103 protein-coding genes and 1 tRNA gene (1 of these 104 running past the window's edge) are annotated in these 113078 nt (G+C 70.7%); 43 read left to right on the top strand and 61 right to left on the bottom strand.

Annotation, left to right across the window (positions count from 1 at the left end; all coding sequences use genetic code 11):
* Positions 1-408 carry the 3' portion of a c-type cytochrome gene (locus tag GHC57_RS00520; protein WP_170294591.1) on the top strand. It extends 60 nt beyond the left edge of the window, so the window shows 408 of its 468 coding nt (coding positions 61-468); its start codon lies beyond the left edge, outside the window; the stop codon is at positions 406-408.
* A 23-nt stretch (positions 409-431) separates the two neighbouring features.
* On the opposite strand, the gene GHC57_RS00515 is transcribed toward GHC57_RS00520, so the two are convergent.
* The 10 genes from GHC57_RS00515 to GHC57_RS00470 form a co-directional block, all read right to left on the bottom strand.
* A complete protein-coding gene (locus GHC57_RS00515; RefSeq protein ID WP_153340020.1) occupies positions 432-1142 on the bottom strand; it encodes an acylneuraminate cytidylyltransferase family protein in 711 nt (236 codons plus the stop codon).
* A gap of 336 nt (positions 1143-1478) precedes the next feature.
* Positions 1479-3062 carry a phosphoglycerate dehydrogenase gene (serA, locus tag GHC57_RS00510; RefSeq protein WP_153340018.1) on the bottom strand — a complete coding sequence of 528 codons (1584 nt, stop codon included), beginning with the start codon at positions 3060-3062 and terminating at the stop codon, positions 1479-1481.
* Between the two features lie 93 nt (positions 3063-3155).
* Positions 3156-4328 (bottom strand): phosphoserine transaminase, encoded by a 1173-nt coding sequence (locus GHC57_RS00505; RefSeq protein ID WP_153340016.1) that lies wholly within the window; start codon positions 4326-4328, stop codon positions 3156-3158.
* A gap of 214 nt (positions 4329-4542) precedes the next feature.
* Positions 4543-4962 (bottom strand): CBS domain-containing protein, encoded by a 420-nt coding sequence (locus GHC57_RS00500; protein ID WP_153340014.1) that lies wholly within the window; start codon positions 4960-4962, stop codon positions 4543-4545.
* Positions 4963-5089: 127 nt separating this feature from the next.
* Positions 5090-5503 (bottom strand): universal stress protein, encoded by a 414-nt coding sequence (locus GHC57_RS00495; RefSeq protein WP_153340012.1) that lies wholly within the window; start codon positions 5501-5503, stop codon positions 5090-5092.
* A 111-nt stretch (positions 5504-5614) separates the two neighbouring features.
* Complete coding sequence (locus tag GHC57_RS00490; protein ID WP_153340010.1) at positions 5615-6322, bottom strand: LrgB family protein; 708 nt, start codon at positions 6320-6322, stop codon at positions 5615-5617.
* Complete coding sequence (locus tag GHC57_RS00485; protein WP_153340008.1) at positions 6319-6678, bottom strand: CidA/LrgA family protein; 360 nt, start codon at positions 6676-6678, stop codon at positions 6319-6321. The genes GHC57_RS00490 and GHC57_RS00485 overlap by 4 nt, the downstream gene beginning before the upstream one ends.
* Before the next feature lie 107 nt (positions 6679-6785).
* The gene (gene scpC, locus GHC57_RS00480; RefSeq protein WP_153340006.1) at positions 6786-8309 is read right to left on the bottom strand and encodes a succinyl-CoA:acetate CoA-transferase ScpC; all 1524 of its coding nucleotides are present in this window, start codon (positions 8307-8309) and stop codon (positions 6786-6788) included.
* Between the two features lie 461 nt (positions 8310-8770).
* Positions 8771-9430, bottom strand: a complete 660-nt coding sequence (locus GHC57_RS00475) for an ATP-binding cassette domain-containing protein (protein ID WP_153340004.1) — start codon at positions 9428-9430, stop codon at positions 8771-8773.
* The gene (locus GHC57_RS00470; RefSeq protein ID WP_153340002.1) at positions 9427-11214 is read right to left on the bottom strand and encodes an ABC transporter permease; all 1788 of its coding nucleotides are present in this window, start codon (positions 11212-11214) and stop codon (positions 9427-9429) included. The genes GHC57_RS00475 and GHC57_RS00470 overlap by 4 nt, the downstream gene beginning before the upstream one ends.
* 137 nt (positions 11215-11351) lie before the next feature.
* Between GHC57_RS00470 and GHC57_RS00465 the strand changes: the two genes are divergently transcribed.
* The 3 genes from GHC57_RS00465 to GHC57_RS00455 all read left to right on the top strand — a co-directional run bounded on the left by GHC57_RS00465 (position 11352) and on the right by GHC57_RS00455 (position 15116).
* On the top strand, positions 11352-11951 hold the full coding sequence (locus GHC57_RS00465) for a nitroreductase family protein (RefSeq protein WP_153340000.1): 600 nt from the start codon (positions 11352-11354) through the stop codon (positions 11949-11951).
* Positions 11952-12081: 130 nt separating this feature from the next.
* Complete coding sequence (locus tag GHC57_RS00460) at positions 12082-13461, top strand: YcjX family protein (RefSeq protein ID WP_170294590.1); 1380 nt, start codon at positions 12082-12084, stop codon at positions 13459-13461.
* Positions 13458-15116 (top strand): TIGR01620 family protein, encoded by a 1659-nt coding sequence (locus GHC57_RS00455; protein ID WP_153339996.1) that lies wholly within the window; start codon positions 13458-13460, stop codon positions 15114-15116. Before GHC57_RS00460 ends, GHC57_RS00455 begins: the two co-directional genes overlap by 4 nt.
* A 132-nt stretch (positions 15117-15248) precedes the next feature.
* On the opposite strand, the gene fcl is transcribed toward GHC57_RS00455, so the two are convergent.
* A complete protein-coding gene (gene fcl, locus GHC57_RS00450) occupies positions 15249-16205 on the bottom strand; it encodes a GDP-L-fucose synthase (RefSeq protein WP_153339993.1) in 957 nt (318 codons plus the stop codon).
* A 300-nt stretch (positions 16206-16505) separates the two neighbouring features.
* Here fcl and GHC57_RS00445 point away from each other — a divergent pair, with 300 nt between their 5' ends.
* Together GHC57_RS00445 and GHC57_RS00440 are read left to right on the top strand one after the other, a co-directional pair.
* Complete coding sequence (locus GHC57_RS00445; protein WP_343031061.1) at positions 16506-16745, top strand: YnbE family lipoprotein; 240 nt, start codon at positions 16506-16508, stop codon at positions 16743-16745.
* A gap of 135 nt (positions 16746-16880) precedes the next feature.
* On the top strand, positions 16881-17228 hold the full coding sequence (locus GHC57_RS00440) for a DUF1318 domain-containing protein (protein WP_153339991.1): 348 nt from the start codon (positions 16881-16883) through the stop codon (positions 17226-17228).
* A 49-nt stretch (positions 17229-17277) separates the two neighbouring features.
* Here GHC57_RS00440 and GHC57_RS00435 read toward each other — a convergent pair whose 3' ends face one another.
* The 5 genes from GHC57_RS00435 to miaA all read right to left on the bottom strand — a co-directional run bounded on the left by GHC57_RS00435 (position 17278) and on the right by miaA (position 22955).
* Positions 17278-18009: a hypothetical protein gene (locus GHC57_RS00435; protein ID WP_153339990.1), complete on the bottom strand. Its 732-nt coding sequence runs from the start codon at positions 18007-18009 to the stop codon at positions 17278-17280.
* Positions 18010-18392: 383 nt separating this feature from the next.
* The gene (gene ilvC / locus GHC57_RS00430; protein WP_153339988.1) at positions 18393-19412 is read right to left on the bottom strand and encodes a ketol-acid reductoisomerase; all 1020 of its coding nucleotides are present in this window, start codon (positions 19410-19412) and stop codon (positions 18393-18395) included.
* 111 nt (positions 19413-19523) lie between these two features.
* Positions 19524-20048 (bottom strand): acetolactate synthase small subunit, encoded by a 525-nt coding sequence (gene ilvN / locus GHC57_RS00425; RefSeq protein ID WP_153339986.1) that lies wholly within the window; start codon positions 20046-20048, stop codon positions 19524-19526.
* Positions 20049-20130: 82 nt separating this feature from the next.
* Positions 20131-21888, bottom strand: coding sequence for an acetolactate synthase 3 large subunit (locus GHC57_RS00420; protein ID WP_153339984.1), 1758 nt, complete (start codon positions 21886-21888; stop codon positions 20131-20133).
* 107 nt (positions 21889-21995) lie between these two features.
* Positions 21996-22955 carry a tRNA (adenosine(37)-N6)-dimethylallyltransferase MiaA gene (miaA, locus tag GHC57_RS00415; protein WP_153339982.1) on the bottom strand — a complete coding sequence of 320 codons (960 nt, stop codon included), beginning with the start codon at positions 22953-22955 and terminating at the stop codon, positions 21996-21998.
* Positions 22956-23060: 105 nt separating this feature from the next.
* On the opposite strand from miaA, the gene GHC57_RS00410 reads away from it, so the two are divergent.
* A complete protein-coding gene (locus tag GHC57_RS00410; protein ID WP_153339980.1) occupies positions 23061-23291 on the top strand; it encodes a hypothetical protein in 231 nt (76 codons plus the stop codon).
* Between the two features lie 99 nt (positions 23292-23390).
* Complete coding sequence (locus tag GHC57_RS00405) at positions 23391-23777, top strand: flagellar basal body rod protein FlgC (protein WP_153339978.1); 387 nt, start codon at positions 23391-23393, stop codon at positions 23775-23777.
* On the opposite strand, the gene fdhD is transcribed toward GHC57_RS00405, so the two are convergent.
* The 18 genes from fdhD to bchF form a co-directional block, all read right to left on the bottom strand.
* Positions 23767-24549 carry a formate dehydrogenase accessory sulfurtransferase FdhD gene (gene fdhD, locus GHC57_RS00400; protein ID WP_153339976.1) on the bottom strand — a complete coding sequence of 261 codons (783 nt, stop codon included), beginning with the start codon at positions 24547-24549 and terminating at the stop codon, positions 23767-23769. The genes GHC57_RS00405 and fdhD overlap by 11 nt on opposite strands.
* A 154-nt stretch (positions 24550-24703) precedes the next feature.
* The gene (locus tag GHC57_RS00395; RefSeq protein ID WP_153339974.1) at positions 24704-25822 is read right to left on the bottom strand and encodes a THUMP domain-containing class I SAM-dependent RNA methyltransferase; all 1119 of its coding nucleotides are present in this window, start codon (positions 25820-25822) and stop codon (positions 24704-24706) included.
* Positions 25823-25893: 71 nt separating this feature from the next.
* The gene (fdhF, locus tag GHC57_RS00390) at positions 25894-28686 is read right to left on the bottom strand and encodes a formate dehydrogenase subunit alpha (RefSeq protein WP_153339972.1); all 2793 of its coding nucleotides are present in this window, start codon (positions 28684-28686) and stop codon (positions 25894-25896) included.
* Between the two features lie 37 nt (positions 28687-28723).
* A complete protein-coding gene (locus GHC57_RS00385; protein WP_153339970.1) occupies positions 28724-30295 on the bottom strand; it encodes a formate dehydrogenase beta subunit in 1572 nt (523 codons plus the stop codon).
* The gene (locus GHC57_RS00380; protein WP_153339968.1) at positions 30292-30861 is read right to left on the bottom strand and encodes a formate dehydrogenase subunit gamma; all 570 of its coding nucleotides are present in this window, start codon (positions 30859-30861) and stop codon (positions 30292-30294) included. The genes GHC57_RS00385 and GHC57_RS00380 overlap by 4 nt, the downstream gene beginning before the upstream one ends.
* A 383-nt stretch (positions 30862-31244) precedes the next feature.
* Positions 31245-32762 carry a carboxypeptidase M32 gene (locus tag GHC57_RS00375; RefSeq protein ID WP_153339966.1) on the bottom strand — a complete coding sequence of 506 codons (1518 nt, stop codon included), beginning with the start codon at positions 32760-32762 and terminating at the stop codon, positions 31245-31247.
* Positions 32763-32802: 40 nt separating this feature from the next.
* Positions 32803-33504, bottom strand: coding sequence for a bacteriochlorophyll 4-vinyl reductase (gene bchJ / locus GHC57_RS00370; protein ID WP_170294589.1), 702 nt, complete (start codon positions 33502-33504; stop codon positions 32803-32805).
* 100 nt (positions 33505-33604) lie between these two features.
* Complete coding sequence (gene puhE / locus GHC57_RS00365; protein WP_153339965.1) at positions 33605-35515, bottom strand: putative photosynthetic complex assembly protein PuhE; 1911 nt, start codon at positions 35513-35515, stop codon at positions 33605-33607.
* 199 nt (positions 35516-35714) lie between these two features.
* Complete coding sequence (gene puhC / locus GHC57_RS20365; protein WP_153339963.1) at positions 35715-36320, bottom strand: photosynthetic complex assembly protein PuhC; 606 nt, start codon at positions 36318-36320, stop codon at positions 35715-35717.
* Positions 36321-36464: 144 nt separating this feature from the next.
* Positions 36465-37148 carry a photosynthetic complex putative assembly protein PuhB gene (gene puhB / locus GHC57_RS20190; RefSeq protein WP_153339961.1) on the bottom strand — a complete coding sequence of 228 codons (684 nt, stop codon included), beginning with the start codon at positions 37146-37148 and terminating at the stop codon, positions 36465-36467.
* 243 nt (positions 37149-37391) lie between these two features.
* A complete protein-coding gene (gene puhA, locus GHC57_RS00350) occupies positions 37392-38150 on the bottom strand; it encodes a photosynthetic reaction center subunit H (protein WP_153339959.1) in 759 nt (252 codons plus the stop codon).
* 25 nt (positions 38151-38175) lie between these two features.
* Entirely contained in the window at positions 38176-39690 is a 1515-nt protein-coding gene (locus GHC57_RS00345) for a BCD family MFS transporter (RefSeq protein ID WP_343031060.1), read from the bottom strand.
* Complete coding sequence (gene bchM, locus GHC57_RS00340; RefSeq protein ID WP_153339957.1) at positions 39687-40388, bottom strand: magnesium protoporphyrin IX methyltransferase; 702 nt, start codon at positions 40386-40388, stop codon at positions 39687-39689. The genes GHC57_RS00345 and bchM overlap by 4 nt, the downstream gene beginning before the upstream one ends.
* Positions 40388-41293 carry a ferredoxin:protochlorophyllide reductase (ATP-dependent) iron-sulfur ATP-binding protein gene (bchL, locus tag GHC57_RS00335; protein WP_153340278.1) on the bottom strand — a complete coding sequence of 302 codons (906 nt, stop codon included), beginning with the start codon at positions 41291-41293 and terminating at the stop codon, positions 40388-40390. The genes bchM and bchL overlap by 1 nt, the downstream gene beginning before the upstream one ends.
* A 49-nt stretch (positions 41294-41342) precedes the next feature.
* A complete protein-coding gene (locus GHC57_RS00330) occupies positions 41343-45119 on the bottom strand; it encodes a magnesium chelatase subunit H (RefSeq protein WP_153339955.1) in 3777 nt (1258 codons plus the stop codon).
* Positions 45094-46800, bottom strand: a complete 1707-nt coding sequence (gene bchB, locus GHC57_RS00325) for a ferredoxin:protochlorophyllide reductase (ATP-dependent) subunit B (protein WP_153339953.1) — start codon at positions 46798-46800, stop codon at positions 45094-45096. Before bchB ends, GHC57_RS00330 begins: the two co-directional genes overlap by 26 nt.
* Before the next feature lie 4 nt (positions 46801-46804).
* Positions 46805-48142, bottom strand: a complete 1338-nt coding sequence (locus tag GHC57_RS00320; RefSeq protein WP_153339951.1) for a ferredoxin:protochlorophyllide reductase (ATP-dependent) subunit N — start codon at positions 48140-48142, stop codon at positions 46805-46807.
* A complete protein-coding gene (gene bchF / locus GHC57_RS00315; protein ID WP_153339948.1) occupies positions 48139-48762 on the bottom strand; it encodes a 2-vinyl bacteriochlorophyllide hydratase in 624 nt (207 codons plus the stop codon). The genes GHC57_RS00320 and bchF overlap by 4 nt, the downstream gene beginning before the upstream one ends.
* Before the next feature lie 766 nt (positions 48763-49528).
* Here bchF and GHC57_RS00310 point away from each other — a divergent pair.
* The 10 genes from GHC57_RS00310 (at position 49529) to rlmH (ending at position 59512) form a co-directional block, all read left to right on the top strand.
* Entirely contained in the window at positions 49529-50320 is a 792-nt protein-coding gene (locus tag GHC57_RS00310; RefSeq protein WP_170294588.1) for a cobalamin B12-binding domain-containing protein, read from the top strand.
* Positions 50321-50363: 43 nt separating this feature from the next.
* Positions 50364-51842: a transcriptional regulator PpsR gene (gene ppsR, locus GHC57_RS00305; protein WP_170294587.1), complete on the top strand. Its 1479-nt coding sequence runs from the start codon at positions 50364-50366 to the stop codon at positions 51840-51842.
* Between the two features lie 116 nt (positions 51843-51958).
* A complete protein-coding gene (gene chlG, locus GHC57_RS00300; protein ID WP_246152029.1) occupies positions 51959-52876 on the top strand; it encodes a chlorophyll synthase ChlG in 918 nt (305 codons plus the stop codon).
* Entirely contained in the window at positions 52873-54306 is a 1434-nt protein-coding gene (locus tag GHC57_RS00295; RefSeq protein ID WP_153339944.1) for a BCD family MFS transporter, read from the top strand. The genes chlG and GHC57_RS00295 overlap by 4 nt, the downstream gene beginning before the upstream one ends.
* Before the next feature lie 84 nt (positions 54307-54390).
* Complete coding sequence (locus GHC57_RS00290; RefSeq protein ID WP_343031059.1) at positions 54391-55590, top strand: geranylgeranyl diphosphate reductase; 1200 nt, start codon at positions 54391-54393, stop codon at positions 55588-55590.
* Entirely contained in the window at positions 55587-56126 is a 540-nt protein-coding gene (locus tag GHC57_RS00285) for a TspO/MBR family protein (protein ID WP_153339940.1), read from the top strand. Before GHC57_RS00290 ends, GHC57_RS00285 begins: the two co-directional genes overlap by 4 nt.
* 174 nt (positions 56127-56300) lie before the next feature.
* Entirely contained in the window at positions 56301-57821 is a 1521-nt protein-coding gene (locus GHC57_RS00280; protein WP_153339938.1) for a divergent polysaccharide deacetylase family protein, read from the top strand.
* 17 nt (positions 57822-57838) lie between these two features.
* Positions 57839-58483: a nicotinate-nucleotide adenylyltransferase gene (locus tag GHC57_RS00275; protein WP_153339937.1), complete on the top strand. Its 645-nt coding sequence runs from the start codon at positions 57839-57841 to the stop codon at positions 58481-58483.
* 66 nt (positions 58484-58549) lie between these two features.
* On the top strand, positions 58550-58963 hold the full coding sequence (gene rsfS, locus GHC57_RS00270) for a ribosome silencing factor (RefSeq protein WP_170294602.1): 414 nt from the start codon (positions 58550-58552) through the stop codon (positions 58961-58963).
* Between the two features lie 84 nt (positions 58964-59047).
* A complete protein-coding gene (gene rlmH / locus GHC57_RS00265; RefSeq protein WP_170294586.1) occupies positions 59048-59512 on the top strand; it encodes a 23S rRNA (pseudouridine(1915)-N(3))-methyltransferase RlmH in 465 nt (154 codons plus the stop codon).
* Between the two features lie 79 nt (positions 59513-59591).
* On the opposite strand, the gene GHC57_RS00260 is transcribed toward rlmH, so the two are convergent.
* From GHC57_RS00260 to GHC57_RS00220, 9 genes are all read right to left on the bottom strand, one after another.
* Positions 59592-60866, bottom strand: a complete 1275-nt coding sequence (locus tag GHC57_RS00260) for a UbiH/UbiF/VisC/COQ6 family ubiquinone biosynthesis hydroxylase (RefSeq protein WP_211369084.1) — start codon at positions 60864-60866, stop codon at positions 59592-59594.
* Between the two features lie 46 nt (positions 60867-60912).
* Positions 60913-61584, bottom strand: a complete 672-nt coding sequence (locus GHC57_RS00255) for a hypothetical protein (RefSeq protein ID WP_153339928.1) — start codon at positions 61582-61584, stop codon at positions 60913-60915.
* A 69-nt stretch (positions 61585-61653) separates the two neighbouring features.
* The gene (gene gabD / locus GHC57_RS00250) at positions 61654-63114 is read right to left on the bottom strand and encodes an NADP-dependent succinate-semialdehyde dehydrogenase (protein WP_153339926.1); all 1461 of its coding nucleotides are present in this window, start codon (positions 63112-63114) and stop codon (positions 61654-61656) included.
* A gap of 124 nt (positions 63115-63238) precedes the next feature.
* Positions 63239-63472 (bottom strand): BolA family protein, encoded by a 234-nt coding sequence (locus GHC57_RS00245; protein ID WP_153339924.1) that lies wholly within the window; start codon positions 63470-63472, stop codon positions 63239-63241.
* Between the two features lie 335 nt (positions 63473-63807).
* The gene (locus GHC57_RS00240) at positions 63808-64620 is read right to left on the bottom strand and encodes an ABC transporter ATP-binding protein (RefSeq protein ID WP_153339922.1); all 813 of its coding nucleotides are present in this window, start codon (positions 64618-64620) and stop codon (positions 63808-63810) included.
* Between the two features lie 271 nt (positions 64621-64891).
* On the bottom strand, positions 64892-65668 hold the full coding sequence (locus tag GHC57_RS00235) for an MlaE family ABC transporter permease (RefSeq protein ID WP_425500622.1): 777 nt from the start codon (positions 65666-65668) through the stop codon (positions 64892-64894).
* The gene (gene alr, locus GHC57_RS00230; RefSeq protein ID WP_153340270.1) at positions 65662-66789 is read right to left on the bottom strand and encodes an alanine racemase; all 1128 of its coding nucleotides are present in this window, start codon (positions 66787-66789) and stop codon (positions 65662-65664) included. The genes GHC57_RS00235 and alr overlap by 7 nt, the downstream gene beginning before the upstream one ends.
* Before the next feature lie 119 nt (positions 66790-66908).
* Positions 66909-67721, bottom strand: a complete 813-nt coding sequence (locus GHC57_RS00225) for a sterol desaturase family protein (RefSeq protein WP_153339920.1) — start codon at positions 67719-67721, stop codon at positions 66909-66911.
* Between the two features lie 85 nt (positions 67722-67806).
* Positions 67807-68517 (bottom strand): orotate phosphoribosyltransferase, encoded by a 711-nt coding sequence (locus tag GHC57_RS00220; RefSeq protein ID WP_153339918.1) that lies wholly within the window; start codon positions 68515-68517, stop codon positions 67807-67809.
* A gap of 136 nt (positions 68518-68653) precedes the next feature.
* On the opposite strand from GHC57_RS00220, the gene GHC57_RS00215 reads away from it, so the two are divergent.
* The 5 genes from GHC57_RS00215 to GHC57_RS00195 all read left to right on the top strand — a co-directional run bounded on the left by GHC57_RS00215 (position 68654) and on the right by GHC57_RS00195 (position 74003).
* Complete coding sequence (locus tag GHC57_RS00215) at positions 68654-69439, top strand: enoyl-CoA hydratase/isomerase family protein (protein ID WP_153339916.1); 786 nt, start codon at positions 68654-68656, stop codon at positions 69437-69439.
* A 142-nt stretch (positions 69440-69581) separates the two neighbouring features.
* Entirely contained in the window at positions 69582-70802 is a 1221-nt protein-coding gene (locus GHC57_RS00210) for a BtaA family protein (RefSeq protein WP_153339915.1), read from the top strand.
* 25 nt (positions 70803-70827) lie between these two features.
* Positions 70828-71478: a class I SAM-dependent methyltransferase gene (locus GHC57_RS00205; protein ID WP_153339913.1), complete on the top strand. Its 651-nt coding sequence runs from the start codon at positions 70828-70830 to the stop codon at positions 71476-71478.
* A gap of 168 nt (positions 71479-71646) precedes the next feature.
* Positions 71647-72549 (top strand): phosphoserine phosphatase SerB, encoded by a 903-nt coding sequence (serB, locus tag GHC57_RS00200; RefSeq protein ID WP_153340268.1) that lies wholly within the window; start codon positions 71647-71649, stop codon positions 72547-72549.
* Positions 72546-74003 (top strand): FAD-binding oxidoreductase, encoded by a 1458-nt coding sequence (locus tag GHC57_RS00195; protein ID WP_153339911.1) that lies wholly within the window; start codon positions 72546-72548, stop codon positions 74001-74003. Before serB ends, GHC57_RS00195 begins: the two co-directional genes overlap by 4 nt.
* Positions 74004-74116: 113 nt before the next feature.
* Here GHC57_RS00195 and GHC57_RS00190 read toward each other — a convergent pair whose 3' ends face one another.
* Entirely contained in the window at positions 74117-74482 is a 366-nt protein-coding gene (locus GHC57_RS00190) for a response regulator (protein ID WP_153339909.1), read from the bottom strand.
* A gap of 152 nt (positions 74483-74634) precedes the next feature.
* Positions 74635-75054, bottom strand: coding sequence for a DUF423 domain-containing protein (locus GHC57_RS00185; RefSeq protein ID WP_153339907.1), 420 nt, complete (start codon positions 75052-75054; stop codon positions 74635-74637).
* Between the two features lie 157 nt (positions 75055-75211).
* On the opposite strand from GHC57_RS00185, the gene GHC57_RS00180 reads away from it, so the two are divergent.
* Positions 75212-75820, top strand: a complete 609-nt coding sequence (locus GHC57_RS00180) for an LOG family protein (protein ID WP_153339905.1) — start codon at positions 75212-75214, stop codon at positions 75818-75820.
* A 163-nt stretch (positions 75821-75983) separates the two neighbouring features.
* Here GHC57_RS00180 and GHC57_RS00175 read toward each other — a convergent pair whose 3' ends face one another.
* Together GHC57_RS00175 and GHC57_RS00170 are read right to left on the bottom strand one after the other, a co-directional pair.
* Positions 75984-76190, bottom strand: a complete 207-nt coding sequence (locus GHC57_RS00175; protein ID WP_153339903.1) for a YgaP family membrane protein — start codon at positions 76188-76190, stop codon at positions 75984-75986.
* Between the two features lie 39 nt (positions 76191-76229).
* On the bottom strand, positions 76230-76553 hold the full coding sequence (locus tag GHC57_RS00170; protein WP_153340266.1) for an ArsR/SmtB family transcription factor: 324 nt from the start codon (positions 76551-76553) through the stop codon (positions 76230-76232).
* Between the two features lie 104 nt (positions 76554-76657).
* Between GHC57_RS00170 and GHC57_RS00165 the strand changes: the two genes are divergently transcribed.
* The 9 genes from GHC57_RS00165 (at position 76658) to GHC57_RS00125 (ending at position 89752) form a co-directional block, all read left to right on the top strand.
* Positions 76658-77755 (top strand): efflux RND transporter periplasmic adaptor subunit, encoded by a 1098-nt coding sequence (locus GHC57_RS00165; RefSeq protein ID WP_246152028.1) that lies wholly within the window; start codon positions 76658-76660, stop codon positions 77753-77755.
* Entirely contained in the window at positions 77755-81054 is a 3300-nt protein-coding gene (locus tag GHC57_RS00160; RefSeq protein ID WP_153339901.1) for an efflux RND transporter permease subunit, read from the top strand. Before GHC57_RS00165 ends, GHC57_RS00160 begins: the two co-directional genes overlap by 1 nt.
* A gap of 86 nt (positions 81055-81140) precedes the next feature.
* On the top strand, positions 81141-81689 hold the full coding sequence (locus GHC57_RS00155) for a hypothetical protein (protein ID WP_153339899.1): 549 nt from the start codon (positions 81141-81143) through the stop codon (positions 81687-81689).
* Between the two features lie 80 nt (positions 81690-81769).
* On the top strand, positions 81770-83137 hold the full coding sequence (locus GHC57_RS00150) for an amidase (protein WP_153339897.1): 1368 nt from the start codon (positions 81770-81772) through the stop codon (positions 83135-83137).
* A 119-nt stretch (positions 83138-83256) separates the two neighbouring features.
* The gene (locus GHC57_RS00145; protein ID WP_153339895.1) at positions 83257-84114 is read left to right on the top strand and encodes a fumarylacetoacetate hydrolase family protein; all 858 of its coding nucleotides are present in this window, start codon (positions 83257-83259) and stop codon (positions 84112-84114) included.
* A gap of 193 nt (positions 84115-84307) precedes the next feature.
* The gene (locus tag GHC57_RS00140; protein WP_153339893.1) at positions 84308-85939 is read left to right on the top strand and encodes an electron transfer flavoprotein-ubiquinone oxidoreductase; all 1632 of its coding nucleotides are present in this window, start codon (positions 84308-84310) and stop codon (positions 85937-85939) included.
* Between the two features lie 236 nt (positions 85940-86175).
* Positions 86176-88062, top strand: coding sequence for a tetratricopeptide repeat protein (locus tag GHC57_RS20185; protein WP_170294584.1), 1887 nt, complete (start codon positions 86176-86178; stop codon positions 88060-88062).
* Positions 88059-88961, top strand: a complete 903-nt coding sequence (locus GHC57_RS00130; RefSeq protein WP_170294583.1) for a 4-(cytidine 5'-diphospho)-2-C-methyl-D-erythritol kinase — start codon at positions 88059-88061, stop codon at positions 88959-88961. Before GHC57_RS20185 ends, GHC57_RS00130 begins: the two co-directional genes overlap by 4 nt.
* A 185-nt stretch (positions 88962-89146) precedes the next feature.
* A complete protein-coding gene (locus tag GHC57_RS00125; RefSeq protein ID WP_170294582.1) occupies positions 89147-89752 on the top strand; it encodes a uracil-DNA glycosylase family protein in 606 nt (201 codons plus the stop codon).
* A 367-nt stretch (positions 89753-90119) separates the two neighbouring features.
* Here GHC57_RS00125 and GHC57_RS00120 read toward each other — a convergent pair whose 3' ends face one another.
* Genes GHC57_RS00120 through GHC57_RS19245 form a run of 3 tightly spaced genes read right to left on the bottom strand, consistent with a single transcriptional unit; the run spans position 90120 to position 92195 of the window.
* Positions 90120-90608: a nuclear transport factor 2 family protein gene (locus GHC57_RS00120; RefSeq protein WP_153339888.1), complete on the bottom strand. Its 489-nt coding sequence runs from the start codon at positions 90606-90608 to the stop codon at positions 90120-90122.
* Positions 90605-91447: an SDR family NAD(P)-dependent oxidoreductase gene (locus GHC57_RS00115; protein ID WP_153339886.1), complete on the bottom strand. Its 843-nt coding sequence runs from the start codon at positions 91445-91447 to the stop codon at positions 90605-90607. The genes GHC57_RS00120 and GHC57_RS00115 overlap by 4 nt, the downstream gene beginning before the upstream one ends.
* Entirely contained in the window at positions 91440-92195 is a 756-nt protein-coding gene (locus tag GHC57_RS19245; RefSeq protein WP_170294581.1) for a DUF6134 family protein, read from the bottom strand. The genes GHC57_RS00115 and GHC57_RS19245 overlap by 8 nt, the downstream gene beginning before the upstream one ends.
* Positions 92196-92274: 79 nt before the next feature.
* Between GHC57_RS19245 and GHC57_RS00105 the strand changes: the two genes are divergently transcribed.
* Complete coding sequence (locus GHC57_RS00105) at positions 92275-92961, top strand: methyltransferase (RefSeq protein ID WP_170294580.1); 687 nt, start codon at positions 92275-92277, stop codon at positions 92959-92961.
* On the top strand, positions 92949-94010 hold the full coding sequence (gene nudC / locus GHC57_RS00100; protein ID WP_153339881.1) for an NAD(+) diphosphatase: 1062 nt from the start codon (positions 92949-92951) through the stop codon (positions 94008-94010). Before GHC57_RS00105 ends, nudC begins: the two co-directional genes overlap by 13 nt.
* On the opposite strand, the gene cobO is transcribed toward nudC, so the two are convergent.
* Entirely contained in the window at positions 94007-94654 is a 648-nt protein-coding gene (cobO, locus tag GHC57_RS00095) for a cob(I)yrinic acid a,c-diamide adenosyltransferase (RefSeq protein WP_153339879.1), read from the bottom strand. The genes nudC and cobO overlap by 4 nt on opposite strands.
* A gap of 540 nt (positions 94655-95194) precedes the next feature.
* Here cobO and GHC57_RS00090 point away from each other — a divergent pair.
* A tRNA-Pro gene (locus tag GHC57_RS00090) sits at positions 95195-95271 on the top strand.
* A gap of 816 nt (positions 95272-96087) precedes the next feature.
* Here the strand turns inward: GHC57_RS00090 and trpS are convergent.
* The 5 genes from trpS to GHC57_RS00065 form a co-directional block, all read right to left on the bottom strand.
* Entirely contained in the window at positions 96088-97086 is a 999-nt protein-coding gene (trpS, locus tag GHC57_RS00085; protein ID WP_153339877.1) for a tryptophan--tRNA ligase, read from the bottom strand.
* Between the two features lie 335 nt (positions 97087-97421).
* Positions 97422-98303, bottom strand: coding sequence for a prephenate dehydratase (locus tag GHC57_RS00080; RefSeq protein ID WP_153339875.1), 882 nt, complete (start codon positions 98301-98303; stop codon positions 97422-97424).
* 378 nt (positions 98304-98681) lie between these two features.
* Positions 98682-99059 (bottom strand): ArsR/SmtB family transcription factor, encoded by a 378-nt coding sequence (locus GHC57_RS00075; protein ID WP_153339873.1) that lies wholly within the window; start codon positions 99057-99059, stop codon positions 98682-98684.
* A gap of 167 nt (positions 99060-99226) precedes the next feature.
* On the bottom strand, positions 99227-101443 hold the full coding sequence (locus GHC57_RS00070; RefSeq protein ID WP_211369083.1) for a heavy metal translocating P-type ATPase: 2217 nt from the start codon (positions 101441-101443) through the stop codon (positions 99227-99229).
* Positions 101444-101533: 90 nt separating this feature from the next.
* Positions 101534-101827, bottom strand: a complete 294-nt coding sequence (locus tag GHC57_RS00065) for a PAAR domain-containing protein (RefSeq protein WP_153339868.1) — start codon at positions 101825-101827, stop codon at positions 101534-101536.
* 161 nt (positions 101828-101988) lie between these two features.
* Between GHC57_RS00065 and GHC57_RS00060 the strand changes: the two genes are divergently transcribed.
* The 4 genes from GHC57_RS00060 to GHC57_RS00045 all read left to right on the top strand — a co-directional run bounded on the left by GHC57_RS00060 (position 101989) and on the right by GHC57_RS00045 (position 105071).
* Positions 101989-102606, top strand: coding sequence for an anthranilate synthase component II (locus tag GHC57_RS00060; RefSeq protein WP_153339866.1), 618 nt, complete (start codon positions 101989-101991; stop codon positions 102604-102606).
* Entirely contained in the window at positions 102606-103655 is a 1050-nt protein-coding gene (gene trpD / locus GHC57_RS00055) for an anthranilate phosphoribosyltransferase (protein ID WP_153339864.1), read from the top strand. Before GHC57_RS00060 ends, trpD begins: the two co-directional genes overlap by 1 nt.
* Positions 103652-104458 carry an indole-3-glycerol phosphate synthase TrpC gene (trpC, locus tag GHC57_RS00050; protein ID WP_170294579.1) on the top strand — a complete coding sequence of 269 codons (807 nt, stop codon included), beginning with the start codon at positions 103652-103654 and terminating at the stop codon, positions 104456-104458. Before trpD ends, trpC begins: the two co-directional genes overlap by 4 nt.
* Before the next feature lie 247 nt (positions 104459-104705).
* Positions 104706-105071, top strand: coding sequence for a hypothetical protein (locus GHC57_RS00045; RefSeq protein ID WP_153339862.1), 366 nt, complete (start codon positions 104706-104708; stop codon positions 105069-105071).
* A gap of 143 nt (positions 105072-105214) precedes the next feature.
* On the opposite strand, the gene GHC57_RS00040 is transcribed toward GHC57_RS00045, so the two are convergent.
* From GHC57_RS00040 to GHC57_RS00030, 3 genes are all read right to left on the bottom strand, one after another.
* Entirely contained in the window at positions 105215-106486 is a 1272-nt protein-coding gene (locus GHC57_RS00040; protein WP_153339860.1) for an HlyC/CorC family transporter, read from the bottom strand.
* A 72-nt stretch (positions 106487-106558) separates the two neighbouring features.
* A complete protein-coding gene (gene aroB, locus GHC57_RS00035; protein WP_153339857.1) occupies positions 106559-107704 on the bottom strand; it encodes a 3-dehydroquinate synthase in 1146 nt (381 codons plus the stop codon).
* On the bottom strand, positions 107701-108297 hold the full coding sequence (locus GHC57_RS00030) for a shikimate kinase (RefSeq protein ID WP_153339855.1): 597 nt from the start codon (positions 108295-108297) through the stop codon (positions 107701-107703). The genes aroB and GHC57_RS00030 overlap by 4 nt, the downstream gene beginning before the upstream one ends.
* Positions 108298-108459: 162 nt before the next feature.
* Here GHC57_RS00030 and GHC57_RS00025 point away from each other — a divergent pair, with 162 nt between their 5' ends.
* Positions 108460-108633 (top strand): hypothetical protein, encoded by a 174-nt coding sequence (locus GHC57_RS00025; protein WP_153339853.1) that lies wholly within the window; start codon positions 108460-108462, stop codon positions 108631-108633.
* Positions 108620-110599 carry a hypothetical protein gene (locus GHC57_RS00020; RefSeq protein WP_153339851.1) on the top strand — a complete coding sequence of 660 codons (1980 nt, stop codon included), beginning with the start codon at positions 108620-108622 and terminating at the stop codon, positions 110597-110599. The genes GHC57_RS00025 and GHC57_RS00020 overlap by 14 nt, the downstream gene beginning before the upstream one ends.
* 48 nt (positions 110600-110647) lie before the next feature.
* On the opposite strand, the gene moaC is transcribed toward GHC57_RS00020, so the two are convergent.
* Positions 110648-111121: a cyclic pyranopterin monophosphate synthase MoaC gene (moaC, locus tag GHC57_RS00015; RefSeq protein ID WP_153339849.1), complete on the bottom strand. Its 474-nt coding sequence runs from the start codon at positions 111119-111121 to the stop codon at positions 110648-110650.
* A gap of 209 nt (positions 111122-111330) precedes the next feature.
* Here moaC and GHC57_RS00010 point away from each other — a divergent pair, with 209 nt between their 5' ends.
* A complete protein-coding gene (locus tag GHC57_RS00010; RefSeq protein ID WP_153339846.1) occupies positions 111331-112506 on the top strand; it encodes an ABC transporter substrate-binding protein in 1176 nt (391 codons plus the stop codon).
* A gap of 247 nt (positions 112507-112753) precedes the next feature.
* Here GHC57_RS00010 and GHC57_RS00005 read toward each other — a convergent pair whose 3' ends face one another.
* Positions 112754-112984, bottom strand: a complete 231-nt coding sequence (locus tag GHC57_RS00005; protein WP_153339844.1) for a hypothetical protein — start codon at positions 112982-112984, stop codon at positions 112754-112756.
* Positions 112985-113078: the final 94 nt, after the last annotated feature.

The raw sequence follows: 113078 nt of genomic DNA, 5'->3' as shown, positions 1-113078 counted from the left end.
GCGGGCGTCTGGATACTGACGGGCGACGCGGTCATGGAGCGTCTCGGGGGCAGCCGTCCGCCCGATCTGGCGCGGGGCGAAACGATCTATGCCGAGGCGTGCGCCTCGTGCCACGGCACCGACCTGGAAGGCCAGCCCGACTGGCGCCGGCGGCTGCCCAACGGACGCCTTCCGGCGCCACCCCACGACGAAACCGGGCACACCTGGCACCACGCCGACGCTCTTCTGTTCGCGATCACCAAGCACGGGACCGCCGCCGTGGTGGGCGGCGGCTACGAAAGCGACATGCCGGGCTTCGGTGACACCTACTCGGACGACGAGATCCGCGACGTGCTCGCCTGGATCAAGGCGCAATGGCCAGAGCGGGAGCAGCGCCATCAGGCCGAGATCACGCGACAAAGCCGGTGACCGTGGCGCGACCCGCACCCGCCTCATCGCGGACAGGCGGGGTGGGCAGCCAGGGCCTCGGCGAGGATGAAGTCGGCCTCCACGTCGATGTCGAGGGACTCCAGCGGCGGCGTCTCGAACGGCAGCGGCCGGGCGCCGATGCGCGCGCCCTGGGCGCGCAGGCCCGCCGCCGTGAACAGGTAAAGGCAGGAGTTCTCCTCGAACACCGGGTCCAGGGCCTGGGTGGGGACCAACCGCGCGGGGTCGTGGTTGAGCGCCCGCCCCTCGGCGTCCCAGAACCGCACCTGTCGGCGGGTGACCGCGAACAGGCTGTCCCGCTCGGGCCAGGCCGCGCGCAGGGCCGCGATCGCCGCCGCGATGGTGCCGGCGGTCAGGAACGGGTTGGTGGCATGGGTCTGGAGGATCAGGCCGGCGTCCGACTCCAGCCGGTCCACGGCGTCCCGCAGCACCGCGTTCATGGAGGTCTCGGGCGCGGACAGCGCCGCCGGCCGCAACTGGGTCACGATACCGGGGCAGGCGGCGGCGGCCTCCGCCAACAAGGCCGGGTCATCGCTGTTGACGACGAGGGTCGCGACCTCGGGCGCCCGCCGCAGCGTTGCGAGAATATGATGGAACAGCGGTCGCCCGGCCAGCGGCCGTCGGTTCTTGCCCGGCACGCGCTCGCTGGTCCCGCGCAGGGGCAGGATCGCCGTGATGGGCGCCAGGGGGGCGGGATCGGCGGCCGCATTGTCCAAGGACCGGACTCCCTCGGCTCAAAGACTCAGCGTCATCCCGATGCGTCCGCAGGACGCGAGGGATCTCGGGAGGAGAGGTGACGCGGTCTGCACGGCATGCCCCTGCCCGAGATCCTTCGCGCCTTTCCGGCGCTCAGGATGACGCCAAATGGTCTGGCGGGTGAGTGTCCCTCACCCGCCCCTTCGCACCGAAAAAGGGCTGGCCTGCCCTCACGCAACCAGACGGATTGACCACCTGTCTTACCGCGTGTCCGCATCCGGCCCGACCGGGCCGGCGCCGCGAAGCGGCGGAGGCCCTGAACCGGACGGGTCCGGCTCAGGGCCGAACACCGTCACCTAAAACGACAACGCCTTGGCCTGCACCACATGCGGCAGGGCCGAGACCGCCGCCAGCGCCTCGTCGGGCACCGGGCCGTCCACCTGCACCAGGCAGATGGCCTGACCGCCGGCCTCGGTGTCGGCGCGGCCCAGGTGGAACGAGGCGATGTTGACACCCGCGTTGCCGATGGTGGTGCCCAGGCTGCCGATGAAGCCCGGTTTGTCCTCGTTGATGAGGTAGAGCATGTTCGCACCCAGCTCGGCCTCGACCCCGATGCCGTTGATGTCCACGATGCGCGGCAGGGCATCGCCGAACAGGGTGCCTTCCACGCTGCGGGTCTGGCGCTCGGTGGTGACCTCCAGCTTGATGAGGCTGTGGTAGTCGCGGCAGGTCTCGGTCTTGGTCTCCAGCACCTCGATGCCCCGGTCCCGCGCGGCCAGGGGCGCGCTGACCATGTTGACCGACTCCAGCAGCGGCGACAGCAGCCCGCGCAGCACGGTGGCCGTCAGCGGCCTGGTGTTCAGGTCCGCGACGGCGCCCTGGTACTCGATGCGCACGGACTTCAGGCCGGTCTCGGTGATCTGGCCGGCGAAGCTGCCGAGCTGGTCGCACAGCTTCATGAAGGGCCGCAGGCGGGGCGCCTCCTCGGCCGTCACGGACGGCATGTTGAGCGCGTTCGTGACCGCGCCGGTCAGCAGGAAGTCGCTGATCTGCTCGGCCACCTGAAGGGCCACGTTCTCCTGCGCCTCGCTGGTCGAGGCCCCCAGGTGCGGCGTGCAGACCACGGTGTCCATGCCGAACAGCGGGTTATCCTTGGCGGGTTCCTGTTCGAACACGTCCAGGGCGGCACCGGCGATGTGGCCGCTTTCCAGGGCCGCCTTCAGCGCCGCCTCGTCGATCAGGCCGCCGCGCGCGCAGTTGATGATGCGCGCGCCCTTTTTCATGCGGGCGATGGCGTCGGCGTTCAGGATGCCCCGGGTCTTGTCGGTCAGCGGCGTGTGCAGGCTGACGAAGTCGGCACGGGCGATCAGGTCGTTCAGCTCCACCTTCTCCACGCCCAGGTCCACGGCGCGCTCGGGCGTCAGGAACGGGTCGAAGGCGATGACCTTCATGCGCAGGCCCAGGCCGCGCGTCGCCACGATGGAGCCGATGTTGCCGCAGCCGATGATGCCCAGCGTCTTGCCGGTCAGCTCGACGCCCATGAACTTGCTCTTCTCCCACTTGCCGGCGTGGGTGGAGGCGTTGGCCTGCGGGATCTCGCGGGCCAGGGCGAACATCATGGCGATGGCGTGTTCGGCGGTGGTGATGGCGTTGCCGAACGGCGTGTTCATGACCACCACGCCCTTCTGGCTGGCGTAGGGCACGTCCACGTTGTCCACGCCGATGCCGGCGCGGCCAACCACCTTCAGATTGGTGGCGGCGTCCAGGATCTCCTGCGTGACCTTGGTCGCCGAGCGGATGGCGAGGCCGTCATACGCGCCGATGATGGCCTTCAGCTCGTCCGGCTTCAGGCCGGTCTTCACATCCACCTCGATGCCGCGCGCCTGGAAGATCTCGACGGCGCGCGGGCTGAGCTTGTCGCTCACCAGCACCTTGGGCATGGTGACGTCCTTTCATGATCGCAATCGGAGCGGTGCGGTTGGCACCGAACAGAACGGACGCCCCCGAGCCCGTGGCCCGGGGGCGATCCGAGATCAGACCGCGGCCAGTTCGGCCTGCACGGTGGCGGCCGCCCAGTCGAGCCAGGGCAGCAGGGCCTCCATGTCGGCGGTCTCGACCGTGGCGCCGCCCCAGATCCGCAGGCCGGCGGGCGCATCGCGATAGGCGCCGATGTCGTAGGCGACCCCCTCGGCGTCCAGCAGGGCGACCATGCGCTTGGCGGCCTTGGCCTGGGCGTCCTCGGGCAGGGCCGTGAACCAGTCCGCGACCACCTTCAGGCAGATCGAGGTGGACGAGCGCGTCGCCGGATCGGCGGCCAGAAAGTCCACCCAGTCGGTCTTCGCCACCCAGTCCTCGACGGCCTTCAGGTTGGCGCGGGTGCGGGCCTTCAGCCCGTCCAGACCGCCGATGGTCTCGGCCCAGGTCAGGGCGTCCAGCGCGTCTTCCACGGCCAGCATGGACGGCGTGTTGATGGTCTCGCCCTTGAAGATGCCCTCGTTCAGCGTGCCGCCCTTGGTCATGCGGAACAGCTTGGGCAGCGGCCACGGCGGCGTGTAGCTCTCCAGGCGCGCCACGGCGCGCGGCGAGAGGATGAGAATGCCGTGCTGCGCCTCGCCCCCCAGCACCTTCTGCCAGGAGTAGGTGACCACATCCAGCTTGTCCCACGGCAGGTCCATGGCGAACGCGGCCGAGGTGGCGTCGCAGATGGTCAGGCCGGAGCGGTCCGCCGGGATCCAGTCGCCGTTGGGCACGCACACGCCGGAGGTGGTGCCGTTCCAGGTGAACACCACGTCACAGTCGAAATCGACCTGGGAGAGATCCGGCAGTTCGCCATAGTCGGCCGTCAGGGTGCGGCAATCGGTCAGCTTGAGCTGTTTGGCCACATCGGTGACCCAGCCGCTGCCGAAGCTTTCCCACGCCAGCATTTCGACGCCGCGCTGGCCCAGCAGCGACCACAGCGCCATTTCGACGGCGCCGGTGTCGGAGGCCGGCACGATGCCGATGCGGTAGTCGTCGGGCAGGCCCAGCAGGGCGCGGGATTTGTCCACCACCGTGTTGATCCGGGCCTTGCCCGGCTTGGAGCGGTGCGAGCGGCCCACCAGGGCGTTCGACAGGGCGGCGGGGGACCAGCCGGGGCGCTTGGCGCAGGGGCCGGAGGAGAAATCGGGACGGACCGGCCGGGTGGCCGGTTTCTGCATATCGGTCATGGTGTCTCCCTTCCTTGCAGAAGGGCTGCAACCCGTTGGGGGGTCGTGGCCCGCCGTCCTCTTAGGCCGGTCCCGGGAGACGGTCAATGGGGAACATGGTGGGCGCGGGTTTTCTTGATGAGGGTGTTGTTCGGCCATCAGGGACGCAAAGATTGCGCAAAGCCGGGCGCGCGGGGCGGCGGGGAGCCCCCGCCGCGCGCCGCACCCGTCGGGATCAGAACGCCGCCACGCCGCGCATGGCCGCGGCCACGGTGTCCGAGTCGGCGCCGTGCGTGGCCAGATCGCCGATCGAGACGGCGCCGACCACTTCCTTCTGATCGTTCTCGACCAGCAGGCGGCGCACCTGTTCGTCGGCCATCAGCCGGGCGGCGTCGGCGACCGAGTCCTCGTGGTTGGCCGTGGTCACGCCGGCGGTCATGGCGTCGCGCACGGGGGTGTTGTTCACATCCAGGCCGTGGCGCACCGCATGCACGACGATATCGCGGTCCGTCAGGGTGCCGACCAGGGTATCGTCGTCCGCCACCGCCAGCAGGCCGAGGGACTGCGTGTCCATCTGCCCGGCCGCCTTCTTCAGGCTGGTGGTGGGCGTCGTGGTCGCGAGCCCGGGGGACATGATCTCCTTCAGGCGTTTCATGATCCTCTGTCTCCTTGCGTCGCGGGGTGAAGGGAGGACAGGCCCGAGGGCACGCCGCACCGAAACCGCGTCCGGCGCGCCCCGGAGCCTGCTGGGCGTTCGAGGACCGGCGTCGGCCGCCCGAACCCTACCGCACCACGAACACCGACACGTCGCCGTGTCGCACGAAGGCGTCCGCGTGCGAGCCGAAAATCACGTCGCTGAAGCGCGGCACGTGCGAGGCCATCACGACAAGATTGGCCCCCAGCGTGTGGCACTGATCGCGCAGCACGGCGTCCAGGTCCACGGCGGGGTCGTGGTCGATCACGGGATGGGACTCCATGCCCACCCCCGTCCGCTCCGCGTGGGCGGTGGTGAACGCCTCCAGCTTGGCGGTGTACTCGTCGGCATTGTGGGCCACGCTGGTGGGCTGCGAGACGGTCACGCCCACGATGATGACCGGGATGTCGTACAGCCGGGACAGGTCGGCGGCCTGATCCATGGCCTTGGTCATGGCGTCCTCGTGCGCGAGGTCCACCGGAACCATGATGCGGGAATACATGACGGGCCTCCGTCGCATCCGTGAAGGGTATCCATTCAGGACACCCCGGAAACGCGACCGGCCCGGCCGTCGTTGCATGGGATCGGCCGTGCCGGCCCCTCATGACCCAGTCTACCACACCAGCGGCAGAAACGCTGCCGTCAGCACGCCCGCCAGCCCCATCGCGAGGCTGGCCGCGGCCCCCGCCTCGGGGCTCTCGTTGAAGGCCCGCGCGGTGCCGATGCCGTGCGCCGCCGCGCCGAGCGCGACTCCGCGCGCCCGGGGATCGCGCACGCCCAGCGCGCTCAGCACCGGCGGTCCCAGCACCGCGCCCAGGATGCCGGTCAGGATGACCAGCACGGCGGTCAGGGAAGGCAGGCCGCCGATGCGCTCGCTGATGCCCATGGCGATGGGCGTGGTCACGGCCTTGGGCGCAAGCGACGCCACGGTGGTCTCGCCGGCCCCGAAGGCGACCCCGAGGCCGATGGCCCCCAACGAGGCCACCGCCACCGACGCCGGCAGCGCCACGGCCACCCCGCGCCAGCCGCGCCGCAGCATCCCCAGCGCCCGGTACAGCGGCACCGCCAGCGCCACCGTGGCCGGTCCCAATAAAACGTGGATGAACTGGGCGCCCTCGAAATAGCGGTCATAGGGGATGCCGGTCACCGCCAGCACCAGGCCCAGCATCACCACGGCCCAGAGCACGGGGTTGGCCAGCGGATGCATGCCGAGTCGGCGGTAGACCGCGTTCGCGGCCAGATAGGCGAGCACCGTCAGCGTCAGCCCGAACAGCGGATCGCGGGCCAGATACACCCAGATGTCCGAGAGATCATTCATCATGGCCGGCGCTCCAGCCGGACCATGAGCACGCCCGCGACGGCGATGGCCGCCAGCGTGCTCCCCACCAGCGCGACGGCGATCGGCACGGCCTCGCTGGCCAGCAGGGCGAGGTGGGTGGTCACCCCCACACCCGCCGGCACGAACAGCAGCGACAGGTGACCGAGCAGCGCGGAGGTCACGCGCTCCAGCTCCGCCGGCACGGCGGCGTCGGTGCCCACCCACAGGCCGCGCGCGATCAGCACCAGCAGCAGGGCCACCATCCCCACCACCGGCCCCGGCACGGGCAGCGCGAGGGCGTGGCACAGCGCCTCCCCGGCCAACTGGAACACCAACAGCAACGCGAGCATGGGCAGCATGGGCGGGGGTCCTCCGTGATACCGCGCGACGAAGAGGATCACTCCCTCGACACAGGGTCGCTGCGACCACCTGTCAGGGGGAGTCTTTGCTTTTTTCGCCGCAGCGCCTACTCCGCCGCCGTGGCGCGGTCGCCCCCCACGCGGCGCATGTCGCCGTGATCCCGGAACGCCTGATGCATCTCGAACGCGCGCTCCAGGATATGGGGCGTCTGGCCGCCGGTCGAGCGTTCCGCATCCCGCATGTAGTCGCCGATGATGTCGCGGTAGTCGGGGTGCACGCAGTTCGCCAGGATGACCCGCGCCCGCTCGCGCGGGGCCAGACCGCGCAGGTCGGCAAGGCCCTGCTCGGTCACGATCAGGTCCACGTCGTGCTCGCAGTGGTCCACGTGGCTCGCGAACGGCACGATGGAGGAGATGCGCCCGCCCTTGGCCGTGGACTTGGTCACGAACACCGACAGAGAGGCGTTGCGGGCGAAGTCCCCGGACCCGCCGATGCCGTTCATCATCTGCGAGCCCATGACGTGGGTCGAGTTGACGTTGCCGTAGATGTCGGCCTCCAGCGCCGTGTTGATGGCGATCAGGCCCAGGCGGCGGATGACCTCGGGGTGGTTCGAGATCTCCTGGGGGCGCAGCACCAGCCGGCTCTTGTAGCGGCCGACGTCGCCGAACACCTGCGCGTTGCGCTCCGGCGACAGGGTCAGCGAGCTGCCCGAGGCGAACACCAGTTTGCCGGCGTCGAACAGGTCGAAGGTGCTGTCCTGCAGCACCTCGGAATACATGGTCAGGTCGTGGAAGTCGGTGTCGATGAAGCCGTGCAGCACGGCATTGGCGATCGACCCGATGCCGGCCTGAAGCGGCGCCAGCGAACTGCTCAGGCGGGCCTTGGCCACCTCGTGTTCCAGGAACCCCGACAGGTGGCGGGCGATGGCCCGGGTCTCGTCGTCGGGCGGCACGATGGTGGAGCAACTGTCCTGCTTGGCCGAGATCACGACGGCCGCGATCCGCGACGGGTCCAGCGGGATCGAGGGCACCCCCACCCGGTCGCGCGGGTTGGTGATGGGGATCGGCCCCCGGAACGGGCGGCGCGTCGGGATGTAGACGTCGTGCATGCCCTCCAGGATCGGCGACAGGGTGAGGTTGATCTCCACGATCACCTTCTCCGCCAGCATGGCGAAGGTGGCGGAGTTGCCGACCGAGGTGGTCGGGACGATCGAGCCGTCCTCCTTGATCATCACCGCCTCGATGATGGCCACGTCGATCGGGCCGAGCTGGCGCGAGCGGATCTGTTCCACCGTCTCGGACAGGTGCTGGTCGATGAACATGACCTCGCCGGCATTGATGCGCTTGAGCAAGGCCGGGTCCGCCTGGAACGGCATGCGGCGGGCCAGCACATCGGCCTCGGCCAGCGTCTTGTCCAGGTCGTTGCCCAGGCTGGCGCCGGTCAGCAGGGTGATCTTGAAGTTCTCGCGCCGCCCGCGCTCCGCCAGCGCCATCGGCACCGCCTTGGCCTCGCCGGCGCGGGTGAAGCCGGACATGCCCACCGTCATGCCGTCGGTGATATGCAGGGCGGCCTCTTCCGGTGTCACCACCTTGGCCCACAGGTTGCGCGGTTTGATGCGGTCTTCGTACATCCGGCGGTCCCTCAGTCTGATACCAGCGGCACCGGCCCTCTCCCCCACCCGGCCACCCCCCATCCTTTTCCCTGGGGATACTCTCGTGGGTGGCCGGGTGGGGGAGAGGGCCGGCGATGGACTTCAACGGTCATCGTCAGATGCCGTTGGTATGGCGCATTCGCCCCGATCATCCGACCGGCTGGATAAGCATGGACACGCCCCCGGGACCAGAGCCCCCGCCGCAAGCCGGGGCGGCGCGGTCGGACTTTCCGGGCCCCGCGCCGTTGCACCGCAGCATCGGCGCGCGGATCCGTCGGGGCGCGAATTCCGGTGCGGAGTCAGGGGGATGGCCACTCGGCCCGGCCGCGCCGCCGGGTCCCTGGGCCGGACCGAAACGACGCCACCCGCAATACGGGCCGCTTGCCGCCGTCGCCGGAGAGCCCCTGCCATGCAATAGCCGCATGCCTCGCCTTGCTCATTCAGCAGGGCTCCTCCCCGCCGGACGCCGACCTCTCCCCCGCCGAGAGATGCACGATCCGGCCCCGGGCGTCCTCCGGGTCGTGGGTCACCAGCAACGTGGGCAGGCCGCGCGCGGCGATGTGCGCGAACACGAACCCGCGCACCCGGTCGCGCAGCGCCGTGTCCAGGCGGGAGAACGGCTCGTCCAGCAGAAGGGCGCGCGGCTCGGCCAGCAGCACGCGCATCAGGGCCGCCCGCGCCGCCTGCCCGCCGGACAGCGTGGCCGGGTCGCGCCGGCCCATGCCGGACAGTTCCGCCTCGTCCAGCGCCGACTCGACCCGGGCGCGGCGGTCCCGGCGCGAGACCCCGCGCGGGATGCCGAAGGCCAGGTTCTCGCCCACGGACAGGTGAGGGAACAGCATGGGGTCCTGGAACAGAATGCCGATCCGGCGGCGCTCCGGCGGCAGGCCGGACAGGTCGCGGCCCTCCAGCAGCACCCGCCCGAACAGCCGGAAGGCCGGCGCCAGCGCGCCTGTTGCCGCATCCAGCAGGGTGGACTTGCCCGACCCGCTCGGTCCCATGACGGTCACGGTCTCGCCCGCGGCCACCGTCAGCGACAGAGGGCCGACCAGCGGGCGCGCGCCCAGGCGGATCGTCACGGCCTCCAGCACCAGGGTCATGCCCCCACCTCCCCGGCCCGCAGGCCGCGCCGGTGGCGGAACCGCCACGCCGGCAGGGCGAGCGCCAGCGCGAACACCAGCAGCGGCAGGGCGCTTTGCAGGAACACGTGAACCCCGATCAGGCGGCGGTCGCCGCCGGCGGACAGGGCCACGGCCTCGGTGGTCAGGGTGGGATGCCGCCCCGCGCCCAGGAACAGCGTCGGCAGGTACTGCGCCACGCTGACCGCGAACCCGATGGCGGCCGCGAACAGCAAGGGGCGCAGCAGCAGCGGCAGCACCACCCGCAGCAGCACCCGCCAACGCCCCGCGCCCAGCCCGTGGGCCGTGCGTCGCCAGCGCGGATCCAGCCGCCGGTGCGGATCGGCCAGAGCCAGAAAGACATAGGGCAGCACGAACAGCAGGTGGCCCCAGACCACGGCCAGCCACGTGCCGTCCAGCCGGGCCAGCGCGGCCAGCGCCTGCACCCCGAACAGGAACCCGGCCTGCGGCACCAGAAGGGGCGCGTAGAGCATCCACTCCGAGGCCCGCCCCGGGGTCAGGCCGCGCGCCCGCTCGTGCTCCAGGCTGCCCAGCGCCAGCGCCAGCGCCAGCCCGGTCGCCGCCAGGGCCACGGTCACGGTGGTCCACAGCGGCCAGGGCGAGCCGGCCAGATGGCGCGCCCAGGTCTCCAGCGTGAGCGCCGACGGCCAGGGCGCGGGCCAGAACCAGGCGGCCGCCACCGACCACAGCGCCATGCCGGCCACCGCGAGGGTCACCACCAGCACCACCGGCAGGGCCGCCGCCAGGGCCAGCCGCCACCGCACCCGGTCCGCCCGCACCACGGTCGTGCCGGGCGGGGGTTGAACCCCCGCCCGGAACCTGTTCCGGACGGGGCGGCAAGCCCTCTCCGGCCCCTTGAGGGCCCCTCGTCCGCCCAGGCGCGGCCCGGCCGTCAGCCAGCCCCGCGCCAGACGCCCGAGCGCAATCTCCGCCAGCCGCCACGCCACGATGACTCCGGCCACCAGCGCCGTCAGCAGCAGCGCCCCGGCCGCGCCCTTCATCCGCACCGCCGGGTCCGGATCGCCCAGCCAGCGCACCACCTCCACCGCCAACGGCCCGGGCGTACCCGGGGCCAGCACCAGCGCCACGTCCACCACCGACAGGGAATAGGCCAGCACGGCATACACCGGCAGCCGGATCAGCGGAGTGACGCGCGGCAGCACCGCCCGTCCCCAGGCCGCCAGCGGACCGTGCCCCAAACTCCGCGCCACCGTCACCGCCCGGTCGGCCCTCACCTGCGCCAGTGCGGCCAGCAGCATGAGCAGCAGGTAGGGCGTCTCCTTCACCGTCAGCGCCAGCGCCGCGCCCAGCCCCCACGGATCGGGCGCGGTGGCGAGGTCGGGCGGCAGGGTCCAGCCCGTCGCCCAGGGCGAGACCAGCCGCACCAGCCACCCCGACGGCGCCAGCAGGAACGCGAGCCCCAGCGCCACCGCCACATGCGGCACGGCCAGCAGCGGGGCCAGGGCGCGGCGGCTCCAGGTCATCAGCCGGGTGCCTTGCGCGCCCGCCGCAATCAGCAGCGCCAGCCCGAGGGACAGCGCCGCCGATCCCAGCCCGATCCCCAGCGACAGCGCCACCGATCGCCCCAGCCCGGGCGTCGCCCAAAGGTCCCGCCAGGGGGCAAGCCCCGCCGCTCCGCCGCCCCCCGGCATGATCCCGAAGGCGGGCAGCGCCGTGCCCAGAAGCCCCGCCGCCACCGGCAGCAGGAACAGGCACAGGGTCAGGGGCGGAAAGACGCGCAGCATGGCCCGCATGATACACAAGCGGCGGCCCGTGCGATCACCCCGGATGCAGAGCCGGGCCGCGCGCCCTATATGCGCAAGACGAGCGCCGGCCTGTGGCGCTCCCGCCGCTCGGTTCCGTATTCTGGGGAGCAAGACCCGTGACCACCCTTGTCAACCGCCTGCAAGTCCGCGAATCCACCTCCGCCAAGCACCTGACCACCCCCGGCCCCACAGACGACGAACTGGCCGAGGTGATGCGCGCCGCCGTCGCGGTGCCGGAGCACGGCGGCATCCGCCCCTGGCGCTTCCTGGTGGTGCGCGAGGCGGCCCAGCGCCGCCTGAGCGACGTGTTCGTGGAGGACCTGCTCGCCGACTCCCCCGACGCCAGCGAAACCGAGATCGCCAAGCGCCGGGACGGGCCGCTGCGCTCGCCGCTGCTGATCGTGGTCGCCGTCTCGCCGCGCGAACACCCCAAGGTGCCGGAGGTCGAACAGGTCGTGGCCGGCGGGCTGTCCGCCTTCGTGCTGCAGTCGTGCTTCCACGACATGGGCTACGGCGCGGTCTGGGTGACCGGCAATCCGGCCTACAGCCCGCGGGTCAAGGCCGCGCTGGGACTGGCGCCGACCGATCACATCGTGGGCTTCGTCCATGTGGGCACGCGCGGGCCGGACGCGCCGCCGACCCCGCGCAAGGCCCGGCCCGACCCGACCGCCTTCCTGGCCGAATGGACCGGCCCGACCGAAACCGTGGAGTCGTGAAATCTCCCTATTCTTCTTGAGTATTTTGGGGCGAACGACCTAGACTCCGCCCTTTCCGCGCCGGTCCAGTCGCCCGTCGCGGGGCGAGGACCGGCCGGATCCGACCATGCGGACTCCGGAGGCCGGACCGATGAAAGCGCTCGACGATCTGCTGGCACGGCGGATCTACCTTGGTGTGACCGGCTTGTCCCGCGCGGGCAAGACCGTGTTCGTGACGTCGCTGATCCACAATCTTCTGCGCGCCGACGCCAGCGCCGAGGACAGCCCCCTGCGCGGGTTCGACTGCTTCGACGAGGGCCGCCTGATCGGGGCCATGCTGCGCCACGACGCCAACGCCACCGTCCCCGAGTTCCCGTACCGCAAGGCCATGCAGGCGATCACCGGCGAGTCGCCGCAGTGGCCGGAGCCGACGCGCGGCATCTCGCGCATCCGCATCGACCTGCGCTACCGCCGCACCGACGCGGGCCTGACCGGACAGGCTGCGACCCGCCTGGGCCTGCGGGACGCCACCCTGCAACTGGAGATCGTGGACTACCCCGGCGAATGGCTGGTGGACCTGCCGCTGCTCGGCACCGACTTCGAGACCTGGTCGGCCGCCATGATCGAGCAGGCCCGGCAGGGCACCCGGGCGGACCTGTCGCGCGAGTGGCTCGCCTTCGTGCAGGACCGCAAGCCCGACGCCGAGCACGACGAGGACTGGGCCGAACAGGCCTCGGCCCTGTACGCCGACTATCTGCGCGCCTGCTCCGAGGCCCGCCTGCGCAACCTCCAGCCCGGGCGGTTCCTGCATCCGGCGGACCTGCGCGGCGCGTCGGTGCTGCGCTTCTGCCCGCTGCCCGATCTGCGCGGCAAGGCCGCCCCCGGCTCGATCCACGCAGCGTTCCGCGACAAGTTCCGGGACTATCAGGAAAAGGTCGTGCGCACCTTCTACCGCCAGCACTTCGCCGGGCTGGATCGGCAGATCGTGCTGGTGGATGCGCTGAGCGCGCTCAACGACGGCCAGGAGGCGTTCGATGACCAGAGCGAGGCCCTGGCCGCCATCCTGCAAAGCTTCCGCCACGGCCGGAACAGCCTGCTCGGCTGGCTGATGGGCCGGCGCATCTCCAAGGTGCTGTTCGCCGCCACCAAGGCCGACCACGTGATCCGGGGCGACCGCCTGCACCTGGAGAACCTGACCCGGCGCATGCTGCACGTGCTGGACGAGAACAACGCCATCAAGACCTCGGCCGAAACCCACGTGCAGGCCATCGCCTCGGTGCGGGCGACCCGGGACACCCGGCGCGCCGACACCGGCCGGGAAATCCTGGTCGGGCGGCGGCCGGAGGATTCGCACGAACTGCCGCTGGAGCCGGGCGCGATCCCGCTGGACTTCCCGCCGGACTGGGCCGCGCTGGACTACCGCTTCTGGGACTTCCAGCCGCACCCCGACCCGTCGTGGAAGCATTCCGGGTTCCCGACCCTGCGCCTGCCGGAGGTGCTGAACCTGCTGATCGGGGATGATCTGACATGACGGCCGGGCGCCGGCCCCCGGACGACGGCGCGCGGCGCACACCGGGCGCGGTGGACCCGTCGCTGGTGTACGAGCCGGAGCCCGCCTCCGGCCGGCGCAAGGCCGCGCCGACGGAGAAGCGGACGCCGGGGCCGGTGCCCGGGGTCGTCGATCCATCGCTGGTGTATGCGCCCGAGCCCTCGCCCGCCGCGCAAGCCCGGACGGAACGGGACGAGGACGAGGACGCCGAGGCGGACCGCACCCCGGGCGTGGTGCCGCTGGAGGCCGTGCCCGATCTGCCGGAGCCGGAGCCTCGCCCTGAACCCGACCCTGAGCCTGAGCCTGAGCCTGAGCCTGAGCCGACACCCGAACCGACGCCCGAGCCCGAGCCGGCGCCGGAGCCCGACCCCCTGCCGGAGCCGGAGCCCGAGCCGGAACCCCAGCCGGAACCCGAGCCCCTTCCGGTGCCGGTGCCGACGCCCGATCCGGTCCCGGGGCCCCCGGCCGACCCGGACTCGGAGCCCGAACCCCTTCCGGTTCCCACGCCGAAGCCGGACTCCATCCCGACACCCGACCCGGTGCCGGAGCCGGAGCCCGTGCCGAAACCGGAGCCCGAGCCGGAACCCGATCCGATCCCCACGCCTAGCCCGACTCCGCCCCGACCCACGCCGCCGCCGCCGTCCCCGGAGCCCCCTTCCCCGGAGCCTCGACCGATGTTCAAGCCCGCGCCCAAGCCGACCCCCGCTCCGCCCCCGGCCCAGACCATGCCGCCGGTCTATGCCCGGCCGCCGGCCGAAGCCCTGTCCGGCGAGGACGCCGGCCTGCGCACCGAGGCGGCGGCCCCCCGGCCCGAGCGCCCCGCCAAGTGGGGCCGGGTATTCTGGCTGTTGATCGCGCTGGCGGCCGCGTTCCTGGTCTACGACACCGGCCGGGCGCTGGTGCAGGTGTGGACGGACGGCTGGATCGGCGGCGCGGTGCTCACCGTCCTCGCGCTGGCCTTCGTCGCCGCCCTGGGCTCCGCCACCTGGACCGAGGTGCGCGCCCTGCGCCGCCTGGGCGAGGTCTCCCGCTTCCGCGACCAACTGACCCGCGCCATGGCGGACGACTCGGACCGCCGCCTGCGCAAGGCCCTGGATCCCGTGCTGGGGCTGATCCGCGACCGCAAGCCGGAGCTGGTCAAGGACTTCCAGCGCCGGTCGAAGGGCCTGCACGAGCCCGACACCATCATGAAGCAGTTCCGGGGCGCCGTGCTCACGCCCCTGGACCAGGAGGCCCGCCGCACCGTGCGCGCGAACGCGCTCGCGGTCATGGGCGCCACGGCGGTGGCCCCGCATCCGGCGCTGGACGTCATCATCGTGCTGTGGCGCAGCGCCGTCATGGTGCGCCGGGTGGCCGAGGTCTACGGCCTGCGGCCCAGCCCCCTGACCACGCTCAAGCTCACCAAGGAGGTGATGGTCAGCGCCGCCATCGCCGTCGCCGCCGACCCCACGGGCGATCTGGTCGCCACCACCCTGGGCGGAGGGCTGGCGGAGAAGATCTCGGCGCGCTTCGCCGAGGGCTCGGTCTCCGGCCTGCGGGCGCTGCGCCTGGGCGTGCGCGCGATCGAGGTGTGCCGCCCCCTGCCCTTCGAACCCGACGAGCGCAAGGGCATGTGGCGCACCCTGACGCAGGGGTAAATAGTCTTTGATTGGTGTCGCCGCAGCGCCCCTGCGGGGCGCGCGGCTCCGCGGCTTCGCCGCGCCGGCGCAGTCGCGCCGGGGCCGCTGTGAGCCCCCCGCGGCACTGCGGCCAGGGGCGGCTTGGCCCCCCTACCGTTCCCGCAGGTCCGCGATGTGGTCCAGGAACCAGCGGTAATACTGCGTCAGCCCGTCGTGCAGGGAGGTGGGGGCGCGCCACCCCAGCCCGGCCAGGGTGGAGACATCCAGCACCTTGCGCGGCGTCCCGTCGGGTCGGGTGGTGTCGTAGACCAGCCGCCCGGTGAAGCCCACAGTGTCGCGCACGGCCTCGGCGAAGGCGGAAATCGGGATGTCCTCGCCCGTGCCCACGTTGACGGTGCGCTCATGCGAATAGCGCCGCAGCAGCAGCACACAGGCGTCGGCCAGATCGTCCACGTACAGGAACTCCCGCAGCGGCCGGCCGGTGCCCCAGACCGCGACCTCCGGCGCGCCCGCCTCCTTCGCCTCGTGGAAGCGGCGCATCAGAGCCGCCGGGACGTGGCTGTTCTCGGGATGAAAGTTGTCGCCGGGACCATACATGTTGGTCGGCATGGCGCTGATGTAATCGTGCCCATGCTGCCGCCGATAGGCCTGACACAGCTTGATGCCGGCGATCTTGGCGATGGCGTACCACTCGTTGGTGGGCTCCAGCGGCCCGGTCAGCAGCGAATCCTCGGAGATCGGCTGCGGCGCCTCGCGCGGGTAGATGCACGACGAGCCCAGGAACAGCAGTTTCTCCACCCCCACGCCGGCGCAGGCGTGGATGATGTTGGCCTCGATCATCAGGTTGTCGTACAGGAACGCGGCCGGCTGGGTGCTGTTGGCGTGGATGCCCCCCACCTTGGCCGCCGCCAGGATCACGGCCTGCGGCCGGGTCTCGGCCACGAATGCCTCAACCTCGGCCTGCCGGGTGAGATCCAGCCGGTCCCGGTCCTCCGGGATCAGCGTGCAGTCCTCGCCCGCCAGCCGGCGCATCAGCGCGCTGCCCACCATGCCGCGCTGCCCCGCGACCCACACCCGCTTGCCCTCAAGAGCGTAGTCGGCGCTCATATCGTCTCCCGATTTCCCGTCGCGGTGGCCCCGCATCCCGCACCGACCGTGTCGCCCCCCTTGCGGGAGGGGGCCGGCGCGGACCACACTATATCAGCCGCTTCGGTGGCGGAACCCCGGGAACGGGTCCCTGGACCCATCCCCACCCCGCCGCCGCCGGGTCGGACGCGAGACGCCCCGGCCTCGCCATAATCCTGGTGTTCCCTGGACCTCACGATCGGGGCAAGGCGGCGCAGCGGCTGTAAACCGGACGCGTCCCGCGGGGCGCCGATGAGGATGACAAGGAAAGGGTGGACCCGGATGGACGGTGTTGGAGAGCAGACGGGCGGCGCGACCGGCCACGGCGCGGGGCGCATGGTGCGCCTGGCGGCCGGACTGGCGGTGCTGGCCGCCGTGGCGGCGTGCCAGCCGACCGTGAAGGTCCAGGCCCCGGACAAACCCATCGTCATCAATCTGAACGTGAAGATCGAACAGGACGTCCGGGTGCGCCTGGAAAAGGACGTGGAACAGGTGATCGAGGGCAACCCCGACATCTTCTAGCGCATTGATATTGAAGCACATCGTCGTCGCGACCTGTTCCGGATCGCGCGGGATTTGCTGGAGCCAGACAGGCGACACGCGGGGCGTCCGTCACGTCCCGCCGGACCGCAGACCGAGCACAGGGAGTTGACCGAGATGACACCGACCCCCCCGACCGCGACGGCTCACCGCCCGGGGCTCCGGCGGGCCATGCTGGCCCTGATGGCCGGCCCGGTGCTGGCGCTTTCCCTGGCGGCGGGCACCGCGCCGGCGGCGGCCCAGTCCCTGGACCAGTTGCGCGCCAACGGGCAGGTCTGCGAGCGGCCGGACGGGTTGCTTCATGTGCTGTCCGGCGGCCCCGGCGTCCAGCAGACCGTGGACCAGATCAACCAGCAGCGCCTGTCCACCTATCAGCAGGTGGCGCGGGACACCAACACCAAGATCGAGCAGGTGCGCATCATTTCCGGCGAGAAGCTGCGGGCGAAGTACGGCGGCTGCCCCTGACGGCGAGGCGCCGCGCGCCCCGCGTGGGCACTGCGGCAAGACCAACCAATCAGGGAAAATCGCAGCGCACGGCCGTCACCTCGGCGAAGCCGCGCCGGCCGGGCACGATGCTGAAGCGGTACTCGGAGTCGCCCAGCACCATGCTGTGATGCAGGGGCAGCGGGCCGTCCACCTCTTCCATCGTGCCGCCCAGCCGGGCGAAGTCCACCTGCACCGGCGCGGCCGGATCAAACCACGCCTCGACCCGGCCTTGCGCATCCGTATCCGGCTGGCCGTCGGCCGACACCGTGATTCGCCGATCCGCGAAGGTCACGGCGCTGTCGGACAGGGCCAGGCCGGGCACCTGGACCGCCACCATGACCTGCTTGGTGTCGGCTTCGGCATCGCAGGTGTCGGGTGCGGCCGCCGAGCGGATCAGGAACGCCAGCCGGTCCGGGTCCACCCCCTGGTCCAGCATCTGCACCGTCAGATCGTGCAGCCGCCGGGCCGCGCCGGACGGCACGTCGCGCTCGTACCGCGTCTCCAGATAGCGCAGACGGGCTCGGGCCTCTTCCAGCTCCACCGACAGAGCGCCGCCCGCTCGCTCCGAAGCGTCCCGCGCCTTTTCCAGGCGCAACACCTCGGCCTGGAGAGCGGCGATCCGGTCGCGCAGATCCTGGCTCAGCGCCCGGTATCCATACCAGAGACCGGCCGTCACGGCCCCGCCCATGGCGAGCACGAGAAACAGAATCAGGACGGTGTGTCCGGAGCGCCGACGCCGACGCGGACGGCCCAGAGGCATGGAAACGGATCCACTTGTTTCAAGACCCGGCCGATGCCGGGACCGGGCCGATCTTGGAGATGCGGGGCGCCGCCGTCAATGCACCGACCGGGGCACCCAGGGCATCGGGTTCAGGTTAACGTGTCCGGTCTGGCCGGACCGAGGGAGATGGTCGCCCGAGATCCTTCGCCCCTTTCAGGGGCTCAGGATGACGCCTTTCAATTTTACATAGAGTCATCCTGAAGGAGCGAAGCGCCTGAAGGACCTCGAGCGACGGTCTTCGACCGGGCAAACAGTCCTTTGATCGTCCGATTGTTACCCTGATCCCGTTGCCCTGCCGGGGCACACCCACAGCGGGCCGCCCGGACGGATCGGGCGGCCCGGTCAGGGGCGCGGTGGCCCGCCTAGTTCTTCGACTTGTCCACCAGCCGGTTGGCGGCGATCCAGGGCATCATGGCGCGCAGCTTCTCACCCACGTCCTCGATGCCGTGCTCGGCGTTCAGACGGCGCGTGGCCTTGAACGCGGGCTGGCCGGCCTTGCACTCCTGGATCCACTGGCTCGTGAAGCGGCCGGTCTGGATGTCCTCCAGCACGCGCTTCATCTCGGCCTTGGTCTCGTCGGTGATGACGCGCGGCCCGGTCACGTAGTCGCCGTACTCGGCCGTGTTGGAGATCGAGTAGCGCATGTTGGCGATGCCGCCTTCGTAGATCAGGTCCACGATCAGCTTCACCTCGTGCAGGCACTCGAAGTAGGCCATCTCGGGGGCGTAGCCGGCCTCGACCAGGGTTTCGTAACCGGCCTGGATCAGGCTGGTCAGGCCGCCGCAGAGCACCACCTGCTCGCCGAACAGGTCGGTCTCGCATTCCTCGCGGAAGGTGGTCTCGATGATGCCGGAGCGGCCGCCGCCGATGGCCGAGGCATAGGACAGGCCCAGCTCATGGGCGTTGCCGCTGGCGTCCTGGGCCACCGCGATCAGGCAGGGCACGCCGCCGCCGCGCACGTACTCGCTGCGGACCGTGTGACCGGGGCCCTTGGGGGCCACCATGAACACGTCCAGGTCGGGGCGCGGCTCGATCAGGCTGAAGTGGATGTTCAGGCCGTGGGCGAAGGCGATCGCCGCGCCCTCCTTCATGGTGCCGGCCAGATGGTCGCGGTACAGGTCGGCCTGCTGCTCGTCCGGGGTCAGAATCATGACCACGTCGGCCCACGCGCCGGCCTCGGCCGGGGTCATGACCTTCAGGCCCTCGCCCTCGGCCTTCTTGCGGCTGGACGAGCCCTCGCGCAGGGCCACGGCCACCTCGGCCACACCGGAATCGCGGAGGTTCAGGGCGTGGGCATGGCCCTGGCTGCCGTAGCCGACGATGGCGATCTTCTTGCCCTTGACGAGGTTCACGTCGGCGTCACGGTCGTAGTACACGCGCATGGGTTCTTGTCCTTCAGATTTTCTCGATGGCGGGCGTCCGGACCGGACGCGACTGGAATGAAACGCGGGCGGGATCAGCGGATGGGGCCCGGCGGGCCGCCGCCGCATGGATCAGAGCAGCGGGTCCTTGCCGCGCGCGATGGCGGCGACACCCGTGCGGCTGATCTCGGCCAGACCGAGCGGCTCCATCAGCTTGATGAAGGCGTCGAGCTTGTCGGTCTTGCCCACGATCTCGAACACGAACGATTCGTTGGTGCTGTCCACCACATTGGCGCGGAAGATGTCGGCGATGCGCAGGGATTCCACGCGCTTCTCGCCGGTGCCGACCACCTTCAGCAGGGCCAGTTCGCGGCTGACCGCCGGGCCCTCCACCGTCAGGTCGGCGACCATGCGCACGGGCACCAGCCGGCCGAGCTGGGCCTTGATCTGCTCGATCACCATGGGGGTGCCCGAGGTCACCAGCGTGATGCGCGACAGGTGCTCGGCCGTGTCCACCTCGGCCACGGTCAGGCTTTCGATGTTGTAGCCCCGGCCGGAGAACAGCCCGATGACGCGCGCCAGCACGCCCGCCTCGTTGTCCACCAGGACGGCAATGGTATGGGTGCGAATGTCCTGCTGGGTCATCATGTGCGACATGTCCGGGTTCTTTTCATTGTCCTGGGAAGGAAGGCGGCCCACCCGCGGGAGGGCCGCTGTCCCGCGCGCCCCCCGCGCGGGATCAGACCAGCACCATGCCGTGATCGGAGACGCCGGCCCCCGCGCCGTCCTCCGGTCCCATCAGCATGTGGTTGTGGGCGGCCCCCGACGGGATCATGGGGTAGCAGTTCTCGGACGGGTCCACGTGCACGTCCAGCAGCACCGGCTTGTCGGAGTCGATCATGGTCTGGATCGCGGAATCCAGGTCGGCCGGACTGTCCACCGTCAGGCCCAGCCAGCCGAAGCTGTCCGCCAGCTTGACGAAGTCCGGCAGGGCGTCGCTGTAGCTTTCGGAATAGCGGCTGCCGTGCAGCAGTTCCTGCCACTGGCGCACCATGCCCATGTACTGGTTGTTCAGGATCATGACCTTGATCGGCAGGCGGTACTGGGCGGCGGTGCCCATCTCCTGCATGTTCATCATGAACGAGGCCTCGCCGGAGATGTCCACCACCAGCGAGTCCGGATGCGCCACCTGCACGCCCAGCGCGGCCGGCAGCCCATAGCCCATGGTGCCCAGGCCGCCGGAGGTCATCCAGCGGTTCGGCTCCTCGAACTTGTAGAACTGGGCCGCCCACATCTGGTGCTGGCCCACCTCGGTGGTGATGTAGGTATCCCGGTCCTTGGCCAGCGCGTACAGGCGCTGGATGGCCTGCTGCGGCTTGATGGTGCTGTCGGTGGCCTTGTAGGCGAGGCAGTTGCGCGCCTTCCAGCCGTCGATGGTGCTCCACCAGGCGGCGATGGCCTTCTGGGCGGGCCGGACCTGCTTCGCCTTCCAGACGCGGATCATGTCCTCGATCACGTGGGCGACGTCGCCGACGATGGGCACGTCCACCGCCACGTTCTTGTTGATCGACGACGGGTCGATATCGACGTGAATCTTCTTCGACCCCGGCGCGAAGGCATCCAGCCGCCCCGTCACCCGGTCATCGAAGCGCGCCCCGATGCAGATCATCAGGTCGCAGTCGTGCATGGTCATGTTGGCTTCGTAGGTGCCGTGCATCCCCAGCATGCCCAGGAACTGCTGGTCCGACGCCGGATAGGCGCCCAGGCCCATCAGCGTGCTGGTGATGGGGAAGCCGGTCGAGCGCACGAAGCTGGTCAGCAGCTTGCAGGCATTGGGGCCGGAGTTGACCACGCCGCCGCCGATGTAGAACACCGGCCGCTGGGCCTTGCCCATCAGCTCCACGGCCTGTTCGATGGCCTTGATGTCGGCCTTCACCTGCGGCTTGTACGAGCGGTGCTTGACGCGGCTGGCCGGGATGTAGGGGGCCTTGCCCATCAGGATGTCCTTGGGCAGGTCCACGACCACCGGACCGGGCCGGCCGGTGGCGGCGACCAGGAAGGCCTCGTGGATGGTGCGCGCCAGCTTGTCCGAGTCCTTGACCAGATAGTTGTGCTTGGTGCACTGGCGGGTGATGCCGGTGGTGTCGGCCTCCTGGAAGGCGTCGTTGCCGATCAGGAAGGTGGGCACCTGCCCGGTCAGGCAGACGACCGGGACCGAGTCCATCAGCGCGTCCGTCAGGCCGGTGACCGCGTTGGTCGCCCCCGGGCCGGAGGTCACCAGCACCACGCCCACCTTGCCGGTGGAGCGGGCGTAGCCTTCCGCCATGTGAACCGCGCCCTGCTCGTGGCGGCACAGCACGTGGCGGATGCGGTTCTGCTTGAACAGCGCGTCGTAAAGCGGCAGTACGGCGCCGCCCGGATACCCGAAAATGACGTCAACGCCCTGATCGACGAGGGCCTTGAGGATGATCTCGGCGCCGGAGAGCTGTTCAGACATGGTGCGCATCCTGTTCGGGAATCGAGCCGGCCCCGCCTCGCGAACGGAACCGCCGCGCTCGCCGGGGGAGCCGGCCGCGCGGGGAGCGACACCGTAGTGCCAGACCCCTAGGGGGTCAACAAAAACCGGCGAACGTTTGCAAAGGTTTCCTCGAACAGGCTTTCCGAAAATTGCGCGGGATCAATCGGTTGCGCAACGACATCGGCCTGTGTGCGGTGCCGCAACCAGGTCCGCTGGCGCTTGGCGTACTGGCGGGTCGCCGCCTGCATGCGGGCGACGGCCTCCGGCAGGGTCAGATCCCCCCGCAGATGCGCCGCCAGGTGCGGCACGCCCACCGCCCTCATCACCGGCCGGTCCGGCGGCAGGCGGCGGGCCAGCAGCGCCGCCACCTCGTCGAGGGCGCCGGCGGCGCGCATCGCCTCCACCCGGGCGTCGATCACCGCGTTGAGGGCATCGCGCGGCGGGTCCAGGACCACGGTCAGGGTCCGCGCCCGCAGCGGCGGCGGGGCCGGCGGTTGCCGCTGCCACCACGCCAGCGATCGGCCGGTGGCCTCCAGCACCTCCCAGGCGCGGGCGAGGCGCTGGGAGTTGCCCGGGTCCAGCCGCGCCGCCATCTCGGGGTCCCGCGCCGCCAGCTCGGCATGAAACGCGGCGGTGCCGCGCGCCGCCAGCCGGGCGCGGGCCGCCGCGCGCACGTCCGGCGGAATGTCGGGGATCGCCGCCAGGCCCTCGGTCAGCGCCTGCATGTACAACCCCGTCCCGCCCACCACCAGCGGCAGACGCCCGGCGGTCCAGGCGGCATGCACCTCGGCGGCGGCCATGTCGGCCCAGCGCGCCGCCGAGCACACGTCGCCACCGTCCAGCACGCCATACAGACGGTGCGGCGCCCGGGCCTCGTCGTGCTCCGAGGGTCGGGCGCTGACAATGCGCAGGTCTCGGTAAACCTGGGCGCTGTCCGCGTTGATGACGGTGCCGTCCAGCCGCTCGGCCAATGCCAGCGCAAGCCGCGACTTGCCGCTGGCCGTGGGACCGGCGAGAAGGACGAGGGGCGAAACGGGGTCGGTCATGGCGGGCGGCGGAACCGGGCGGCGGTTTGCGATCCGCCGTGGATTTCACATATAGTGGAGCAAGTCCAGTCGAGGGCGTCCGATCAGGCCGCCCGGGAGAGACACATGGCCGATGATCCGGAAAACTCGGTGCTCGTGTATTTGCGGCGCATGGATGCGAAAATCGATGGCGTCCAGGAAACGCTGAAAGAGCATGCCTTCCGTCTGAGTCGGATCGAGCACTCTCTGAACCGCATCCGCCAGGACATGGCCACCGACGCCGAAGCCGGGGTACTGATGCAGGCTCAGATCGACCGCATCGACCGCCGCCTGGATCTGACCGACGTGCCGGAGTGAGCCGCCCGACGCACCGCCGCTATGCCCATCGTCGGGATGGCGGGAGGACGTTCGGGCGTGTACCTTGGGAACGGTGACGGAACGGAAGGACTCCGACCCATGGCCATCGACGCCCTGTCCATCGGCGTATCCGCGCTGCGCATGAACGAAACCCGCGTGGCGGTCGCCGCCGACAACATCGCCAACGCCAGCAACCGCACGCCCCTCGACCCGACGGCGAAGCCCGAAGGCTACACGGGCTATACCCCCCAGCGCGTCTCGCCGGTCTCGCTGGAGCGCGGCGGCGTGCAGGCCACCCGTCAGCCCGTCGATCCGGCCTATACCGCCGTCGCCGACGGTCGGGGCGGCACCGATGCCATGCCCAACGTGGACCTGGCCCGGGAGTTCGTCGAAATGACCGTGGCCTCCCGCGCCTACGAGGGCGCGGCCAGCGTCATCCGCACCGCCGACGACATGCAGGAGACGCTGCTCGATATCATCGGGTAGGGGGGATATCGAACATCACCACCCCGTCCGGGCGGGCCCGCGCCGCCAGGGTCAGACCAGCGCCCTGCGCCGCCTGAAGTGCCAGCGCCGTGGGCGCGGACAGCGTGGCCAGCAGCGGCACACCCGCGAACGCGGCCTTCTGCACCAGTTCCACCCCGCACCGGCTGGTCAGCACGACGAAGCCCGACCCCGCCGACAGGCCCGCGCGGGCCATGGCCCCGATCAGCTTGTCCAGCGCGGAATGACGGCCCACGTCCTCCCGCGCCAGCAGGATGCGCCCTTGGGGGTCGCAGAACGCAGCACCATGGACGGACCGGGTGCGCGCGTTCAACGGCTGGTGCTCCGGCAGCGCCTGGAACGCCCGCGCAATGGCCGCCGGCGTGACACCCGGGGGCACGGGCGGCACCCGGGGCAGCGCCCGCGCCGCCTGGGCCAGCGATTCCACCCCACACAGGCCGCAGCCGCCGCGCCCCTCCAGCCCCCGCCGGCCGGCGAGACGCGACAGGTCGGCGCGGTCCTCATCGACGGCGAGACACACCTCCCAGCCTTCGGGCTGTTGCCGGACCTTGGTCAGCAGCAGGGCATCCGCGCGCGGGATGATGCCCTCGGCCAGCGAAAAGCCGAGCGCGAAGTCCTCCAGGTCCGCCGGGGTCGCCATCATCACCGCGAACGGATCGCCGTTGTAGACGAAGGCCACGGCCGCCTCGTCCGGCAGGTCCCAGTCCACCGCCCCGGTCGCGCCCGTCGCGCCATGCAGACGACCGTGGGTCATGGCGCTGATCCCGTCTGAGACAACAGGCCATGCGCTTTACCGACCGACGAAAGGGGTAATCCTATTCGTCGGCCGACCGGCGCGACCGCGCCGGCGCCGCGAAGCGGCGGAGGCGAGGAACCGGATCCATCCGTTTCCTCGCCGAACAAAAAAATCAAAGGGCTCCCGTGGCGTACAACCGGATCCGGACCCCGCCATGCGGCACCGGCGGGCCGGGGGGCGCGAAGGGCAGCCCGGTGGCCTTGGCCAGCGACGGCTCGCTGGTGACGAGGCCCACCCGCCACCCCGCGAACCGATCCCGCAACGTGCGCCCGAGCGCCCCGTAGAGCGGCACCAGGCCCTTGCTGTCGCCGATGCGGGTGCCGTAGGGCGGATTGACGATCACCAGCCCCGGCGGTCCCTCCGGCGGCGTCAGGTCGCTGATGGCCTGCTCGCCGAACGCGGTCAGCGCCTCCACGCCTGCGCGGGCCGCGTTCTGACGGCTCATGGCGATGGCCCCGGCGTCCCGGTCGAAGCCGAACGCCACCGGCTGGGCCGCGCCCACAGGGGCCGGAGCCGGGCCCTTGATCGCCGCGAAGGCCCCGGCATCGAACGTCGCCAGATGCTCGAACGCGAACCGCCGCGACCGGCCCGGCCGCAGACCGGCGGCGATCTCCGCCGCCTCGATCACGAAGGTCCCCGACCCGCACATGGGGTCCACCACGGGCTCGCGCCCGTCGTAGCCGCACTGGCGCAGGAACAGGGCCGCGAGGGTCTCGCGCATCGGGGCCTTGCCCACCGCTTCCTTGTGGCCGCGCTTGTGCAGGCCCTCGCCCGAGGTGTCCAGGCTGATCGTGCAGACGTCGCCCTGGATGCGCGCCTTCACGACCACCTCGGCCTCGGCCGAAACCGGCGCCCCCGCGCCGTCCTGGATGGCGCGGGCGATGCGCTGGGCGGCCGCCCGGTCGTGATAGATGCGCGAGCCCTTGCACGCCGCCTCCACCCGCACCGGGACGTCCGGGCGCAGCAGCGCGGCCCAGTCCACGCGGCGCGCCCGCTTGTCGAGCTGCGCCAGGTGGAACGCCCGGAACGACGCCACGCGCACCAGCACCCGGCTGGCGCCGCGCAGCATCAGGTTGGCGCGCCAGGCCTCGGGCCAGCCGCCCCGGAGGGTCACGCCACCCGGCACAGAGGCGGCGTCGCGGAAATCCAGCGCCCGGGCCTCGGCCAGAAGGGCGTCCTCCAGGCCCGGCAGGGTCACCAGGAAAATATCGAGGGGGTCGGTCTCGGTCATGATGGCGCCTGCATAGCGCCCCGACCGCGCCCCGTCGAGCGTTTGCCGTCCGGCCCCTGCGCATGCCCGCCCTACTCCGCCGCCACAGGAGCCGGCGAAGCGTTGGCAAGGGTCACCTGCACCGCCGTGACCTTGTATTCCGGGCAGTCGGTGGCCCAGTCGCCCAGGTCGGTGGTCACCACGTTCGCCCCCGTCACCGGGTGGTGGAAGGTGGTGTAGACCACGCCCGGCGGCACCCGCGTCGTCAGGGTCGCGCGCAGGCTGGTGGCCCCCATGCGGCTGGCCAGGGACACCCGGTCGCCCTCCGCGATCCCGCGCACCTCGGCGTCATGGGGGTGGATCTCCAACACGTCCTCGGCATGCCAGACCACGTTCGCCGTCCGCCGCGTCTGGGCGCCCACGTTGTACTGGGTCAGGATCCGCCCGGTGGTCAGGATCAGCGGGAAGGCGCGGGTCGTCCGCTCCTCGGTCGCCACGAAGTCCGTGACGATGAACCGGCCCTTGCCGCGCACGAAGCCGTCGGCGTGCATGATCGGCGTGCCCTCGGGCGCGGCGTCATTGCAGGGCCATTGCACGCTGCCCAGCCGGTCCAGCCGCGCGAACGAGACCCCGGCGAAGGTGGGCGTCAGGGCGGCGATCTCGTCCATGATCTGGCCGGGGTGGTCGTAGTGCATGGGGCACCCCATCGCGGTGGCCAGGTCGCAGACCGCTTGCCATTCGTGTTTGCCCGTCTTCGGGCGCATGGCCGGGCGCACCCGGTTGATGCGCCGTTCGGCGTTGGTGAAGGTGCCATCCTTTTCCAGGAACGACGTCCCCGGCAGGAACACATGGGCGAACGCGGCGGTCTCGTTCAGGAACAGGTCCATCACCACCACGCAGTCCATGGCGCGCAGGGCGGCGTGAACGTGCCGCGTGTTGGGGTCGGACTGGGCGATGTCCTCGCCCTGGATGAACATGCCCTTGAAGGTGCCCGCAACCGCCGCGTCCAGCATGTTCGGGATCCGCAGGCCGGGGGCGCCCTGGAGGCCGACGCCCCACAGCGCCTCGAACTGCTGACGCACGGCATCGTCCGAGACCGGGCGGTAGCCGCTGAACTCGTGCGGGAACGAGCCCATGTCGCAGGACCCCTGCACGTTGTTCTGACCGCGCAGGGGATTCACGCCCACGCCCCGGCGACCGATGTTGCCGGTCGCCATGGCCAGATTGGCCATCCCCATGACCATGGTCGAGCCCTGACTGTGCTCGGTCACGCCCAGACCGTAGTAGATGGCGGCGTTGCCCCCGGTGGCGTAGAGGCGGGCGGCGGCGCGGATGTCCGCGGCCGGCACGCCGATGATGCCCTCCAGCGCCTCGGGCGCGTTCTGGGGCTGGCGGATGAAGGCGGCCCAGTCGGCGAAGCTGTCGGCCTCGCAGCGGTCTTCGATGAACGCGCGGTCCTCCAGGCCCTCGGTCATGACCACATGGGCCATGGCGTTGACCAGGGCCACGTTGCTGCCCGGCCGCAGCGGCAGGTGGTGGGCGGCCTCGATGTGCGGGCTGCGCACCAGGTCGATGCGGCGCGGGTCGGCGACGATCAGCGTCGCCCCCGCCCGCAGGCGCTTTTTCATGCGCGAGGCGAACACCGGGTGGCCGTCGGTGGGGTTGGCGCCGATCACCAGCACCACGTCGGCGTCCTCGACGCTGCGGAAATCCTGGGTGCCGGCCGAGGTGCCGAAGGTCTGCTTCAGGCCGTAGCCGGTGGGCGAATGGCAGACCCGGGCGCAGGTGTCCACATTGTTGCTCCCGAAGGCGGCGCGGATCATCTTCTGGACCGCGAACACCTCTTCATTCGTGCAGCGCGACGAGGTGATGCCGCCGATGGCGTCGCGGCCGTGTTCGGCCTGGATGGCCTTGAGCCGCCCGGCGGCGAACCTGATGGCCTCGTCCCACGACACCGGGCGCCAGTCGTCGGCGATGCTGTCGCGGATCAGGGGCGTGGTCACCCGGTCCGGGTGGGTGGCGTAGCCGAAGGCGAACCGGCCCTTCACGCAGCTATGGCCTTCGTTGGCGCCGCCGGTCTTCTCCGGCACCATGCGCACCACGGTCTCGCCCTGCATCTCGGCGCGGAACGAGCAGCCGACGCCGCAATAGGCGCAGGTGGTGGAGACGGCATGCTCGCCGTGGCCGTGCTCGATGACGCTGTTTTCCGTCAGCGTGGCGGTGGGGCAGGCCGCGACGCAGGCACCGCAGGAGACGCATTCGCTGTCCAGGAACGACTCGCCTGCCCCCGGCGAAACCCGGGAGTCGAACCCCCGTCCCTCGATGGTCAGGGCGAAGGTGCCCTGCACCTCCTCGCAGGCGCGCACACACCGCGAACAGACGATGCACTTGCTGGGATCATAGGTGAAATAGGGTGTGCTGGTGTCCGTGTCGGCCGCGCGGTGGTTGGCGCCGTCGTATCCGTACCGGACCGCGCGCAGGCCAACCGCCCCGGCCATGTCCTGCAACTCGCAGTCGCCGTTCGCGGCACAGGTCAGGCAGTCCAGCGGATGGTCGGAGATATAGAGTTCCATCACGCCCCGGCGCAGTTTCGCCAGACGCGGAGTCTGGGTCGAGACCGCCATGCCCTCGGCCACCGGGGTGGTGCAGGACGATGGCGTGCCCTTGCGGCCCTCGATCTCCACCAGACACAGGCGGCAGGAGCCGAACGCCTTCACGCTGTCGGTGGCGCAGAGCTTGGGGATCGAGATGCCGGCCTCGGACGCGGCGCGCATCACCGAGGTGCCCTCGGGCACGGTGACGGCCCGGCCGTCGATGGTCAGCGAGACCAGGGTGTCGCTCCGGACGGCCGGGGTGCCGTGGTCGATCTGGCGGGTCAGGGTCATGGCGTTTGACCTCACAGTGACGGCGGGTTGCCCCGCCCTACTCCGCCGCCGCGCCCAGGGGCGGGCGGTCGAAATCCTCCGGGAAGTGCCGCAGCGCGCTCTGCACCGGCTGCGGCGTCAGGCCGCCCATGGCGCACAGTGAGCCCTCGGCCATCACCGCGCACAGGTCGTCGAGCAGCGCCAGGTTGGCGTCGCGGTCGATGCCCGCCACGATGCGGTCGATCACCTCCACCCCGCGCTGGCTGCCGATGCGGCACGGCGTGCACTTGCCGCAACTCTCGATGGCGCAAAACGCCATGGCGAAGCGGGCCATGGCCGCCATGTCCACGGTGTCGTCGAACACCACGATCCCGCCGTGGCCGACCATCGCGCCCACGGCGGCGAAGGCCTCGTAGTCCTGGGGCAGGTGGAACAGGGACTCCGGCAGGTACGCGCCCAGCGGTCCGCCCACCTGCACGGCGCGGACCGGGCGGCCGGACGCGGTACCGCCACCGAAGCGGTAGACCAGGTCGTGCAGCGAGATGCCGAACGGCACCTCGACCAGCCCGCCGCGCTTGACGTTTCCCGCAAGCTGGAACGGCTGGGTTCCGCGCGAGCGCCCGACCCCGAACGTGGCGTAGTAGTCCCCGCCCCGGGCCAGGATGGTGGGCACGGCGGCCAGGGTCAGCACGTTGTTGACCACGGTGGGCGTGCCGAACAGCCCCTCCAGCGCGGGCAGCGGCGGCTTGGCCCGGACCTGCCCCCGCCGACCCTCCAGGCTCTCCAGCATCGCGGTTTCCTCGCCGCAGATGTAGGCGCCCGCCCCGACCCGCACCTGCAGGTGAAAGCGCTGGTCCGTGCCCTGAAGGGAGTCGCCCAGCCAGCCCGCCTGTTCGGCGCGCCCGATGGCGGCGCGCATGGTGGCGATGGCGTGCGGGTATTCCGAGCGGATGTAGACGAACCCCTCGGCCGCGCCCACGGCCAGCCCGGCGATCACCATGCCCTCGATCAGAAGGAAGGGATCGCCCTCCATCAGCATGCGGTCGGCGAAGGTGCCGCTGTCGCCCTCGTCGGCGTTGCAGCAGATGGTTTTGACGGGTCCGGGGGCCTTTCGGACCGTGTCCCACTTGATCCCGGCCGGGAAGCCCGCGCCGCCGCGCCCGCGCAGGCCGCTGTCCGTGACCGCCCGGCAGATGTCCTCGGGCGGCATCGCCAACGCGCGGGTCACCCCTTCGAACCCGCCGTGGTCCCGGTAGTCGTCCACGGACAGGGGGTCGATGACCCCGCAGCGGCTGAAGGTGATGCGCTGCTGGTCCTTCAGGTACGGGATCTGGTCGGTCGGGCCCAAGGCCAGGAGATGGGCCGTGTCGGGCGCGGGGAAGCCGGCGTCGAACAGGGCCGGCACATCCTCCGGCGTCACGGGACCGAAAGCATGGCGGGTGCCGTCCGGTCTCTCCACCTCGACCAGCGGTTCCAGCCAGAGCATGCCGCGCGAGCCGGGGCGGACGAGCGTCAGGGCCACGCCGCGCCGGGTGGCTTCGGCCTGGATGGCGGCGGCCACCTCATCCGCGCCCACGGACAGGGCGGCGGAATCGCGGGGCACGAAGACGCGGAGGGCGGCGGCGGTCATGGCGTCGGGCTCCCCGCCCCATGCCGGGCGGGTGGTGCACACCCGCCCGGAACAGGTTCGGACGAGGGTTCACCCCCCGTCCGGCCGGCCTCGGCCTCCGCCCGGAGCGCGTCCGTCAACGCATTGAACCGGGCGGACGACACGCGGCCGTGCGGGACATCGTCGATCATCACCGCCGGTCCCAGCGCACAGTTGCCCAGGCAATAGACCACCTGCAGCGAGACCGCGCCGTCGGCCGTGGTGCCGCCCGCGTCCACCGACAACGACCGCTTCACATGGTCCAGCAGGGACTCGGCGCCGACCGCCTGACAGGCCTCGGCGCGGCAGACCTTGACCACGTGGCGCCCCGGCCGGGTGCGGCGGAAATCATGATAGAAGGTGACGACGCCGTGGACCTCGGCCCGCGACAGGTTGAGCGTGTCCGCCAGCAGCGGCACCGCGTCTTCGTCGATGCAGCCGAATTCGTCCTGCAGCGCGTGCAGCATCGGCAGCAGCGCGCCCGGCATCTCCGCGTACGCGGCCAGGATCGCGCGCGCGCGGTCCTCCGCCCAAGGCGAAGCGCTCATGCCCTGTCCTCCCCGTCCGGCGCCGTTCAGGGGCGCTCTTTGGGTCTTCACCCAACCGCAAGAGGGTCCGACTTCCGCTGCCTCTTTCGGGTCATCCTGAGCCGCTGACAGCGGCGAAGGATCTCGCGAGGAGGCATGACTCACGGTCGGCCGATGCACGCCCCGGCCCGAGATCCTTCGGTCGCGCCGCTCCGTCAGGATGACACCCCTTTTTTGGTGGTGTGGCACCCGTCCTGGAGATCGAAGCCGCGTCCCTTTGGTCTGTTCTCGTTACACTCTCGAACAGAGGAGGCGCGCGATCAAATTGGGAATCGTGATGACGTGATAGCGGATCGCTATCACGTCGCCATAAAAGTCGATGCTGTTGAAATGACGGGCGCGCTCTACCCCACCCGCTCCACGTACCGCCGCCGCAGGTGGGCGGTGAACACGGCGGCGTCCAGCGGACGGCCGGTGGCGCGCTCCAGCATCTCGCGCGCGGTGACGCTCTGGCCCAGACCGTGGACCTGGGTCCGCAGCCAGCCCAGCAGGGGCGCGAAGTCGCCCCGGGCCAGATCGTCGGGAATGGAGGGCACGGCGGCCACCGCGGCCGCGAAAAGCTGCGCGGCGGTCATGGCGCCCAGGGTGTAGGTCGGGAAATACCCGATGGCCCCGTCATACCAATGGATGTCCTGCAGGCAGCCCGTGCGGTCGTCGGGCACCGTCACCCCCAGCAGATCGCGCATGCCGTCGCGCCACGCGCCGGGCAGGTCGTCCAGCGCCAGATCCCCGGACAGCAGGGCGCGTTCCAGCCGGAAGCGCAGGATGACGTGGGCCGGATAGGTCACTTCGTCCGCGTCCACCCGGATTAACCCCGGCTCCACCCGCGTGTTGCGGCGGTACAGCGTCTCAGCATCCCAGCCCGGATCGCCCGGGCGAGCCCCGAACGCCTCCGCCATCAGGGGGGCGGCGAACGTGAGGAACGCCCGCGACCGGCAGGCCTGCATTTCCATGAGCAGGCTCTGACTCTCGTGCACACTCATGCCCAGCGCCCGGCCCACGGGCTGGTCCCGCCACGCGGCCGGCAGGCCCCGCTCATAGAGCGCATGGCCGGTCTCGTGCAGCACGCCCATGAGGGCGCTGGTGAAGTCGGCCTCGTCGTAGCGGGTGGTGAGGCGCACATCGTCCGGCACCCCGCCGCAGAAGGGATGCAGGCTCTCGTCCAGCCGGCCGTGACGGAAGTCGAAGCCGATGCGCTCCATCAGGCGGCGCGCCAGGGCGCGCTGTTTGTCGGCCGGAAACGGTCCGGGCGGCAGGGCCGACGCCGGGTCGGCGGCCTGGGCCGCCAGCGCATCGTCCAGGATCGCGGGCAGTTCCGCCGCCAGATCGTCGAACAGCGGGGCGATCTCCGCTTCCGAGCCGCCGGGTTCGTATTCGTCGAGCAGGGCGTCGTAGGGCGAGCGGCCCAGCGCCTCGGCCTTGGCGGCGGCAATCTCGCGCGTCAGGTCGAGCACGGTGGCCAGCCGGTCGCGCACGGCCGCGAAGTCGTCCGCCGCCCGCGCGCCGCGCCATGCCATCTCGCAGGCGGAGCAGGCGCGGGAGTGCGCCTCCACCAGCGCGGTGGACAGGGCCGTGGCGTGCCGCCACTGGCGGCGCATGGCGGACAGATTGGCCCGGTCCCAGCCGTCCAGGGCGGGGGCCTCGTCCGCGTCGGCCGCGTCCAGCAGGTCGCCCACCTCGGGGGCCGTCAGCAGGTCGTGACTGACGGTCTTCAGGGTGGCGAGCTGGGCCGCGCGAGCCTCCGCCCCGCCCTCCGGCATGACCGTGGACAGGTCCCAATGGAGCATGCCGGCGGCATCCTCCAGATGGGTCAGGCGGGCGAAGCGGGTCTTGAGACGGGCGTAGGGGGTCTGGGCATCCATCGCGGTCAGGGACTCCGGAAACGGGAAAGACCGATCAACCCTACCACACCACCTCGAAGGTGCAGGCCGTCCCTCCGGCGGCCTCGCAGGCGACCTCTCGGACCGTCGCCTTGCGGGCGACCAGTTCGCGGAACAGGCGCTCGAAGGTGGCGGCGTAGTAATCGCACACGGCGATCCCGGCGCCGGGCACGGCGGCCTGGATCGGCCCGCCCGCGATCACCAGCCGGGTGGGGCGGCCGGCGTGGCCCTCGAACCGGCCGGCGCCGGCGAAGGTCCAGGCGTGCTTGCCCATGGCCTTGATGAGGATGCGCGCGGCCGGCACCGGCGGCAGCAGCTTCAGCACGACCTGGGCCGGCTTCGGGATGCGGTGGGCCAGCAGATAATCGCCCGTGGCCTCGCCGGCGCGGCGGCTGACCGCGACCATGGTGGCCCGGTCCAGGCGGGCGCGCAGCACCCGGTGGAGCGCGGTGACGTCCGCCGCCGGGACCATCGAGTCGGGCGGCACGGCCAGATGATGGGACAGGCCCGCCTCGGCGAACAGGTCCGCGGTATCCGCCTGGCCGACGGCGGCGGTCAGCGCCTCCGCCATGCGGATGATGCTGTTCGGCCCGATCCGGGCCACATCGTCCGCCGCCCCGTGGGCGGGCGCGGGCGCCGCCATGCCAGGGGAGAGATCGGGCGCATGGGTGGCGCAGTCCTGGCAGGGAATGGCGCCGGCGGCGCGGTCCTGGGCATCGCACATGAGAGGAAGGTCCTGCGGGTCTCGGGTCAAACGGAGGCGCGGCGTCGCGGACGACATCTTGTCGCGGACCTGCCGGATACGGTCAAGACAGGGGGGCGGATCAGGCGCGGCTGGCGCAGCCCTCGAACGCCTGCCGCAGGCGGGCGCCGTCCAGGGCGCTGCCGACGGCGACCACCCGGGCTTCCGGATCGCCCGCGTCGGGACCCGGGTCCAGGTCGGCGACGCTGGGACGGCCCTCGACGATGCGGAAGCGCACCCAGCCGTCGCCCACGCGGGCGATGCCGTTCAGCCGGTCCACGGTGCCGAAGCCCCCCCGCGCCGCCTCGTCCAGCAGGGCGCGCAGCCCGTCCGGGTCCAGGCGGCCGGAGAGATCGGCGCTCCAGGCGCGCAGGTCCAGCACGATCACCTCGGCCGGCCCACCCCCGGCCGATGCGCCGCCGGCCCCGCCCTCGGCCCCGCCGCCTTCGGCCATCAGGGCATCCAGATCCGGGAGCGACTCGGGCGGCACGCCGGCATGATAGTGGTGGTGGTGGTGATGGTGGTGATGCACCATGGCCCCCGCGGTCTCGGCCGCGCGCGCCGCCATCGTCGGCGCGGACGCGGCGGCGCGGTCTTTGGCGGGGGGCGCGGCGGCCGCGTCCTCCGACACCCCGTGCACGGCCGTGACGATGCGCGCGGCCGGGTTCAGGGCCTGCAGGGTGCTGGTCAGCGCGGCCAGTTCCGATGCGGGCACCAGATCGGCCTTGTTGATGATGAAGGTCGTGGGCGGCGGCTCGTCGCGGCGGGTCTCGCCCCGGCCGCTGGCCTGCACCTGGGCGCGCAGGAAGTCCGGCAACCGGGCGTAGTCCGCCATGAAGGCGCTGGCGTCGATCACCACGGAAAACCGGATGCCCTTGATCGACGGCCGGATGTCGGCGCGGTTGAGCACGTGGGTCAGCACGCCGATGTCGGCGATGCCGCTGGGCTCGATCAGCACCTGATCGGGCTTGGTGGCGGCCAGGGATTCCTTGAACTGGTGCGCCAGATCCTCGCGCAGGCCGAAGCAGACGTGGCCGTCGGGCAGCGTCACCTTGTCCCCGTCCGGGCCGCGCACCAGGGTGCCGTCGCCCGCCAGCACGCCGCAATCGTGCACCAGCGCCAGCACGCGGCTGTCGGCCGGGGCCTCGGCGAGCCGACGCCGCAGCACCGTGGTTTTCCCCGCGCCCATGAAGCCGGCCAGGATCTCCACCTTCACCGCCGGGGTCTGCGGCGTGCGCGAGCGCAACGACCAGTTCCACAGGGCGGCGGCCGGCAGCGGCAGCACCAGGAACCAGTGTTCCAGGATGGCCAGGGTCATCATGGTGGCGACGAAGGTGTAGGCCACCACCTCGAAGTCGGTGGCGTCCGGCGCCAGGGCCGCCTGGGCCAGCAGCACGGTCACGATGGTGGAGAGCGTCACCGACACCGGGAACAGCAGGTTCATCTGCTGGCGGTTGTTGAAGAAGCTCTTCAGGAATTCCATGTGGTCGGGCAGGAATTCCTCGTTGAGATTGCGCACGCCCAGGAACACGTTCAGGCGGGCACTTTCGTGCATCCACCACAGCGCCACATAGGTCCACAGCGCCACGTGGTTCGGCTGATTCCAGGTCAGCACCAATATGGCGGCCAGCGTCACGATGATGGAGATCTCGTGGTAAAGGCTGGTCTGCACCGCATGCCAGAAATGGGGCCAGCCCCGGCAGCCCTCGCGGCAGGCATGCCGCCGGGTACCCGTGACGTAGCCCATGTAGAAGCTGATTTCCTGCCAGCCCCAGGCCAGCAGTCCGTAGGTGAACGCGGCATAGGCGCCGGACACCGAGGCATCCCCGGCGCTGGTGTGCAGCCCGTACAGCGCTCCGCCGAAAATGACGGTGGCCGCCAGCATGGACCACTTGAAGGTCCGGGTCGGCAGGCCGTCCAGATACAGGATCACGCCGGTGGCGAACCACCAGACGAACACGGCGTGAAGGATGGGTAGGGCATACTCGGCCAAGACGGCGGTCTCCTGCCTCCGGATCGGGTGCGAGGGTGCGGGTCATGCCAACGGCATCCGACGAGGACCGTTGGAGTCCGCAGCCGGCCCGCTCCCCCACCCGGCCACCCACGACAGTATCATTGGGGTGGTCGGGTGGGGGAGAGGGATGGTGCGGCATGGCGGGTGAGATGACCTCATCCGCCGCTGGTCTCAGTCCCTATTCTGCCGCCTCTTGAGGCGATTCGCCAGCACCCGCCGGCCGCTCGTTGGCCATCCGCAACAGATCGGCCACCTGTTGACGGTTGTCCGGGCCGAAGGCCCGCACGGCGATGCGCTCGCCCGTGGCGGGGTCGTCGAACGTCAGCGAGCCGTCCGGCCAGCGGGAAATGCGGTAGGGCGCGTCCTTCGGCACCCCGTCCACGTCGCGCTGGCGCCCCAGGCTGCGCATCAGGCCGCGCACGAAGCCGCTCTCGCTGCCTTCCAGAACGGTGATGACTTCCCCGTCCTCCAGCCGGCGCACGGTCACCTTGCCCGCGCCCTCCTGGGTGTGGGCCCGCGCCTCGGCGGCCATGCGCTCGGCATTCCCGGGCGCGTCCGCCGCCGGGGCGGGCTGCGCCGGTTCCCCCGCAAGATCCTGCACCGGCGTGGCCTCCGTCAGCACCAAGTTTGCGACCTCCACCGGGGGTGGGCCATCCGCACCGTCCTCGTTCAATCCCAGAAGCTGGGTCACGCCCACCAGCCCCATGGTCAGCAGCACCATGGCGAAGATGGCGTAGAGCAGCGGCTTGGGTGGGCTCAGGTCGTGCGCGGGGCGGTCGGTCACGGGCGGAGGCTCCGGTGGGGTCGGACGCACCGGGAGCACCGGCGCGACCCGCGCGACCGGACGCCCCGAGGCGGCCGGCCGGCGGTGGCGGAATGACGGGAAGGCACGGGGAAACGGGGGCGACGTGGGCGCATCGGGGCCGCCTCAGCCGGACGCCTTGACCGACGCCTTGACCAGGGTCGGCGCGCCCCCGTCCTCCAGGCCGGCGGCGGGCCCGACGGTGGCGACATCGGCGCCCCCGGTGCGCTGGGCATGATCGGCCAGCGCCTGGGCGAGCGTGCGGGCCACGGCCTCGGGCACGGCGATGGCCCGGAGCATGGGTTGAGTGTGGCGCCAGTGCCAGGGCCGGATATGGGGCCACAGCATCAGAGAGGAGACCTTCTCGTCCGGCATCAGGACCAACGGGATGTCGCCGGTCCCGTCGCGCCGAACGGTCAACTGCGCTTCCTGGATCACGCGGAACGGCAGGTTCACGGTCATCTGGACCGCCAGCCCGAAGCGGATGATGACCCGCTCGCTGGTGACGGTGTAGATGGTCGTCGCCTGGATCCAGTAGCCGACGGCCACGAGCAGGCCGATGACCACGCCGCCCGCGATCAGCGGGCCGAGCCCGGCCGAAACCACGGTGCCCAGGGGCTCGCCGTCGTACTGGGAGGAGACACCGCCCCACAGCGCGAGGATGGCGAAATACCCGGCGATCCAGGGCAGCTTGAACAGCCGCTTGGCCAGGCTCCACCAGCGGGGTTTGCCCTGCCAGAGCACCCGCTCTCCCTCGGGCGGGACCTCCGGGAGCCCGGGGATGGGCTCGAAGGCGAAATCGTCATGCACGATACGGACCCTCGCGTCTTGGACTGTCGCGTCGGATGATCAGGGCGTCGGTCGGCGGCGGCCTCGCTGGGCCGGTCCGCGCCCTGCGGGTGGACCTACACGCTCCCGGCGCCGGACACAAGAACACACGGCGCCCGCGGAACGGGCGAGCCGTTCCGCGAGACGATGCCGCTGTTCCTCGAATCGGATCGACCCGGCCGGAACCGACCCACCGGACGGGTCCGGCTCGGCCCGGGCGAACCCTTACGAGGCGAGGAGGAAGCCGCCGCCGTAGTAGGCGCTGATCTTCTCTTCCTCGAGCATGGTCACCTGGTCCGGCTTCTTGGTCACCGGAACCTGGGCGAACAGCTTGCCCGGGATGGCCGCCACTTCGACCTGCCCCTTCTTCTTCGCGACGTGAGCGAAGTTGACGGGCAGCAGAACGCGCTTCTTGGTCTCGCCGGCGCCGGCCAGTTCGACCTCGTAGTAACGGACCATGATTTCCGGACCATCGACCCACAGGTCGGAGATGGTGCCGACCACGGCGCCGTCGTTGCCGACGACTTTCATGCCGCGGGGATCCGGGCTGTTCTTCTCCATGGTGAAGTCCTTGGCCGTGCGCATCGGCACGATCTTGGGCTTGCTGTGGAGGTCGAGCTCGGGAACGTCCACGCGATCCGCATAGGCGGACGGGCCGATGCAGTCGAGCAGCGGGTTGGTGCCGGTCGGCTCATACGGCGCGCCGGACCACGGCGCCATGCGCTTGGCCTTCAGCGGACGGGTGTCGCGCTTGAAGTCCGGGGCCTGGGTTTCGCCGCCATGGAACAGCTTGAAGGTCTTCGCCGGCGGAATCCACACCCAGCCGGTGTTCTCCAGCTTGCCGGTGGTATCGGCTTCGAGCGGGTAACCCTCGCGACGGTCTTCGCGCCGGAGGTACAGGATCAAGGCAAAGAAGAAGAACCAGAAGACGTAGAGCACGACCTGCGCCACGTCCATATATTCGGTGAAAGCGCCAATAGGCATAGCGGAACCTCCACGGGCAAGAGCACTATCCAGGGAATTCGGACAATCCGAACCGTGAGTCGGGCCGCGACCGACTCTCCCTCTTCAGGCGAACGAGCGGACCGATCACGGCCAGGGTCGTGAACAGCAATCCGATCTCGAGGTGATACACGAAGCCGTACCCGATGCTGGGTCCTTGCAGGGCCTCACCCAACAGGCCCTGTTCGGACAGCGTCGCGACGGTGTCGCGCAAGGCACCGCCGGCGGCAACGGCGATGCCCGTCGCGGTGGCCTGCACCGCGCCCCAGGCTCCCAGGGCGAGCCCGCCATGGGCCGAGTCAGCCAAGTCCATGGCGGCGGTGAGGGTTCCCACGACAAACAGACCCCCGCCCAGCCCGATGAGGGTCGCGCCGATGCGGAACAGCAGCGCGGACTCCAGGGGCGAGGCGAAGATGACGCACGGGAAGGCGACCAGCCCGACCAGCAGGCCGATTGCCGCCATGCGGCACGGATCCAGCCCGCGCGACAGCCACCGCGCGGACAGGGCGAAGCCGACCAGGGTGCCCCCGGCCAGCATGGCGGTCAGCAGCGTCGTCGCCGACACCGACAGACCAAGAACTTCACCGCCGTACGGCTCCAGCAGGACGTCCTGCATGGTGAACGCGGCGGTGCCCAGGCCCACGACCACGAGAAGGCGGCTGTATCGCCCGCCTTCCGCGAACGCCTGCCAGGACGCGCGGAGCGTCGGGCGCTCCCGGTCCATGGCGGTCAGGGCCTTGTTGCGCGGCTCCTGTTTCCACAGGGCGATGCTGTTGAGAACCATCGTCACGACGGCCGCGCCCTGGATGACCCGGATCAGCCGTTCGTTGCTGAAGTCGGCCAGCAGCCAGCCGAACAGCAGCGCGCTGATGACCATGCCGACCAGCAGCATGACGTAGAGCAGCGCGACCACGCGCGGCCGCGACTCTTCCGGCGCCAGATCGTTGGCCAGCGCCAGACCGGCGGTCTGGGTGGTGTGCAGGCCGGCGCCCACGAGCAGGAACGCCAGGGCGGCGCCCACCTGGCCGGCGATGGACGGGTCGGCCCCGCCCTTGGCCAGCAGCATGAGCGCGAACGGCATGAACGCGAGGCCCATGAACTGCATCAGCGAGCCGAACCAGATGTAGGGCACGCGCCGCCAGCCCAGAACCGAACGGTGGTTGTCCGACCGATAGCCGACCAGCACCCGGAACGGCGCGAACAGCACCGGCAGCGAGATCATGACCGCGACGATCCACGCCGGCACGTTCATTTCCACGATCATCACGCGGTTCAGCGTGCCGGTCAGCAGCACCATGGCCATGCCGACCGAGATCTGGAACAGCGCCAGCCGCAGCAGCCGCTTGAGCGGCAGCTCGGCGGTGGCGGCATCGGCGAAGGGCAGATACTTCGGCGCGATCCGCATCAGCAGCTCGGTCAGGGACGTGGGCGGCGCGTCGGGAGCGGCGTTGGCCGCATCGGCCCGCCCCTCCTCCGGCGCCGCGCCCCCCCGGCCGGCTGTCTGGTGATCGCGCTTGGTCATCGTTTGGTCAGTTCCAGGGCCTGAGAAATGTAGAACCCGCGGGTCACGCGCTCGGTCCGGCCGGTGGTCCAGCCCTGCGGCCCCAACGCCGTGTTGAGCCGTTTGGTGAACTTGCGCTGGCCGTGCGGCACGATGGCCGGCGAGCGGTCACCGCGCGGGAACAGCTTGCCGGTGGCGTGCATCATCGCCAGCAGCGGCGTGCGCGGCGCATAGGTCACGACGATCGACCCGGTGGTGCGCGCGGCCAGCCCTTCCAGCACGGCGATGGCGTCGGGCATCTCGTAGTGGATCACGGAGTCCATCGAGACCACGTGGTCAAAGGTGCCCAGCGCCGGATCGAGCATGTCCCCGGAGCGGAAGTCCACAGAGCCCGGCCCCAGGTCGGCGGGCAGGCGCTCGCGCGCCAGGTCCACCAGGGTGGGCGACAGGTCGATGGCGGTGACGTGCGCGCCGCGCCGGGCGGCCTCGACGGCCAGGGCGCCGGTGCCGCAGCCCGCGTCCAGCACCCGCTTGCCGGTCAGGTCCGCCGGCAGCCAGGACAGCAGGATGCCGCGCATGGTGTCGCGGCCCGCGCGCACGGTGGCCCGCACGCGCCCGACGGGCGCATCCGAGGTGAGGCGCTTCCAGGCCTCCACGGCGGTGCGGTCGAAGTAGGTTTCGATCTCGCCGCGCCGTTCCTGATACGACCCCGTGGCCATCAGTCGTACCCCAACAGGTCAAACAACTCGCGGTCCTTCATGGCGTGGGCGTCCAGCGGTTCGACCCCCGCATACAGGGTGGCGGCGAGTTTGAGATATTCGTTCTGGACCCGCTCCACCTCGGGCGACGGGTCCATCTCGAACAGGGTGCATTTCTTGAGGCGGCTGCGGCGCAGGTCGTCCAGCAGCGGGACGTGGGCCAGCGTGCGCATGCCGGTCTCGGCGTTGAACTTGTCGATCTGGTCCGTATCGGCGCTGCGGTTGGCGATGCAGCCGCCCACCCGCACGTTGTAGTTCTTCGTCTTCGCCTGGATGGCCGCGATGATGCGGTTCATGGCGAAGATGGAGTCGAAGTCGTTGGCCGTGACGATGACCGCCTGGTCGGCGTGCTGCAGCGGGGCGGCGAAGCCGCCGCACACCACATCGCCCAGCACGTCGAACAGCACGACATCGGTGTCTTCCAGCAGGTGGTGTTCCTTGAGCAGCTTGACCGTCTGACCGACCACATAGCCGCCGCATCCGGTGCCGGCGGGCGGGCCGCCGGCCTCGACGCACAGGACGCCCTCGGTGCCTTCGAACACGAAGTCCTCGGGCCGCAGCTCCTCGGTGTGGAAGTTCACCTCCTCCAGCACGTCGATGACGGTGGGGATCAGGCTCTTGGTCAGCGTGAACGTGGAATCGTGCTTCGGGTCGCAGCCAATCTGCAGCACGCGCTTGCCCAGTTTGGCGAACGCCACCGACAGGTTGGACGACGTCGTGCTCTTGCCGATGCCGCCCTTGCCGTAGACCGCAAACACCTTCGCCCCGTCGATGTGAAGCGACGGGTCCATGTGAACCTGCACACTGCCTTCACCGTCCAGACGGCCGGAGCCGGAGCCCCCGCCGCCGGCAGATTTCGGGTTCATCGTATCAAGCACAGAGCTTTCTCCCTCTCAAAGCTGGCCAGGGCGGCGCTCAGGCCGCGACGCCCTCCGACACACCCTCCAGCCGGTCCTCCAGCTCTTCGCCCGCATTGCGCAGGGTTTCGAGCACGGACTCGTCGGGGCTCCAGTAATTGCGCTCGTGGGCTTCCAGCAGGCGGTTGGCCACCCGCGCGGACGCCATCGGGTTCAGTTCGGCGAGGCGCTTGCGCATCTCCTCGTCGAGCATGAACGTCTCGGTCAACTGATCGTACACCCAGGGGGCCACCTGCCCGGTGGTCGCCGACCAGCCGAGCGTGTTGGTGATGGCGGCCTCGATCTGGCGCACGCCCTCGTAGCCGTGCTCCAGCATGCCCTCGTACCACTTGGGGTTCAGCATGCGGGTGCGGGTCTCCAGCGCGACCTGCTCCGCCAGGGTGCGGACCTTGCCCTCGCCCATGGTCTGGTCGCCGATGTAGACCGGCACGGATTCGCCGCCACGCGCCCGAGTCACCGCCCGGCTGATGCCGCCCAGGGTGTCGAAGTAGTGGTCCACCGTGGTCACACCCAGTTCCATGGATTCCAGGTTCTGGTAGGCCAGATCGACACCCGACAGGATCTCGCCCAACTGCTCGGCGCGCTGCGTGGGCGCGCCCGACCGGCCATAGGCGAAGCACTTGCGGCGGGTGTAGGTCTCGGCGAGTTCATCCTCCTCGGCCCAGCCGCCGGAGTCCACCAGCATGTTGACGTTGGACCCGTAGGCGCCGTCGGCGTTGGAGAACACGCGCAGCGCGGCGGTCTCCATGTCGCAGCCGTGGGTGGCCATGTAGCCCAGCGCGTGCTTGCGGATGAAGTTCATGTCCGTGTGCTCGCCCTCCGCCGTGGCGGCCAGATAGGCGGCCTCGGCCAGCAGGCGGGTCTGCAACGGCAGCAGGTCGCGGAAGATGCCCGACAGCGTCATGATGACATCCACGCGCGGCCGGCCCAGCTCCTCCAGCGGGATCAGTTCCGCCCCGCACAGACGGCCGTAGCCGTCGAAGCGCGGGCGCGCGCCCATCAGCGCCAGGGCCTGGCCGATGGGGCCGCCCTCGGTCTTCAGGTTGTCGGTGCCCCACAGCACGATGGCGATGGTCTCGGGCAGCGGGTTGCCCTCGGCTACATGGCGGTCGAGCACCAGCTTGGCCTGCATCGCGCCATCCCGGACGGCGAACGCCGACGGCAGGCGGAACGGGTCGAAGCCATGCAGGTTGCGGCCCGTGGGCAGCACGGCCGGCGTGCGCAGCAGGTCGCCGCCCGGGGCCGGGCGGATGAAGCCGCCGTCGAGCGCATGCAGCAGCGCCGGGATCTCGGCGTCGGTGCACAGCAGGCCGTCGATGCGGGCCAGTTCCTCGAACAACTCGATGTCCAGGCCGACCTTGGCCGCCGCCTCCTCGTCCACGATGCCGGCGGCATAGCGGGCGCGGGTCAGGGCCTCCTTGGCGTTGCCGGTCTCCACCAGCCGTTCCACCGCGACCCGCTCCAGGGCCACGTCGCGGGTGGCCTCGGCCAGGGCCAGCAGCAGGTCCACCCGCTCCTCGGCGGTCGGCGCACGGCCGATGACGTGCAGGCCGTGCGGAATGAGGGTCTCCTCAAGCTCCTGCAGGGACACGCGCAGCTTGTCCAAGCGGGCGTCCAGCGCGGCATCGTCCATCTCGTCCTGCCACGCCGGCTCGGCCTCGGCCAACTCAAGCTCGGCGGCCTGGGTCTGGATCAGCGGGATCAGCCGGGCGCGCTCGGCCGCGTCGTCCGGGGCCAGGGCGCGCCAGCGCTCCACCGAGCCCTTCAACTCGCCCAGGCCCTTGTACAGCCCGGCCTGGGAGATCGGCGGGGTCATGTAGCTGACCAGGGTCGCCGACGAGCGCCGCTTGGCGATCGCCCCTTCGGACGGGTTGTTGCCGGCATAGAGGTAGATGTTCGGCAGATCGCCGATCAGCCGCTCCGGCCAGCACTTGCCGGACAGGCCGGTCTGCTTGCCGGGCATGAACTCCAGCGCGCCGTGGGTGCCGAAGTGCACCACCGCGTGTGCGCCGAAGGTGGCGCTGATCCAGCGGTAGAAGGCGGCGAAGGCGTGGGTCGGCGTGAAGCCCTTCTCGAACAGAAGGCGCATCGGATCGCCCTCGTAGCCGAACGCCGGCTGCACCGCGACCACCACATTGCCGAGTTGGACACCCAGCACGTGGATGCTCTGGCCGTCCGCCTGCTGGCGACCCGGAGCGGGGCCCCACTGGGCCTCGATCTCGCTCAGCCAGCGCTGACCCTTCACGTGGTCATCCACGGTGATCCGGGTCAACACGTTCGCCTGGGCGCCGTACTGGGACGCGTTGCCATGGATCAGGCGGTCGCGCAGGTCCTGGACCGTCTCCGGCACCTCGACCGTGTAGCCCGCCGCCGCCATGGCCTTCAGCGTGTTGTGCAGGGACTCGAACACCGACAGGAAGGCCGCCGTGCCCACCGCGCCCGAGTTGGGCGGGAAGTTGAACAAGACGAGGGCCACGCGGCGTTCGGCCCGCTCCGCCCGACGCAGGGCGATGATGCGGGCGACGCGGGCGGCCAGGGCCTCGACGCGCTCCGTCTCGGGGAACATGTCGCGGGCGGCCTCGCCCTCGGCATCGTCGGTGCGGCCCCCGAACAGCAGCGGCGAGGTGGCGCCGTCCAGTTCGGGGATGGCCACCATCATGGTGGACTCGACCGGCAGCAGGCCCCGGTCCGACCCGCGCCACTGCTCCAGCGACTGGAACTCGACGGCGTGGGCGTTCAGGTAGGGCAGGTCCAGCTTGGCCAGCAGGTCCTCGGCGGCGCGGGCGTCGTTGTAGGCCGGGCCGCCCACCAGCGAAAAGCCGGTCAGCGACAGCATGGCGTCGATGATCGGGCGCTCGCCCTTCATGAAATACGTTTCGATGGCCGGCCGCGCGTCCAGACCGCTGGAGAACGCCGGGATCACCCGCAGGCCGCGCGCCTCCAGGGCGCCGATCACGGCGTCATAGTGCGCGCTGTTGCCGGCCAGGATGTAGGAGCGCATGACCAGCACGCCGACCGTGCCCCTGACCGCGCCGTCGGGCATGGGCAGGGCGTGGGCGTCCTCGCCGATGCGGCCGGGCATGCGGGGATGGTAGAGGCCGACTTCGGGATACTCGGCCGGGGCTTCCACCTTGGTCTGGCCGCGCAGCACGCGGCGCTCGCCGTCGGCATAGCGGTCCACCAGGAAGCGGACCATGTTGGCCACGTTTTCTTCCGAGCCCGCCAGCCAGTACTGCAGGGTCAGGAAGTACGCGCGCAGGTCCTGCGCCTTGCCCGGGATGAACCGCAGGATCTGCGGGATTCGGCGCAGCATGGCCATCTGGCCGGCGCCGGAATCGGCGGCCTTGTCGTCCTTCTTCTTCATGTTGCCGCGCAGCTTCTTCAGCAGCGCCATCACGCCGCCCTGCTTGGCATCCATGCTGAACGGGCCGAGCTTGGTGAGCTTCACGACCTCGCCGCCGCACATGGCGCCGACCATGGCGTCGCAGTGCTCGCGGCGCGCCTGCAGGGCCGGCAGGACCGCCTGGATGTGGTCCTCCATGAACAGCATCGTGACGATGATGATGTTGCCGTGCTCGATGTCATGCAGGCAACGGCCCAGCGCGTCGGTGTCGTCGCCCCATTCGGAGGCGGCGTGGAGGCTGAGATGCAGGCCGGGCAGGTCCTTGCGCAGTTCGCGCGCGGCCCGCTCCGTCGCCCCGGACAGATGACCGTCCAGGGTCACGATCACGACCCGGATGGGCGTGTCCTCACCGGCTGAAATGTGCTTTGGCATCGTACAAGGTCTCGATGGTGATCGTGGGGACACCCCGTTCGGTGGCGTACCGCTCCGTATTGCGGCGCGCCTTGCCCCGAACGAAGAACGGGATCTTGTGCAGCTCGCGTTCGGCATCGGCGGTCCAGACGGGAGCGCCGCCCCCGGCCTGGGCCGGGGTGCCGGACGAGTCGGGTCCGGCGGCGGCCGCGGGAGGAGAGCCGGCGCCGGGGTCGGGGATGGAGGGAGACGAAGACGAAGACGAAGACGCGGAGGATGGAGACGACGCCCCGGCCTCGGGGCCGGTCGCCGGGATGGAGTCGGAGACGAGAGCCGGCGCGCGCCGGCCGGAGGATGCGGACGCCAGGTGGGAGGGACCGGCGTCCGCGTGGAACTCGAAATCCTCGCGGAACATGCCCAGAAGGTGCTCTTCCAGGCCCATCATGAGGGGGTGAACCCAGGTGTCGAACAGAACGTTGGCCCCTTCCACGCCCATTTGCGGGGCGTAGCGGGCCGGAAAGTCCTGCACGTGCACGGGGGCCGAAATGACGGCGCAGGGCACGCCCAGGCGCTTGGCGATGTGGCGCTCCATCTGCGTGCCCAGCACCAGATCGGGGCGCAGATCGGCAATGGCCTCCTCGACCTCCAGATAGTCGTCGGAGATCAGGGGCTCGATGCCGTAGGTCTTGGCGGCGGCGCGGATGTCGCGCGCGAACTCGCGCACATAGGTGCCCAGGCCGACCACCTCGAAGCCCATTTCCTCGGCCGCCACGCGGGCGGCGGCCTGGACGTGGGTGGCGTCGCCGTACACGAACACCCGCTTGCCGGTCAGATAGGTGCTGTCCACCGAGCGCGAGTACCACGGCAGCCGGGGCGCCAGCGCCTCCAGCGTCGCGGCGGGGTCGATCCCGGCCAGATCCGCCACCTCGCGCACAAAGTCGCGGGTCGCGCCCACGCCGATGGGCACGGTGCTGGTGCGGGGCTGGCGGAAGGCCTTTTCCAGCCAGCGCGCCGTCGTATCCGCGATCTCGGGATAGAGCACGACGTTGAAGTCGGCCTCGCCCAGGCGGGCCAGATCGGCGGGGCTGGCGTCCATGGGGGCGGTGATGGTGACCGTGATCCCCATGCTCTCCAGCAGGCCGCGGATCTCGCGCAGGTCGTCGCGGTTGCGGAAGCCCAGCGCGACGGGGCCCAGGATGTTGCATGTGGGCGCCCGGTCCGTCGGGCGGGCGGGCCGCTCCGTCCCCGGCGCCGGGGCGTGCGGGCCGGCCATGGCGCGGGCCAGATGGTAGAACGTCTCGGAGGCGCCCCAGGTCTCCTTGCGCTGGTAGGACGGCAGGTCCAGCGGCACCACCGGCACCGGCAGGCCCAGCGTCTTGGCGAGGCCGCCCGGGTCGTCCTGCAGCAGTTCGGCGGTGCAGGAGGCCCCCACCAGCAGCGCCTGCGGCCGAAAGCGCTCGTACGCGGCCGTCGCGGCGTCCTTCAGCAGTTCGGCCGTGTCGCGGCCCAGATCGCGCGCCTGGAAGGTGGTGTAGGTGACGGCCGGCCGGGTCGGCCGGCGCTCGATCATGGTGAACAGCAGATCCGCATAGGTGTCGCCCTGGGGCGCGTGCAGAACGTAATGCACGCCGCGCATCGCGGTGGCGACGCGGATGGCGCCCACATGGGGCGGACCTTCGTATGTCCACACGGACAGACGCATGACGTCAGACCTTCAGCAACCCGGCGCGCGTCAGCGGCCGGGCGAACAGTTCGGCGAGATCCCCGGCCTGCTCATAGCCCTGGATGGGCGTGAACACCAGCTCGATGGCCCACTTGGTGGTGAGCCCCTCGGCCTCCAGCGGGTTGGCGAGCCCCAGACCGCAGACCGTCAGGTCCGGCCGGGCCGCCCGGCAGCGGTCGATCTGGGAGTCCACGTCCTGGCCCTCGACCAGACGGGTCTCCGGCGGCAACAACGCCAGTTCGGCGGCCATCAGGCCCCGATGCAGGTAGGGCGTGGCGACCTCGACCGGGACCATGCCCAGCTCGCGGGACAGCACCCGCGCCAGCGCCGGTTCCAGTTGCGAGTCGGGGAAGAAGAAGATGCGGCGGCCATCCAGCCGGTCGCGGTGGCGGGCCAGGGCGGCGCGGGCGCGGGCGCGCGGCGCCTCGGTCACGGACTCGAAGCGGTCGGCCGGCACCCCGAAGGCGTCGGCGGCGGCCTTCAGCCACAGCGTCGTGCCCTCCTCGCCCAGCGGGAACGGCGCCGACAGGCGCTTCGCGCCGCGCTGCTCCAGCAGGCGGGCGGTCTCGCCGAGGAAGGGCTGGGCCAGCAGCAGGCGGGTGCCGGGGCCGACCGCCGGCAGATCGCCGGCATGACGGGCCGGCAGGAAGCCGACGCGCGGAATGCCCAGGGACTCGAACAGGCGGCCGAACTGGTCCTCCACCACGTCCGCGAGGGCGCCCACCACCAGCAGATCGGTGGCGGAGTCGGTCGCGGCGGCGGTGGCTCCGTCGGCGGCGGCGGTCGCCGGCATCTCCGGCACCAGGGCGGCCAGGGCCGCGTCCTCGCCCTGGGTAAAGGTGGTGTCCAGGCCGCTGCCGGAGTAGCTCAGCACCCGGGTGCGCCCGGCGTGGGCCCGCGACAGCCGCTCGGCGGCGCGCGACAGGTCCAGCTTGATGACCTCGGACGGGCAGGAGCCGACCAGGAACAGCAGCTTGATGTCCGGACGCCGCGCCAGCAGGCGAGCCACCTCGCGGTCCAGCTCGTCGTTGGCGTCGGCCAGACCGGCCAGGTCGCGCTCCTCCAGGATGGCGGTGGCGAAACGCGGCTCGGCGAAGATCATGACCCCGGCCGCGGACTGCATCAGGTGCGCGCAGGTCCGCGAGCCGACAATCAGGAAAAAGGCGTCCTGGATCTTGCGGTGCAGCCAGATGATGCCGGTGAGGCCACAGAACACCTCACGTTGCCCCTGTTCCCGAATGACCGGGAGGTCCGCCCGACCGACCCCGGAGTCGTCCGGCGCCGGACAGGCGAGGGTGGCATGGGCGGCGTTTGACGTCATTTCACGGCGCCCGCCACGCTGGCGCCGTGAGCAGGCGCGGCGGCGGCGGCGGCGTTTTGCTGCAGCCGCGCAGCGCGCAGCTTCAGCACGAACTGTCCGGCATTGATGACATACGTGGCGTAAGCGGCCAGGGCGAGGACCATCAAGCCCTGCGGCGGCAGCAGGTTCAGGAACAGCGCCACCAGGTAGGCCGTATGCAGCGCCAGCACCAGCATGCTGAACACATCTTCCCAATAGAACGCCGGCGCGAACAGATAGCGGCCGAACACGTCCTTTTCCCAGATCGCCCCCGTAATCATGATGATATAGAGGACGACGGTCTTGGCCACGATGGACCCGGTGGCCCAGGCATAGCCGTCGCCGGTGGCCAGATAGTCCAGCACCAGGTAAAGGCTGAGCAGGAACACCGCAAACTGGGTCGGCGCCAGAATGCCCTGCACCAGGGTCCAGGGCGATTCGTCGCGGCGGCGGCGCTCCTCGGCCGTGTACAGCGGCTTGGCCGAGCGCGGCTCGTCGATGTGGAAGCTCTCGCTGTTGGCCACGATCCGGCCGGCGTGGGCCGAGAACGGACAGCGGTCCACGGCGGCGATCAGGCGGTCGATGGTGAACGATTTGATCATGGTGGTCTCAACCCTCTCCCAAGTGAGAGCCTCCGACGCGGACAGGCGGCCGACTGGCGGACCGCGTCCTGCGATGGCGCGCCTTACAGACGTAATCGATTCTGGGGGGCGGGGGCCGTGAGCGAAGTCCCCGGAGATCGCCGCCATTTGCCCTCCCGGCCGGCGGGATCAACCCCGTCTCCTTTCGTTCCATCCTCGGTGACTCTATGAGGACCGGCCCAACGTGTCAACCAAACAAGACGTCAATTGCTATTGACAAATCGGACCCCGTGCGATGAGGTAATGTGGCGTGCGGCGCCGTTTCAGTTGCGCGCGCGCCTGTTTCTTGGTCAAGTGATGCCTCTAGCCGGGAGACCCGAAACCACCCCGCCAGCACCGTGTCTGTGCGATCCATGGTTTTTCATGAATCGCCGCTTTGGTGTGTAAACCGCGACAAGCGGGATGACGTGGTGGTGTTCGAGGTCATGTGGACGGGGCAAGGCCAAGGGAGGGGTGCGCCATGACGGGTATCGGGCGCCGCAACGTGAATATGGGACTCTGGACCGCGGATCTCGCCGCCGGCCTGGAGTCTCGGGGATTGGCCCGGCCGCGGCCGTGGCAGCAGTCGGATGATCTGTGGGCGCCGACGGCCCCTCTCCATCGGTCCGATGGGGCGGAGACGACGGCGCAGCGCGGGTGGGGACCGCGCACGCCCGATGGGGCGCCGCACCGGGACTCCGCGACTGAAGCCGCGTCCGTGTCGCTGCAAGCTCGGGAGGGTCGCACCTTGGCGAGCGTCATCGAAGGGGACGTCATCCCTCGCCTGGTCAGTGCCTATCGGCATGGGCCGGCGGAGGGCGCCCCGCTGACCGGCGGCGTGTCGGGGGAACCGCCGCGCCGGGAGGTGCGGGCGGGCATGGAGTCCACGGTGGACCTGTTCGTCCGCCACATTCTGCGGGGCGAGAACACCCGGGCGCTGGCCCTGGTGCGCGAGATGGAGGAGCGCGGCGTCTCGTTCGAGGCTCTGTGCGCCGATCTGCTGGAACCGGCGGCGGCCCGGATCGAGGCGTTCTGGTCCAACGACGCCTATGACTTCTCCGACCTGACGGTGGCGCTCAGCCGCCTGCAGTGGATCCTCCACGAGATGGAGCGCGACCTCGGCCAGGACGAGGCGATCCACGGGGTCGGTCATCGCGTGCTGCTGGCGGCGGTTCCCGCCGAGCGGCACACCTTCGGCATCTCGCTGGTCTCGGCCATGTTCCACCGGGCCGGCTGGGATGTCTCCGATGCGCTGATTGCCGAGTCCCGCGCCGCCCTGCTCCGGCTGGTGGCGGAGGACACATACCCGGTGATCGGCCTGTGGGTCTGTCGGCCCTGCCAACTGGCGGGGCTGACGGGCCTGATCGACGAGTTGCGGCGGGGGTCTCTCAACCCGTGCCTGCGGGTCCTGCTGGTCGGGCCCCCCTGCCGCGATCCAGAGACGCTCGCGAAGACGGGCGCCGATGCCGTGGCTGAAACCGCTCTGACGGCGTTGGAACGGGCGGAGGATCTGCTCGCCGACGCGCTGGAGCAAGACTGAGCATGCGGGTCCGTCTGGGGCTCCCGCATGGGCGAGGGGATTTGTGCACCAGTTCAGCGCGCCACATGCCTCTTTGGGAGACCTGGATGCCGACCTTGCGGCCCGCGTCATCGCGGCCTCGGCGGATGTCGCGCTGATCCTGGACGACGACGGCGTCATTCGGGACGTCGCCGTCGGCAAGGCCGATTTCCTGGCGGAGGGTGCCGCCGCCTGGATGGGCCGTCCCTGGGCGGACACCGTCAGCGAGGACAGTCGCCCCAAGGTCGAGGCGCTGATCGGCGATGCCCTGGCCGACCTGCCCTCGCCCTGGCGCCAGATCGCCTATGCGGTGCCGGACGGCGCCGACATTCCCGTCCTTTATACCGTGGTCCGGCTGGCTGCCCGGTCCCGGCCGGCTCCGGCCCATCACCCAGAAACCCGGCCGGATTCCTCGTCCGGCTCCCGGATCGTGGCCATCGGGCGCGACATGCGCTCGGTCGCGGCCATGCAACAGCGCCTGCTGATCGCCCAGCAGACCGTCGAGCGGGATTACAACCGCCTGCGCCACCTGGAAACCCGCTACCGGCTGCTGTTCAAGCTGTCGTCCGAGGCGGTGCTGTTCGTGGACTCGGCCTCGCGCCGCATCATCGAGGCCAACCCCACCGCCCACACCCTGCTGGCGGACAGCAACAAGTCCCTGGTCGGACGCGTGTTCCCCCACGGTCTTGAGGCCGAAGACGCCGATTCCATCGAAACCCTGCTGGCCAGCGTGCGCGCCATGGGACGCGGCGAAGACGTCATCGCCCGCCTGGGCCCGGCCAAGCGGGAAGTGATGGTCTCCGCCGCGCTGTTCCGGTTCGAGCGCACGGTGCAGTATCTGATCCGCCTGACGCCCCAGACCGGCGGCGGCGACGGCACCCTGGTCACCCATACGCGCGCCCGCCTGCTGGATGTGCTGGACGGCGCGCCGGACGGGATCGTGGTCACCGACATGGAGGGGGTCATTCTCTCCGCCAACACCGCCTTCCTGGATTTCGTGCAGGTGGCCACCGAAGGCCAGGTGCGCGGCCGCCCGCTGGGCCGCTACATCGGCCGCCAGGGGGTGGAGGTCATGCCCCTGATCGCCAACCTGCGGGAACTGGAGACGGTGCGCCAGTTCACCACCGTGGTCCACGGCGACGTGGGCACCAGCACGCCGGTGGAGATCTCCGCCGTGGCCGTGCCCCATGCGGACCGCCCCTGCCTGGGCTTCATCCTGCGGGCCGCGACCCAGCGCGAGGGCGACGGCGACTCCGGCCAGGCCACCGTGACCCCGCCCCGCTCGGTGGAGCAACTGACGGAACTGGTCGGCCGGGTCTCGCTGAAGGAGATCATCCGCGAGACCAACGACATGATCGAAAAGCTCTGCATCCAGGCCGCTTTGGAGCTGACCGGCGACAACCGGGCCTCGGCGGCGGAGATGCTGGGCCTCAGCCGCCAGAGCCTGTACGTCAAGCTGCGGCGCTACCATCTGGGCGACCTGACCCCGCATGACTCCAATTAGGCGCAACCGATCGCGGTTGCACGCGATCCTTCGAGTCGCGTCGGTCCGACCGGCGCGACGGTCCGCGACCGGGTGTCGGACCCGAGTCGCCACTGTCAGTTTGGATTGACGGAACGATGGCCCAAACATACTGTCCGCCCATGCAACGCATCCAGCCGTCCGCGATCCTTGAGGTGATGCATCCCGTCACCTGGTTCGCACCCATGTGGGCCTTCACCTGCGGCGTCGTGTCGTCGGGTCAGCCCGTTCTGTCGCACGTGCTTGTCATCCTGGGCGGCGTCCTGCTGGCCGGCCCCATGGTCTGCGGCACCAGTCAGGTGGTGAACGACTGGTTCGACCGCCACGTGGACGCGATCAACGAGCCGGATCGGCCCATCCCCTCCGGACGCATTCCGGGGCACTGGGGCCTGTATCTCTCGTTCATCATGACCGGGCTGTCGCTGCTGCTGGCCTGGGCGCTGGGGCTGTGGGTGCTGTATGCCGCGCTCTTCGGGCTGGCGCTGGCCTGGGCCTATTCCATGCCCCCGTTCCGGCTGAAGCTGAACGGCTGGTGGGGCAACGGCGCGGTCGGCCTGTGCTATGAAAGCCTGCCCTGGTTCACGGGCGCGGCCATCATGGCCGGCGGACTGCCGCACTGGTCCATCATCGTGCTGGCGGCGCTGTACGGCGCCGGCGCCCACGGCATCATGACGCTGAACGACTTCAAGGCCATCGAGGGCGACACCCAACTGGGCGTGCGCACCCTGCCCGTGCAGTTGGGCGCGCGGCGTTCGGCGCAGGTGGCCTGCTGGGTCATGGCCGTGCCGCAGGTGGTCGTGATCGGCCTGTTGCTGGGCTGGGGCCATCATTGGCACGCGCTGGCCGTGGTCGGTCTGCTGGTGGTGCAGGGCCTGCTGATGATCCGTTTCCTGAAGGACCCTGTGGCGCACGCCCGCTGGTACAGCGGCCTGGGCGTGCCGTTCTATGTGTCCGGCATGATGATCAGCGCCTTCGCGCTGCGCTTTGATCCCATGGTCACGGGCGGCCTGTCATGAGTCGCCCCGGCGACACTCCCGGATTGAGCTGGCTGGCGATCGCGCGCCTGGGTCTGGTGCAGGCCGCCCTGGGCGCGATGGTCGTGCTGACCACCTCCACCTTCAACCGGGTGATGGTCGTCGAACTGGCCATGGCCGCCATGATCCCGGGCGCGCTGGTCGCCCTGCGCGAGGTGCTGCAGTTCCTGCGGCCGCGCTGGGGCCACGGCTCGGATGTGGGTGGTCGCCGCACCCCCTGGATCGTCGGCGGCATGGGCCTGCTGGCGCTGGGCGTCACCGGGGCCGGCGCCGCCACCGCCTGGATGAGCACGAACCCGGAGGGCGGCCTCGCGGCCGCCGTGCTGTCCTATATCGTGATCGGCATCGGCGTGGGCGCGGGCGGCACCAACCTGCTCGCCCTGCTGGCCAAGCAGGTCGCCCCGGCGCGCCGCGCCCCGGCGGTCACCATCGTCTGGCTGATGATGTTCGTCGGCTTCATCGTGGCCTCGGCCACGGCGGGGCAGTTCCTCGACACGGGCGAGGCCGGAACCTACGACCCCGCGCGGCTGGTGCTGGTCACCGCCATCGTCTGCGGCGCCGCCTTCCTGGTCTCCGCGCTGGCCGTCTGGGGCGTCGAGCGCCCCCGCGATCCCGCCCCGGCCCCGGCCCCGGCCCCGGCGGAGTCAGGCGCCTCCCAGCCGGACGCGACCGGGAAACCCGCGTTCCTGGAGACCCTCGCCGATGTCTGGCGCGAGGGCGAGGCGCGGCGCTTCGCCGTGTTCGTGTTCGTCTCCATGTTCGCCTACAACATGCAGGACCTGATCCTGGAGCCCTTCGCGGGCGCGGCCTTCGGGTTTTCCGTGGGCGAGTCCACCAGCCTGACGGGCATGCAGCATTCCGGCGCGCTGGCCGGCATGATCCTGGTCGGCTTCCTCGCCAGCCGCAAACGCCTGGGCGGCGGCCATCCGGCCGCGCTCAAGCTGTGGACCATCGGCGGCTGCATCGCCTCGGCGCTGGCGCTTGGCGGCCTGGCGCTGTCGGGCCAGTTCATCGAGTGGTGGCCGTTCCGGGCCAACGTGATCCTGATGGGCTTCACCACCGGCGCGTTCACCGTGGCCGCCATCAGTTCCATGATGGGTCTCGCCGGCGCGGGCAAGAGCAACCGCGAGGGCATCCGCATGGGCGTGTGGGGGGCCGCGCAGGCCGTGGCGTTCGCGCTCGGCAGCTTCGTGGGCACCCTGGTCGCGGACGCCTCGCATCTGGTGCTGGACGCCAAGGCCGACGCCTACGGCATCGTGTTCCTGGCCGAGGCCGTGCTGTTCCTGATCTCGGCCGTGCTGGCCGCGCGCATCGGCGGCGTGGCCACCTCGCTGCGGACCTCGCGCCCGGCGGAGGCGCCGCGCGCGGCCTCGGGCCTGGCCTCGGTGGCGGAGAACCAGTTGGGAGCCTGACACCCGGGCGGCGCCGAGAGGGCGCGGCCTGCGGAACCAAGTCATTTGACGTGCAACACTCTGTGAAGGGAAAGGGGACTGGTCGTGGTGGAAACCGTGGACGTTGTGGTGGTTGGCGGCGGCCCGGCGGGCGCAACCGCCGCCAACGACCTGGCGCTGAAGGGCCGCTCGGTGGTCCTGCTGGACCGGGAAAGCCGCATCAAGCCGTGTGGCGGCGCCATTCCCCCGCGCGCCATGAAGGACTTCGCGATCCCCGAGTCGCGGCTGGTCTGCAAGGTGAAGGGCGCGCGCATCGTCTCGCCCACGGCCCGCATGATCGACATGCCGATCCTGAGCGGCTACGTCGGCATGGTGGACCGCAAGGACTTCGACCCCTGGCTTCGCGAGCGCGCCGCCGAGTCCGGCGCCGACCGCCGGGTGGGCACCTTCCAGCGCATCGAGCGGGATCCGGACGGCACCGCCGTGGTGGTCTACCACCCGCAGGGCGAAGGCGCGGACGCCGAGCCCGTCCGCCTGCGCGCCCGCGCGGTGATCGGGGCCGACGGCGCGCGCTCCACCATCGCCAAGTCGGAGATCCCCGGCGGCAAGGAGCGGCCCTACGTCGTCGCCTATCACGAGATCGTCAAGGCGCCCGAGCCCGGCACCGTGCCCGGCTATGACCCGGAGCGCTGCGACGTCTATTACGACGGCACCATCTCGCCCGACTTCTACGGCTGGATCTTCCCGCATGGGGACACGGTCAGCATCGGCATGGGCACCGAGAAAAAGGGCGTGGACCTGCGCGCCGCGACCGCCGACCTGCGCCGCCGCGCCGGCCTCGACAAGGTGGAGACCCTGCGCTACGAGGGCGCGCCCATCCCCCTGAAGCCCATGAAGAAGTGGGACAACGGTAAGGACGTGGTGGTGGCCGGCGACGCCGCCGGCGTGGTCGCCCCGGCCTCGGGCGAGGGCATCTATTACGCCCTGTGCGGCGGCCGGCTGGCCGGCGAGGCGGTGGACGCCATGCTGCGCACCGGCAAGGCCGTGCATCTGGCCGACGCCCGCAAGCGCTTCATGAAGGAGCACGGCCGGGTGTTCTGGATCCTCGGCGTGATGCAGGATTTCTGGTACAAGAACGACAAGCGCCGCGAGCGCTTCGTGTCCATGTGCGAGGACCCCGACGTCCAGCGGCTGACGTGGGAAGCGTACATGAACAAGGCTCTGGTCCGGACGAGCCCGATGGCACACGTGCGCATCTTCCTCAAGGACATGGCGCATCTGCTCGGACTGGTGAAGGCAACATGACAACCGATACAGCGGATTCAGACCACCATCGGCCCCAGCCGGGGCCGGTGTGGAAACCCATTGTCGTCGCCCTGCTGATCATCGGCGTGGTCGGCGGCGCGGGCGATCAATTCACGATCCTGGGGCCGTGGTACGACTCCCTGGAGCAGCCCTTCTTCAAGCCGCCGGACTGGGCCTTTCCCATCGGCTGGAGCGTGATCTACCTGTTCACGGCCACGTCCGGCGTGCTGGCCTGGCAGCGGCCGCGCCATGCCAGCGCCAAACGGTGGCTGCTGGCCGTGCATCTGATCTCGGCCGCCATCAACATCGGCTGGAGCTACCTGTTCTTCGTGCTGCAGCGGCCCGACTGGTCGCTGATCGAGAACGTGTTCCTCTGGGCCTCGGTGCTGTGGCTGGTGGTCATCACCGCGCGCTGCAACCGACTGGCGGCGTGGCTGCTGGCGCCCTACATGGCCTGGGTGACGTTCGCCTTCACGCTGAATGCCGCCGTGGTGTGGCTGAATGCCCCCTTCCCCGGCGTGGCGATGGGCGGCTGATCGCGGGACCTGGACTCAAAAAGCCATCATCCCAATATCTTGAGCGGTCATCTTCACACGGAGGATGACCGCTCTGGTATTTTGTCCCGCCGGCATCGGTGATAGAGTGCCGAAAGGCGGTGCGGCCGACGGAGTGCGGCGCATCGCCGATCAGAACGAGAAAGGACGGCACGTATGGCGGCACGCGGCAAGGGCAGCGGACCCGGGGCATCCGGCCGGGGGCGCGGGGCGTCCGCGCCGCGCCCGTCCGCGCGCTTCGGCCGCGCCGCGCAGGAGCAGCCGCCGCGCTGGGCCGTCTCCGGCAACAGCGGCGCCCGCGCCGTGTTGGGCACCCACAAGGACCCCGCCCCGGCCCGCCGCCGCATCGTGCTGGGCGGCTCGGTGACACTGGCCCTGGGCCTCGGGCTGGGCCTGCTGTGGCGGGTCGGACCGCCGGCCGCGTCGGTGCCCCTGGCCCAGGCGAGTCCGCCCGCGCCGCCGCCCCGGCGTCCGCCGCCGGGGACGATCACGGTGGCCGACGTCCCGCCGGCCGACACCGTGCGCATCGACATGCCCATGGCCGAAGGGGCCTCGCCCGACGTGCTGGCGGCCCCGACCACCCCCACGCGCGTGGCGGTGCCCGACCGCAGCGTGCTGGCCAGCCTGCCCCCGATGCCGGAGGCCGAGGCCGCGCCGGCCATCGCCAAGCCCGTCCGCCCCGCCGTCACGACCGCGCCGCCGAAGCCGACGACCGCCGCGCCCGCCCCCGAGCCGGCGCCGCAGCCGGACCCGACGCCGACACCGACACCGACGCCGGACCCCATCGCCATGCCCGATCCCGAACCGGCGATGATGGCCGCCGCCCTGCCCACGCCCGGGCACAAGCCCGAGGAAGGGCACCGGCCGCCGTCGGCGCCGACCGCGGCCGCACCCGCCCCGGCCCCGGCCCCGGCGACCGCAACACCACCGCCGCGCGCGCCGGCTACCCCCGGCGCGCCCCTGTGGCTCGCCAATGCCCGCAATGTGCCGCACCCCGGCCAGCGTCCCATGATCGCCATCGTCATGGACGACCTGGGGCTGGACCGCGCCCGCACCGCCCGGGTGGCCGCCCTGCCCGGCCCGCTGACGCTGTCGTTCATGGCCTACGCCCCCGACCTGCCCGCGCAGAGCCTCGCCGGGGCGGCCTTCGGCCACGAACTGATGCTGCACATGCCCATGCAGCCCGGCAGCCGGACCGTGGACCCCGGACCCGGCGCCCTGATGGTGGACCTGCCGGCGGCCGAGAACCGCCGCCGTCTGGAGCGAGCGCTTGCCGCCTTCACGGGCTATGTGGGCCTGAACAACCACATGGGCTCGCGCTACACCGCCGACGCCGCCGGCATGCGGGTGGTGATGGACGTGGCCCGCCGCCGCGAACTGCTGTTCCTGGACAGCCGCACAACGGGCGCCTCGGTCGCGCCCCGGCTGGCCGGAGCGGCCGGGGTGCCGTTCCTGGAGCGCGCCGTGTTCATCGACCACGACCCGGGACGCCCGGCCGCCGAGCGCCAGCTTGCCGAACTGGAGCGGCAGGCCACCCGCCACGGCCACGCGGTCGCCATCGGCCATCCGCGCGACGCCACCATCGCGGCGGTGTCGGGATGGCTCGGCCCCGTCCTGGAGCGCGGATTCGCCCTCGTCCCGGCCAGCGCCATCCCGCGCTTCGCGCGCCACGCCTGACCGCGCCTGACCCCGCCATGCCGCGTCCCGTGCCGCGTTTCCTGTCCCCGCCCCCCTATGGCGACCGCCGCCGGGTCCGCATCGGTCTGCTGGGCGGCTCGTTCAACCCGGCGCACGCGGGGCACCGCCACATCGGGCAGGAGGCGCTGCGCCGCCTGGGCCTGGATCAGGTCTGGTGGCTGGTCTCGCCCGGCAATCCTCTGAAGACCGGGCAGCCCATGGCGCCCCTGGACGAGCGGCTGACCCGCGCCGAGGCCGTCGCCCGGCATCCGCGCATGGTGCCCACCGGCATCGAGTCCGCCCTGGGCACCCGCTACACCCTGGACACGGTGCGCGCGCTTCAGACCCGGTTTCCCCGGGTGCGGTTCGTGTGGCTGATGGGCGCGGACAATCTGGCCCAGTTCCATCGCTGGCGCGGCTGGGTGGAGCTGATGGAAACCGTTCCGGTTGCGGTGTTCGACCGGCCGCGATATTCTTTTGGGACCGTCAATGTCCGGGCCGCCCGCCGGTACGCGGCGCATCGCCGCCCCGTCCGGGCCGCCGCGGGCTTGGCGGACGACGCCGCACCGTCGTGGGTGTTTCTGCCCATCCGGCGGCATGCGGCCTCGGCCTCGGCGATCCGGGCAGGCGCCGACCCGGCGGGGGGACCCGGCGGACCCTGATCCGGATCCGAACCTTTGCCGGCGGCCATCGTCAGATGCCGCTGCATTTCATGAAAGGAACACGTCATATCTACCGCAGCCTTCGACCAGACGGACGCCACGCGTCTCGTTGACACGGTCGAAACCAGCCTCGCCGATCACAAGGCCGAGGATCTGGTCCGCATCGATCTGGCGGGCAAGACGGACTTCGCCGACGCCATGGTCATCGCCTCCGGGCAGTCGGCGCGTCATGTGGGCGCCCTGGCGGATCACGTGGTCGAGGCCCTGAAGGACCTGGGCTATCGCCCCGCCGTCGAGGGCGTGCCCCAGTGCGACTGGGTGCTGATCGACGCCGGCGACGTGGTGGTGCACCTCTTCCGACCGGAAGTGCGTGCCTTCTACAACCTCGAAAAGATGTGGGGCGTGCCCCGGACCGGCCCCGGCGCCTTCGCCGGCATGCCGGCCCCGCCGCCGCCGCTGATGATGGCCGCGAGCCCCTGAGGTGAAACGGACGGCATCCGGTGTGAGCCGTTGGTGTGCAGGGGGGGCCCGTTCAACCGAACGGGTCGGGGGCCGGACGGCGCCGTGAACCTGTTGCTGATCGCGGTCGGCCGCGCCCGGACCAGCCCCGAAGCCGCCCTGTTCGAGACCTACGCCGCCCGCCTGCGCGGCTGGTCGCTGAGCGTGCGCGAGGTGGAGGAGCGCCGCCCCCTGCCCCCGCCCGAGCGGATGGCCCGCGAAGGCCGTCTCCTGCTCGAACAGGTGCCCGACGGCGCCCACTGCATCGTGCTGGACGGGCGCGGCCGGGCCTGGTCGAGCGAGGACCTGGCCGCGCACCTGGGCCGCGTGCGCGACGAAGGCGCGCGCACCGTCGCGTTCCTGGTGGGCGGCGCGGACGGTCACGCGCCCGAGGTGCTGGCGCGCGCCGATCAGCGCCTGTCGCTGGGCGCCATGACGTGGCCGCACATGCTGGTGCGGCCCATGCTGGCCGAGCAGATCTACCGCGCCTGGGCGATCCTGGCCGGCCACCCGTACCATCGGGGCGGATAGGGCCGATTGTTCCCGTCGCCCCTTCGGGCGTGTGTGGACGCCCTAAGGGATTCGACACGGACGGCGGCGCGAGCCCGTCCTACAGCGCCCGGCCCTGCATCAGGCGGGGCACGCCGCCGATGACGCCGACCGTGCCCATGGCGTGGCGCATGAACAGCTTTTTCAGCGGCCCCATCTTGTCCACGACGGCGAGGCCGGCCGTGCGCGCCAGCCGCAGCGGCTGCCAGTCGTTGGAGAACAGCCGCACGATGCCGTCGGTCGCCGCCAGCATGACGGCGTTGTCCACGGGGCGAAGCTGGCCGTAGCGGCGCAGCACGTCCGGCGCGCCCACGTCCAGGCCCAGGCGGTGGGCGCGCACCAACTCCTCGACCAGCACGGCCACATCGCGCAGGCCGTAGTTCATGCCCTGACCCGCCACCGGGTGCATGCCGTGGGCGGCATCGCCCACCAGCACCAGCCGGTGGTCGGTGTAGCGGTCCGCCACCTGCAGCGACAGCGGATACGAGAATCGCGGCCCGACGAACCGCACGTCGCCGAAGTGGTCGCCGAAGCGGGCCATGAACTCGGCCTTGAAGCGGTCGTCGGGCAGGGCGATCAGGTCCTTGGTCCATGCCGGCGTTTCGCACCAGACGATGGACGAGCGGTTGCCGGTCAAGGGCAGGGTGGCGAACGGTCCGGCGGGCAGGAAGTGCTCGATGGCGGTGCCGTTGTGCGGCGCCTCGTGCTCCACGGTCACCACGATGGCGTCCTGATTGTAGCGCCAGCCCTTCGTGCCGATGCCGGCGGTCTCGCGCGTCGGCGAGCGGCGGCCGTCCGCCGCCACCAGAAGCCGGGCGCGCAGCCGGCGGCCATCGGCCAGCGTGGCCTCGACGCCGTGGGCATCGCGGGTGGTGCCGATCACCTCGACGGGCGCGAGCAGGGTGGCGTGCTCCAGTTCACCCAGGCGGGTCTGGATGGCCCGGCGGGTGACCAGATTTTCCGCCATGTAGCCCATGGGCTCGTCGCCGGCCTCGTGCCGGTGATAGTGCATGGACAGGGGCGCGTTCTTGTCGGCGATGCGGATATCGTCGATGGGCTGGCAGGCCTCGCCCATGTGCCGCCAGATGCCGAGCGCGTCGAGCACCTTCTGGCACCCCAGCGCGACGGCGGAGGCGCGGCCGTCATACGCGTTGCTCATCCAGCCGGCGGGGTCGTCGCGTTCGGCCACCAACACCGAAATGCCGTGCTGGGCCAGCCCGCACGCCAGGGTGCCGCCCACCAGACCGCCCCCGATCACCAGCACGTCGGCCGTCAGCACCTCGTCGGTGTCCGGGCCGGTGTCCTGAGTCCGCCGTTCCTTCGCCTGCGACGCCATGTGGTCTCCCATTGCCTTGGCTGCGCCCCGGGCAGGGTCCGGTCCCCTACTCCGGGCAGGATGTGTTGGCCACCTCGGCCACCCATTCGAGCATGACCCGCCCCACATCCTTGCGGGTGTTCGGGATGCGCTCGCCCATCTGGTCGAACCCGGGCAGGGGTTCGTGCGTCAGACTCGCGTAATATAGGGTTTCCAGGTCCTTCTGGATCCCATGAAAAAATTCGATGCGGGGGCGGGGGTCGCCCTCGTCGAACCCGGGTGCTCCGAAGGACAGCGCGAAGCCCTCCGAATCCGTGGCCAGCACCAGCGGCACGATGCGCGCCGGCCGGCCGTTGTAGCAGACGGACCGGCGCTTCAGTTCGCGTTCCAGGGTCTCCGGCTCGATGCCGTGTTCGTAGAACTCGGCCAGCAGGTCGGAGACCACGCCGGAATAGCCCGCCACCGCGCCCGAGGTGGCGCCGGGCTCCAGGTTGCGGGCCAGGATGCGGCCCGGCCCGTCGGTGGAGGCCCGCTGCTTCTCCAGGGCCTCGACCCGGGTGATGGGCAGATCGCCGGAGACCGAGTCCCCGACCTGCTGCCCCGACCCGAAATCCGCGAACAGGGCGATGGCGCCCGCGATGCCGCCGATGACCAGCAGGGCGGCGAGGCAGCCCAGGGCCGCCTTGCCGTCGCCGTCGTCGTCGGCCAGGATCGCCGCCGTCGGTTTGTCCCGTGCCATGACGCCGTCTGGGGCTCCCTTTGATGGCCGGTCCGGCGCCGCATCCCCCTCCAGGATGCGGCGTGGGGGCTAACGGTCCACGCCACCCATGCAAAGGTACTTGATTTCCACGAAGTCATCGATGCCGTACTTGGAGCCCTCGCGGCCCAGGCCCGATTCCTTGACGCCGCCGAAGGGCGCGACCTCGGTGGAGATGATGCCCTCGTTGATGCCGACGATGCCGTATTCCAGGCCCTCGGACACGCGCCAGATGCGGCCCATGTCGCGGGCGTAGAAGTACGCCGCGAGGCCGTATTCGGTGTCGTTGGCCATCCGGATGGCCTCGTCTTCGGTCGAGAAGCGGTACAGCGGGGCGACGGGGCCGAAGATCTCCTCGCGGAACAGCCGCATCGAGTCCGTCACGTCGGCCAGGATGGTGGGCTCGAAGAAGGTGCCCCCCAGGCTGTGCGGCTTGCCGCCGAGCACCACGCGCGCCCCCTTGGCGGTGGCGTCGCCCACCAGGTCCTGCACCTTGTCGAGCGCGGCGGCGTCGATCAGCGGGCCCTGCTGGGTCTCGCCGGCAAGGCCGTCGCCCACCTTCAGGTCCTTGACGGCCGCGGCCAGTTTCTCGGCGAAGGCGTCATAGACGCTGTCCTGCACCATCAGGCGGTTGGCGCAGACGCAGGTCTGGCCGGTGTTGCGGTACTTGGACGCGATCGCGCCCGCCACGGCGGCATCCAGGTCGGCGTCGTCGAACACGATGAAGGGCGCGTTGCCGCCCAGTTCCAGCGAGACCTTTTTCACCGTCCCGGCGCACTGCTCCATGAGCGTCTTGCCGATCTCGGTGGAGCCGGTGAACGAGACCTTGCGGACCAGCGGGTTGGAGGTCATCTCGCCGCCCATCGCCGACGACCGCTTGGTGGTCAGGATGTTCAGCACCCCGGGCGGGATGCCGGCCTCGTGCGCCAGTTCCGCCAGCGCCAGCGCGGACAGCGGGGTCAGCGCCGCCGGCTTGATGACCACCGGGCAGCCGGCGGCCAGCGCCGGCGCGCACTTGCGGGTGATCATGGCGGTGGGGAAGTTCCACGGCGTGATGGCGCAGACCACGCCGATGGGCTGCTTCAGCACCAGGATGCGCTTGTCCGGACCGTGCGACGGGATGACGTCGCCGTAGATGCGCTTGCCTTCCTCGGCGAACCATTCGACGAAGCTGGCGCCGTAGGCGATCTCGCCCTTGGCCTCGGCCAGCGGCTTGCCCTGTTCGGCGGTCATCAGGACGGCCAGATCCTCCTGGTGCGCCATGATGAGGTTGAACCAGGCGCGCAGGATGTTGGCGCGTTCCTTGGCGGTCTTGGTGCGCCAAGCCGGCCAGGCGGCGTTGGCGGCTTCGATGGCGCGGCGGGTCTCGTCCACGCCCATGTCGGGCACGCGCGCCAGTTCGGCCCCGGTGGCCGGGTTGGTGACGGGGAACGTGCCGCCGCCGTCGGCGTCGCACCACTGGCCGTTGATGTAGCACTGCTGGCGCAGGAGGCGATGGTCGGTGAGTTTCATCGGCGGGGTCCTTCAATCGTCAAGGCGCGGCCGGACGGCCTGAGCCCAAAGGTCACGGGCGGGCCGTCTGGGGCCAATCAAGGAGGGGCAGCCAGCATCGGAAGGCAGACAGACCGGCGCGGGGTTACTCCGGCGCCTTGGTCTGCAGCGCCAGGGCGTGCAGTTCGCCGCCCATCTTCCCCTTCAGGGCGGCGTAGACCATCTGGTGCTGCTGGACCCGGGTTTTGCCCCGGAACGCCTCGGAGACGATGTTGGCGGCGTAGTGGTCGCCGTCGCCCTGGAAGTCGTCGATGTCCACGCGGGCATCGGGGAAGGCGTCCAGGATCATGCTCTTCAGGGTACCGGCGTCCATGGCCATGGCGGGCGTGTCTCCTGTGGTGGAAGGGATGGGATCGTTGGTCTTACCCTAGCCGATCCGGCCCCGCGCCTGCCAGTGTTCGTGCGAGGGGGGAGGGCGACGGGCTCAGGTTAACGGGATCGCTCTTCCAGGTCTTTGCAGGGGGTCGGAGACCTGCGCTCGAGGTCCTTCAGCCGCTTCGCGGCTTCAGGATGACATCCTATAATTTTAGGGTGTCATCCCGAGTGAGCGAAGCGAGACGAGGGATCTCGAGAGGCCTGCTCAGGCGGCGCGGAACAGGCCGTCATGTCAACCTGAACCCGTTGCCCTGGAGACAAGGGAGGAGGGCGGACCCTCTAGTCGGCCTCGGCCTCCTGGGTGATGGGGCCGTCGGCGCGGCCGTGCACGAACTGGTCCACATGGGCGTTGCCGCTGTCGAACACGTCCTTGGCGGCGCCGACCCAGATCAGTTTGCCCTTGTAGAGCATGGCGATGCGGTCGCCGATCTTGGTGGCGCTGGCCATGTCGTGGGTGATGGACAGCGCGGTGGCGCCCAATTCCTTGGTGGTCGCGACGATCAGGTCGTTGATGACATCGGCCATGATGGGGTCGAGGCCGGTGGTGGGCTCGTCGAAGAACACGATGTCGGGCTGGGCGGCGATGGCGCGGGCGAGGCCGACGCGCTTCTGCATGCCGCCCGACATCTCAGACGGAAACAAATCCGCGACCCGATCGGGAAGACCGACCTCGTCAAGACAGGCCATGGCGCGGGCGCGGGCGTCCTCGCGTTTGCCCCGGCGTCCCTGGATCAGGCCGAAGGCCACGTTCTCCCAGACCGGCAGGCTGTCGAACAGCGCGGCCCCCTGGAACAGCATGCCGATGTGCGCGTTGACGCGGTCGCGGGCGCGGCCGGACAGGCCCACGGTCTCCTCGCCGTCGATCTCGATGGAGCCTTCGTCGGGGCGCAGCAGGCCGAGCACGCATTTCAGCAGCACCGACTTGCCGGTGCCCGAACCACCGATCACGACCAGCGATTCCCCGGCGGTGATGTCCAGGTCGATGCCATCCAGCACCACGTTGGCGCCGAACCGCTTGCGCACGCCGCGCAGGCGGATCTTGGGCGGGGCGTTGGTCTCTCCGGTGGTCTTTGGGGCGGTGGGTCCGGTCATGGGCCAGTCCGTTGGGTCAAGACATCGGCACGCCGCGGGGATCAGGACGAACCGAACCGGCGCCGCGTGAACGGCGGGTCTACACTTATCCGGCGCGACCGCGCCGGCGATCTCCATATCACCAGCGGATGAGCGGGGCTCATCCGCTTTTCGGGACCAGCCCTCTCCCCCACCCGGCCACCCATAGGATACTGGCGTTGGGTGGCCGGGTGGGGGAGAGGGCTGGCCAGGGACTCCAACGGCCCTCGTCAGAGGCCGTTGGTTTCAAACGCTACTGCGCGAAGAACAGCTCGGTGATGACGTAGTTCAGGATCAGGATCAGGATGGACGCGCTCACCACCGCGTTGGTGGTCGCGGCCCCCACGCCCTGGGCGCCGCCCTTGGAGTAGTAGCCGTGGTAGCAGCCCATCAGGGCGATAACGAAGCCGAACACCGCCGCCTTCACCAGGCCGGAGACCACGTCGATCACCTCCAGGAACTCGGCGGTGCGGGCGATGTAGGTGGCCGGGTTGAAGCCCAGCTTGGTGGTGCCGATCAGGTAGCCGCCGAACACGCCGATGACGTCGCCCACCAGCACCAGCAGCGGCAGCATGGTGACGCCCGCGATCAGGCGCGGGGCGACCAGATACTTGAACGGGTTGGTGGACAGCGTGCTGAGGGCGTCGATCTGTTCGGTCACGCGCATGGTGCCGATCTCGGCGGCCATGGCCGCGCCGATGCGGCCGGCAACCATCAGGCCGGCCAGCACCGGCCCCAGCTCGCGGGTGATGGAGATGACCACGACGGTGGCCACCGCGCCCTCGGCCGAGAAGCGGGCGAAGCCGGTGTGGCTTTGCAGCGCCAGAACCATGCCCGAAAAGATCGTGGTCAGTCCCACCACCGGCAGCGAGTAATAGCCGATCTCGACCATCTGCCGCCCGATCAGGCGCGGATAGAACGGCGGGCGCACCATGTGGCCCACGGCACGGCCGGTAAAGATGGAGAGCCGCCCCACCTGGATCAAAAAGGTCAGGAACACGCGCCCGACGATGGCCAGAACATTCACGATCCGCTGTCCTTTCCATCCCCTCGGTCCGGACCGCGCCGGGCCCGATCCACATGCCGCCGGGCATAGCGCGGCCCGAGCGTGGTCAGGATCTCATAGCCGATGGTGCCGGCGCGCCGGGCCAGATCATCGACGGGATTGTGCGGCCCGATGAGGTCGATCAGATCCCCGGCCCGCACCATCCGGTCGGCGGGCAGCCCGCTGACGTCGAAAGTGACCAAGTCCATGGAGACCCGCCCGACCATCGGCACCGGCGTCTCCCCCACGTAGCCGACCGCGCTGTTGCTGGCCGACCGGGGAAAGCCGTCGGCATAGCCGATCCCGACGGTTGCGATGAGAGAGCGGCACGCCACCCGATGCGATGCACCATATCCAACGCTTCCGGGAGCGTCAACGCAGCGCACCTGCAGGACCCGGCCCTGCAGCCGGATGACGTCGGCCATCGGGTTGGGCCGGCCGGGCGTCGGGTTTGACCCGTACAGCGCCACGCCGGGGCGGGCGAGGTCGTGGTACGCCTCGGGACCCAGGAACACGCCCGCCGAGTTGGCGAGGCTGCCCGGCACCCCCGGGAAGGCCGCCCGCGCGGCCCGGAACGCCTCGATCTGGCGCGGGGTGAGCGGGTGCCCCGGTTCGTCGGCGCAGGCGAAATGGCTCATGACCAGCACCGGGCGGAGACCCGGCGGCACGCCGCCGTCCGCCGCCAGCGCGGCCACCTCGCCCGGGGTCAGGCCCAGGCGGGCCATGCCCGTGTCCACGTGGATCGCCGCCGGCAGGGCGCGGTCCCGGGCGCGGGCCAGATCCGCCCACGCGGCGATCTGCTCCGGGCTGTTGAGCACCGGGATCAGGCCCGCCGCCGCGAAGGCCGCCGCCGTGCCGGGGGCCGGTCCCGACAGCACGAACAGCCGCGCATCCCGGGGCAGGGTGGGACGCAGCCGCAGGCCCTCGTCCAGTTGCGCCACGAAGAACGTCCGGCAGCCGGCCCGGCTCAGCGCCCGCGCCACCGTGACCGCGCCCAGCCCGTAGCCGTTGGCCTTCACCACGCCGGCGCATTCGGTGCCCGGCGACAGGGCGTCGCGCAGGCGGCGCCAGTTCCCGGTCAGGGCATCCAGGTCGATGGTCAACAGCCCGCCGGCGGCGGGGTGGTCGGCGGCGGCGAAGCCAGGGACGGCGGCAGGGACGGCGGCAGGGGCGGACACGGACGGGTTCTCCCAAGGGGGGCGGCACGGCGGACGCGCCTACCTCATCACCGCCGGGCGGTCCCCCGCAAGGGCTGGATCAGCAGCCGGTCCAGCCACAGGTCGCGCGGGGTGCGGAACAGGTCGAGACCGATGGTCATACCGTCGTGCCCGTCGCGGGGCCGGGCGGTGTAGGTGCCGAACAGGCGGTCCCACCAGGACAGGGCGAACCCGTAGTTACTGTCCGTCTCGGCGCGGTGAATCGAGTGGTGGACCCGGTGCATGTCCGGCGTGACCACCACCCGGCGCAGCCAGCGTTCCGCCGCCGGGGGCAGCGAGACGTTGCCGTGATTGAACAGGGCGGCGCCGTTCAGCATCACCTCGAACAGGAGCACCGCCACCGCCGGCGCGCCCAGCGCCACCACCACGACCACTTTCAGCAGCATGGACAGCACGATTTCGACCGGGTGGAATCGCAGCGCGGTGGTCACGTCGAAGTCCAGGTCAGCGTGGTGCACCCGATGCAGCCGCCACAGGAGGGGAACCTTATGAAAGGCCACGTGCTGGGCATAGATCACCAGATCGAGCAGAAGGATCGCCAGCGGCACGGCCACCCAGCCCGGCACGTCCAGCAGGGTCAGCAGGCCCCAGCCCCGCGCCTGGGCCTGCAGCGCCGCCTCCACCGCAAGGATCGGCAGCAGCAGGCGCAGCGCAAGCGTGTCGATCACCACCAGCGACAGGTTGTTGGGCCAGCGCACGGCCCGATGCGTCATCAGCGGCCGGCGCGGGGCCAGCGCCTCCCACAACGCCATGGCGCCGAACAGGCCGAGAAACACGGCCAGCCGGACGGGGGTTTCGAGCGCGAGTAGGGTGTCTTCCATGGGACGGGTCCGGGCTTCAGGGCGCAATGCACGTCTGGTCTACGCGTCCGATTGCGGCCCGGCTCATCGGCCGCCCGGCCGTCGCCTATTCGCTTCGGCCGCCGTGGCGCGCGGACCAGCCGATGGGGTCGTGCAGGAAGTCGCGCACCCCCTGGATGGCGGCCTCGGGGAAGGCGCGGCGGGCCTCCGCCTCTTCCAGCACGTCCCACCAGGTGCACAGGAAGTGCAGCGAGACGTCCGCCTCTTCCAGTGTCTTCAGCGCACCCGGGAACACCCCATAGAAGAAGACGACGAACGCGTGCGACACCTGCGCCCCGGCCTCGCGCAGCGCCGTGCAGAACGCCAGCTTGGAGCCGCCGTCGGTGGCCAGATCCTCGACCAGCAGCACGCGCGCGCCCTCCGGGAAGGTGCCCTCGATCTGGGCCATGCGGCCGAAGCCCTTGGGCTTCTTGCGCACGTACAGCATGGGCAGGTCGAAGGCGTCGGCCAGCCACGCGCCGTAGGGAATGCCGGCCGTCTCGCCGCCGGCGACGGCGTCGAACGCCTCGAAGCCCGCGTCCCGTTGCAACTGGTCCGTGGCCAGCGCGATGATCCGCCGCCGCGCCCGGGGGAACGAGATCAGGCGGCGGCAGTCGATGTAGACCGGGCTCGCCCAGCCCGCCGTCAGGGTGTACGGCTCTTCCGGCCGGAAGTTGACGGCGCCGGTCTCCAGCAGGATCTGCGCGACCAGCCGCCCCGCGTCCTTGTAGCGGGCCTGACGGTCGTCGGGATGGGCGGGGGCGGGGACGGGGGTCATGTCTTGGGCTCCGATGGGGGCGGCGGGGATTTCTCCGTCGATCCGGCCCTGTTTACCGGCTATAAGGGCGCCACCGCAATCGCCCCGTGGGTCCCCGCCCGGAGACCCGCGCCAGACAACCGCAGGGACCCCGTTCATGTCCGACGACGCCATCCTGACCCGCCGGGACGACTCCGGCCATGTCGCCACCGTGACCCTGAACAAGCCCGACAAGCTGAATGCGCTCGACCTGCCCATGTGGCAGGGCCTGGCCGAGGCGTTCGAGGCCCTGGCCGAGGACGAAAGCCTGCGCTGCGTGGTGCTGGAGGGCGCGGGCAAGGCCTTCGCGGCGGGCGCCGACATCGGCGAGTTCGATACCGTGCGGGCGACGCCCGAGCAGGCCAAGACCTATGACCTGATGCTGCGCCGCGCGCTCAAGGCGGTGCGGGAGTGCCCGGCGCCGGTGGTGGCCCGCATCGACGGCGCCTGCGTCGGCGGCGGCCTGGAGCTGGCGTGCATGGCCGACCTGCGGGTGGCCACCACGCGGTCCAAGTTCGGGGTGCCGATCGCGCGCATCTCCGTCGTCATGGCGTATCCCGAGATCGAGGCCATCCAGCGCCTGATCGGACCCGCGCGCATGAACGAGATCCTGCTGGAAGGCAAGATCCTGGATGCCGCCTGGGCGTTGCAGGCCGGTCTGGTCAACTACGCCGTGGAGCCCGAGGCCCTGGACGAGACCATGGCCGGGGTGGTGGAGCGCATCGGGCTGGGCGCGCCGCTGGTGGCGCGCTGGCACAAGCGCTTCGTGCGCCGGCTGGTGACCCCGCACCCGGTCTCGCAGAGCGAGCTTGACGAGTGCTACGACTTCCTCACCACCAAGGACTATGAAGAGGGCGTCAACGCCTTCAAGGGAAAGAGAAAACCGGCGTTTTCGGCGCGCTGACCCGCGTGCCCGCATCGGTGTCGAATCTGGTTTCGTCGCCGGTCGAAAGACAGTAGGATGCGCCGCCTTTCGCCCCGCCCCCTCTCAAGGGCGGGGATGCCGCCGTTTCGTGCCCTCCAGCTCCGTGTGGAATCCAGACGCCATGAAGAAGAACGCCCTGCTCAACGCCGCTGTCCACAACAGCCGCGCGATTTCCAGGCAAGGGGCGCTGGAGCGGCTGTTCACGCTGATGTTCCGCGGCTTCGTCTACCCGCAGATCTGGGAGGACCCGGAGGTCGATCTGGATGCGCTGGACCTGACCCCGGACAAGCGGATCGTGACGATCGCGTCCGGCGGGTGCAACGTGCTGAACTACCTGACGGAAGGGCCGGCGCGGATCGACGCCGTCGACCTGAATCCGGCCCACGTGGCGCTGAGCCGTCTGAAGCAGGCCGCGCTGACGCACTTCCCGGATCACGAGACGTATTTCCGGTTCTTCGGCCACGCCGACGAACGCGGCAACCGCCGGGCCTTCGCCAAGTATCTGCTGCCGCACCTGGACGAACATACGCGCAAATACTGGACGGCCTGGACCCCGCTGCACGGGCGGCGCATCAACTACTTCACCAAGAACATCTACAAGTTCGGGCTGCTCGGCCGCTTCATCGGCTCGGTGCATGCCGTCGCCCGCGTCCACGGCACGAACCCGCGCGTCCTGCTGGCCGTGCGCACGCCGGAAGAACAGCGGGCGATGTTCGATGCGACCATTTCGCCGTTGTTCGAGAAGAAGCTGGTGCGGGCCCTGTGCGGCATGCCGGTCACCCTGTACGGCCTGGGCATTCCGCCGGCGCAGTTCCAGGCGCTGATGGCCTCGTCCAACGGCGACATCGCCAAGCTGTTGCGGGATCGCCTGGAGCGGCTGGCCTGTGACTATCCCATCGAGGAAAACTACTTCGCGTGGCAGGCCTTCGGTCGGGGGTACGACCGCCATTACCGCAAGGCGGTGCCCCGGTATCTGCGCCGGGAAAACTACGAAACGCTTCGTGACCTGTCCGACCGGGTGACCATCCATCACGCCTCCATGACCGACTGGCTGGCCGAGCAGCCGGCGGAAAGCCTGGACGGCTATGTGCTGCTGGATGCCCAGGACTGGATGAACGAGCGCCAACTCAATGCTCTCTGGGCGCAGATCGTGCGCACCGCCAAGCCCGGCGCCCGCGTCATCTTCCGCACCGCCGGCGACGACAGTCCGCTGAACCACAAGCTGACGCCGGACCTGCTGGAGGTCTGGGATCACGACGTGGAGGACTGCAAGGCTCGGTCGCAGAAAGACCGGGCGTCCATCTACGGCGGCTTCCACCTGTACATCCGCCGCGCGGCGTGATCCCGGACGAAAGCGAGCCGACCCCATGGACGCCCGCGACCTGATGGACCGGATCTACCGGCAGCAGCGGCACATTTACGACCTGACCCGGAAATACTTCCTGCTGGGCCGGGACCGCCTGATCCGCGATCTCGGCGCGGCGGACGGCGAGACGGTGTGCGAGGTTGGCTGCGGCACCGCCCGCAATCTGGTGAAGATGGCGAAGGCCTGGCCGCGCGCGCGCCTGATGGGGCTGGACGCCAGCGCCGCCATGCTGGAGACCGCGCGCGGCAAGCTGGACCGCGCGGGCCTGGGCGAGCGGGTGCCGCTGGCCCATGCCCTGGCCCAGGACTTCGATCCGCAGGCGCTGTTCGGGCTGGACCGGCCGCTGGATCACGTCGTGTTCTCCTACAGCCTGTCCATGATTCCGCCGTGGCGCGACTCGGTGGATCATGCGCTTGGGCTGGTCCGCCCGGGCGGCCGCATCCACATCGTCGATTTCGGCGATCAGGCCGGGCTGCCGGGCTGGTTCCGCGCCGTGCTGTACTGGTGGCTCGGCCTGTTCCATGTGCACTATCGCCCGGAACTGGTGGCCTACCTGCGCGAAATCCACGCCGAGGGCCGCGCCCACGTGGCGATCACGCCGCTGTACCGCGGGTACGCGTTCTCCGCGGTGCTGACGCGGGCCGACTCTTGACTCCACCCCCCGCGTTGCCATCCGGGGGCGATCCGCGCTAAAGGACGACGCCTCACCCGCGTCCCCTGCCTCTGCCGGAGCCGCTCCTTCATGGATACCCCGACCCCGCCGCCCAGCGCGTCCCGCGCCGCGTCCTCTCATGACGACCCCTCGCCCGGTGCGCAGGGGCTGGACGGCGTGCTGACCCTGGTCGCCGCGCCCGGGTCCGGCGCGCTGGACGCGCCCCGCGTCGAGGCCGTGCGGTCCGCGCTGGACCGCCTGGGCGCCGAGGAAGACCGTCCGCGCTGGCTGGCCAAGGGCGAGGCCTGCGATCTCGCCTTCGCCGGGCTTGCCCCGGAGCAGGCCGAGGGCGCGGCCCGCATGGCGCTGGGCGATCGGCCGGTGGACATCGTGGCCCAGCCGATGGCGGACCGCCGCAAGGCCCTGCTGATCGCGGACATGGACTCCACCATCGTCACCTCGGAGACGCTGGACGATCTGGCCGCCCACGTCGGCCTGCGCGACGCCATCGCGGCCATCACCGCCCGCGCCATGAACGGCGAGATCGACTTCGCCGAGGCCCTGCGCGAGCGCGTCGGCATGCTCGTGGGCCTGACCGAGGGCGCCTTCGCCGACACCTGGGCCGAAACCCGCCTGACCCCGGGCGCGCGAACGCTGGTCGCGACCATGAAGGCGTCCGGCGCGCGCTGCCTGCTGGTCTCGGGCGGGTTCCGGTATTTCACCGAACGGGTGATGGACCTGTGCGGCTTCGATGCCCAGGTCTCCAATGATGTCGAGATCGAGGACGGTCGCCTGACCGGCCGCGTCATGGAGCCGGTGCGCGACCGCCGCACCAAGCTGGACACGCTGATGCGGGAGGCCGGACGCCTCGGCCTGCCCATGTCCCGCACCCTGGCCGTGGGCGACGGCGCCAACGACCTGCCCATGCTGCTGGCCGCCGGCCTGGGGGTGGCGTTCCGGCCCCGCCCCGCCGTCGCGGCCGAGGCTCGCGCGGTGGTTCGCCACGGCGACCTGTCCGCGCTTCTGTACGCCCAGGGCTATGCCCGGGACGAGTTCAGGGAGACCCCATGACCGACTCCGCTGCCGCCGCCACGACCACGCCCACGCCCACCGACCCGCTGCTGGCCCGCTTCGTCGAGATTGTCGGCCCCGGGGCCGTGCTGACCACGGCCGAGGACATGGCCGCGCACATGGTGGAGCCGCGCGGTCTATTCCACGGCAAGGCCCGCGCGGTGGTCAAGCCGGCCACCACGGAGGAGGCCGCGGCCGTCGTCGCCGCCTGCCATCAGGCCGGCGTGCCGATGGTGCCGCAGGGTGGCAATACGGGCCTGGTGGGCGGCAACGTGCCGTTCGATCACGGCGGCGAGGTCGTGATCTCGACCGTTCGCATGACCCGCATCCGGGCGCTGGATCCGGTCAACCTGACCGCCACGGTCGAGGCCGGGGTGGTGCTGGCCGACCTGCAGGCCGCCGCCGAGGACGCGGACTGCCTGTTCCCGGTCAGCCTCGCCGCCGAGGGCTCGTGCCAGATCGGCGGCAACATCGCCGCCAACGCCGGCGGCACCGGCGTGCTGCGCTACGGCAACATGCGCGAGCAGGTGCTGGGCCTGGAGGTGGTGCTGCCCGACGGCCGCATCTGGAACGGCCTGCGCCGGCTGGGCAAGGACAACGCGGGCTATGCCCTGCGTCACCTGTTCGTGGGGTCCGAGGGTACGCTCGGCCTCGTGACGGCCGCGACCCTGAAGCTGTACCCCAAGCCAGTGGCGACCGCGACGGCGTTCTGTGGCGTGTCCGACCTGGAGACCGTCACCGCCCTGCTGCGGCACGCCCGCGCGTGGTCCGGCGACGGGGTGACGGCGTTCGAGTTCATGCCCCGCTTCGGGATCGAGATCACCTGCCGCCACATGCCCGGCTGTTCGGACCCGCTGGAGTCGCCCTGGCCCTGGTATGTTCTCATCGAGCTGTCCAGCGCCCGGCCGGACTCCGCCGCCAGTGTGCGCGAGGACCTGGAAGGGCTGCTGGGCGAGGCTCTCGAACAGGGCCTGATCGGCGACGCCGTGCTGGCCGAAAGCCTGGACCAGCGCGACGCGCTGTGGCGGCTGCGCGAATCCATGAGCGAGGCCCAGGGCTTCGAGGGCGGCTCGATCAAGCACGATGTCTCGTTGCCGGTCTCCGACATCCCGGCGTTCATCGCCCGCGCCAACCGGGCGGTGACCGCGGCCATGCCGGGCCTGCGGCCGTGCCCCTTCGGGCACCTGGGCGACGGCAACGTGCACTACAACCTGACCCAGCCCGAGGGCATGGACAAGGCGGAGTACCTGGCGCAGTGGGACGCGATGAACCGCATCGTCCACGACATCGTGGTGGAGATGGAGGGCTCCATCGCCGCCGAACACGGCGTCGGGCGCATCAAGGTGGGCGAGCTGGAACGCCTGAAGGCGCCGGTGGAACTGGAGATGATGCGCGCGGTCAAGCGGGCCATCGATCCCGACGGCCTGTTCAATCCGGGCAAGGTGGTGGTGTGACGCAAAACGCGGGTCCGCCGGGGGACGCGCCCCCTGGCGGTGGGGTGCGGGCCAGCCTGTCATACTGACGCAAATCGTCGTCGCGATCCGTACCGGATCGCTCGGGATTTGCTTTAGTTCAGGAACTTGCTGACCGTCTGCAGGAAGTTGGCCACCGAGATCGGCTTGGCGATATAGCCCTCGCAGCCGCCCTCGCGGATCTTTTCTTCGTCGCCCTTCATGGCGAAGGCGGTGACCGCGACCACCGGAATGGCCTTCAGGTCCTCGTCTTCCTTCAGCATCTTGGTGATCTCCAGGCCGGAGATCTCGGGAAGCTGGATGTCCATCAGGATCAGGTCGGGCTTGTGGTCCCGGGCGATCCCCATCACCTCGCGTCCGTCGGATGTCTGCAGCGTGGTGTATCCGTGCGCCTGGAGCAGATCGTTGAACAGCTTCATGTTCAGCTCGTTGTCTTCAACGATCAGAATGGTCTTCGACATGCTGTGCCTGCCTGCCAACGCCTGTTCGGTGTGAGGTCGAACGCGGGGGTGCGAGTCACGCTCAACGGGCGTGGCCCTTCTTCAACCCGATGTTTGTACCCGGATTCCTCGCGGAATCCAACAGCGCACGGGTGGGAATCCGCGCGGGGCCGTCATGAGCCCTTTGCGTCCCTGCCCGGCGCGGAGGGCAGGCGCAGGCCGGCCACCGCCAGCAGGCCCCAGCCGACCATGAAGGCGGTGCCGCCGAAGGGCGCCACCATGCCCAGCGGCGCGCCCGCCAGCGCGATGCCGTAGAGCGCGCCGCAGAACAGCAGCACCCCGATCAGGAACGCCACGCCCGCGCGGCCGGCCCAGCGGGCGGCGCGGCTGTCCGGCCCCGCGATCAGCGCGAGCAGGCCGCAGAGCACCAGGGCGATGGCGTGGACGGCCTGATAGTGCGCGGCCGTCTTGACCAGCTCCACGGCCCGGGTGTCGCCGGCGGCCTCCAGACCGTGGGCGGCGAACGCCCCCAGGGCGACGGCCAGCAGGCCGAGCAGGGCGCCGATCACGATCCAGGGGCGGGGGTGAGCCATGGCGGGTCTCCGGACGGTGGCAGGAACGGCCCCACCATGCGCCGTCGCGTCCGGTCAGGCCAGAGCGGATCGCCCGAGCGGTGCCTCTTTCCATGCCCGGGGGCGATGCTCTACAACAGGGCATCTCCGGGTCTTCCCCTTTTTCTGCAGGATCATCATGGCCGAGCTGACCTCCCTGTGCGTGTTCTGTGGCGCACGTTCCGGCGCCAACCCCGATCTCGTCACTGCCGCGCGCGCGCTGGGCACGGCCATCGGCGCCAGCGGCCGCACCCTGGTGTTCGGCGGCGGCCGGGTGGGGCTGATGGGCGAGCTGGCCCGCGCCACCCAGGAGGCCGGGGGCCACGTGGCGGGCTTCATCCCCGAGCACCTGGAGCGCATCGAGGTGGCGGACAAGGCCCTGCCGGAGTTGCACATCGTGCCCGACATGCACACCCGCAAGCTGGGCATGTTCGAGCGCGCCGATGCCTTCTGTGTGCTGCCGGGGGGGCTGGGCACGCTGGACGAGACCTTCGAGATCATGACCTGGCGGCAGCTCGGCCTGCACGACAAGCCCATCGCGTTGCTGAATATCGGCGGGTACTGGGATCCGCTGCTGGCGCTGGTGGACCGCATCATCGCCGACGGTTTCGCCGGCGAGTCGAGCCGCCGGCTGTTCACCGTCGTGGACACGACGGACGCCGTGCTGCCCACCCTGGCCGCCGAACTGGCGGGGCGCGCCGAAGGCAACGGGGTGCCGCCCGAACGCGGCGCCCGCGCGCTGGGATAGGCCGGGTCGGGCCGATCTATCCGCCCGTTTCATCGACCGCCCGGGCGGGTGTGTCGGTATAGGGCGGGGTCGCGCCAAAGGCGCAACCCGCCATCCAGCGGCCCCCCGGCGGGATCGCCGCTGTCGCAGGCGAAACCCGCCGCGAAGCGGGTTGTGTCTCCCCCTACCCGAACGCCACGCCGGGCTTGACGCCCATCTTCTTCAGGATCATCGCCAGCGGGCAAACGCCCGTGAACGCGGCCTGCAGCATGTTGGCGCCGACGAAGGCGGTCAGCCACAGCACCCAGGTGTAGGGCGTGAACAGCGCCACCAGCGCGGTGACCAGCACCACGGTGCCGGCAAAGGCGAGCACGATCTTGTCGATGGACATGGCGGGAACCTCCTTGGTGTGGTTTGCGTTCCGGACCCGCTATCGGGGCCGGGGCGGCGCGGGCTCCGGAACCGGACAGTACAGCCGCGCCAGGGTTTCAATGATCGCCATGACTTCATCGCTGGCGATCCGGTAGTGGATGTGCTGCCCCACCCGCCGGGTCGCAACCAGGTGGTCCCGCCGCAGCCGGGCGAGATGCTGGGACAGGGCCGACTGGCTCAGGCCCACGCGCGCTTCCAGATCGCCCACCGTGTGTTCCCCGCCCGCCAGGGCACAGAGGATCAGCAGGCGGCGGTCATTGCCGAGCGCCTTCAGGACAGCGGCGGCGCGCGCGCTGTGCGCGTGCAGTCGATCCACGTGCATAATCATGTTGCATATATTAGCGCACACTAATATAAAGTCAACGCGTTTGTTCCGGGGGCCGTGCGATCCACCCGCCCGCCCCCGCCCGCCAAGGGAGAGACCCCATGCCCCTGCCCCGTCCTGGACGCGCCACCGTCCCGCGCCTGCTGCTGGCCCCGATTCTGGCCCTGATGGTCGCCGCCGTGGCGTCCGCCGGCCCCGCGTCCGCCGAGCCGCTGACCGTCCGGCCGCAGACCATCGCCGACCGCAAGGCCGTCTTCGCCACGGTCGAGAGCGTGGACGTGCTGGCGGCCCGCGCGCGGCTCAGCGGCACGGTGCGGGACCTGACGGTGGACGAGGGCGATGCGGTCACCAACGGCCAGCGCCTCGCCCTGGTGGTGGACGAGAAGCTGGCCCCGCAGATGCAGGCGCTGGAGTCCCAGCTCAACGCCCAGCAGGCGACCGTGGATCAGGCCCGCACCGATCTGCGCCGGGCGCGGGAGTTGCGCTCCCAGGGCGCCGCCCCGCAAAGCCGCCTGGATTCCGCCCGCACGGCGCTGGAGGTGGCGGAACGCCAGCTCGACTCCCTGCGCTCGGAAATGGACGTGCTGCGCCAGCAGGTCAGCGAAGGCGAAGTGCTGGCCCCGGCGGCCGGGCGCGTGCTGGAGGTGATGATCTCCGACGGCAGCGTGGTCCTGCCCGGCGAGCCCATCGCCCGCGTGGCCACGGAACGGTTCATCCTGCGCCTGCGCCTGCCCGAGCGGCACGCCCGCTTCATCGAGACCGGCGATTCGGTTCGGGTCGGGCCGCGCGGCCTGGGTCTGGAGACCGGCGACGTCTCGGCCGACGACTGGCGCACGGGCACCATCGTCAAGGTCTACCCGGAACTTCGGAACGGCCGCGTCATCGCCGACGTGCGCGTGGACGACCTGGGCGGCTATTTCGTCGGCGAGCGCGCCCTTGTGGACATCGTGACCGGCCAGCGCACCGCCTATGTGGTGCCGCCGGACTATGTGAGCACGCGCTTCGGCGTGACCAGCGTGTGCCTGGAGGGCCGGCGCGTGGTCATCGTGCAGACCGGCGCGCGGGTGCCCGGCGGGATCGAGGTGTTGTCGGGCCTGCGCCCCGGTGACGTGCTGATGCCGGTGCAGTGCGGCGCCATCGCGGGCGGGGCCGAGTCCGACGCCGACGCCGACGCCGACGCCGGGGAGGGTCACTCCTGATGAAACTCGGCGTCTCCGGTCATCTCACCAAGGCCTTCATCCGCTCCCCGCTGACCCCCCTTCTGCTGCTGGCCGCCATCGTCGTGGGCGTGCTCGCCCTGGTCATGGTGCCGCGCGAGGAGGAACCCCAGATCTCCGTGCCCATGGTGGACATCATGGTCCAGGCCAACGGCCTGAAGGCCGTGGACGCCGCCGAGATGGTCACCAAGCCGCTGGAAGACATCGTCAAGGGCATCGACGGCGTCGATCACGTCTACAGCCAGACCGTGGACGACGGCGTGACGGTCACGGCGCGCTTCAACGTGGGCACGGACGAGGACGTGGCCATGCTGCGCGTCCACGAGACCATCCGCGCCAACATGAGCCGCATCCCGCTGGGCATTCCGGAACCGCTGATCGTCGGGCGCGGCATCAACGACGTACCCATTGTGGTGCTGACCCTCTCGCCCGAGGCCGACGTCGCCGACCGCTGGACGGACGCCGGCCTGCACGCCGTGGCCGAGGAACTGCTGGTCGAACTCATCAAGGTCGAGGACGTGGGCCTGACCTTCATCGTCGGCGGCCGCACCGACCAGATCCGCGTCGAGCCCGACCCGGAGCGGCTGTCCATGTACGGCCTGACGCTGAACCGGCTGGTGGAGAAGCTGGAGAACGCCAACCGCTCGATCCGGCTGGGCCGCCTGCGCGAGGCGGGGGACAGCGTGCCCGTGGTGGCCGGCCAGACGCTGCAGGGGGTGGCCGACATCGGCGACCTGCTGCTGACCACGCGCGACGGCCGGCCGGTCTACGTCAAGGACGTGGCCGACGTGATCGTGGGCACCGAGCCGGTGGATCACCGTGTGTGGCAGGTGGAGCCGGCCACGGACCCCGCCGCCGATCAGGACACCATCCGCGCCACCCCGGCGGTCTCCGTGGCGCTCGCCAAGCGCAAGGGGGCCAACGCCGTGGTCGTCGCCGACTCCATCCTGGAGCGGCTGGCGGACATGAGGGGCCGCGTGGTGCCGGACGGGATCGAGGTCGCCGTCACCCGGAACTACGGCGAAACCGCGCTGGAAAAGTCCAACGAGTTGCTGTCGCACCTGGGCATGGCGACGATCACCATCGTGGCGCTCATCACGCTCGCCATCGGCTGGCGCGCCGGCATGGTGGTGGCGGTGGTGATCCCGACCACCATCCTGCTCACCCTCTTTTCGGCCTGGATGATGGGCTACACCATCAACCGGGTGAGCCTGTTCGCGCTGATCTTCTCCATCGGCATCCTGGTGGACGACGCCATCGTGATCGTCGAGAACATGGCCCGGCACTGGGCCATGAAGGACGGCCGCTCGATCATGCGCAAGGCGATCGAGGGCGTGGCCGAGGTCGGCAACCCCACCATCATCGCCACCCTGACCATCATCGCGGCGCTGCTGCCGATGATGTTCGTCTCGGGCCTGATGGGGCCGTACATGAGCCCGATCCCGGCCAATGCCTCGGCGGCGATGGTGTTCTCGTTCTTCGTCGCGGTCATGCTGACGCCCTGGCTGCTGGTCAAGATCGCCGGGCGCGGCACCGCGCGGCGCATGGGCGTGCCCTATGCCGCCCCGGGCGATCCGGGCGAGCCCGAGGCGGACCCGGGCGAGGGGCCGGGCGGCGACGGGACCCCTCGGGACCCGACCGAGGGCGAGGCCGAGGGCCGGCTGGGGCGGCTCTACCGCCGCGTGGCCGCCCCGGTGCTGAAGACCCGGGCGCGGGCGTGGATGTTCCTCATCGGTGTGGGGATCGCCACCATCGTGGCCTGTGTGCCGTTCTACACCCAGCACGTCACCGTCAAGCTGCTGCCGTTCGACAACAAGAGCGAACTGCAGGTCGTCCTGACCCTGCCCCAGGACGCCCCGCTGGAGCAGACCGAGCGCACCCTGATGGACGCCGCCCGTCGCCTCGCGGACCTGCCGGAGCTGGTCTCCATGCAACTGCACGCGGGCACGGCGGCGCCGTTCAACTTCAACGGCCTGGTGCGGCATTCCTATCTGCGGAACGACCCCTACATGGGCGATCTGCAACTGAACCTGACCGCCAAGCACCACCGGGAGCGGGCCAGCCACGCTATCGCCCTGGAGGTGCGGGAGCGCCTCGCGGACATGGACCTGCCCGAGGGCACCGCCCTGTCGGTGGTCGAGGTGCCGCCCGGCCCACCCGTGCTCGCCACCCTGCTGGCCGAGATCTACGGCCCGGACGCCGAGACCCGCCGCGCCGTGGCCGAGGAGATCAAGGGCATCTTCCGCGACGTGGACTTCATCGTGGATGTGGACGATTCCTGGGGCGACCCGGCGGAGCGCCTGCGCTTCGCGCTCGACCAGCAGGCGCTGGAGTATCACGGCGTCGAGGAGGAAGCCGTCTTCGATACCCTCTCCGCCCTGCTGGGCGGGGTCAGCGTGGGCTACTCCCACCGGGGCCATGGCGTGGACCCGGTCGAGATCGCCGTGCGTCTGCCCAAGGCGCGCCTGAGCCCGGGCGAATACCTGCTCTCCACCCCCGTGCCCGGCGCCGACGGCATCGTGGAGCTGGGCGACGTGGTGCGGGTGACGCGCGAGCCCGCGTCGCACACGCTGTTCCGCCGCGACGGCCATTTCGCCGAGATGGTGCAGGCCGAACTGGCCGGCCGTTTCGAGGCCCCCATCTACGGCATGCTGGAGGTGCAGGACCGCATCGACGCCCACGACTGGGACGGCCTGGGCCTGCCCAAGCCGGCGATCAGCCTCTATGGCCAGCCGGAGACGTCGGCGACCCCCACCGTGCTGTGGGACGGCGAGTGGGAAATCACCTACGTCACCTTCCGCGACATGGGCGCGGCCTTCGGGGTCGCGATCCTGGGGATTTACCTGCTGGTGGTGGCGCAGTTCGGCTCGTTCAAGGCGCCGCTGGTGATCCTGACCCCGGTCCCGCTGACCCTGATCGGCATCGTATTCGGGCACTGGCTGTTCAGTGCGCCGTTCACCGCCACGTCCATGATCGGCTTCATCGCCCTGGCCGGCATCATCGTGCGCAACTCCATCCTGCTGGTGGACTTCATCAAGCACCGCCAGCCGACGGCCTCGTCCCTGCGCGAGGCGCTGCTGGACGCCGGGGCGATCCGCTTCACGCCCATCCTGCTGACGGCGGTCTCGGCCATCATCGGCGCGGCGTTCATCCTGACCGACCCGATCTTCCAGGGGCTGGCGCTTTCGCTGTGCTTCGGGCTGGCTTCGTCCACCGCGCTCACCCTGCTGGTGATCCCGGCGATCTATGTGGCGCTGCGGGACGACGGCAAGCCGGCGTGACCCTTCCCGGTTCCGGCTCGCCGGTCGATGCGGTATCGTACCCCTTCGTCACGCGACCGCATCGACCGGCAGGGGGGGACCGTCACATGGCCGCAAGCAAGATCTACTGGTGTGCCCGCGATCTGGCGGGCTCGCCCTGGGGCAACCACCATTTCATCCTGGTCGTCCAGGGCGAACCCAAGATCACGTCCACCATGGGCGTGACCTGGCAGAAATACGCCGGCACCGAGTTCATGACCATCGCCGCCTTCGCCATCAAGAAGGGCGGCACCAACCGGCTGATGCTGGGCTACAACGAGAAATCGGACGTGCACGCGGTCAAGGAGGTCCTGAACCCGGCGATCACCAAGAAGCAGTGGTCCGACTTCGACCTGGAGCGGCACGCGGTGGCGCCACCCAACGGCAAGACCAAGGACGCCTTCGTCAAGGACATCATCGTCAAGGCCGAACTGTTCAAGAAAAACGAGGCCAAAAAGAACCTGCCCTACAGCCTGATCGACGAGAACTGCGCGGCCTGGGTCAACAGCCTGTTCAAGGCCTGCGGCGTGCCCAAGACCACCCGCATCAAGGCCGGCGAGTTCTCCGGCTTCGACTGGGGCGAGGAGGACGAGATCCCGGCCAGCTACTTCAAGTAGAGGTTTCTGCAGGCTTCCCAAACCCGCGCGGCCCGGTCTAGGGTTCCGCGTGACCTGAACCGGACGGGACCCGACCGCGCATGACCTTGGACGCGCCGACCCTGCGCCAGATGGCGCAGCGCCTGCAAAGCGGAAAGACCAGCAGCCGCGCGCTTGTTGAAGCCTGCCTGGAGCGGATCGCCGACCCCGCCGGAGAGGGCCAGCGGGTCTATGTGAAGTTGCACGCCGCCGCCGCCCGCGCCGCCGCAGACGCCCTGGACCAGTTGCGCGCGGCGGGGGCCCACCCGCATCCGCTGGCGGGTGTGCCGGTCTCCATCAAGGACCTGTTCGACGAGGTCGGGCAGACCACCCGCGCCGGCTCGAAGGTGCTGGCCGACGCGCCGCCGGCCGCCATGGACGCCCCCGCCGTCACCCGCCTGCGGGCCGCCGGACTGATCGTGCTGGGGCGCGCCAACATGACCGAGTTCGCCTTCTCCGGCGTCGGCCTGAATCCGCACTTCGGCACACCGCTGAACCCCTGGGACCGCGCCACGGGGCGCATTCCGGGCGGGTCCTCGTCCGGCGCGGCGGTCTCGGTGACCGACGGCATGGCCCACGGCGCCGTGGGCACGGACACCGGCGGGTCCTGCCGCATCCCGGCCGCCTTGTGCGGACTGGTCGGGTTCAAGCCGACCGCCAGCCGGGTGCCGCGCGACGGCGTGTTTCCGCTGTCCTTCAGCCTGGATTCGGTGGGGCCGCTGGGCCGCTCGGTGGACTGCTGCGCGACGCTGGACGCCATTCTGTCCGGCCACCCCATGGCGCCGCCGCTGCCGGAGATCGGCGCGGCCGGCCTGGACCTGGTGGTGCCCACCGACCTGGGGCTGGACGACCTGGACGAGACCGTGGCGGACACCTTCGCCCGCGCCCTCTCCCGCCTGTCCCAGGCCGGCGTGCGGATCACCGATCAGGCGGTGCCGGCCATCGCCGAGGTGCCGGCGCTGAACGCCAAGGGCGGACTGGCGGCGGCCGAGTCCTGGGCCATCCACCGCGCCCGGCTGGCCGATCGCGCGGCCGCCGACCGCTACGACCCCCGTGTACGGGTGCGCATCGAGCGCGGGGCGGAAATGGACGCCGCCGATCTGGTGGATGTGCAGCGCGGCCGCCTGGACCTGACGTCGCGGTTTCACGCGGCGCTGGCCCGCCACGACGCCTTCGTGTGGCCGACGGTGCCCACGGTGGCCCCGCCGGTGAGCGCCCTGCGCGCCGAGGCGGACTACGCCCGCATCAACATGGCCATGCTCCGGAACCCCTCGGTGGCCAACATCATGAACGCCTGCGCCATCTCCGTGCCCTGCCACCGTCCGGGCGAGCCCCCCGTCGGCCTGATGCTGATCGGCCCCCACGGCGGAGACCGCCGCCTGCTCACCGTCGCCAAGGCGGTCGAGGCCGTGGTGCGGGAGACCCCATAGGGCGGGGTCGTGCCACCGGCGCACCCCGCCGTGTGCGGTGCACGCGGTCGCGTCTTGGTGGCGCGGCGCACCCGGCGTATGCTTGATGCTGCACCGCCCGCACACAGGACCGAATCCCGATGAAACTCCTCCGCCATGGCCCCCGGGGTCAGGAAAAGCCCGGCCTGCTCGACGCCGACGGCCGCGTCCGTGATCTGTCCGCCCATGTGGACGACCTCGCCGGGGCCGTGCTGTCCGAGGCCGGGCTGGAGCGCCTGCGCGCGCTCGACCCCGCCGCCCTCCCCGTCGTGCCCGAGGGCACTCGCCTGGGTCCGCCCGTGGCCGGCGTGGGCAAGGTCATGGCCATCGGCCTGAACTACGCCGACCACGCGGCCGAAACCGGCGGCGAGGTCCCGCCCGAGCCGGTGCTGTTCATGAAGGCCACGAGCGCCATCAACGGCCCCAACGACCCGGTGGTGCTGCCGCGCGGCTCCGTCGCCACCGACTGGGAGGTGGAACTGGGCGTGGTCATCGGCACCCCCGCGAAATACGTGACGGAGGACGACGCCCTGACGCATGTCGCCGGCTACACCATCGTCAACGACGTCTCGGAGCGGCACTACCAAATCAAGCGCGCCGGCCAGTGGACCAAAGGCAAGAGCTGCGACACCTTCTGTCCGCTCGGGCCGTGGCTGGTCACCCGCGACGAGATCGCCGATCCGCAGGCGCTCGGCCTGTGGCTGGACGTCGACGAGCAACGCATGCAGACCGGCTCCACCGCCACCATGGTCTATGGGGTGGCGTTCCTGGTCTCGTACCTCAGCCAGTTGATGACCCTGCACCCGGGCGACGTGATCGCCACCGGCACACCCCCGGGCGTGGGCATGGGGCGCCGCCCTCGGGTCTACCTGCGCCCCGGCAATGAAATGCGGCTGGGCATCGACGGGCTGGGCGAGCAGCGCCAGACCGTGGAAGCGGACACCGCCGACGCGGGCTGATCGAGCGTGCCGCGAGGCCGGTCACACACCGGATTTTGTCGCCGGGCCCGTTCCCATGCTATAGGGTGCGGCATCAAGAGGCCGAACAGGTCGGTATCCGAACAGGATCGCCCGCGCCGGCGGGCGGGCACGAAAATTCGCCCGCTGGGGCGGGCACGGGAAATCGCCCGCGGGGCGGGCACGGGGAGATGTCATGGAACGCGAAGCGATGGAATTCGATGTGGTCATCGTGGGCGCCGGGCCGTCCGGCCTGTCCGCGGCGATCCGTCTGCGCACCCTGGCGGCCGAGCAGGGCCACGACCTCAGTGTCTGCGTGCTGGAAAAGGGCTCCGAGGTGGGCGCCCACATCCTGTCCGGCGCGGTCATCGAGACCCGCGCGCTCGACGAACTGATCCCGGACTGGCGCGACAAGGGCGCGCCCCTGGACCAGGCGGCGGGCAAGGACGAGTTCCTGTTCCTCACCAAGGGCGGCGGGTTCAAGCTGCCCACGCCGCCCCAGATGCACAACAAGGGCAACTACATCGTCAGCCTGGGCAACGTCTGCCGCTGGCTGGCCGAGCAGGCCGAGGCCCTGGGCGTCGAGGTCTACCCGGGCTTCGCGGCGGCCGAGGTGCTGTACCACGAGGACGGCTCGGTCAAGGGTGTCGCCACCGGCGCCATGGGGGTCGGCAAGGACGGCGAGCCCACCGCCCTGTTCGAGCCGGGCATGGAGCTGCACGCGCGCCAGACCATCTTCGCCGAGGGCTGCCGGGGCTCGCTGACCAAGGGCCTGATGGACCGCTTCAAGCTGCGCGAGGGCGTGCAGCCGCAGACCTACGGCATCGGCATCAAGGAACTGTGGGAGGTCGAACCCGCCGTGCACAAGCCCGGCCTGATCGTCCACACCATCGGCTGGCCGGTGCCGCGCGACGTCTACGGCGGCTCGTTCATGTACCACTTCGGCGACAACATGGTCGCTGTCGGGTTCGTGGTCGGCCTGGACTACACCAACCCCTATCTGAGCCCGTTCGACGAATTCCAGCAGTGGAAGACGCACCCCAAGGTGCGGACCTATTTCGAGAACGGCCGCCGCGTCTCCTACGGCGCGCGCGCCCTGGCCGAAGGCGGCTGGCAGTCCATCCCCAAGCTGACCTTCCCCGGCGGCGTGCTGGTGGGCGACACCGCCGGCTTCCTGAACGTGCCCAAGATCAAGGGCACCCATACCGCCATGAAGTCGGGCATGCTGGCCGCCGAGGCCGTGTTCGCCCACCTGAAGGCGGACACGGCGGGCGCCGTCACCGGCTACCGCGAGGCCCTGGATAAGTCCTGGATGGGCAAGGAGTTGAAGCAGGTCCGCAACATCCGCCCGTCGTTCAAGTGGGGCATGTGGGGCGGCCTGACCTATTCGGCGCTGGAGGCCTACGGCCTGCGCGGCTACGCGCCGTGGACGCTGGGCCACCACGAGGACCACACGGCGCTGAAGAAGGCATCGGAGTGCAAGCCCATCGACTATCCCAAGCCCGATGGCAAGATCAGCTTCGACCGGCTGTCCTCGGTCTACCTGTCGAACACGAACCACGAGGAAAACCAGCCCTGTCATCTGACGCTGAAGGATGACGCGGTGCCGAAGCGGGTGAACCTGCCGGAGTACGCCGGGCCCGAGGCGCGGTTCTGTCCGGCCGGGGTGTACGAGTTCGTGGACGACGCCGAGGCGGGCGGCCAGAAGCTGCAGATCAACTTCCAGAACTGCGTCCACTGCAAGACCTGCGACATCAAGGACCCCACCCAGAACATCAACTGGGTGGTGCCGCAGGGCGGGGACGGCCCCAACTATCCGAACATGTAGTCCCTGCGGCGGGTGAGTGTGACTCACCCGCCCGGGCGCCCCCCAGGCGCCCAAACTGGAAGAATGGCACCGAGAAGCGGTGCCAGGGCAGCACCGGCCCTCTCCCCCCCCCGCCCACCCAACGAAAGTATCCTATGGGGGGCCGGGTGGGGGAGAGGGCCGGCCACGGACTCCAACGGTCATCGTCAGATGCCGTTGGAATTGATCCGCAGGCAACGACGGTCCGGGAGCACTCCATGGCGCAGAGGGCGCAGATGGCGCAGAGCGTATCCTTTCCTCCGGCGCGCAGGCCGGCCCAGGCCGCGTTTGTGGTCCTGTGGGCGGCCCTGGCCCTGACGCCGGCGGCCTGCGCCCATCCCGGCGACACGGCCGCGGAGCCGACCGGGGCCGCCGGTCTCACCCGTCTGGCCGCCGCCGATGCGACGGCGCCGGAGGGCGCGTCAAATGGGGGCCCGGCCGCCAAGGCGCCGGATGCGTCCACCGACGACGCGGCGCAAGGCCCCTCGGGGCGCGCGCTGGGCAAGTATCTGGCCGGCCGCGCGGCGCAGTACGACAACAACATTTCGGCCGCCGCCAGCCACTTCGCCGACGCCCTGGCCGCCGATCCCGGCAATCCCATGCTGATGCGCCGGGCGTACTATTACCTGATGGCGGACGGCCGCTTCGACGAGGCCGTGGGCGTGGCCCGCGATGCGGTCGTGGCCCTGGCCGGCGAGGACTTCGCGCCGCTGCTGCTGGCCTCGTCCGCCATGCGCGACGGCAATCCCAACGACGCCGTCGGGTGGCTGTGGCCGATCGAGGCCAACGGCCTGAACGCGCTGCTGCAGCCCATGCTGCTGGCCTGGGCGCGGCTCGACACCGGCGACCTGGACGGCGCCCTGGAGGCGCTGGAGCCGGCGCGCTCCATGGCCTCGGCCCGGCGACTGGTGGACCTGCACGGCATCCTGATCGCCGACATCAGCGGCGACCGGGCCCGCGCCGGCGCGCTGCTGGACGCCTACCTGGAGGATGGGCCGCCCGACAACGCCCGGCCGCTGGAACTGATCGTCATGCTGCTGACGCATCAGGGCCGCACCGCCGAGGCGCTGGACCTGGTGGAAGACTATCTGGCCCAGGGGCCCGCGCCCCTGATGGTCTCCGATCTGGCCGCGCGGGTGCGGGCCGAGGGCGCCGACGGTGTGTCCGATCTGGTCACCACCGCCCGGGAGGGCTATGCCGAGGCGCTCTATCACACCGGGCTCGCCGTCAACCAGGGCCAGGGGTCGGACACGGCGATCGTGCTCATGCAGATGGCCCTGGGCGTGAACCCGGACTTCCAGCGCGCCGCCCTGGGCATCGCCGAGACCCTGCGCCGCATGAAGCAGTACGAGGCCGCCAACACCGTCCTGCAGGAGATCGACACCACCGATGATCCGGCGCTGGACTACGTGACGCGGTTGTATCTGGCCGAGAACCTGGAACAGCTCGACCGCATCGACGAGGCGCTGGCCCGCTACGACGCCCTCGCCGAGACCCATCCGGACCAGTTGGAACCGCTGGTGGACAAGGGCGACCTGCTGCGCCGCGCCGACCGCTTCGCCGAGGCGGCGGAGGCCTACTCGGTCGCTATCGACCGCATCGACAACGACAACGGCGTCGCCCTGTGGCCGGTGCTGTACCGGCGCGGCGTGTCCTACGAACGGGCGGGCGAATGGGACAAGGCCGAGGCCGACTTCCTGCGCGCCCTGGACCTGGAGCCGGACCAGCCGGAGATCCTGAACTACCTGGGCTATTCCTGGCTGGACCGGGGCGAGAACATCGAGCGCGCGGTGGACATGGTCAAGGAGGCCGTGCGCCAGCGCCCCAACGACGGCTACATCGTGGACAGCCTGGGCTGGGGGTACTACCTGCTGGGGCGCTACGAGGAAGCCGTGGTGGAACTGGAACGCGCCGTCGAGTTGCGGCCGCAGGACTGGACCATCAACGACCACCTGGGCGATGCCTACTGGCGCGTGGGCCGGCGCACCGAAGCCCGCTTCCAGTGGGAACGCGCGCTCAGCCTGGAGCCCGAGGAGGACACGATCCCCGAGATCGAAGCCAAGCTGGAGACGGGGCTGGAGCCGGTCGCGGAGGGCGGCCGGTGACGTCGCCCAACGCCCTGCGCCTGGCCGCCCCGGCCAAGGTGAACCTGCACCTGCACATCACCGGCCGCCGCACCGACGGCTATCACCTGCTCGACAGCCTGATGGTGTTCGCCGGCGTGTTCGACACGGTGGTGATCGAGCCGGCCGAGAGCCTCTCCCTGACCATCGAGGGGCCGCGCGCCGCCGCGCTGGACGGCCTGGATGCGGACGACAACCTGATGATCCGCGCGGCCCGCCGCCTCGCCGACATCGCCGGCGTGACCGCCGGCGCCCGCCTGACCCTGGTCAAGCGACTGCCGGTGGCCGGCGGCATCGGCGGCGGCTCGTCCGACGCGGCCGCCGTGCTGCGCGGGTTGTACCGGCTGTGGGGCCTCGCCCTGGAGGACGCCGCCATGCTGGACGTGGCGCTGGGTCTGGGGGCGGATGTGCCGATCTGCCTGTACGGCCGGGCCGCCAACGTCTCGGGAATCGGCGAGGTGCTGGAGCCCGCTCCCGCCCTGCCGGCCGTGCCGCTGCTGCTGGTCAACCCGGGCGTGCCGGTGCCCACGGGCGAGGTGTTCGGGCTGCGCTCCGGCCCGTTCTCGCGACCGTTCCCGCTGCGCGACGCCCCCGTCAACGCATTGGCGCTGGCCAACGATCTGGCCGGCCGGCGCAACGACCTGGAGACACCCACCCGCACCGTGGCGGACGAGGTGGGCGAGGCCCTGGACCTGCTGACCGATCAGGCGGGCGCGCTGCTGACCCGCATGTCGGGCAGCGGCGGGACCTGCTTCGCCCTGTTCGGATCGGACGCGGAGGCGGAGACCGCCCGCCAGATCATCGCCGAGACGCGGCCCGCCTGGTGGGTGGAACGCACCCGGCTGGTCACCGACGCCCGCGCGCTCGACGGGCAGGCTTAACACCAACGGCATCTGACGATGACCGTTGAAGCCCGTGGCCGGCCCGCCCCCCCCCCCGGCCACCCCCGCCCGCATCCTTGGGGTGGCCGGGTGGGGGAGCGGGCCGGTGCCGCCCTGGCGCCGCTTCGCGGCGCCATCGGTTCAGGTTTGGGCGCCCGAATGCCGTACGGGCCGAGGGCGGCAGCGTGAGCGGAAGAGACTCCCTCGACGAGACCGTGGCGGCCGCGCGGGCCTGCACCCTGTGCGCGGCCCATCTGCCGCTGGGGCCGCGCCCGGTGCTGCGGGCCCGGGCGACGGCGCGCCTGCTGATCGTCGGGCAGGCCCCGGGCACCAGGGTCCACGCCACCGGCATCCCCTGGAACGACCCGTCCGGCGACCGCCTGCGCGCCTGGATGGGCGTGGACCGCGAGACCTTCTACGACGAGGACCGGGTGGCCATCGTGCCCATGGGGCTGTGCTACCCGGGCCGGCTGCCGCGCGGCGGCGATGCCCCGCAGCGTCCGGACTGCGCGCCCACGTGGCACCCGCCGCTGCTGGCGGGGCTGCCCCGGGTGGGACTCACCTTGCTGGTGGGGCAGTACGCCCAGGCCCGCTATCTGGGCGATCGCCGGGCGCGGACCATGACCGAGACGGTGCGCGGATTCGCCGCGCCGCTGGCCGAGGCCGGGCGGCTGCCCCTGCCCCATCCGAGCTGGCGCAACACGGCCTGGCTGCGGCGGAACCCCTGGTTCGAGACCGAGCTTCTGCCCGTCCTGCGCGCCCGCGTGGCGGCATTGCTAACGGAGGGGTGATCCCAACCGCATCTGACGATGACCGTTGGCACAAGCAACGTTCGATGGGTTCGCTCTGCGTGCCGGACGGGGCTTGCAGCCCCGTCCGGACCGTTTCGTCCAAGTATGGGGATGAAATCGGTCCGGGCGAGAGTGCAACTCCCGCCCGGCATCACCCAGGGCGCCGAACCCGGATGACCGTTCTGAGACACTGATGGAGGCGAACCCACCTGTCGAGGTCCTTCGGTCGCTTCACTCCCTCAGGATGACACACTTTTAGTAGGTATTGTCACCCTGAGCTCCCGAAAGGCGCGACGGCTCTCGTGAAGGGGCACGAACCATGACACCCCTGTCATCTGGATTCGGAGCCCTGCGGCATCACCAACCCCTACCCCGCCCGCTTGCCGTGGGCAAGGCGGCGGCGCACCCGGCGCAGCACCCACCCCAGCACGGGCAGGCGCTCGTGGAACTGGCGGGCGGCGTCCCAGTGGTCGATGTGCTCGCGCGCGCGGCCGTCTTCGGCGAACCGCACCTCGCTCATGCCGTCGATGCGCCAGTCCCCGCCCAATGCCTTGATGCGCGCCGTGAACACCCAGCGCAGGAAGCACACGTCCCCGTCGAAGGCCCGGTGCGTCACGCGGAAGCACGGGTCCTGGGTGTCCTGGTACATGGCGGCCAGGATGCGCCGCAGCGCCGGCAGGCCCACGGTGTCGTTGAACGGATCGACGAAGTGGATGTCCGCCGTCGCCACCTCGGCCAGCCGGTCGAGCGCCTCCGGCGTCATGCCCTCGAAGAAGGCCACGTAGCGGGCCGCGCCGTGCACAACGACCTGAGAGGGCGCAGCGGGGGGCGGCGGCTCGAAAAAGGGGTCCGTCATGCCGCGTCGGCCTTGCGGTCCGTCCCGCCCTCGTCGGTCCCGTCCGCGTCCAGGGCCTCGGGCCGCGCCTCCGGCGGGATGGCCCGACGGGTCAGCGCGAACAGCACCGGGTACGGCAGCATGGCGAGCAGCTTCATCAGCCACGTGAACCGGCGCGGCATGGTGATCTCGAACCGACTGGAGCGCAGGCCCTTGGCGATGCGGGCGGCGGCGGCCTCCGGCTCCATCAGGAACGGCATGGCGAAGGTGTTGCGGTCCGTCAGCGGTGTCCGCACGAAGCCCGGGTTGACTACCTGGACGGTGATGCCGAACGCCTCAAGCTCCGGCCGCAGGGACTGGCCCATGGCGATCACGGCGGCCTTGCTGGCGCTGTAGGCGGAGGCCGTGGGCAGGCCCACATAGCCCGCCACCGAGCCCACCACCGTGATCCGGCCCCGGCGGCGCTTGACGAACCGCGGAATGACGGCGGCGAGGCCGTTGACCACACCCCCGACATTGACGGCCATGAGTTTATCGAACACCTCCGGATCGAACCGCGCGGCCGGCATCGACGTGTGCGTGCCGGCGTTCAGCACCACGACATCGGGCAGCCCCACGCGGGCCTCGATCTCCTCCAGCGCCTGGGCGGTCGCGGCCCGGTCGGTCACGTCCAGCGGCTGCGGCAGGATGCGGCCGGACAGACCCTCGGCTTCGCGGGCCAGGGACTCCAGGTCCTCGCGGTTGCGGGCGCTGCCCACCACCGTGCGTCCCTCGCGCGCGAGGTGCAGGGCCAGCGCGCGGCCGATGCCTCGGCCGGCCCCGATCAGCCAGACCACGGAGTCGGGGGTCGGATCATCCATTCGGGTCCCCACCACATTCAGTGCAAACATAGGTCACGGGCGTGCCGTCCTTGCCCTCGAACGCCAGCCTCACCCAGCGGCCGCGCGCGTCGTACCAGACCTGAACCTCCAGCTCGCCGGTATAGTCGAAGCGGCGCGCCTCACGCGGGCCGGCGCCGGTCTCGACGCGCTCCATCGGGCCGGGCGTGATGGTCACGCTGTTGCGCCCGCCGGTGATGGTGTTGAGCACCTCGGTCCGGGTCAGGACGGCGGCGTTCCAGTGGTTGGTGGGCAGGACGGGAGACTCGGCCGTCCAGGCGCCCTTGGAGCCATCCACGGACAGGGTGTCGCCGGACCATCGGGCCTCGACCCGGCGGATGTCGCCGTCTTCGTTCACCCTGGCGTCCACCGCGACCGGAACGCCGTCGCGCCAGCGGCCCGTGGAATCATAGTCGTAGGTGTACAGGGTCATCCCCAGAAAGCCGATGTCCAGCGACATGCGGCTGTCCACCACCAGGGTGTCGCCGTCGCGCCGGAAGGTGGTGCGATGCTCGCCCACCACGTCGCCCTTGCGGACCACGTCAAAGCGCAGGCCGTTGGGGTACAGGGTCTCGGGCGAAGCGGGGACGCTCGCCAGTTGGTCCTTGGCGAAGGTGGACTCAATTTGCGACGATGCGCCGGCGGGCGGAACCGACCCCGCCGCCAGCGCCACACCCATCGCCAAGATGCCCGCCACAGACCCGCGGGACAGCCGGGACGGAAGAACCATGTCGTCCTCACCTTCATTTGTTTCGAAACTCAAGACTCTACGACTCCACCTGGACATTGGATCAGCCAACCGCCAGGTGGTGAGCGAAACCAGTCGCGCCCTGGACGACGTCAGTCATGACGACGACCGGCATACCATCACCCATTTCAGCCGCCTGCTCATGCGCCATGGCCGCAGTCATGCCGCGCTGGAGTGGAACAGCCGCGAGAGCCAGGAACGCCGATTCGCCGTGCTGGCCGAGGCCGGACTGCGCTCGGGCGAGACCCTTCTGGACGTGGGCTGCGGCATCGGCGATTTCGTGGACTGGCTGGCCCGCCACGGCATGGACCTGGGCTACTGCGGCCTGGACCTGACCCCGGCGATGATCGAGCACGCCACCGCCCGTTATCCCACGCTGGCGTTCCGTCAGGGCTGCCTGCTGGGGGATCCGGCTCCCGACCTGCCGCAGGACACCTTCGACTGGGTGGTGGCGAGCGGCGTGTTCGCCCACCGCCGGGACGAACCCGACGCCTACATGAAGGCCCTGACGATGGCCATGCTGGCGCGGGCGCGCAAGGGTGTGGCGATCAACTCGCTCAGCCTGAAGGCGCCGCACGGCAACCTGTGGACCCTGTTCCACGCCGACCCGGACGCCGCCCTGGCCTGGGGCCAGGCGCAGGACGGCGTGGCCAAGGCGGTGCTGCGGGAGGACTACGACCCCAACGACTTCTCCCTCTACCTGTACAAGACGGACGAGGCCGCGAAGGCAATGGCATGGAAACGATAGCAGCGGCCGGACGGAGCGCCGGCGCCCACGGGTGGGCGACCCTGACGCCCTCGGCGCGGACGGCGCTGGAGGGGCTCGTCTACACCGGCGCCCCCCTGGACCGCGCGGAGCCCCTGCGCGAGGACGCGACCGCCGTTGGGCGCCTCCGCCGGGAGCCGGCCAGCCGCGTCGTGCTGCTGTGGCGCAATCAGGTCCTGGTGGACACCTCGGGCGGCCGGGCAGCCCCGCGCGCCATGGTCACGGGCGGCGACTGGACCCCGGCGGACCCCGCCCTGACACCAGACGAGACGGTCTTTCTGGGCCGTGACGGCGCGGGCGTGGCGTGGTTCGCCGCGCAGCTCCCCGCCGAGGCCGAGGGCGGCGACGAGGCCGGGCCGGACACCGGGCTGGGCGGGCGCTTCCTGCCGCTGCGCACGGTGGGGCCGGCCCTGCCCCCGGACGAGGCCGCCATCCTGGCCCAGGCGCTGGGCGTGCTGGCGTGGCACCGCCGGCACCGCTTCTGTGCCGCCTGCGGGGCGCCCTCGGTGATGGCTGATGCGGGCTACCGCCGCCGCTGCACCGATCCGGCCTGCGGGGCCGGGCACTTCCCGCGCACCGACCCGGCGGTCATCATGCTGGTGCACCACGGGCGCGGGCCGGATGCCCGCTGCCTGCTGGCGCGCGGGGCCCGGTTGCCGCCGCGCATGGTCTCCACCCTGGCCGGCTTCGTGGAGCCCGGCGAGAGCCTGGAAGAGGCGGTCCGCCGCGAGGTCCACGAGGAAACGGGCCTCCGTGTCGGTCGCCTGGCCTACGGGGCGTCGCAGCCGTGGCCGTTCCCGGCCTCGATCATGCTCGGCTTCCACTGCGAGGCCGAGACCACGGACATCGTGCTGGATCCGCGCGAGCTGGAGCACGCCGCGTGGCACACCCGCGCGGAGGTGGCCGCCTTCGGCGAGATGGGCCGGGACGCGCCGGAGTCCGGATGGCTGCTGCCCCGGACCGACTCCATCGCGCGGCGCCTGATCCTGGGCTGGCTGGCGGGCGAGGTGTTTGAGGAGGCGTCCCCTTAAAACTCCACGCCCTTCTGGCCCTTCACGCCGCTGCGGAAGGGGTGCTTGACCAGCTTCATCTCGGTGACCAGATCGGCGGCCTCGATGATCGCGTCGCCGGCGTTGCGGCCGGTCATCACCACGTGCTGCAGGGGCGGGCGGCCGTGGATGGTGTCCAGCACCGGCTCGATCTCAAGATACCCGTAGCGCAGCACCACGTTGATCTCGTCCAGCACCACCATGGCGATGTCGGGATCGGCCAGCATCTCGGCGGCGAGCGCCCAGGCCCGCTCGGCGGCGGCGACATCGCGGGCGCGGTCCTGGGTTTCCCACGTGAAGCCCTCGCCCATGGCCCGGATGGTCACCAGATCCGGATAGCGCTCCAGCACGGTGCGTTCGGCGGTGTCCATGGCCCCCTTGATGAACTGCACCACGCCGACCTTCATGCCGTGGCCCAGACAGCGCAGGACCATGCCGAAAGCGGCCGAGCTCTTGCCCTTGCCGGGGCCGGTGTGAACGATCAGCAGGCCCTTCTCGCCGCTCTTGCCGGCCATCATGCGGTCGCGCGCGGCCTTCTTCTTGCGCATCTTGGCGGTGTGGCGGGCGTCGTCGCCCTCGGGCGGGTCCTGCCCGGCATCCGTCTGGTGGTCCTGGTCGTCGATCATGAGGTCCGGTCCTGCTTTCCTGAAACGCCGTGTCATCATCGGTCGGCGCTGCCCGGACTCCTGTACCATTCTCACGCGGTTCTTGGAATGGAGACACCGCTGGTCATGCGCAGTGAAGCGGAGCGGAACGAAGCGTGACCAGCGGGCGACGGCCCGAAGCGGTGGTGTATCCTTCCTGAACCGAGCCGATCCACCGGGAGCAGCCAATTGGCTCCTGTGGCTTGACCACCTGGGGAGGACGCGCGCCCCGGCGGATTGGCCGCGACCCAAGCCCCGTGGGGAGTCCGCGCCGGACCTGTGGCGAACAGTCCGAGCGCCAGTACAGGAATCGGCTAAGGTTGCGGTGGCTCGTGCCTCAAAAAGACGCATCGCCACAGGTTCATCGCCGAACCCGTCTGTCGGAGGCGTCACTCTCATCGTCACTCTGTATGCCCCCATGCGGGCCGGCGACACGCGCGATGACATCGCGTGAAGATCCGGCCTTGCATGGGACGGCGTGAGGGACTATAGAAGCGGTCCCGCGCAGGCGAGACCTCGGACCGGAGTGTAGCTCAGCCTGGTAGAGCACTGTCTTCGGGAGGCAGGGGCCGCAGGTTCGAATCCTGCCACTCCGACCAATCAGACCGAGACCATCGCATGACGCGGGACAGGGCGCCCTGGTTCAGACGAACCGGGCGCCCTTTTTCGTGGATCATCACGGATGATCGGGGTCGGGTGGTTTCTGGACTGCGGCGGCCACCCGAGACACCCCCTCCCCACCCCTCCTCATTCCTTGGGGAGGGAGTCCGGCCGGCGTCTGGTGGACCGGGACTCCTCCGCCATACATGGGCTATCTGATTCACACGTCTTTGGCGGGAGGGCGCTGGACGATCCTACAGCGCCGAAAAAAAATCACCACAAAGACACAAAGAACACCAAGAGCGGAGCTTCAAGACAATCGCGTCAAGCTCTACGGACTCGCAGCCGGTCACCGCAACGGCTTGGCCGGACGCCGACCCCTTTGTGTCCTGGTGTCTTGGTGGTCCATCCTGTTGCCGAAGACGGCCGCTCTCGTTCGAACATGTGTGCCGGCTTATCCCCCTGCGTCCGGTTGGCGCGGTCGGTGGTGGGTCCGGCGGTCGCGCGTCCTCCACATCATGGGGGGACCGGAACCAAGGGGATAAGCCTTAATGTGTGACCGTGATCGCCTTGCCAGGGGCGGGCGTTCGGTCTGCACCCGACGAAAGGTCCAGAGAAGCACCATCGCCCCGATTGTCCGGGATGAACGCTTTTTCTGGATGAGCCTTGTCCCCTCCGGCGGACATGGTGACCCGTCCGGCTGCCGGGTCCGGCGACACGTCCTCTGTATTGCGGTCTTGTGTATTGCGGTCTTGTCCTGATCGCCGCGGCGCCCCTTTGGGGCGCGCGGCTCCGCCGGCCCGGTCGGGGCGGGATTACACCCGCAGGAAGCCGACGGTCTCGTAGACCTCGTCCAGCACCGGGCCGGCAATGGCCTGGGCGCGCTGCGCGCCGCGCGCCAGGATGGCGTCGATCTCGGCGGGGTTGGCGAGCAGACGGTTCATCTCCGCGTTCATCGGCCCCAGGACCGCGACCGACAGGTCGGTGAGGGACTGCTTGAAGGCGCTGAACGGCTGGCCGCCATGCTCGGCCAGCACCGCTTCGCGGCTGGTGTCGGACAGGGCGGCGAAGATGCCGACCAGATTGGCGGCCTCGGGGCGGCCTTCCAGGCCCTCCACCTCGGACGGCAGCGGCTCGGGGTCGGTCTTGGCCTTGCGGATCTTCTGCGCCAGAAGATCGGCATCGTCGGTCAGGTTGATGCGCGAGAAGTCCGAGGCATCCGACTTGCTCATCTTCTTCGACCCGTCCCGCAGGGACATCACGCGGGTCGCCTCCCCCAGGATCAGCGGTTCGGTGATCGGGAACACCGCGCGCTCGAAGTCGTTGTTGAACTTCTGGGCGATGTCGCGGGCCAACTCCAGGTGCTGCTTCTGGTCTTCGCCGACGGGGACGTGGGTGGCCTTGTACAGCAGGATGTCGGCGGCCATCAGGTTCGGATAGGCGAACAGCCCGACCGAGGCGTTCTCCTTGTGCTTGCCCGCCTTTTCCTTGAACTGCGTCATGCGGTTCAGCCAGCCCATGCGGGCGACGCAGTTGAACACCCACGCCAGTTGGGCATGCCCGGGCACGGCCGACTGGTTGAAGATGACGCAGCCCTCCGGGTCGATGCCGGCGGCGATGAACGCCGCCGTGACCTCGCGGGTCGTGCGGGTCAGCTCCGCCGGGTCCTGCCACACGGTGATCGCGTGCATGTCCACGACGCAGAAGATGCTCTCGTAGTCCTTCTGCAGCCGCACCCAGTTGCGGATCGCGCCCAGATAGTTGCCGAGGTGCAGGTTGCCGGTCGGCTGAACGCCGGAGAAGATACGCTTCATCGTTGAACGGCCCGGGATGACGGAAGGGAGTGCAGGGGGGTAGACCAATCCTGCCCGACCGTCAACGCGTTTGGCCAAGGGCAACAGGTTCAGGGTAACGGGATCGCTCCTGCAGGTCTTTGCAGCAGGTCGGAGATCCGCGCTCGAGATCCTTCAGCCGCTTCGCGGCCTCAGGAAGACATCCAATAATTGTATTATGTCATCCCGAGCGAGCGAAGCGAGACGAGGGATCTCGAGAGGCATGCTCTGACGGCGCGCAAAGCGCCGTCATGGTAACGTGCGCTCTTTGCCCGAGCGTTTGGCCGTCAACGCATTCGCCTTCCGGCCGATCCGCGTCACGGCAGCAGCCGGGTTTCCGCTTCCAGGGCGCGGCGGCGGGCCTCGAACCGATAGGGGTGGGCCGGATAGACACCCAGCACCACCACCTCGTGGGAGAAGAAGCGCAGCTCCTCCATGGCGTAGGCCACCGGGCGGTCGTCCGGCCGGCCCTCCACCTCGGCATAGAACTGCGCGGCCACGAAGGTGCCGCCGATCTGGTAGCTCTCCAGCTTGGTCATGTTGACGCCGTTGGTGGCGAACCCGCCCAACGCCTTGTAGAGCGCCGCCGGCACGTTGCGCACCCGGAAGATGAACGAGGTCACGGACTCCACGTCGGCGCGGGGGCTGACCGGCTCGCGGGCCATGACGACGAAGCGGGTGGTGTTGTGCTCCTCGTCCTCGATGTTGGCGCGCAGGGACTCCAGGCCGTAGATCTCGGCCGACAGGGCGGAGCCGATAGCGGCCACGGTCTTGTCGCCGCGCCGGGCCACGTCGCGGGCGGCGCCGGCGGTATCCGCCGTGACCACGGGGGTCAGGCCCAGTTCGCGGGTCATCCGGCGGCACTGGGACAGCGCGTGGACGTGGCTTTCCACGGTGCGCAGGTCCTCCAGCGTGGTGCCCGGCACCACCAAAAGGTGGTGGTTCACGCGCAGGAAGTGTTCGGCGACGATGTGCAAGCCCGAGCCCGGCAGCAGGTGGTGAATGTCCGCCACCCGGCCGGCCACCGAGTTGTCGATGGGGATCATGGCGTACAGCGCCTTGCCGTCGCGGACCGCGGCGAACACATCCTCGAACGCGGCCCGGGGCAGCGGGTCCATGTCCGGATAGGCGGCGAGGCATGAGGCGTGCGAATACGCGCCCGGCAGCCCCTGAAACGCGATCACGGGCTTCGGGGGCATCGGCAAGGAAACGTCTGCGGTGGGATCGGCGACGGGATCAGGCGACATGGGCGCGGGGTCTCGGTCCTGTGGCGGGCGACGGCGCCGAAGCGCCCGCTTGCCTAGACCGCGCTCGTTCCGCCCGTCAAGCGGAATGGCCCGGGCGGTCCGTCACGCCACGGTGACTGGCTACGGTTAACGGGATCGCTCTTCCAGGTCTTTGCAGGGGGTCGGAGACTTGCGCTCGAGGTCCTTCAGCCGCTTCGCGGCTTCAGGATGACATCCTATAATTTTGGTGTGTCATCCCGAGTGAGCGAAGCGAGACGAGGGATCCCGAGAGGCCCGCTCCGACATCTCGGAACAGGCCGTCATGTTAACCTGAACCCATTGCCCTGTCCGTCACGCCACGGTGACGAGGCGGCGTTCGGGGTGCGGGCCGTCGGCCCCGTCCTGTGCCTCGGGATGCGCGGCGGCCGGGGCGCAATAGATGCCGTACAGGGTGTCGAGCACCGCCGAGACCTCGGACCCCTTGAGCGAGTAGTAGATGGTCTGGGCCACCCGCCGGGTCTTGACCAGGTCATCCCGACGCAGGCGCGCCAGATGCTGGGACAGCGCCGACTGACTCAGCCCGACGACGCGCTCAAGCTCACCGACCGACCGTTCCTGCCCCACAAGCTGACAGAGGATCAGAAGACGGTATTCGTTGCTCATGGCCTTGAGCAGCGTACTGGCGTTGCGCGCCTTCTCCTGCAGGAGTTCCAGGTCGTTCTGGTTCATGACCGCCCCACGATCACCCGGCCCCGACATGGGGCGGGCCGCAAGCCGACAGACGGAAAAGCCCGCCTCGGCGCTGTTATATTCTACAGGGTAGCATATTCCGGCAGCGGAATACGTCCCCCATCCCCCGATATGGCGACGGCCCCCGGTGTTCCAAGGGGCGACCGCTAACGCCGCGCCGCCGGGCTAAGCCGCAGCAGCAGGGAACTGGTCACCACGCTCACACTCGAAAACGCCATGGCGGCCCCCGCGATCGCCGGGGACAGATATCCCAGCGCGGCGGCCGGCACGGCGGCCACGTTGTAGAGGAAGGCCCACATCAGGTTCAACCGGATCCGGTCATAGGTCGCCCGGGACAGGCCCAGGGCCGTGTCCAGAAGGCGCGGATCGCCCCGCATCAGGGTCAGGCCGGCGGTCTGCATGGCGACGTCGGTCCCCGAGCCCATGGCGATGCCCACATCGGCGGCGGCCAGGGCGGGGGCGTCGTTGATGCCGTCGCCCACCATGGCGACGGTGCGGCCCTCGGCCTGGAGGCTTCGGACCACCTCGGCCTTGTCGGCGGGCAGCACCTCGGCGCGCACATCGTCGATGCCCACACGCGCCGCTACGGACTCGGCGGCGGCCCGGGAATCGCCGGTCAGCAGCACCGGGGTCAGGCCGCGGGCCTTCAGGGCCTTCACGGTCTCGGCGGCGCCGTCCTTGACCGGATCGGCCAGGGCGATCAGGCCCAGCACGGGGCCGTCCGCCTCGGCCACCCAGACCACGGTGCGCCCGGCGCCCTCCCGATTGTTGGCCAGATCGCGGGCGCGCGCCTCGGACGCCGCGTCGGCCCGCTCGCGCTCCACCATCAGGCGGCGGGATCCGATCAGCAACGACCGTCCGCCCACGGTGGCGGACACGCCCCGCCCCGGCAACGCCTCGAACGACTCCAGCGGGCTCAGGTCGAGCCCTCGGGTGTCGGCGGCCTCCAGGATGGCGCGGCCCAGCACGTGTTCGCTGCCCTGCTGGGCGCTGGCGGCCAGCGTCACCAGGGCGTCCTCGTCGAGATCCGGGGCGAGCACGGCGACGGCGTCCAGCGCGGGTCGGCCCTCGGTGATGGTGCCGGTCTTGTCGAACACCACGGTGTCGATGCGGTGCGCCCCTTCCAGCGCGGCGGCGTCCTTGATGAGCACCCCGCGCCTGGCCGCCAGCCCGGTGCCGACCATGATCGCGGTCGGCGTGGCCAGCCCAAGGGCGCAGGGGCAGGCGATCACCAGCACCGAGACGGCGGCGACGAAGCCGGTTTCGGGCGCGCCGCCCACCAGCCACCACAGCAGAAACGTGGTTGCCGCGATGGCCACGATCACGGGCACGAACACGGCCGCCACGCGGTCCACCAGCCGCTGCACCGGGGCCTTGCTGGCCTGGGCGTCCTCGACCATGCGGATGATGCGGGTCAGCACGCCCTGACCGCCGGCGCTGGTGGCCCGCAGGCGCAACAGCCCGTCGCCGTTGACCGCGCCGCCGATGACGGCATCGCCCGGGCCGCGCGCGACCGGCAGGCTTTCGCCGGTGATGAGGCTTTCATCAAGCTGGCTGTCGCCGGAGACGATCTCGCCGTCCACGGGGACCCGCTCGCCGGGCCGGACCAGCACCACGGTCCCCACCATGACCTCGCGCAGAGGCACTTCGGCCGTCGCGCCGTCGTCGCGCTCGATCCGGGCCACGTCGGGGCGCAGGGTCATCAGGGTGCGGATGGCGGCGGCGGCCGAGCCCTTGGCGCGGGCCTCCAGCACCTTGCCCAGCAGGACGAGGGTGATGACCACGGCCGCACCCTCGAAGTACAGGCCCTGGTCGGCGGTGCCCGTGACCACGCGCCAGACGCTGAACGCATAGGCCGCCGTGGTGCCCAGGGCCACCAGCACGTCCATGTTGCCCGCGCCGGCCTTCAGGCTGGTCCAGGCCCCCCGGTAGAACCGCGCGCCGGAGACGACCTGCACCGGGGTCGCCAGCGCCAGCGCCAGCCAGGGCGACAGGTGGAACGGCAGCCCCGTCCACATGGCGACCATCTCGGCCAGCAGGGGCAGGGTGAACACCACGGCCACCGCCAGGTCGAACAGGCCCCGCCGGTCCGAGCGCCACGAGGTGTCCAGGTCGGCGGCGGTCCAGTCGTCGCGGCGCGGGCCGGCGTCGTAGCCGGCCTTGCGCACCGCGCCGATCAGGTCGTCCAGGGTCACGCTGTCACCGGCCACATCCACGCGGGCGGTCTCGGTGGCCAGATTGACCGAAGCATTGGTCACGCCGGTGCGGCGGTTCAACACCTTCTCGATCCGCGCCGAGCAGGCGGCGCAGGTCATGCCGGTGATGTCGAGTTCATAGGTGGTCGTGGGCGTGCGCGCATCCATGGCGCGACCTCCCTCGTGGTCTCGGGAAACGGACAGCATGCGCCATACGTGGGCCGCGCGACGTCCGCCGTCAATGTGCCGGGGGTGCGCTCAGCCCCCGATCAGGACGGTCGGGCAGCCCATCACGATGACGCCGCCGTGCACCGTATTGTCCCCCATCCGGGCGGCCGGCATGCCGCCCACCAGGCAGGTGAAGGCGCCCTTCACGATCACGTCCGGCGGACCGACGCAGGTGGCCAGATCCGAGATGCGGGCCTGCGGCATCTTGCAGGTCAGAACGTTGGGTTGACCCTTGATGATGGGGCCGCCCACGTGCGGCACCGGCCCGGGGTTCACCATCGGACAGGTGTGCATATCGCCAATACGGGCGGCGGGCTGGCCCATGGGGAGTCCTCCCGGACGGAGACGAGACCCTCAGCTTGGCATGGACGCGCGCGCCCATCAACGATCCCCGGCCGTCCCATCCGCGTCCCCGACCTTGACCGGCCCGGCGGCCCCTGCAATCCTGCCGCCTCTTCGGCCGGCACGGGGGGCTCGCGCGGATCATGCTGCTGCTCATCGACAACTACGACAGCTTTACGTACAACCTCTGGCACTACCTCGGCGAGCTGGGGCCCGAGGTCATGGTGCGCCGCAACGACGTGCTCTCGGTGGAGGACGCCCTGGCGCTCGATCCGGCCGCGCTCGTCATCTCGCCCGGGCCATGCGATCCCGACAGCGCGGGCATCTGCCTGGACCTGATCCGCGCCGCCGCCGGTCGCCTGCCGGTGATGGGCGTGTGCCTGGGGCATCAGTCCCTGGGGCAGGCCATGGGCGGGCGCGTCGTCCGCGCCCCCGATGTGATGCACGGCAAGGTGGACCGGATCCACCACACCGGCACCGGCCTGTTCGAGGGCCTGCCGTCGCCCTTCACGGCCACGCGCTACCACTCCCTGATCGTCGAGCGGGACAGCCTGCCCGACAGCCTGGAGGTGACCGCCTGGACCGAGGACGGGCTCATCATGGCCATCGCCCACCGCTCGCTGCCGATGTTCGGCGTGCAGTTCCACCCGGAGAGCATCGCCTCGGAGCACGGTCACCGGCTGCTGCTCAACTTCCTGACCCTGGCCGGGGTGCCCGGCCTGCGGTCGCTGGACGACGTGATGGGCGAGAGGGCCGCCTGATGACCACCGAACCGCTTCCCTTCCGCGCCCTGCTGGCGCGGGTCGCCGAGGGCCTGCCGCTGGACGAGGATCAGGCCCGCACGGTGTTCGATACGCTCATGGCCGGCGATGCCACGCCCGCGCAGATGGGCGCCCTGCTGATGGGCCTGCGGGTGCGCGGCGAGACGGTGGCGGAGATCACCGGGGCCGCCCGCGCCATGCGCGCCAAGGCCACCCGTATCAACGCTCCCGCCGACGCCATCGACATCGTGGGCACGGGCGGCGACGGCTCGGGCACCTACAACGTCTCGACCGGGGCCGCGCTGGTGGTGGCCGCCTGCGGCGTGCCGGTGGCCAAGCACGGCAACCGCGCCGCCTCGTCCAAATCGGGTTCGGCGGACGTGCTGGCCGCGCTCGGCGTGAACCTGGACGCGCCCATGCCGGTGATCGAGGCCGCCATCCGCGAGGCCAACATCGGCTTCATGTTCGCCCAGCGCCATCACGGCGCCATGAAGCACGTCGCCCCCGTGCGCGGCGAGATGGGCGTGCGCACCATCTTCAACGTGCTGGGGCCGCTGTCCAATCCGGCCGGGGCGAAGCGCGAACTGATGGGAGTGTTCTCCCACGCCTGGGTGGAACCGCTGGCGGAGGTGCTGGGCCGTCTGGGCGCCGAGCGCGCCTGGGTCGTCCACGGGGCCGACGGCCTGGATGAGGTGACCACCACCGACGTGACCTATGTGGCCGCGTGGGACGGCAGCAAGGTCGAGACCTTCACCATCCAGCCGGAGGACGCCGGGCTGTCCCGCGCCACGCCGGACGACCTGAAGGGCGGCACGCCGGAGGAGAACGCGGCCGCCATCCGCGCCATGCTCGACGGCGCGCCCGGTCCCTACCGCGACATCGTGGTGATGAACGCCGCCGCCGCGCTGGTGGTGGCGGGCAAGGCGGCGGACCTGAAGGGCGGGGCGGCCCTGGCCGCCGAGGCGCTCGACAGCGGCGCGGCCAGGGCCACGCTGGAAAAGATGGTCGGCATCACGCACCGGGCCGATCCGGCGGAGGCTGAGGCGTGAGCGACGTTCTGGAGCGTATCTGCGCCCGCACCCGAGAGGACCTGACGGCCCGCAAAAAGGCCCGCTCCACCGCCGACCTGGAGGCCGACGCCCGCGCGGCCTCTCCCGTGCGCCCGTTCGGCGCCGCCCTGACGGCGAAGGTCGCGGCCCCGGCGGAGGGGGGCGGCTTCGGCCTGATCTGCGAGATCAAGAAGGCCTCGCCCTCGGCCGGGTTGATCCGGCCCGACTTCGATCCGCCCGCGCTGGCCCGCGCCTATGCGGCCGGCGGGGCGGCCTGCCTGTCCGTGTTGACCGACGGTCCGTTCTTCCAGGGCGAGCCGGCCTATCTGGAGGCTGCGCGCGCGGCCTGCGATCTGCCCGTGCTGCGCAAGGACTTCATGGTCGATCCCTGGATGGTGCCCGAGGCCCGCGCCATGGGCGCGGATGCGATCCTCATCATCATGGCGGCCGTGGACGATGCCCTTGCGGGCGAGCTGGCGGCGGCCGCTGCCGACTGGGGCATGGACGCGCTGGTGGAGGTCCATGACGCGCCCGAGCTGGAGCGCGCCCTGCGGCTGCCGTGCCCGCTGATCGGCATCAACAACCGCAACCTGAAGACCCTGGTCACGGACCTCGCGACCACCGAGGCGCTGGCGCCGATGGTCCCGCCCGACCGCCATCTGGTGTGCGAGAGCGGCCTGAAGACCCGCGCCGACCTTGCGCGCATGGCCGAGTCCGGCGCCCGGCGCTTCCTGATCGGCGAGTCGTTCATGCGCCAGGATGACGTGGCGGCGGCGGTCGGCGCGCTGCTCACGCCGGTGTAGCGGCGGACCCGGCGGCCGTGGCCGTGGCGGCCGAGTCCGCGCGCCCCATCCTTGCCGTTCTGCATATCTGGAATGCCCCGCCACGACGTTCGTGCAGGTCGGCCCGGTTTGGTGTAGACTAAAGGCTTAGGGTGAAAGTGACGGTGCGCGTGCGAGACCGACGTCACACACCCATGACCCGTTCCTCCCGGCCGGACATCGGCGTCCGCGCCCTGCATCCGTCCGAGAGCAGCCGGAGGAGGGTGTCATGATTACGATTCAGGATTGCCTTGGCCTGACCGATGCAACGCCCGACGAGGTCGTTGTGATTGCCTGCCACGAACATTTGCCGCCCATCCTGGCCGCGAGCAAGGCGTATGCGCTGCTTGGGGACCCGTCCGGGGCGGCGGCCATGCGGCGCATGATCCTGGATGAGTACTGCCGCGCCGTGCTGCGGCGGGACCGCGCCCGGTGCGAGCGGCTGGCCGCGCTCTTCCAGACCTCGCTGGAGGCGCACCCGGCGGCCGGCGGCGAGCCGGCCTCGCCCGGGGCGGTGCAGTTGGAGGGCCGGACCGGCCCCCGCCACGGGCGGAGCGCTGTTCACAAGGGGGCGCGGTCCATCGCGTGGCATTGATTGGGTTTTCCTGACGTGTCAGGAGAAAGGCCCTACGCCGCTTCGCGGCGCCGGTGCCGTCGCACCGGCCGGCCGCCGAATGACAACAGGTCATACGCCGGCCGGTATGAGCCCGGGTCACGCCGGGCTCACTCACGCGCTCCTTATCGCGGCGTCACCCGGATCGAGGTGATGCGGTTGCGCATGCGCTTCTGCACCTCGAACCGGAAGCCGTGGAAAAGGAAGGTCTGGCCCGGTTCGGGGATGCGGCGGGCCTCATGCAGGACCAGTCCCGCAAGCGTGTTGGCCACGTCATCCGGCAGGTTCCACTCGAACTCGCGGTTCAGGTCGCGGATGGTGACATCGCCGCTGATGACGTAGGTCCCGTCCGACTGGGCCCGCACCCCGGCCACCTGCACGTCGTGTTCATCGCTGATGTCGCCGACGATCTCTTCCAGAATGTCTTCCAGGGTGACCACGCCCATGATGGTGCCGTACTCGTCCACCACCATGGCGAAGTGCTCGCGCCGCTCGCGGAACGCCTGCAACTGGTGCAGCAGGGTGGTGGTGTCCGGAATGAACCAGGTCGGTGACGCCAGCCCGACCACGTCCATCTCGTCCAGATTGCCGGTGTAGGCCTGCACGGCCCGCAGCAGCGCCTTGACGTGCAGCACGCCGATGATGTTGTCCATCCGGTCGCGCCACAGCGGAATGCGGGTGTAGGGGCTGTTGAGCACCTGCTCGACGATCTCCGAGGCGGGAAGGTCGGCGTCGATCATCACCAGCTTGGAACGGTGGACCATGATCTCGCCCACCTCCACATCGGCGAGGTCCAGCACGCTCTTCAGCATGGCGCGCTCGCGCCGCACGGTGCGGCCGGAGGGGCCGTCGCCGTCGGCCTCGGCGGTGTGCAGCTCGATGGCGCCGCGCAGTTCGGCCAGGGCGTGGGGGGCCGTCTTCTCCTGGCCCGCGTCCGCCTTGAAGGTCTTCAGCATCACCTGCACCAGCCCCTGGATCACCCGGGTCACCGGCCAGAACACGAGGGTGAGCACCCGCATGATCGGCGCCACCGTCAGGGCCATGGTGTTGGTGTGGGTCAGGGCATAGGTCTTGGGCAGGATCTCGGCGAAGATCAGCACCAGCACCGTCATGCCGGCCGTGGCATAGACCACGCCGGTTTCGCCGAAGGTCGCGATCATCACGCTGGTGGCCAGCGACGAGGCCAGAATGTTGACCAGGTTGTTGCCCAGCAGGATAGTGCCGATGAGCTGCTCGCGCGTCTTCAGCAGGGTGTTGACGGTCCGCGCCCGGCGGTTGCCGCCCTTCTCCAGCTCCATCATCAGGGGGCGCGAGGCGGCGGTGAGCGCGGTTTCCGAGCCCGAAAACAGGCCGGACAGCACGAGCAGAAGCACGACGGCGATGATGGATTCGATCATGGGTCCGATGGGGTGGGTCGTGGCAGGGTCTGAACAGGGCGGGGGCGGACCGGGAGCGGCGCGGGGGCCGTGTCAGGACAGGGCGGCGGCCAGAGTCTCCCGCACCGCCGCAGCGGGCACATCGCGTTTCAGATGGGCCTTGCCGATGCCGTCCGCCACCACAAAGGTGACGCGGCCGTCCTCGACCTTCTTGTCCCGGGCCATGTGGCCCATCAGGCGGTCGATGTCCCACGACCGGGCGGGGTCGGGGCGCACGGGCAGGCCGACGGCCTCCAGGTGACGCCGCACGCGCGCGACGTCCTGGCCCGGGCACAGGCCGATCCGGTGCGACAGGTCGAAGGCCATGACCATGCCGATGGCCACGGCCTCGCCGTGCAGCAGGGCGGCGCCGTAGCCGGTCTCGGCCTCCAGCGCGTGGCCGAAGGTGTGGCCCAGGTTCAGCAGCGCGCGCTGCCCGGCCTCGCGCTCGTCGGCGGCGACCACGGCGGCCTTGGCGCGGCAACTCACGGCGATGGCCTCGGCGCGCCCGCGTGCATCGCCCGCCAGCAGGGCGGCGCCGTTGGCCTCCAGCCAGTCCCAGAACCCGGCATCGCCGATCAGGCCGTACTTGGCGGTCTCGGCATAGCCCGCCAGCAGCTCGCGCGGCGGCAGGCTGTCCAGGGTGTCGGTGTCGGCCAGCACCAGACGCGGCTGGTGGAAGGCGCCGATCAGGTTCTTGCCGTGGCGGCTGTTGACGGCGGTCTTGCCGCCCACGCTGCTGTCCACCTGGGACAGGAGCGTGGTCGGGATCTGCACCAGCGGCACCCCGCGCAGCGCGACGGCGGCGGCGAAGCCCGCCAGATCGCCCACCACGCCGCCGCCCAGGGCGATCACGGGCGTGCCGCGCTCCAGCCCGAAGCCGAGCATGGCGTCCAGCAGCGCCTCCAGCCGGCCCACGCTCTTGCTGGCCTCGCCCGCCGGCACGATGTGGCCGGTCCAGGCCAGCCCGGCGGCCTCCAGGGTGGCGGCCAGGGGCTCCAGATACAGGCCGGCCACGGTCTCGTCGCTGACCACGAAGGCGCGGCCGGCCTTCGGCAGCGCCGCGCGCACCAGTTCGCCCGCCCGGCCGAGCAGGCCCGGCCCGATGTGGATGGGATAGGCGCGGTCGCCGAGCGCGACCTCCACCGTGACCGCGGGGGCTCCACGGGGCGCGCCGAGGACGTCGCCGACGACGTTCATGGGGTGTCTTGCTCCTGCGCGGGATCCGCCGGCCGCGCGGCCAGGGCCCGCAGCACGGCGTGGGTGGTCTGGTCGGCGGAATCGGGGCCGGTGTCCACCACCACGTCGGCCTCGGCATAGACGGGGTAGCGTTCCGTCATCAGCGCCTGCAGCTTGGCGCGCGGGTCTCCGGTGTTGAGCAGCGGGCGGTGGGTCCGCCCCACGGTGCGCGACACCAGGGTGTCCAGGTCGGCGCGCAGCCAGACCGACACGGCCTGCCGCTGGATCAGGGCGCGGGTTTCGGTATCCATGAAGGCCCCGCCGCCGGCCGCCAGCACGCTGGGGGGGGCCTCCAGCAGGCGGGCCATCACCTTGCGCTCGCAGTCGCGGAAGGCGCTTTCGCCGTAGACGGTGAAGATCTCGGCGATGCTCAGCCCGGCGGCCTTGACGATCTGGTCGTCGGCGTCCACGAACGGTCGCCCCAGCCGCGCCGCCAGCCGGCGGCCGACGCAGCTCTTGCCCGCGCCCATCAGCCCGACCAGCACCACGGTGCGCGCGCCGTCGATGCGTTGCGTCGGAGCCGGGGGGGATTTAAACTGCCGCGCGGTTGCCATGGGTCCCGTTCGTTCGCCGCACACGGAAAGAAGAGGGGGAACGCGGACCCGGTCCGCGGCCCTTGCCTCCATTTTGTTTAGACGGCCGGCGGTGCCCTGTCCAGGGTGCCGGCCGATCATGGCGGGGGCGATCCGGTCCCGGACAAGACAAGGGAGACAGGTGTGGCACGTCGGCGCGGGCGGTTTACCGGGGATGATTCCTCCAGTGTCTTGCTGAAGATCCTGGGGGTCTTGCTGATCGGCGTGGTGGTGGGCGGCGGCGTGCTGCTGGCCACCTGGGACATGAAAGCGCCGACCCGCCCGGTCGAAAAGGTGCTTGATAATGATCGGTTCTAGCGCCGGACGTCGGGTCGCCGGTGCGCTGGCCCTGGCGCTCGCCGCCCCCGCGTTCGCCCCCGCGTTCGCCCCCGCATCCGCCCAGGCGCAGCAGGCTCCCCTTGATCTGCTGCCGCCGGACATGCGCTCCGGTCCGGTGCCGCAGCCCGCCCCGGGGCCCGCCCCGGGTCCCGTGTTCGATCCCGCCCGTCCGGCCGCGCCGCCGCCGCTGGAGGCCCCGCGCGAGGTCGCGCCGCCCCCCGGCGGCCTGACCGAGAGTGAACGGACCCCCGCCCCCGCCCTCGCCCCCGAAACCGAGACGCCCGCCCGCCCGGCGCCGTCCGTGGAGGCGGTGGACGGACCGCTGCCGGGCGCGACCGGCATCCTGACGCCGCAGGTGGGCGGCTTTCCGGCCGATCTGTGGACCGGCACCCCCGGCGATCGCGCCGCCGCGCTGGTGCGGGCGCTGCCGGTCGGCACCACCTCGCCGGTCATGGCCGAGTTGCGCCGGCGCCTGCTGCTGAGCGAACAACGCACACCCGACGGCGTATCCGCCCTGGACCTGCTGCGCGCCCGACTCGCTGTGCTGGTGGCGGCGGGCGGGACCGCCAGCGAGGTCATGGCCCTGGCCGATCCGGTCGGGCGCGACGCCACCGTGGACCGTCTGCGCCTGCACGCCCTGCTGGTGGAGGCCGACGACGCCCGCGCCTGCGCCCTGGTGCGCGCGGTCGGCGCCCGCTACCCGGACGCCATCTGGCAGCAGGCGGCGATCCATTGCGACCTGCTGGAGGACCGGCGGGACGCGGCGCTGCTCGGCCTGTCCATGCTGCGCGAGATGGGGCGGGGCACCGATGCCGAGGGCTGGGCCTTCACCCTGCTCGCCGAGCGTCTGGCCGGCCTGGACAGTCCGCCGCCGGACCGATTCGCCCAGGCGACCCCGGTGGCCTGGCGCCTGCTCCGACGTCTGCCCGATGTGGACGCGCCGCCCGACGCCCTCGATCCCGCCCAGCCCTGGACCGCGCGCGCGCTGGCGCTGGCCGAGGACGGCGGGCCGCCCGTGCTGCGCGCGGCCGCCGCCGAGCGGGCCGCCGCCGCCGGCGCTCTGGGCGTGGACACCCTGGCCAGGGTCTGGACCACCCTGTCCGTGGATCCACGCGACCTGGACACGCCGCTGTCCCGCGTGGTGCTGGGCGGCTCGGCGCTCGACCGCGCCGTGGCCTATGCCATCACGGCGCGCCTGACCGACCCGGCCCGGCTGGCCGAGGCGTTGATCCATCCGCTGGAGACCAGCCACGTCACCACGCCCGCGCTCTATCCCACCCATGCCCGGCTGTATGCCCCCCTGGTCCGGCGGGTGCCGGTGAACCCGCGTGTGCCGGCCTTCCTGGGCGAGGCCGCCGGGCGCGCGCTCTATGTGGCCCGCTCCGTCGAGGCCGGGCGCACCTGGCTGGCGCGCCTGGAAAGCCAGGGCCGCGCCGGCGATCTCCAGTCCGAGGAAGCGGCCGCCCTGCTGTGGCCGCTGGCGCGCCTTGCCGATCCGGCCATGGGCGCGGCGGTGCCCACGGAGCGCCTGCTGTACTGGCGGCAGGCCCAGGCGGCGCGGCGGGGCGACTCGCCCGAGGCCCGGCGGGCGCTGGACCGGGACCATGTGCTGCTGCTGAACCTGTTCGAGGCGCTGGGCGCGGACATCGGCGAGGCGCACTGGCTGCCGCTGCGCACGAACCGGGTGTTCGTCGAGGCCGTATCCATCGAGGGCGGGCATACCGACCCGGACCGGCTGGCGGCGCTGGCGGAGGCCGCGCCCGCCGGTCGCCTGGGCGAGGCCGTGGCGCTGGCGCTGGTCGCGCTGGGGCCGGACGGGCCGGCCGGGGCCTCGCTGGAGACGCTGACGGGCGTGCTGCGGGGCCTGCGGGCCCTCGGCCTGGACGATGCCGCGCGGCAACTGGCCGTCGAAGCGCTGGTGGCGCGGTCCGCCGAGTCTTCTTGATCCTGATCGGCGTTAAAATGGATGCGTCCGGATCATTGCCGATCGGCCTCAATCCGCGTCGAATCGGCCCGAGGCGCCGCCGGACTTGTGCACCAGCCGGATGTCGGTGATCCGCATGCCCCGGTCCATCGCCTTGCACATGTCATAGACCGTCAGGGCGGCGACCGAGACCGCCGTCAGCGCCTCCATCTCCACGCCCGTGCGGCCGGTCAGGGCGCAGGTGGCGGTGATCTCCACCGCGTCGGCGGCCTCGTCCAGCGACAGGTCCACCGTGACCTTGGTCAGGGCCAGCGGATGGCACAGCGGGATCAGGTCCGGCGTGCGCTTGGCCCCCATGATGCCGGCCAGCTGGGCCACCGACAGCACGTCGCCCTTCTTCAGGCCATGGTCTCGGATCAGGCGGAGGGTCTCCGGCGCGGCCAGCACGCGCCCGCGCGCCACCGCGACACGGCGGGTCTCGTCCTTGCCCGCGACATCCACCATGACCGCGTTGCCCTGGTCGTCGAAGTGCGTGAGGCCCATCTCTGCCGCTCCCGTTGGGTGGTCCGGACGGCCCGTCTCCTGCGGGAGGGGCCGGACCGGGGTCCGACCATATCGTCCCGGTCCGGCGGCCGCCACCTCTCTGCCGGTCGCCGCCGGTGCCACAATCGCGCCCCCTTTGGGGGGCTTGGGCGGGCGGCCCGAAGGGTCTAGGATGCCCCACCCCTGTTCAGACGAGGACACCCCCGCCCATGGCTTCGCGACGGTGCACGGCCGTTCTGTCCGCCGTTCTCCTGGCGCTGATCGCCGCCTGGTGCCCGCCCGCCCGGGCGCAGACGCCGGACCAGACGATCCTGATCGGTGACCTCACCACGGTGGGCCGCATCGGCGACCCGGCCGACACCTACCGGCTCGGGCGCGATCTGGCGGCGGGGTTCATCGACATGGCCGGCGGCGTGATGGGCTCGCGCAAACTGGAGATCGTCTCCATCGACCCCGAGGGCGATCCCCAGGCCGCCGCGCGGGCGGTCGAGGAGTTGAAGAAGCAGGGGGTCGCGCTGTTCATCGGCGGGCTGCTGGCCGATGTCACCCTGGCTGTCGCCCGCGCCGCCGGGGACACGCCCGTGCTGGCGGCGGATGCCCGGCTGCCGGCCGCGCTGGTGCGGGACGTGCCCAACCTTTACCAGATCGGCCCCTCGGCCGAGGCTCTGGGCCGCGCCCTGGCCGCGCAGGCGGCCACCACCGGCGTGACCCGCTGGGGGGTGGTGGCCCGGGACGACTACTTCGGCCGCGCCGTCACGCACGCCTTCTGGAACGATCTGTCCGCCGCCCAGCCGGGCCTGGAGCTGGCCATGGAGCAGTACGTGCCGACTCTGTCGGGCGCGGTCGGGCCGGCGCTGGACGCGGTCGCCAACACCCGGCCCGAGGGCCTGCTGGTGGCTCTGCGCGACGGCGATCTGGTGGCCTTCGTGCAGGGCGCGGCCGGCGCCGGGGTGCTGGACGGCGTGCAGGTCGCGGTCCCGCACATGGGCTCGCCAGAGATCCTGGGCGCCCTCGGCGGCGCCCGGCCCAACGGCTGGATCACCACCGGCTACCTGTGCTGCGAGACCGGCGGCCAGCCGCACCGGGCGTTCGCCGACGCCTACCAGCAGGCCGACCCGCGCGGGCGCTCGCCCACGCTGGGGGCGCTCTATGGCTACGTGGCCATGACCACGGCGGCGACCGCCCTCGACACCGCATGGTCGGTCAAGCCCGACCAACTGGCCGAGGCGCTGGCCGACCTGACCCTGTCCTCGCCCGTGGGCGAGATGCGATTCGCGCCCGAAACCCACCAATCCAGCATGGTGATGTGGAGCGGCTGGATCCGCGACGGCCGGTTTACCGATGCCCGTCCGGTTGATCCGGCCGCGCTCAGCCGGCCGCGCTGAGGGGATTGTTTTGATCGGCCATGAAACGGACACGCCCGGTTCATGGCCTCCGCCGCTTCGCGGCGCCGGCCCAGTCGGGCCGGTATCAGGACCGAAAGGCGGACCGGGACTCCTGTACCTCCCCCCCGGCAGGGGGGAGGAGTCCGGGCACCATGACCCCGCGATCCCGGACTTCCGTGATGAACTTTTTTCGCCGCGCCGACGCGGTCGCGCCGGCCGGCTGACATAAAAAAAGTCACCCTTTTTGTCAGCCCGTCCGCCGCCCCACCAGTCGGGTGGTGTGCGCCCGGCCCTGGTGATGCGGACCCTCGTCCAGGTCGGTCTCGCCGTCCTCCAGCAGGTCCAGGTCCAGCAGGCCGTCGAAGTCGGCGGCCAGGGTGTCGGGGGCGTACAGCATCTCGGCCACCGGCGGGCCGCCGGTGCCGTATTCCAACTGGCGGGGTGAAGCGGATGAAATTATTTGATCGCGGCGTGCCATAATTATTGGCTCAAATAGCGTTCGCTATGCATTCCCGGATTTGGTATCATGAAGGATACCGAACGCGGGAGGCGGGCATGGATCGGGACACGTT

The sequence above is a fragment of the Roseospira navarrensis genome, from assembly GCF_009601025.1.
Classification (GTDB): Bacteria; Pseudomonadota; Alphaproteobacteria; order Rhodospirillales; family Rhodospirillaceae; genus Rhodospira; species Rhodospira navarrensis.
This window is presented reverse-complemented; position numbering and strand designations above follow the sequence as displayed.

What these genes read in the sequence shown, in the direction of transcription:
- fdhF (WP_153339972.1), bottom strand. Translation starts at nt 28,686, where the DNA reads ATGACCCTGACCCGCCAGATCGACCACGGCACCCCGGCCGTCCGGAGC.
- GHC57_RS00010 (WP_153339846.1), top strand. Translation starts at nt 111,331, where the DNA reads ATGGCTTCGCGACGGTGCACGGCCGTTCTGTCCGCCGTTCTCCTGGCG.
- GHC57_RS00160 (WP_153339901.1), top strand. Translation starts at nt 77,755, where the DNA reads ATGAAACTCGGCGTCTCCGGTCATCTCACCAAGGCCTTCATCCGCTCC.
- GHC57_RS00490 (WP_153340010.1), bottom strand. Translation starts at nt 6,322, where the DNA reads ATGATGAATGATCTCTCGGACATCTGGGTGTATCTGGCCCGCGATCCG.
- GHC57_RS00170 (WP_153340266.1), bottom strand. Translation starts at nt 76,553, where the DNA reads ATGCACGTGGATCGACTGCACGCGCACAGCGCGCGCGCCGCCGCTGTC.
- GHC57_RS00040 (WP_153339860.1), bottom strand. Translation starts at nt 106,486, where the DNA reads ATGATCGAATCCATCATCGCCGTCGTGCTTCTGCTCGTGCTGTCCGGC.
- GHC57_RS00220 (WP_153339918.1), bottom strand. Translation starts at nt 68,517, where the DNA reads ATGACCCCCGTCCCCGCCCCCGCCCATCCCGACGACCGTCAGGCCCGC.
- GHC57_RS00255 (WP_153339928.1), bottom strand. Translation starts at nt 61,584, where the DNA reads ATGGCACGGGACAAACCGACGGCGGCGATCCTGGCCGACGACGACGGC.
- GHC57_RS00185 (WP_153339907.1), bottom strand. Translation starts at nt 75,054, where the DNA reads ATGGCTCACCCCCGCCCCTGGATCGTGATCGGCGCCCTGCTCGGCCTG.
- serA (WP_153340018.1), bottom strand. Translation starts at nt 3,062, where the DNA reads ATGCCCAAGGTGCTGGTGAGCGACAAGCTCAGCCCGCGCGCCGTCGAG.
- nudC (WP_153339881.1), top strand. Translation starts at nt 92,949, where the DNA reads ATGGAAACGATAGCAGCGGCCGGACGGAGCGCCGGCGCCCACGGGTGG.
- GHC57_RS00375 (WP_153339966.1), bottom strand. Translation starts at nt 32,762, where the DNA reads ATGGATGCCCAGACCCCCTACGCCCGTCTCAAGACCCGCTTCGCCCGC.
- trpD (WP_153339864.1), top strand. Translation starts at nt 102,606, where the DNA reads ATGACCACCGAACCGCTTCCCTTCCGCGCCCTGCTGGCGCGGGTCGCC.
- GHC57_RS00260 (WP_211369084.1), bottom strand. Translation starts at nt 60,866, where the DNA reads ATGGCGTCGCAGGCGAAGGAACGGCGGACTCAGGACACCGGCCCGGAC.
- scpC (WP_153340006.1), bottom strand. Translation starts at nt 8,309, where the DNA reads ATGTACGAAGACCGCATCAAACCGCGCAACCTGTGGGCCAAGGTGGTG.
- GHC57_RS00120 (WP_153339888.1), bottom strand. Translation starts at nt 90,608, where the DNA reads ATGACGGACCCCTTTTTCGAGCCGCCGCCCCCCGCTGCGCCCTCTCAG.
- bchB (WP_153339953.1), bottom strand. Translation starts at nt 46,800, where the DNA reads ATGCGTCTGTCCGTGTGGACATACGAAGGTCCGCCCCATGTGGGCGCC.
- GHC57_RS00475 (WP_153340004.1), bottom strand. Translation starts at nt 9,430, where the DNA reads ATGACCCTGGTGCTGGAGGCCGTGACGATCCGCCTGGGCGCGCGCCCG.
- ilvC (WP_153339988.1), bottom strand. Translation starts at nt 19,412, where the DNA reads ATGCGCGTGTACTACGACCGTGACGCCGACGTGAACCTCGTCAAGGGC.
- fcl (WP_153339993.1), bottom strand. Translation starts at nt 16,205, where the DNA reads ATGAGCGCCGACTACGCTCTTGAGGGCAAGCGGGTGTGGGTCGCGGGG.
- GHC57_RS00045 (WP_153339862.1), top strand. Translation starts at nt 104,706, where the DNA reads ATGATTACGATTCAGGATTGCCTTGGCCTGACCGATGCAACGCCCGAC.
- GHC57_RS00385 (WP_153339970.1), bottom strand. Translation starts at nt 30,295, where the DNA reads ATGACCGCCGCCGCCCTCCGCGTCTTCGTGCCCCGCGATTCCGCCGCC.
- GHC57_RS00240 (WP_153339922.1), bottom strand. Translation starts at nt 64,620, where the DNA reads ATGACCGGACCCACCGCCCCAAAGACCACCGGAGAGACCAACGCCCCG.
- GHC57_RS00140 (WP_153339893.1), top strand. Translation starts at nt 84,308, where the DNA reads ATGGAACGCGAAGCGATGGAATTCGATGTGGTCATCGTGGGCGCCGGG.
- GHC57_RS00175 (WP_153339903.1), bottom strand. Translation starts at nt 76,190, where the DNA reads ATGTCCATCGACAAGATCGTGCTCGCCTTTGCCGGCACCGTGGTGCTG.
- GHC57_RS00060 (WP_153339866.1), top strand. Translation starts at nt 101,989, where the DNA reads ATGCTGCTGCTCATCGACAACTACGACAGCTTTACGTACAACCTCTGG.
- GHC57_RS00030 (WP_153339855.1), bottom strand. Translation starts at nt 108,297, where the DNA reads ATGGCAACCGCGCGGCAGTTTAAATCCCCCCCGGCTCCGACGCAACGC.
- GHC57_RS00150 (WP_153339897.1), top strand. Translation starts at nt 81,770, where the DNA reads ATGACCTTGGACGCGCCGACCCTGCGCCAGATGGCGCAGCGCCTGCAA.
- GHC57_RS00410 (WP_153339980.1), top strand. Translation starts at nt 23,061, where the DNA reads ATGGCCGATGATCCGGAAAACTCGGTGCTCGTGTATTTGCGGCGCATG.
- GHC57_RS00500 (WP_153340014.1), bottom strand. Translation starts at nt 4,962, where the DNA reads ATGAAACGCCTGAAGGAGATCATGTCCCCCGGGCTCGCGACCACGACG.
- GHC57_RS00275 (WP_153339937.1), top strand. Translation starts at nt 57,839, where the DNA reads ATGCCGCGTCCCGTGCCGCGTTTCCTGTCCCCGCCCCCCTATGGCGAC.
- GHC57_RS00195 (WP_153339911.1), top strand. Translation starts at nt 72,546, where the DNA reads ATGACCGACTCCGCTGCCGCCGCCACGACCACGCCCACGCCCACCGAC.
- GHC57_RS00080 (WP_153339875.1), bottom strand. Translation starts at nt 98,303, where the DNA reads ATGCCCCCGAAGCCCGTGATCGCGTTTCAGGGGCTGCCGGGCGCGTAT.
- GHC57_RS19245 (WP_170294581.1), bottom strand. Translation starts at nt 92,195, where the DNA reads ATGGTTCTTCCGTCCCGGCTGTCCCGCGGGTCTGTGGCGGGCATCTTG.
- GHC57_RS00495 (WP_153340012.1), bottom strand. Translation starts at nt 5,503, where the DNA reads ATGTATTCCCGCATCATGGTTCCGGTGGACCTCGCGCACGAGGACGCC.
- GHC57_RS00180 (WP_153339905.1), top strand. Translation starts at nt 75,212, where the DNA reads ATGGCCGAGCTGACCTCCCTGTGCGTGTTCTGTGGCGCACGTTCCGGC.
- GHC57_RS00215 (WP_153339916.1), top strand. Translation starts at nt 68,654, where the DNA reads ATGTCCGACGACGCCATCCTGACCCGCCGGGACGACTCCGGCCATGTC.
- GHC57_RS00005 (WP_153339844.1), bottom strand. Translation starts at nt 112,984, where the DNA reads ATGGCACGCCGCGATCAAATAATTTCATCCGCTTCACCCCGCCAGTTG.
- GHC57_RS00020 (WP_153339851.1), top strand. Translation starts at nt 108,620, where the DNA reads ATGATCGGTTCTAGCGCCGGACGTCGGGTCGCCGGTGCGCTGGCCCTG.
- GHC57_RS00395 (WP_153339974.1), bottom strand. Translation starts at nt 25,822, where the DNA reads ATGACCGAGACCGACCCCCTCGATATTTTCCTGGTGACCCTGCCGGGC.
- GHC57_RS00320 (WP_153339951.1), bottom strand. Translation starts at nt 48,142, where the DNA reads ATGACGTCAAACGCCGCCCATGCCACCCTCGCCTGTCCGGCGCCGGAC.
- GHC57_RS00470 (WP_153340002.1), bottom strand. Translation starts at nt 11,214, where the DNA reads ATGCTGCGCGTCTTTCCGCCCCTGACCCTGTGCCTGTTCCTGCTGCCG.
- GHC57_RS00345 (WP_343031060.1), bottom strand. Translation starts at nt 39,690, where the DNA reads ATGACCAAGCGCGATCACCAGACAGCCGGCCGGGGGGGCGCGGCGCCG.
- fdhD (WP_153339976.1), bottom strand. Translation starts at nt 24,549, where the DNA reads ATGACCCACGGTCGTCTGCATGGCGCGACGGGCGCGACCGGGGCGGTG.
- moaC (WP_153339849.1), bottom strand. Translation starts at nt 111,121, where the DNA reads ATGGGCCTCACGCACTTCGACGACCAGGGCAACGCGGTCATGGTGGAT.
- bchM (WP_153339957.1), bottom strand. Translation starts at nt 40,388, where the DNA reads ATGGCCACGGGGTCGTATCAGGAACGGCGCGGCGAGATCGAAACCTAC.
- GHC57_RS00380 (WP_153339968.1), bottom strand. Translation starts at nt 30,861, where the DNA reads ATGAGCGCTTCGCCTTGGGCGGAGGACCGCGCGCGCGCGATCCTGGCC.
- GHC57_RS00115 (WP_153339886.1), bottom strand. Translation starts at nt 91,447, where the DNA reads ATGGATGATCCGACCCCCGACTCCGTGGTCTGGCTGATCGGGGCCGGC.
- GHC57_RS00420 (WP_153339984.1), bottom strand. Translation starts at nt 21,888, where the DNA reads ATGTCTGAACAGCTCTCCGGCGCCGAGATCATCCTCAAGGCCCTCGTC.
- GHC57_RS00205 (WP_153339913.1), top strand. Translation starts at nt 70,828, where the DNA reads ATGGACGCCCGCGACCTGATGGACCGGATCTACCGGCAGCAGCGGCAC.
- aroB (WP_153339857.1), bottom strand. Translation starts at nt 107,704, where the DNA reads ATGAACGTCGTCGGCGACGTCCTCGGCGCGCCCCGTGGAGCCCCCGCG.
- GHC57_RS00075 (WP_153339873.1), bottom strand. Translation starts at nt 99,059, where the DNA reads ATGAACCAGAACGACCTGGAACTCCTGCAGGAGAAGGCGCGCAACGCC.
- GHC57_RS00285 (WP_153339940.1), top strand. Translation starts at nt 55,587, where the DNA reads ATGACAACCGATACAGCGGATTCAGACCACCATCGGCCCCAGCCGGGG.
- GHC57_RS00165 (WP_246152028.1), top strand. Translation starts at nt 76,658, where the DNA reads ATGCCCCTGCCCCGTCCTGGACGCGCCACCGTCCCGCGCCTGCTGCTG.
- GHC57_RS00405 (WP_153339978.1), top strand. Translation starts at nt 23,391, where the DNA reads ATGGCCATCGACGCCCTGTCCATCGGCGTATCCGCGCTGCGCATGAAC.
- GHC57_RS00065 (WP_153339868.1), bottom strand. Translation starts at nt 101,827, where the DNA reads ATGGGCCAGCCCGCCGCCCGTATTGGCGATATGCACACCTGTCCGATG.
- ilvN (WP_153339986.1), bottom strand. Translation starts at nt 20,048, where the DNA reads ATGTCGCACATGATGACCCAGCAGGACATTCGCACCCATACCATTGCC.
- bchJ (WP_170294589.1), bottom strand. Translation starts at nt 33,504, where the DNA reads ATGTGCGATGCCCAGGACCGCGCCGCCGGCGCCATTCCCTGCCAGGAC.
- GHC57_RS00330 (WP_153339955.1), bottom strand. Translation starts at nt 45,119, where the DNA reads ATGCCAAAGCACATTTCAGCCGGTGAGGACACGCCCATCCGGGTCGTG.
- puhA (WP_153339959.1), bottom strand. Translation starts at nt 38,150, where the DNA reads ATGCCTATTGGCGCTTTCACCGAATATATGGACGTGGCGCAGGTCGTG.
- GHC57_RS00145 (WP_153339895.1), top strand. Translation starts at nt 83,257, where the DNA reads ATGAAACTCCTCCGCCATGGCCCCCGGGGTCAGGAAAAGCCCGGCCTG.
- GHC57_RS00440 (WP_153339991.1), top strand. Translation starts at nt 16,881, where the DNA reads ATGACACCGACCCCCCCGACCGCGACGGCTCACCGCCCGGGGCTCCGG.
- GHC57_RS00155 (WP_153339899.1), top strand. Translation starts at nt 81,141, where the DNA reads ATGGCCGCAAGCAAGATCTACTGGTGTGCCCGCGATCTGGCGGGCTCG.
- trpS (WP_153339877.1), bottom strand. Translation starts at nt 97,086, where the DNA reads ATGAAGCGTATCTTCTCCGGCGTTCAGCCGACCGGCAACCTGCACCTC.
- GHC57_RS00435 (WP_153339990.1), bottom strand. Translation starts at nt 18,009, where the DNA reads ATGCCTCTGGGCCGTCCGCGTCGGCGTCGGCGCTCCGGACACACCGTC.
- GHC57_RS00190 (WP_153339909.1), bottom strand. Translation starts at nt 74,482, where the DNA reads ATGTCGAAGACCATTCTGATCGTTGAAGACAACGAGCTGAACATGAAG.
- GHC57_RS00245 (WP_153339924.1), bottom strand. Translation starts at nt 63,472, where the DNA reads ATGGCCATGGACGCCGGTACCCTGAAGAGCATGATCCTGGACGCCTTC.
- miaA (WP_153339982.1), bottom strand. Translation starts at nt 22,955, where the DNA reads ATGACCGACCCCGTTTCGCCCCTCGTCCTTCTCGCCGGTCCCACGGCC.
- GHC57_RS00225 (WP_153339920.1), bottom strand. Translation starts at nt 67,721, where the DNA reads ATGGAAGACACCCTACTCGCGCTCGAAACCCCCGTCCGGCTGGCCGTG.
- cobO (WP_153339879.1), bottom strand. Translation starts at nt 94,654, where the DNA reads ATGATCGACGACCAGGACCACCAGACGGATGCCGGGCAGGACCCGCCC.
- GHC57_RS00210 (WP_153339915.1), top strand. Translation starts at nt 69,582, where the DNA reads ATGAAGAAGAACGCCCTGCTCAACGCCGCTGTCCACAACAGCCGCGCG.
- gabD (WP_153339926.1), bottom strand. Translation starts at nt 63,114, where the DNA reads ATGAAACTCACCGACCATCGCCTCCTGCGCCAGCAGTGCTACATCAAC.
- GHC57_RS00280 (WP_153339938.1), top strand. Translation starts at nt 56,301, where the DNA reads ATGGCGGCACGCGGCAAGGGCAGCGGACCCGGGGCATCCGGCCGGGGG.
- chlG (WP_246152029.1), top strand. Translation starts at nt 51,959, where the DNA reads ATGGCCCAAACATACTGTCCGCCCATGCAACGCATCCAGCCGTCCGCG.
- GHC57_RS00295 (WP_153339944.1), top strand. Translation starts at nt 52,873, where the DNA reads ATGAGTCGCCCCGGCGACACTCCCGGATTGAGCTGGCTGGCGATCGCG.
- GHC57_RS00505 (WP_153340016.1), bottom strand. Translation starts at nt 4,328, where the DNA reads ATGACCGATATGCAGAAACCGGCCACCCGGCCGGTCCGTCCCGATTTC.
- GHC57_RS00445 (WP_343031061.1), top strand. Translation starts at nt 16,506, where the DNA reads ATGGACGGTGTTGGAGAGCAGACGGGCGGCGCGACCGGCCACGGCGCG.
- GHC57_RS00455 (WP_153339996.1), top strand. Translation starts at nt 13,458, where the DNA reads ATGACGGCCGGGCGCCGGCCCCCGGACGACGGCGCGCGGCGCACACCG.
- bchF (WP_153339948.1), bottom strand. Translation starts at nt 48,762, where the DNA reads ATGATCAAATCGTTCACCATCGACCGCCTGATCGCCGCCGTGGACCGC.
- GHC57_RS00485 (WP_153340008.1), bottom strand. Translation starts at nt 6,678, where the DNA reads ATGCTGCCCATGCTCGCGTTGCTGTTGGTGTTCCAGTTGGCCGGGGAG.
- GHC57_RS00460 (WP_170294590.1), top strand. Translation starts at nt 12,082, where the DNA reads ATGAAAGCGCTCGACGATCTGCTGGCACGGCGGATCTACCTTGGTGTG.
- GHC57_RS20185 (WP_170294584.1), top strand. Translation starts at nt 86,176, where the DNA reads ATGGCGCAGAGGGCGCAGATGGCGCAGAGCGTATCCTTTCCTCCGGCG.
- GHC57_RS00070 (WP_211369083.1), bottom strand. Translation starts at nt 101,443, where the DNA reads ATGGATGCGCGCACGCCCACGACCACCTATGAACTCGACATCACCGGC.
- bchL (WP_153340278.1), bottom strand. Translation starts at nt 41,293, where the DNA reads ATGAACCCGAAATCTGCCGGCGGCGGGGGCTCCGGCTCCGGCCGTCTG.